The following is a 113,802-nucleotide window of genomic DNA, read 5'->3' as shown; positions in this document are numbered from 1 at the left end:
GTCCGCGGCGTTCTGCGAGCGGCCGGGGTGGGCCTTCGCTTCGGCCTTGCGGGCCTCCTGCGCCTGGCGAGCCTCGGCCATCGCCTCGGTCTTCTTCTTGTGCGGACCGAGAACCATGATCATGTTTCGGCCGTCCTGCTTCGGGTTCGACTCGACGAAACCGAGGTCCTGGACGTCCTCCGCGAGACGCTGCAGCAGTCGGTAGCCCAGCTCGGGCCGGGACTGCTCGCGACCACGGAACATGATCGTGATCTTGACCTTGTCGCCCTGCTTGAGGAACCGGACGACGTGACCCTTCTTGGTGTCATAGTCGTGCGGGTCGATCTTCGGCCGGAGCTTCATCTCCTTGATGACCGTGTGCGCCTGGTTCTTGCGCGCCTCACGGGCCTTCATGGCCGACTCGTACTTGAACTTCCCGTAGTCCATGAGCTTGCACACGGGCGGACGGGCGTTCGCCGCGACCTCGACCAGGTCCAGGTCGTACTCCTGCGCAAGCTCCAGTGCCTTGGCCAGCGGGACAATGCCCACCTGCTCGCCACTGGGACCGACAAGTCGCACCTCGGGAACGCGAATCCGGTCGTTGATGCGGGGCTCGGCGCTGATGGATCCTCCTCGGTAGCACCACACGGCAGTCTGGCGGACAGCCGCGTAACGTCTCTGTTAGTGAGACCTAACCGCGCCGAAGCAGAAAAAATGCCCCGGACGATCACAGGCGGGGCTCCAAGCACTACCGGAGCACCGCCGCGATGGCCGCGGGGCGCGCTTTCGGGCGACTCCATCGTCCGTACGGAACGATGGTGGCCGCCTGACCGGGGTGACCCGCCGTCCCGGAGGGCGGTCGGGTGGGAGTTCGGAGCCTCCACTTGTAGGCCGGACACAGTCTTGTCCGGCCGGTCGTCACACAAGGTTAGCAGTTCGGGCACGCGTGCGCGAATCCGATGTCACACGCCTCCTGCTGTCAAGGGGGCACAGGCCTGGGCCTATCGTGTCCTGCATGAGTGAGACCCCTCCTGAGAACGCCGACTTCGACGAGATGACCCGCGACATCGCCGAGGTCCCGGCCGTCGAGGTGATCGTGACGGTCGCCGTCAACCTGATGAGCGCGGCCGCCGTGAAGCTCGGGCTGACCGAGGAGGGCGACAAGTTCAAGGACCTGGACGAGGCCCGCAAGCTGGTACACGCCCTCGCCGGCCTGCTGGACGCGAGCGCGACCGAGATCAGCTCCTTCCACGCGGCCCCGCTGCGCGACGGCCTCAAGTCCCTCCAGCTCGCCTTCCGCGAGGCCTCGCTCGTCCCGGACGAGCCGGGCCACGGCCCGGGCGAGAAGTACACCGGCCCGGTCTACGGCTGATCTCGCTCTTCACGGCTGATCCGGTTCCTCACGTACAGGGGCTCGCCCGGAGGTGTCGTCCCGGCCGGCAGCAGTGCCAGGTCGAGGCCGCGTACCAGGCGGGCCCTCAGTGTTTCGTCGGCGGCGAGCCGTGCGGCGACGGCGCGGGCGGCCTCGGCGGGTGCGACGGCCGGGTCCAGGACGAGGGCGAGGGTGCCGTCGGCCTGCCCGGGGCCGAGGTGGGCACGGAGCACGGCGGACTCGGCGGCCACCGCGGCGCGCACCGCCTCGACCACCGCGGGGTCGGCGAGCGGATCAGCCGTCGTACGCCCCTCTGCGAGCGCGAGCAGCGCGGACCCCGTCAGCTCGAACGGCACGGGCCCCGCCAGGTCGAGTACGACCGTGTCGGCCTTCTCGTGCGCGGCCGCCTGGAGCGCCTGGTGCAGGGGTACGGCGACGGGGCGGGCCGCCGGGTCCCAGCGGGCCAGGGAGTCCGTGGACGTGAAGGCGGGCAGCGCGATCCGGGTCCCGGCCTTCAGGGTCGGTACGGCCATGTCGCTGGTCTTCTCGCGGCGCAGCCCGTTCTCGTCCTCCTCTACCTCGCCGAGCACGGCCACGACCGGGACGAGCAGCCGGGCGCCCTTGAGGGCCTCCAGGACGGGTCCCACAGCGGTGCGGTCCTCGGCCCAGGTCGCGAGCGCCGCGCTCAGCCGGGGATCGGCGGAGCCGTCGTCGTCGGAGAAGCCGGGGTCGGGAATGTTCTTGTTCGCCACGGTCACCGACCCTATAGGGGGGATGCTGCTGGGCTTGTGAGGGCCCGGAAACCCGGCGGTGACCGCTTTCACAGGATTCTCAGCCTTCGCTGACGTACCTCTAACCTCGGCCTAACGGCCCGCACAGCCGAGGCCACCACGATCTCGGGGCATGGAGTCTTCCAGAGTCCGTCGAAGCCGCCGCGCTCGTCCCTCCCGGCGCCGTCCCCTGCTCGCCGCCGCCCTCGCCTGCGTGGCCGTCGTCGGAGCGACGGCCTCGGGAACCGTGTACGTGAAGGCGCAGGAGCGCTCCGGGTCGGGTACCGCGTCGCCGGCCACCTCCTCACGCTCGACGGACCGGGAGGCATCGGTGGAACCCGTTGCGGATCCGGTGGATCCGGTCGATCCGGTGGCGGACCACGACGCCCTGTTGGCGGAGGCCATGAAGGCCGTGTCCGTCGAGGACGGGGCGGACGTGTCCATGGCGGTGCTCGATCCGGACTCCGGCGAGAGCGCCACGTACGGCGACGGCACCTTCGACACGGCGAGCATCGTCAAGGTCGACATCCTGGCCGCGCTCCTGCTCCAGGCACAGGACGCGGGCCGTCATCTGACGGCGAGCGAGAAGTCGTACGCCACCGCGATGATCGAGAACAGCGACAACACCTCGGCGTCGGCGCTGTGGCGGGCCATCGGCAAGGCGGACGGACTCGACGCGGCGAACGAGCGCTTCGGGCTCACGGACACCGAGGGCGGCGACGACATGCTGTGGGGCCTGACCCAGACCGGGGCGGCCGACCAGCTCACCCTCCTCCAGCAGGTGTTCGGGGACGACTCTGAGCTGAGCGAGGCGTCGCAGGCGTATCTGCAAGGGCTGATGGGGCAGATAGCCGCCGACCAGCACTGGGGTGTGTCCGCCGCGGCCGACGGCTCCGCGTGGGCGCTGAAGAACGGCTGGCTGGAGCGGAGTACGACCGGGCTCTGGGACGTCAACAGCATCGGGCGGGTGACGGTCGACGGCCACGCCTACCTGGTGGCCGTGCTGTCCCGCGGCGACAGCACGATGGAGAAGGGGATCGCGCTGGTGGAGGCGGCGGCGAAGGCGGCGGTGTCGGTGTTCGGTGAGGAGAGCACGGCCGCGGAGGGGTCGCCGTCTGTGTCGACGTCGGCATCATCCTCGAACTCGAACTCGAACTCGAACTCGGGATCGGCATCGGCGTCCGGCTGACCGGGACCGGCCGGTGACCTAGACGGAGTCGTAGGAGTCGTAGGAGTCGTAGTCGTAGGAGTCGCTGGGCTCCGGTCGGCGGCGGCTGCGCCACATGAAGACCGCCGCCACCAGCAGCAGTCCCCCGGCGCCGCCGGCGAGGGGGCCCGCCCAGCTGGACGTGGAGTCGTCCTCCTTGGGGGCGTCCGGGCCGGAGCCGAAGTACCGGTTGCCGTACGCGGTCGACCGAAGGCCCTCCGGTTTGAGGCGGGCGGCGGCCTTGATCGCGGCGGCCGGGTCGATGAAGCCGTAGCCGCGGGAGTCGTCGCGGCCGCCGCTGGGGGCGTTGCGGGCGGTGTCCTCCAGGAGCTTCTTGATCTGGGCGGGGGTGAGCCCGGGGTGGGCGGCCTTGATGAGCGCGACCGCGCCGGAGACGAAGGCGGAGGCGGCGGAGGTCCCCCAGCCCTCGTAGTACCTGTGGTCGGGGTCGGCGATGACGACGTTGACGCCGGGGGCGCTGACCGTGGCGTACCAGCGGCGGGTGGAGAAGGAGGCGCGGGTGCCGTACTTGTCGACGGCGGTGGCGGCGATGACGCCCGGGTAGGCGGCCGGGTAGGAGATGTGGTCGCCCTTCTCGCCGCCGTTGCCGGCCGAGGCGACGACGACGGAGCCCTTCTCCAGGGCGTACTGGACGGCCTCGTCCTCGGCGGCTTCGGGGTGCGCGGAGGCGGAGTCGTCGCCCAGGGAGAGGTTGATGACGTCGGCGCCCTGGTCGGCGGCCCAGCGGATGCCCTCGGCGAGGGCGTTGCCCCGGGTGCGGCGGGCCTCGGCGCGGGCGGAGTCGCCGTCCTCGAGGATCACGCGGACGGGGAGGATCTTCGCCTCCGGGGCGATGCCCATGACGCCGTCGGTGTCGCCGGGCCCGTGTCCGTGGCCGGCGATGATGCCGGCCATCGCGGTGCCGTGCCGGGCCCAGGCGCGGTCGCCCTGCTCGGCGCCGAAGCCGATCATGTCCTTGCCGGTGAGGACGTTGCCTTCCAGGTCCGGGTGGTCGGCCTCGACGCCGGTGTCGAGGACGGCGACGGTGATGCCCCGGCCCTTGGTGGTCTGCCAGGCCTCCTGGGTGTGCATGGCGTCCAGGGCCCACTGCTGGGCGCGGATGCTGTCGGCGTACGCGGGGGTGGCGGGGACGAGGGCGACGGTGGCGGCGAGGAGACAGCCGAGGAAGCCGGCACGGCGGCGGGTGCGGCTGCGGTCGCCGCTGGGGAGGCCGGTCCCGGGCGTCGTACGGCTGCTGCTCATGAGGGCTGCTCCGTGGGCGAAGTGGCCGTCTTGGGGAGGCCGCGTTCGATGCGGTCGGCGAGACCCTGGGCCTCGTTGCCCAGGCCGGCCTGGGAGGGGGCCGTGGTGGAGTCGGACTCCATGGCCTCCTCGGCGGGTTGGGCGGCGTCGATGGAGCGGCCGTCGGCCCAGCCGGAGACGGCGTACACGACGACGGGGGCGTCGGTGAGGACGGAGATGGTCCAGGAGGCGCGCTGTCGGTCGCCGAAGGTCGCGGCGACGGTGTTCTTGGCGGCGTACGGGCGGGGTATGAGGTCGGTACGGCGGGCCAGGCCCTCCTTCTCGAACCTGGTGGCGAGGGAGCGCATGGTGGTCGCGTCGGCGTCGGTGAAGAGGAGGCCGACGGTGGTGACGTAGCTCTGGGTGGCGTCGGTGTAGGTGGCGCGCAGGAGGCGTTCGCAGCCGGCGGGCGCGAGAACCTTGCTCAGCAGCGGGTCGAAGGCGCCGGCGCAGCCGCTGTCCGGGGCGACGGCGATCCGCGTCCAGGCCCGGTCGGCGCCGCCGGGGCCGGCCCCTCGCCCCGCCACGGTGGGCGGGAACAGCTGGTCCACGGGCACGTTGTGCCACAGGCTCCCGGCCGTGACGTACGCGCTCCGCTCACCGCCCTCCCCGGAATCCCCGACGAGCCAGCTCCCGGTCACGGCACCACCGATGAGCCCCAGCCCGAGCACGAGACACGCCCCCGCGGCAACTCCCCGCGACCGCAACCGCAGCGACAGCCCCCGGGGCCCGTCGTCATACAGCTCAGGCTCCCCAAGACTCACCACCGGCCGCCCGGACTTCGGCGCCATGGGGGCACTCCAGGAGAGGGCGGGATCGGGGACCACGCCGAGCGATTCGGGGGCACCTGGGGGGCGGCCCGGGGTGGTGGGCGAGGGGGCGGTGTGGGGCGAGGTTGCTGTGCTGGGCCCGGGTGGGGTGCTGGGCAAGGGGGCTGCGGTGGGCGGGATTCCTGTGCTGGTCCGGGGTGCGGTGTCGGGCCTGGGTGGGGTGGTGGGCCGGGGTGCGGTGTTGGGCCGGGGTGCCGTGGTCGGCCGGGGCGGGGTGTCGGGCCGAGGCGGCACGACTGGGCCGCCGGGGCGGTGTCCGGGAGTCGCGCCGCCGGTCCGGGGTGCGCCGGTCGAGCGCGGCACGGAGGCGGGCGGGCGCGAACCCGCGACGGACCCGGCAGCCGGGCCACGCCGCTCGGCACCGACGGCGTCGGAGGCGAAGCGAGCGCCCGGCGCGGGCGGGGCACCGGGGCGGCGCACCGACGTGGGCAGCTCCGAGGCCGAACGAGCGTCCGGCGCTGACGGCACACCACCACCCGGGCCACGCACCGACTCCGGCGGCGCAGACGCCGACGGGACACCCGGCACGGACGGGACACCAGGACCCGGACCGCGCGAAGACGTGGCCGGCTCCGAGGCCGAACGAGCGTCCGGCACTGAGGGGACACCGGGGCCCGGGCGACGCGACGACATGGGCGGTTCGGCGAAGGGGCCGGTGTCCGGCGTTGACGAGGTCGGCGCCCCGGGGCGTGAGCCGGGGCGTCCAGTGGGGCCGGTGCCGATGCCGGGGCTGCGGGTCGGCGGTGCGTCAGGGCGGCGCGTGGGTGCAGCGGGCGTGGGGCCCCGGTGGGCGGCGTTCGGCTCGGGGGCCAGGTCTCCGGGGGCGGGGCGCGGATGTGTCGTGGTCTCCGGCGAGGTCTCGGCGGCCGTACCAGCGTTCGGCGTCGGCGCGGTGGCGGGCCGGTAGCTCGGCCTCGGCGGTACACCACGCGGCGCGGTGTCGTCCGGGCCACCCGAGGGAGCCCCCTCCTGACCACCTTCCGCACGCGCCCCGGAGCTCTTGCTCCGCTGCACGTCTCGGCCGGTGGGAATGCGGCCCGCCGTCGGTGCCGTGTCGGGAAAGCGGGCCGAGGCGGGGGGCGGCGGGGGCGAGCCGGCAGGACCCGCCGCACCCGTCGCACGTGCCCCGAAGAAACCGCCCCGGTCGTCACCGGACACCGGCACCCGTGAGCCCGCGGAGCCCTCCGCATCCCCCGCACGCGAGCCGAAGAAATCACCCCGGTCGTCACCAGGCAGCGGCACCCGCGAGCCCGTAAGCCCGTCCGCCCTCCTCGGATCCCTCACACCTGAACCGAACACACCACCCCGGTCGTCACTGGACACCGGCACCCGCGAGCCCGTAGAACCGTCCGCGCCCCGCACACGCGAGCCGAAGAACCCCTGCCAGTCGGTCGCGGGCGCACCCGCGGCCGCATCCGGCTCGCCGTCCCCTGCCGACTCCCGCTGCCCGGGGGGACTCTGCCGGCCGCCGGCCGGACGGGCACCCGTGTGCGGGAGTGAGGACCCCGGGGTGGCCGGGCGACTCCGGTCCGGTCCGGCGCCCTGCGACCCGCCCACCCGAGCCGACCGCTTCCCCGTCGAGTCGTCTGGCGTATCCGTCGTGGGGGGATGCACAGGCGGCGGTGGAGTCGAGGGGTGTGGGGGAAAAGAGGCGCGGCGCGCTTCCGTGCTCATGCACCCCCCGTTTCCTCGTGCCCGGGCCGACTTCGAACCTGCTGGGCCGTAACTGTTTCGTGCCCGGAGCGGCCCAGCGCGGAGTCCGTCCCGGGCACGCATACCCGCACGGGCGGACCCGCATCCCGGCGCGGGCGTCCCACCGGCGTCGGTCCTCCGTGCGTGCGCGTCACTCTACGGCTTGTTCCTGCGCAAACGGGAACCAGTCCCGCACCCCAGGGGCATCTGCCCGGAACGTCCCCCTACCCCGCGGTAATCCAGTCTGGCAGGCTGCGTTCATGACTGCGCGCGCCACCGACAGGGCCCGATACGACCGGGCCACCGCCCACCTCGACGCTCCTCTCGCGATCGTGGATCTGGACGCCTTCGACGCCAACGCGGACGACCTGGTCCGCCGGGCCGGCGGGAAGCCGATCCGCGTCGCCAGCAAGTCCGTACGCTGCCGGACCTTGCTGGAGAGGGTCCTGGCGAGGGACGGGTTCGCTGGCATCATGTCCTTCACGCTCGCCGAGTCCCTGTGGCTGGCGCGCTCGGGGTTCGAGGACGTCCTGCTGGCCTATCCGTCGGCCGACCGCACCGGGTTCGCCGAACTCGCCGGCGACCCCAAGCTCGCCTCCGCCGTCACCGTCATGGTCGACGACCCCTCCCAGCTCGACCTCATCGACGCCTCCCGGGCCGGCGGGCGCGAAGTCGTGCGCGTGTGCCTGGAGTTGGACACCTCCCTCAAGCTGCTCGGCGGACGCGTGCGGGTCGGCGCCCTGCGCTCCCCGCTGCACTCCCCGGCCCAGGTCGCCGACCTGGCGCGCGCGGTCGCGCGGCGGCCCGGTTTCAAGGTCGTCGGGATCATGGCGTACGAGGGTCACATCGCCGGTGTCGGCGACGCGGTCTCCGGGCGGCCCCTGCGCTCGCGGGCGATCAGGCTGATGCAGGCCACCGCGCGCCGTGAACTCGCCGAGCGGCGCGCCGCGGTGGTGCGCGCGGTGCGGGCCGTCGTCCCCGACCTGGAGTACGTCAACGGCGGCGGCACCGGAAGTGTGCAGAGCACCGCCGCGGAGGACTCGGTCACCGAGATCGCGGCGGGCTCGGGGCTGTACGTGCCACGCCTGTTCGACAACTACACGTCGTTCAGCGGGCGTCCGGCCGCGCTGTTCGCCCAGCCCGTCGTACGGCGACCGGGCGTCGGGGTCGTGACGGTGCTCGGCGGCGGCTACCCCGCCTCGGGTGCGCCGGGGCGCGACCGGCTCCCGGTGCCGTACCTGCCCGAGGGGCTGCGCTACGACTCCCAGGAGGGGCCCGGCGAGGTGCAGACCCCGCTGCTCGGCTCCCCCGCCGACGACCTGCTGATCGGAGACAAGGTGTGGTTCCGGCACGCCAAGGCCGGTGAGCTGTGCGAGCGGTTCGAGCTGCTGCACCTGATCGAGGGGGACGCGGTGACGGCGACCGTCCCGACGTACCGGGGTGAGGGGCAGACGTTCCTCTAGGGTCTTTCGTTTGGATCAGGCTGGATCACCGGACCCCGCGAGCCCGGCCTGATCCAAACGAGAGGCCCCAGGTCCCCCGTGGCTCACGGCTCGGACGCGCCGATGCCACTGCCCCGCACCCCCGCCGGAGCGGCCTACAGCGGCGTCACGTACGCCCCGGAGATCCCGCCGTCCACCAGGAAGTCGGTGGCGTTGACGAAGGAGGAGTCGTCGCTGGCCAGGAAGGCGACCGCGGCGGCGATCTCCTCGGCCTCGGCGAACCGGCCGACCGGGATGTGCACCAGGCGGCGCGCGGCCCGCTCCGGGTCCTTCGCGAACAGCTCCTGCAACAGGGGGGTGTTGACCGGACCCGGGCACAGGGCGTTCACGCGGATGCCCTCCCGCGCGAACTGCACGCCCAGTTCGCGGGACATGGCGAGTACACCGCCCTTGGACGCCGTGTACGAGATCTGGGACGTGGCGGCGCCCATCCTCGCCACGAAGGACGCCGTGTTGATGATCGACCCCTTGCCCTGGCGCCGCATGTAGGGGATGGCGGCCTTGCAGCACAGGTAGACGGAGGTCAGGTTGACCTCTTGGACGCGCTTCCACGCCTCCAGCCCGGTCTCCAGGATGGAATCGTCGTCGGGCGGGGAGATGCCGGCGTTGTTGAAGGCGATGTCGACGCTGCCGTAGGTGTCGTAGGCCGTCTTGAAGAGGCCCTCGACCTGCTCGGGGTCGGTGACGTCGACCTTCACGAAGATCCCGCCGATCGCCTCGGCGGCGGCCTTGCCGCGGGCCTCGTCGACATCGCCGCAGACGACGTGCGCGCCCTCCGAGGCGAGCCGGCGCGCGGCGGCGAGACCGATGCCGCTGCCGGCTCCGGTGATGACGGCGGTACGGCCGACGAGGCGGCGGCAGACGCTGCCCGAGGTCTCTGACGTCTCTGCGGTCACTGTGCGGAGCCCTCCGTGCTGATGAAGACGTTCTTGGTTTCGGTGAAGGCGGTCAGGGCGTCCGGGCCCAGTTCGCGGCCGATGCCGGACTGCTTGTAGCCGCCGAAGGGGGTCCAGTAGCGGACGCTGGAGTGCGAGTTGACAGACAGGTTGCCGGCGCGGACGGCCTGCGAGACGCGCAGGGCGCGGCCCACGTCCCGGGTCCAGACGGAGCCGGAGAGGCCGTAGTCGGTGGCGTTGGCGAGGGCCACGGCGTCCGCCTCGTCGTCGAAGGGCAGGACCACGGCGACGGGGCCGAAGACCTCCTCGACGGCCACGCGCGCGCGCGGGTCGACGCCGGTGAGGACGGTGGGCGGGTACCAGAAGCCGGGGCCTTCGGGGGCCTTGCCGCGGATGCCGTCCAGATCGTCCGTGACGTACGAACGCACCCGCTCCAGCTGGGCCCGGGAGATGAGCGGGCCCATGTCCGTCTTCTCGTCCGCCGGGTCGCCGACGACGACGGACTCGATCGCGGGGGCGAGGAGCTCCAGGAAGCGGTCGTACGCGGTGCGCTGGACGAGGATGCGGGTGCGGGCGCAGCAGTCCTGGCCGGAGTTGTCGAGGAAGGACATCGGCGCGGCGGCCGCGGCGGCCTCCAGGTCGGCGTCGGCGAAGACGATGTTGGGGCTCTTGCCGCCGAGTTCGAGGGTGACGCGCTTCACCTGGTCGGCACAGAGCGCCATGATGCGCTTGCCGACGCGGGTGGAGCCGGTGAACACGATCTTGGCGACGCGGGGGTTCCGTACGAGGGAGTCGCCCGCGATGTCGCCGCGACCGGGCAGAACCTGGAAGAGGTGCTCGGGAAGCCCTGCCTCCAGGGCGAGTTCGGCGAGGCGGAGCGCGGTGAGCGGGGTGGCCTCGGCAGGCTTGAGAATGACCGCGTTGCCGGCCGCGAGGGCGGGCGCCGTGCCCCAGGCGGCGATGGGCATCGGGAAGTTCCAGGGGGCGATGACTCCCACGACGCCGAGCGGTTCGAGGAGGGTGACGTCGAGGCCGCCCGGCACCGGGATCTGACGGCCGGTCAACCGCTCCACTCCCCCGGACGCGTAGTCGAGCAGGTCCCGGAAGTTGCCCGCCTCCCAGCGTGCGTTGCCGATGGTGTGGCCGGCTTCCCGGACCTCCAAACGGGCGAGTTCCTCCCGGTGTTCGTCGACCACGGCGGCGAAGCGGCGCAGCAGCCGGGCGCGGTCGGCCGGAGCGAGAGCCGCCCATGCCGTCTGGGCCTTCGAGGCCCGGTCCGCGGCGGCGTCGATGTCCTGCTCGACGGCGCCCGGGACGGTCGCGATCACCTCTTCCGTCGCCGGGTTGAGGATGTCGAGTTCGTACAGTTGCGACAAGTGATGCCTCACATGCGTTCGAAGGAGCGGCGCAGCTCCCAGTCGGTCACCGCGGCGTCGAAGGCCTCCACCTCGACGCGCGCCATGTTGCGGTAGTGCGCGACGACCTCCTCGCCGAAGGCGGCCAGGGCGATGGGGCTGTTCTCCCAGAGCTCGGCGGCCTCGCGGAGCGTGGTCGGCACGTGCGCGTACTCGGCGGTGTAGGCGTTGCCGGGACAGGCCTCGGGCAGCTCCAGCTTCTGCTCGATGCCGTACAGCCCGGCCGCGACCAGGCCGGCGACGGCGAGGTGGGGGTTGACGTCGCCACCGGGCAGCCGGTTCTCGAAGCGCAGTGAGCGGCCGTGGCCGACGACCCGGAGCGCGCAGGTGCGGTTGTCGTGGCCCCAGGCGACGGCGGTGGGGGCGAAGGAGCCCGGCTGGAACCGCTTGTAGCTGTTGATGTGGGGCGCGTAGAGGAGCGAGAAGTCGCGGAGCGCGGCGAGCTGTCCGGCGAGGAAGTGCCGCATGACGTCGGACATGCCGCCGTCGGCCGCCGCCATGGCGTTACGGCCGTCCGCGTCCGCCAGCGAGAGGTGGATGTGGCAGGAGTTGCCCTCCCGCTCGTTGTACTTGGCCATGAAGGTAAGCGAGACGCCCTCCTGGGCGGCGATCTCCTTGGCGCCTGTCTTGTAGATGGCGTGCTGGTCGCAGGTGACGAGGGCCTCGTCGTAGCGGAAGGCGATCTCGTGCTGGCCGGGGTTGCACTCGCCCTTGGCGGATTCGACGGTGAGGCCGGCGCCGGCCATGTCGTTGCGGATGCGCCGCAGCAGGGGTTCGATGCGGCCGGTGCCGAGCACGGAGTAGTCGATGTTGTACTGGTTCGCCGGGGTCAGCCCCCGGTAGTTCGCGTCCCAGGCCTGCTCGTAGGTGTCCTTGAAGACGATGAACTCCAGCTCGGTGCCGACCTGGGCGGTGAAGCCGTGCTCGGCGAGGCGCTGAAGCTGGCGGCGCAGGATCTGGCGGGGCGCGGCGACGACCGGGGAGCCGTCGTTCCAGGCGAGGTCGGCGATGAGCAGGGCCGTGCCGGCGTTCCAGGGCACGCGGCGGAGGGTGGCGAGGTCGGGGTGCATGGCGAAGTCGCCGTAGCCGCGGTCCCAGGAGGACATGGCGTAGCCGTCGACGGTGTTCATCTCGGTGTCGACGGCGAGGAGGTAGTTGCAGCCCTCGGTGCCGTGGTGGAGGACCTCGTCGAGGAAGAACCGGGCGGCGAACCGCTTGCCCTGGAGGCGCCCTTGCATGTCGGGGAAGGCCAGGACGACAGTGTCGATCTCACCGCTCGCGACGAGGGCGTGCAGCTCCTCGACACTGAGCGGGGGTGTGCGGTCTGCCACGGGAGAGCTCCTTCGGCTTCTTCGCGGTTCTTCGCGCTTCTTCGGCCGGGCCGGGAGCCATAAGGTATTGCGGAGAACCATTGCTTGGGAAGGGGGCACGGCCAGATGCCGGAGGAACCTGGCGGCGCGGTGTCGGACCGGCTGGCGCCGGTGCTGCGGCCGGTGCGGGCGGGCAACGGCTTCGAGGAGGCGCTGGAGCAGATCCTGCAGGTGGTACGGCTGGGCCTGGTGCCCGGCGGGGAGCGGCTGCCGGCCGAGCGGGAGCTGGCGGAGCGGCTCGGGATCAGCCGGGTGACCCTGCGCGAGGTGCTGAAGGTGCTCCAGGACCAGGGGCTGGTGGAGGCACGGCGCGGGCGGTACGGCGGAACGTTCGTGCTGCCCCGTACGGACGCCGGCGGCGAGGACGAGTTGCGGCGCCGGATCGCCGAGGTGGACGTCGAGGACGTACTGCGCTTCCGTGAGGTGCTGGAGGTGGGCGCGGCGGGGCTGTGCGCGACGCACGGGCTGACGGACGAGCAGGCTGTACGGCTGCGCGAGGCGCTGACCCGCACCCATGACGCGCCGCTGGCGCACTACCGGCGCCTGGACACGATGCTCCACCTCACCCTGGCCGAGCTGTGCGGCTCGGCTTCGCTCACGGCGCAGTACGCGGCGGTCCGGGCGACGGTGAACGACCTGCTGGACTGCATCCCGCTCCTCGTACGCAACCTGGAGCACTCGCAGCGCCAGCACATCGCGCTGGTGGAGGCGGTGCTCGACGGGGACGCGGACGGCGCGCGGGAGATGATGCGGGAGCACTGCGCGGGGACGGCGGCGCTGCTCAGGGGATTCCTGACGTGACGACCGCGCATACTCTGGAAAGGTATGCGAGTGATCCATTGAAGGGGTGGAGGGGCACATGGGTGGCAGGCCGCTGATCGGCGTCAGTACGTATCTCGAGGCCGGGGCGTGCTGGGGCGTGTGGGAGCTGGAGGCGGCCCTGCTTCCGGTGGGGTATCCGCGGCTGGTGCAGCGGGCCGGCGGCCTGGCCGCCATGCTCCCGCCGGACGCGCCCGAGCACGCGGCCGCGACCGTGGCCCGCCTCGACGGCCTCGTGATCGCGGGCGGCCCGGACGTCGAGCCGCTGCGCTACGGCGCCGAGCGCGACCCACGGACGGGGCCGCCGGCCCGGGAGCGGGACGCCTGGGAGCTGGCCCTGATCGAGGCGGCGCTGGCATCCGGTTTGCCGCTGCTGGGCATCTGCCGCGGCATGCAGCTCCTGAACGTCGCCCTCGGCGGCACGCTCGTCCAGCACCTGGAGGGGCACGCCGAGGTGGTCGGCGTCTTCGGCCGCCATCCGGTCAAGCCGGTCCCGGGCACGCTCTACGGGGAGGCCGTCCCCGAGGAGACCTCCGTGCCGACCTACCACCACCAGGCGGTGGACCGCCTCGGCACGGGCCTGCTCCCCTCGGCCCACGCGGCGGACGGGACGGTGGAGGCGGTGGAGCTGCCGTCCGACTCGGGCTGGGTCCTGGGCGTGCAGTGGCATCCGGAGATGGACGAGGACGTACGGGTGATGCGGGCTCTGGTCACAGCCGCTTCCCGACCCGCCCCCTGAGCCAGTCCCAGCGCGGCCTCCCCCTGGGCACGGACGCAGGGCAGCATGATCAGCTGGTCGAACCACAGGGAGTCGACGCCGGCCGCTCAGCGCCGGTGAGCGGGGTCATGGGGTCCGGGGTCCCGCGCGAGCGAAGCCGAGCGTGGGGAGCGCGTGCCAGACCCCGCGTCTGCGGCGTGATCCAAACGCGTGATCCAAACGACAGGCCCTAGGGTCTTTCGTTTGGATCAGGTCGGAGCAGGGAGCGGGGTCCGGTGCCGTGCATCGCAAGGCGGAGGAGGGCGGCAGGGCCTGCCAACCGACGACAACGCGGCGAGGCGCGGGTGCCGGACCCCGCGAGCCCGGCGTGATCCAAACGAGAGGCCCTAGCCTCGAGTCAGCGACAGCAGCTCCCGAGCCGGCCCGGTAGGCCGATGCCCCACCGGCCACACCGCGCGCAGGGAGCGGTGCAGCCGCACGCTGTCGAGGGGGATGCTGACCAGGCGGCGCATGGCGAGTTCCTCGCCCACGGCCAGTTCGCTGAGCACGGCGGGGCCCGCTCCGCTGACCGCGGCCGCCTTCACGGCGGTGGTGGAGGAGAGCTCGATCAGGGGGCGGGCCAGGCCGCCGAGGGCGACGTCGAGGACCTGGCGGGTGCCGGAGCCCTTCTCGCGGAGGATGAGCGGGGTCGCGGCGAGTTCGTCGGCGGCCAGGGGGCGTCGGCGTCGGGCCCAGGGGTGGGCGGGGGCGGTGACGACGATGAGGCGGTCGTGGGCGATGACGGCGGAGTCGAGGCCGGGCGGCACGGTCAGCCCCTCGACGAAGCCGAGGTCCGCCTCGTCGGCCAGGAGGCGCTCGGCCACCGCCGCCGAGTTGCCCGCGAGCAGCGACACGGCCGTGTCGGGCCGCTGGGCACGCAGCGCGAGGAGCCACCCCGGCAGCAGGTACTCGGCGATCGTCATGCTCGCCGCCACCCGCAGCCGCGAGTCGCGCCGGTCGCGCAGCGCCTGTGCGCCCACGTCGAAGGCCTCCGCCGCCTCGACGATCCGCCGCGCCCAGTCCGTCACCAGGGCGCCCGCGTCCGTGAGCCGGGAGCCGCGCGGGGACCGGTCGACCAGGGCCACACCCAGCTGCCGTTCCATGGAGCGGATCCGGCTGCTCGCGGCCGGCTGGGTGATGCCGAGCTCGCGTGCGGCCCCACCGAGACTGCCCAGCCGTGCCACCGCGAGCAGCAGTTCCAGTGCGCCGAGATCCGGAACCCGGTGCGCCAGCGCGCCCCCGGGCGCGGATCGGTCCTCCGCCGGTCCCTCCGTCTTGCCCATAAACCCAGCTTATGCCGTCATAGGAACATACTTACTGGTCGCCTCGCCCGGACCGGGAGACGGTGGACGCATGGTCACCGCCGCCCACCCCCTCCCGCGCGCCTTGGCGGTCCGTCACCTCGGACCGAACTGGTACGCCACCGTCATGGGCACCGCCGCCGTCGCCCTCGCAGGCACCGCGCTCCCCCTCCGCCTGCCCGGCCTGCGCACCGCCTGCACCGTCGTCTGGGCCCTCTCCCTCGCCCTGCTGCTCACCCTGCTCGCCGCCCGGGCCCTGCACTGGACGCACCACCGCGACCAGGCCCGCGCCCATCTCCTCGACCCGGCGACGGCACCCTTCTACGGCTGCCTGTCCATGGCCCTGCTCGCGGTCGGCGGCGGCGCCGTCACCGTCGGCCGGGACTGGACGGGCACGCACGCCGCGGTCGTGGTCGACGCCGTGCTGTTCAGCGCCGGTACGGTCGTCGGGCTCGCGGCCGCCGTCGCCGTCCCGTACCTGATGGCCGTACGCCACCGCATCGACCCGGGACAGGCGACGGGAGCGTGGTTGCTTCCTCTCGTTGCGCCGATGGTGTCCGCGGCGCTCGGGCCGCTGCTCGTGCCACATCTGCCGCCCGGGCAGCCGCGGGAGACCCTGCTGTTCGCCTGCCTCGCGATGTTCGGGCTCAGCCTGCTCGCGACGCTGGTCACGCTGCCGTTGATCTTCGCCCGGCTGCTCACCGGGGGCCCGCTGCCCCTCGCGCTCACCCCGAGCCTGTTCCTCGTCCTGGGCCCGCTCGGGCAGTCCACGACCGCCGTCGGCACCTTCGCCGACGTGGCACCGGGCGTGGTCCCGGCGCCGTACAGCGACGGCTTCGGTGTGCTCGCGGTGCTGTACGGGGTGCCGGTGATGGGCTTCGCCCTGCTCTGGTTCTGCCTCGCCACCGCGCATGTGCGGCGCGCCCGACGGCAGGGCATGGGCTTCGCGATGACGTGGTGGGCGTTCACCTTCCCGGTCGGCACCTGCGTCACCGGCGCCACCGCGCTCGCGCGGCACACCGGCCTGGTGGCCTTCGAGGGGCTCGCGCTCGTGCTGTACGGCGTGCTGGTGCTGGCCTGGGTCACCGCGACCGCGCACACCGCGCGCGGACTGCTCAGCGGTGAGCTGCTCGCAGGGCCGCGCCCAGCACCCGTGGCGCCTCGGCCAGCGACGGTCCGTACCACGTCAGGTGCCGTCCGCTGACGAGCGCGCAAGGCAGGCCGGCAAAGGCCTCCGGCCCGTCGGCGGCGGTGAAGCGGTACGGCTCGTCCGGCAGGACGACCAGGTCCGGTGCCGCCGCGCGCAGGTCGTCCAGCGGGACGCGCGGGTAGCGCTCCTCGTGCCCGGCGTACACGTGGTCGACGCCCAGGCGGGCCAGGACGTCACCCGCGAAGGTGTCCCGGCCCAGCACCATCCACGGCCGGCGCCAGATCGGCACGACCGCCGTCCTGCGGGGTTCCGGCACCGGCGGCGCCGACCAGGCCTCCTCGGCCTCGTCCAGCCAGCGCGGCCGGGAGAGGGCACCGCACGCGTCCAGTACCCGCGCCAGTTCCCGGAAGGCCTGCGGTACGTCCCGCACCTCGGTCAGCAGGACGGTCACGCCCGCCGCACGCAGGGCGTCGAGGTCCGGCTCGCGGTTCTCCTCCTCGTTGGCGAGCACCAGGTCGGGGGCGAGGGCGACGATCCGCTCGGCCTTCGGGTTCTTGGTGCCGCCGACGCGGGTGACGTCGAGGCCCGCCGGATGCGTGCACCAGTCCGTGGCGCCGACCAGGACACCGGGCACGGACACCGCGACCGTCTCGGTCAGCGACGGCACCAGCGAGACCACTCGCATCCGTCTCACCCGCGTTTCACGAACGCGAGCGGTGGGAGCGGTTCTGCACCGCCTCGACGTGCTCGGCCACCGCGACGACGACCACGCGCGTGTCCGGCACGGTCGCCCGCCACCGGTGGCGCACCCCGCCGGTGAGGTACAGGGTGTCGCCGCGGCCGAGCCGGTAGGCGCGCCCCTCCGCCTCGATCTCCACAGCTCCGTCGGCGACGTACATCAACTGGTCGTTGCGGTACTGGAATTCACGGCCCGCCTCGTGGCCACCGGTGAACTCCGAGGCGTGCATCTGGTGGTGGCCGCGCACCAGGGAGCGGGCCCGGGGCTCGGGTCCCGGTTCGGTCTCCTCGGCGCGGACGACGTCGACGCTGCACGCCGGGTCGGCGGCCGCGAGGAGTTCCACGGCGGTGGTGCGCAGGGCGTCGGCGACCCGTTCCAGGGAGCTGCGGCTGGGCCGCGCCCGGTCGTTCTCGACCTGGCTCAGGAAGGGGACCGACAGACCGCTGCGCTCGGCGACGACGGCCAGGGTGAGCTGAAGGGCCCGGCGCCGTCGCCGCACGGCCGCGCCGACCCGCAGGGGCTGTTCTTTGTGGTCGCCCATCGCTCCGGCTCCCTCCTTCGCTCCTCGGTCCGCCGTCCGCGCGCACCGCTGTCGGGCGCACTCCTTCTGAGGAGTTCTCTGCACCCTACGCAGGTTCGGCAAACCGTTTCATGCGCCCGTCACATCGACGTCACGCGGCGGTCGGCCGGACCTGCTGGATCGCGCCAGTAGATCAGCTCAACGGCCTCGCCGGGAGCGGTTTTCCGCCTTCGTCCCCTCTGGGGACGAAGAGGCTGACCAGGAGGGGTGCGGCGGGCCGGCGGCGGTGCCCGGTCCGGGCGGCGGGGCCGCCGTCACGTCCGCCGCGGTCGGCGTCGCCTGCGGGGAAGGAGGAGTTCGGGTGACCGCCTGACGTTACGTGGTTGTCCGGATCCCGTCAGTAGGCACCCCGTCACGCCAGAAGGGGCGGGCCTCGCCCTGCGTGTGGGACACGTACGGCGATGCCCGCCCCTCGGCCGGCGGTCCGGGAGTGTCAGGTCACCCGGCCGCCTGGCTCTTCCCGCCCGCCTTGGCGACCGGGGCCCACTTGTCGACCAGGCCCGGGTGCTGCCGCAGCCAGCTGCGGACGGCGTCCTGCTCCTTGCCCTTGCCGCTCTTCTGGATCTGTGCCTCCAGACCGGTGAGCTGCTCCTCGGTCATCGAGAAGCCCTTCAGCCACTTGCCGACCTCGGGGTTGTCGGCGGCGAAGCCCTCGCGGGCGAGAGTGTGCACGCCGTCGCCCTTGCCCCAGGCACCCTTGGGGTCCTTGAGCTTCTTCAGGTCGTAGTCGCTGTACGCCCAGTGCGGCGACCAGAGCGTGACGGCGATCGGCTGCTTCTGGGCGTAGGCACGCTTCAGTTCGGCGAGCATCGCGGGGGTCGAGCCGTCCACGACGTCGTAGGAGCCCTCCAGGCCGTAGTCCTTCAGGACCTTGTCCTTGAGCAGGCCCATCATGCCGGCGCTCGGCTCGATGCCGACGATCTTGCCGTCGAACTCGGAGGCGTGGTCCTTGAGATCCGCCAGGGAGTTCACGTCCTTGACGTACGACGGGACGGAGAGCTCCAGGGAGGTGGGGCCGTACCAGGAGCCGAGGTCGTCGAGTTGCTTACCGTACTTCTTCCAGTACTCGGCGTGGGTGGTGGGCAGCCAGGCGTCGGTCTGGAAGTCGATCTGTCCGGTGGCGACGCCGGTGTAGAGGGGACCGGCCGCGTACTGGGTGGTGGTGACCTTGAAGCCGCGCTCCTCCAGGAGCTCCTTCCAGAGGAAGGTGGAGGCGATGCCCTCGTCCCAGGGGATGTAGCCGATCTTGATCTCCTTGCCCTTGCCGACGTCCGTGGCGGAGGCCTCGGCGGTGCCGCCGGGGGCGCCGAAGACGCCGAGACCGCCGGCGACGAGGCCGAGGACGGCCACGCCGACGACCGCGACGACGGGACGGGGCCGGTGGTTCCACAGCGTCGGGCCGCTGGTGGCGCGGGCCTTGGCGGCGGCGCGGCGGCCGAGCGGGGAGATGTGTGTGCCCAGCGCACCCGTCATCCGGTCCAGGTAGATGGCGAGGACGACGATGCCGAGGCCCGCCTCGAAGCCGAGGCCGATGTCGAGCTGGCCGATGGCCTCGTTGACGGCGCCGCCGAGACCGCCGGTGCCGACCATGCCGGCGATGACGACCATCGACAGGCCCAGCATGATGACCTGGTTGACGCCCGCCATGATCGTCGGCAGGGCCAGCGGCAGCTGGACGCGCAGCAGGGTGTCGCGGGGTGTCGTGCCGAAGGCCTCGGCGGCCTCCACGAGCTCGGCGTCGACCTGGCGGATGCCGAGTTCGGTCATGCGGACGCCGGGGGCGAGCGCGAAGATCAGGGTGGCGACGACGCCGGCCGGGACGCCCATGCCGAAGAACAGGATCGCCGGGATCAGCAGGACCATCGACGGCATCGTCTGGAGCAGGTCCAGGACGGGCCGTACGGCCGCGCTGACGGTCTTGGAGCGGGCGGCCCAGATGCCCAGCGGCAGGGAGATCACCAGGGCGACGACGGTGGCGACGATCACGAGGGACAGGGTCGACATCGCCTGGTCCCACAGGTCGAGCGAGTCGACCAGCGCGAATCCGGCGAACGCGAGGACACCCGCGACCAGACCGCGCAGCCACCAGGCGAGCACCGCGAGGATGCCCGCGAGCAGCAGGGGCTCGGGGGCGGTGAGGACGGTGTCGATGCCGTCGTACATGCCTTCGACGACCGTCTTGATCGCGTCGAAGAGCCAGGACATGTGGGTGACGAGCCATTCGACGCCGGAGTCGACCCAGTCGCCGAGGTGGAGCCTAGGCACGGGCGATCACCTTCCCCTCCGGGTTGTCGCAGGGCGCGGGGGCGGCCGTCTCGTCGCCGAGGAAGCCGACCAGCCGCTGCCGCGGCACGACTCCGATGACTCTGTTCGCCTCGTCCACAACCGAGACGCGGTGCGACAGACGGGCGCTGATCGCGCACAGTTCCACGAACGGCGTCTCGCGCGTCGCGGTCTCGCAGGCGCAGAGGGGGGCGTCGGCGGTGACCGAGGCGTCCATGACAGCGCCCGCGGTCAGCACGCGGGAGCGGTCGACGTCCTGGATGAAGGAGGCAACGTAGTCGTTGCCGGGGCGGACGAGGATGTCCTCGGCGGTACCGGTCTGGACGATGCGGCCGTCGCGCATGACGGCGATGCGGTCGCCCAGGCGCATGGCCTCGTTGAGATCGTGGGTGATGAAGACGATCGTCTTCTTCAGGGTCTGCTGCAGGGTCAGCAGCTGGTCCTGCATGTCACGGCGGATCAGCGGGTCCAGCGCGCTGAAGGACTCGTCCATCAGCAGCAGGTCGGCGTCGGTGGCGAGGGCTCGGGCGAGGCCCACACGCTGCTGCATGCCGCCGGAGAGCTCGTCGGGCCAGGACTTCTCCCAGCCGTCCAGGCCGACCAGGGCGAGGGCCTCGGCGGCGCGCTTCTCGCGCTCCGCGCGGGGCACGCCCTGGACGCACAGGCCGTAGGCGGCGTTCTCCAGGACGCTGCGGTGCGGGAACAGCGCGAAGTGCTGGAAGACCATGCTGATCTTCTTCGCGCGGACCTCTCGCAGCTCGCGGTCGGCGAGCGCGGTCAGGTCCTGACCGTCGAAGAGGACGCGTCCGGCGGTCGGCTCCGACAGGCCGTTGAGCATGCGCAGCAGGGTGGACTTGCCGGAGCCGGACAGGCCCATGACGACGAAGATCTGGCCCGGGTCCACGGTGAAGGAGGCGTCGATGACGGCGGCGGTGGTGCCGTCGGTGCGCAGCTCCTCCCGATCGGCTCCCTGGCGGAGCCGCTCCACTGCCTCGACCGGTCGTCTGCCGAACACCTTGAAGAGATGTTCGGCCTCAAGCCTGGATGACACGCGTACCTTCTCGTCTCGGGGGCAAGGAAAGGGGAGCGATCTTCGGCAGCAAAGGTTGAAGTTGCAACCGGCGTCGCTCCGAGGCGGCACCTGCCCCAAGCGCCAAGGGCCAAACGCGGCCGTGGCCCACTTCACAGGCCGTTCACAGATGCCACGCGAGTGAATGCCGCGGGTGACTGTCGGCCCCGTACGGCATGATGCGTGGCGTGACCGGACGACTGATGCTCCTCGACACCGCCTCGCTCTACTTCCGCGCCTACTTCGGCGTCCCGGAGTCCGTGAAGGCACCGGACGGCACTCCGGTGAACGCGGTGCGCGGACTGCTGGAGTTCATCGACCGCCTGGTCCGCGACCATCGGCCCGCCCACCTGGTGGCATGCATGGACGCCGACTGGCGCCCGCAGTGGCGGGTCGACCTGATCCCCTCCTACAAGGCGCACCGCGTCGCCGAGGAGCGCGAGGTGGGCCCGGACGAGGAGGAGGTGCCGGACACGCTCTCGCCGCAGGTGCCGGTCATCGAGGCCGTTCTGGACGCCGTCGGCATCGCGCGCGTCGGCGTCGAGGGGTACGAGGCGGACGACGTGATCGGCACGTTCACGGCACGCGCGAAGGGCCCGGTCGACATCGTCACGGGCGACCGGGACCTGTACCAACTCGTGGACGACGCGCGCGGGGTGAGGGTGCTGTACCCGCTGAAGGGCGTGGGTTCCCTTGCGCTCACCGACGAGGCCGCGCTGCGTGAGAAGTATGGGGTCGACGGCAGCGGGTACGCGGATCTGGCGCTGCTGCGCGGCGACCCGAGCGACGGCCTGCCGGGCGTGCCCGGCATCGGTGAGAAGACCGCGGCCAAGCTGCTGGCCGAGTTCGGCGACCTGGCCGGGATCATGGCGGCTGTCGACGACCCGAAGGCGAAGCTCACGCCGTCGCAGCGCAAACGCCTCGACGAGGCGCGGCCGTACGTCGCCGTCGCGCCGAAGGTCGTGCGGGTCGCCGGTGACGTACCCCTACCGGACGTGGACACGGTGCTGCCGAGCGCGCCGCGGGATCCTGCGGGGTTGGAGGAGCTGGCGGCGCGCTGGGGACTGGGCGGGTCGTTGCACCGGCTGTTGACGACGCTGGGCGCCTGAACATCGACAGCTCGAACATGAAGAGATCGCAAAAGGCGTCGGGAATTTCCCTCGGGAGAGGCGTTGAACAAGAAAGGAATGCTAACTTAGGTAACCCTAACCAACGGCGTGTGGATTTAGGCGTATGGGAGGCCGTCATGGCAGAACGTCCGGCTCGAAAGCCGCGGAAGCCCCATTCCGCGCAGGTCGTCCGCACTGAACGGCTGACTCCGCACATGCAGCGCGTGGTTCTCGGCGGCGCTGGTCTGGCGGAGTTCTCCGCGGACACCGCGACCGACCACTATGTGAAGCTGCTGTTCCCCGCCGGGGGCGCGACCTATCCCGAGCCCTTCGACCTGGAACGCATTCGTGCGGAGTTCCCGCGCGAGCAGTGGCCGGTGACCCGTACCTACACGGTGCGCGCCTGGGATCCCGTACACCGCGAGCTGACCCTGGACTTCGTGCTCCATGGCGACGACGGCCTGGCCGGACCGTGGGCAGCGCGCGTCCAGCCGGGCGAGACGGTCCGCTTCATGGGCCCCGGCGGCGCATACGCCCCCGATCCGCACGCCGACTGGCATCTGCTGGCCGGGGACGAGAGCGCCCTGCCCGCGATCGCCCGCTCCCTCGAGTCGCTGCCCCCCGGCGCGGTGGCACACGCCTTCGTGGAGGTGGCCGGCCCCGAGGAGGAGCAGAAGATCGACTCCGATGTGGAGGTCGTCTGGCTGCACCGGGGCGAGCGGCCCGTGGGCCAGGCACTGGTCGAGGCCGTCCGGGCGCTCCAGTTCCCCGAGGGCCGTGTCCACGCCTTCGTGCACGGCGAGGCCGCCGCCGTGAAGGAACTGCGCAAACTGCTGCGCGTCGAGCACACGCTCCCCCGCGAGGACCTGTCCATCTCCGGTTACTGGCGCCTCGGCCAGAACGAGGACGGCTGGCAGGCATCCAAGCGCGAGTGGAACGCCCGCGTCGAGGCGGAGCAGGAGGGCACGGCACCGGCCGTGTGATCCGACCCGAGCGGACGGTGGCGAACTCCCCGAAAGCGGCTTGCCCGCCCGGGGGTTGAGTGAGTAGCTTCGCCGCTCGTGACGTCCACTCTGCGTTCGAAGCGTCTGCTCCTCGATCGGTATGTCCCCGCGGACGAGGAGAGCTTCGTCTCGCTGTTCCAGGACACGAGAGTGTCGCGGTGGATGGGTGACGGCCCCTCGTCCGAAGCGGACGACAGGGCTCTGTTCGGGCGGATCTTCACGAAGGTGTACGCGGAGGGCCTGTTCGACGTCTGGGCCGTTCGTCGGAACGGACGTCTGGTCGGGCACGCCGAGATCAAGCCGACCGACGAGGTCGAGGGTTACGAGATCATCTATGCCCTGGCCCCCGAGGTGTGGGGAGCCGGTCTGGGGCGCGAGCTGGCGGAGGCGATCGTCGCGTACGGCTTCGACACCCTCGGGCTGGCCGAGGTGCACGCGACCGTGGCCGCGTCGAACAAGGCCTCACTGGCCTTGCTGGACAAGATCGGCTTCGCGCACGTCCGGTCCATCACGGAGGCAGACGGCAGTACCACCCGGGTGTTGACCCGCTCCCTGGCGGCGGACAGGACCCCGGACGGGACATCCCCCGCCTGATCCACAGGCGATTCAGTCGCCCTGGAGGCGGGCGTGCAGGTGCATGTCGTGCCAGCCGTCCGGGTGGAGGAGGGCGCTGCGCTTGATGCCCTCCAGGGCGAAGCCGGTCTTGGCGGCGACGCGGCAGGAGGCCTCGTTGGCGACGGCGTGCAGGAGCTCCAGGCGGTGGAAGCCGACCTCGTCGAGGGCCCAGCGGGAGAGGGTTGTCGTGGCGCGCGCCGCGACGCCGTGGCCGCGGGCCGCCGCAGCGGTCCAGTAGGCGACCTCGGCGACACCGTCGGCGAGCACGATCTCGCGCAGCGCGACCCGCCCCAGGAGCCGGTCGGAGTCCGCGTCGGTCACCGCCCACTGGGCGTCCCGTTCCGTCTCCCAGGCCTTGCGCCACCCTTCGATCCAGGTGCCGACCTCGTCCTCGGAGTCGGCGGCGCGGACATGCCACTGGTGCATCAGGGGATCCTGGAAGGCCTGGTGCACGGCGGGCGCGTCCTCGGCCCGCCACGGGCGCAGGAGCAGTCCGTCGCCGGTCGGGATCACGGGCTGCGGGAAGCGATGGAGGGTGCCGGGAGGCAGGACCGGGCTGGTGAGGAAGGGCATGTCCGCATCCTGTCAAGCGGGCGAGCCCCGGCCAACGGGTTTTGTCCTGCCTCGGGCTTCCCCACCTGGCCCCTGCCGGGGGCCTCCCCGGCTCGTCGTACGCTGGCCCTGATGAGACGTCGTACCCCTCCCCCGCCCTCCCCGCTGCCACAGCGCGACGGGATCGATCCGGTGCGGGTGCGGTTGCCCGGAGAGGGCGCGTGGGCCACGGTGCGGGAGCATCTGGTGGAGAGGCTCACGGGTGCGGCGCCCGGGGTGGTCGACGGCATGTTCGACGCGGGTCTGGTCGTCGGGGCGGACGGGCGGGCGGTGGCGCCGGACGCGGCCTATGTGCCGGGGATGTTCGTGTGGTTCCACCGGGAGCTGCCCCCCGAGGTGCCCGTGCCGTTCCCCCTTGAGGTGGTGCACCGCGACGAGCACATCGTCGTCGTCGACAAGCCGCACTTCCTCGCCACCACCCCGCGCGGCGGCCACGTCACCCAGACCGCACTCGCCCGGCTGCGCCGCGAGCTGGACATCCCCACGCTCGGCGCCGCGCACCGGCTGGACCGGCTCACCGCCGGTCTCGTGCTGTTCACCGTGCGGCCCGAGGAACGCGGCGCCTATCAGACGCTGTTCCGCGACCGGCGGGTGCGCAAGGAGTACGAGGCGGTCGCGCCGTACGATCCCGCTCTCGCGCTGCCCCGGACCGTACGCAGCCGGATCGTGAAGGAGCGCGGCCTCCTGACCGCGCTCGAGGTCGAGGGCGAGCCGAACGCCGTCAGCCGCGTGGAGCTGGTCGAACACCAGGCGGACAGCCTGGCGCGCTACCGGCTGGTGCCGGCCACGGGGCAGACCCATCAGCTGCGCGTGCACCTGAACACGCTGGGCGTGCCGATCCTCGGCGATCCGCTGTATCCCGTGGTGACCGACCCCGTGCCGGCCGGTGACTTCCGGCGCCCCCTGCAACTGCTGGCGCGTGCGCTGGAGTTCACCGATCCGGTCACGGGGGTGGAGCACCGCTTCCGCAGCAGGCGAACGCTTCAGGCGTGGTCGTCGTACGCGACCTGGTCCGGTCAGTAACCGCGCCACCAGCGCACGAGGCGGCGCCAGGCACCCGGCCTGCGGGTCGGCTCCGGATGCGCCGTCGGCTCGGGCCGCGGTGGCGCCACCTGCGTGGGCGCCGGTGCGGGAGCGGACGCCGGGGTGGGCGCCGGTGCCGGCGTGGGCACCGGCGCAGGCTGCGGATCCGTGGTCACCTGCCAGGCGGGCCGCGGCGGCGGGACCGCGCCGTGGCTCGGCTTCTGCATGATGTCCTGCGGCGGCTGCGGCGCGAACCGCGCCGGCAGCTCCACCAGATGGCGCGAGGCGATCGAGGTGGTCCAGCGCAACTCGTCCTGGTCGCAGTCGAGTCGGACGTCCGGCAGCCGCATGAGCAGCGCGTCGACGCCGACCTCGGTGATGGCGCGGCCGATGTCCTGGCCGGGACACTCGTGCGGCCCGGCGCCGAAGGCGAGGTGGGAGCGGTTGCCCATCATGCTGGCGGACAGGTCGGGCCGTACCCGGGGGTCGATGTTGCCCGGAGCGGGGGCGAAGAGCAGTCCGTCGCCCTTGCGGATGCGTTTGCCGCCCAACTCCGTCTCCTGTTTGGCGAAGTAGCCCAGGATCGCGCTGAACGGGGGTTCGTCCCACAGGGTCTGCTCCACGGCCTCCCCCACGGTCATCTGCCCGCCGTTGAGCCGGGCGACGAAGCCCGGGTGGGTGAGGACCATGCGCAGGGTGTTGGACAGCAGGTTGACGGTGGCCTCATAGGCGGCGAAGAGCACCAGGCGCAGGTGCTCCCTGACCTCGTCGTCGGTGAGGCGGGCCGGGTGGGCGATGAGGTGGCTGGTGAAGTCCTCGCCGGGCTGGGCGCGGCGGCGGGCGGCGGCCCGGCTCAGCACCTCCATGACGTAGCCATGGCTCGCGATCGCGGTCTCGGTGCCCTTGAGCGCGTCGCGGGCGGCGTGTACGAGCCGGTCGTTGTACTCGTCGGACATGCCGAGGATCTCGCACATGATGGCCATGGGCAGGTGCTCGGCGAACTGGCCGACCAGGTCGGCGCTGCCCGTCTCGCAGAACTCGTTGACCAGCAGCTGGGTGTAGCGGTTGATGTGGCGGCGCACACCGCGGTGGTCGATCGTCGACATGGCGCCCAGGACCGCGCCGCGCAGCCGCAGGTGTTCGTCTCCCTCGGCGTGGGCACAGATGGGCTGCCAGGCGATGTGCGGCATCAGAGGGTGGTCGGGCTTGACGGCGCCGTCCAGCAGCGGGGTCCAGACGCGGCTGTCGCGGGTGTACACCGACGGCGTGCGCAGCATCTGGAGGTTCTCGGAGTGGCCGAGGACCACCCACATCGGCACGTCGTCGTGGAGCAGGGCGGGCGCCACCGGCCCGTGTTCGTCGCGGAGTTCCTCGTAGAGCTCCCCCAGGTCCTCCGCCTCGGGGCCGTAGAGCCGCCTGAGTCCCCCGGGGCCGCGGTCGTGGGCGGGGCAGCCGGGGGGCGGATCGAGAGTGAGGTCGTCCGTACCGGTCGAGGAGTGGTGTTCAGGCGTCACAGGGATCGCTTTCCAAGCTGAGTGGATCTGAGGGGGAGGGCGTACGGGTATCAGGTGAGGCTGCCGGACAGTGCCAGGGAGTGCAGGAAGCGCATCAGGGTCATCAGGACGTCGCGGCTGGAGGCGCGCCGGCGGGCGTCGCACTCCACGATCGGGACCTCCGGCGGCAGATCGAGTGCGGCGCGGAGGTCCTCGACCGGGTAACGAGGGCCGTCGGGGAAGGTGTTGACGGCGACCACGAAGGGCACTCCGCGTTCCTCCAGCCGGCCCATGACGTCGAAGCTGACCTCCAGGCGGCGGGTGTCGAGCAGGACGACCGCGCCGAGCGCGCCCTCGAACAGGCCGTTCCACAGGAACCAGAAGCGTTCCTGGCCCGGGGTGCCGAACAGGTACAGCACGAGTTGTTCGGTGATGCGGATGCGGCCGAAGTCCATGGCCACGGTGGTGGCGGTCTTGGTGTCGGAGCCGTAGTTGTCGTCGACCCCGATCCCGGCCTCCGTCATGGTCTCCTCGGTGGTCAGCGGCTTGATCTCGCTGACCGAGCCGACCATGGTCGTCTTGCCGACTCCGAAGCCGCCCACGATGACGATCTTCGCCGCGGCCTGGGTCGACTGCGGCAGATGGTCCTCGGCCCGTGGGCCGGGGATGGTGTCAGAGCCTTTGAAGTCCATGCATCACCGCTTCGAGGAGGGAACGGTCGGGGATTTTCTGGCGGACGATCGGGGCGCGCGCGTGGACCAGTTCCGTCGCCAGCATCTCGGTGAGCAGCACGGTCACCACGCTGAACGGCAGCTGGAGGTAGGCGGACACCTCCGCCACGGACAGCGGGTTGGCGCACAGCCGCAGCACGGCCGCCTGCTCGGGGGTGACGGAGGAGGGCGGGTCGGCGTGCGCCACCATTAAGGTCACCAGGTCCATGGGCGCGCGCTCGCCGTCCGGACCCGTGATGACGTACAGCCGTTCCGGCTGTTTGCCCTCGCCCTCCTCGGGAGGCTGCGGCGGGGGCTGTTCGACGGGCTGTCGCCGCTGACGTTGTGGAGGCGTCATACGGTCTGCCCGTTGCGTCGGGGCGGGCTGGTGAGATGGCTGCCGATGCGGACGACCAGGTCGCGCATCATCGCGCTCATCCGGCCGGGTTCGCAGGTCACGTCGGAGAGGACCGCGAGGTAGGCGTTGGCGCCGGCGGACATCAGGTAGAAGTAGCCGCCCTTCATCTCGATGACGACCAGGCTCATGTCGCCGGTGACGCTGGGGATCTCGTCGGAGACGGCGCTCGCCAGGCTCTGCATGCCCGCGCAGGCCGCGGCGACCCGGTCGGCGGCGTCGGGGTCACCGCCGTAGCGGGCGATGCGCAGTCCGTCGGCCGACAGCACCACGATCATGTGGATGCCCGGTACACCGTCGTCCAGCTGCTTGAGAATCCAGTCCAGGTTGCCTCGCTGCTGGATCACTTGAGGTCCCCCTCGTCGTCGGTGTCGGTCCTGCCCAGAGGCGAGTTCTTGAGCAGATGCGTGTACGCGGTCGGATTGCGTGTGAAGTCGGTCGGGTGGACGCCCGGGTTGTCCTTCTTCAGGCCCTCCCAGAAGGCCTCGACCCACATGCCGGGGGGCGGGGCGTCGTCCTCGGGCTCGGGCTCGGGTTCGGCCTGGCGCTGGTGCTTGGTCCAGATGTCCTCCTTGCCCTCGCGCTCGAGCCGCTCGGCCTCGGCCATCTCGGCGTAGCGCTGGGACAGGGGGGTCTTCATGCGGCTGCGGCGCTGCGGCAGTCCCTTGTCGGTCCACTCGGTGACCTCGGGGATCTCGTCCTCCATGGGGACCGAGTCCGGGATCTTCGGGCTGGTGGGGCGGCGCTTCTTCGGCCGGCGCTTGGGACCCTCGACCGCGTCGGGGCCGACCGTGGGCAGGGAGGTGGCGCCGATGCCGTGGGCGTAGCCGGAGGCCGGGGCGTCGGTGAGCATCTCGCTCGGAATGATGAGGACGGCGCGGACACCGCCGTACGCGGAGGCTCGCAGCGAGCACTGCAGGTTGAACTGCGTGCACAGGCGGCCGACGATCGCGAGGCCCAGGCGCGGGGTGCTGTCGTTCATGTCCTGGATGGCGACACCGGCCTTGGCGGCCTCCAGCATGCCCTCGACCTTGGCGCGGGATTCGTCGGTGAGGCTGACGCCGGCGTCCTCGATCTCGATGGCGATGCCGGTCTGCACCTCGGTCGCGTTGACGTGCACCTTGCTCGTCGGCGGCGAGTAGCGGGTGGCGTTGTCGAGGAGTTCGGCGGCCGCGTGGATGACCGGCTCGACGGAGATGCCGCGGATGTTGACCTTGGCGATGGAGTCCAGCGAGATGCGGGGGTACTCAAGGATCCGGGACATGGCGCCGCGCAGCACGCTGTACAGCGGCACGGGCTGGGGCCACTGGCGGCCGGGGCGGCCGCCGCCCAGCACGGCGACGGAGTCGGCGAGTCGGCCGATCAGGGCGTTGCCGTGGTCGATGCGCAGCAGGTCGTCGAAGACCTCGGGATTGCGGCCGTGGTCCTCCTCCATCTCGCGGAGTTCCTTGGCCTGTTGGTGGACGATCGCCTGGACGCGACGGGCGATGCTGACGAAGGAGCTCAGCGCGGAGTCACGGATGTTCTCCTCCATGTCGACGATCGCGAGCACGGACCTGATCACCTCGCGGTGCCCCTCGGGGAGGTCTTTGAAGGAGGGCTCGTACTCCGCCAGTTGCAGCATCACCTCCCTGGGTGAAAACCCGCGCTTCATCCGCTGGAGCGCGCTGGGCAGCAGTTCGTACCCGAGGTGGTTGCTCTCCGCCTCGCGGGCGGCGATGCGCTGATGGAGGTGCGCGGTGTGCTGGGCGTGCTCCGCGCGGAGGTTGCGCATCTGTCGGCCTCGGCGCACCGCCTCGGCCGCCGCCACGATCACCAGGACGGTGGCTACGGCTCCGCACACGCCGACGGCGATCCGGGCCGGCTCCGCCACGAGTGCGACGGCGGCCCCGGTGGCCGCGGCCATCAGTATCGCGGGGAACAACAGCACGCGCGCGTAGGGAAGTTCACGGCGTCCGGGTGGGGATTGAACACTCACCATGTGGGCCCTCTGAAACGAGTCGGCTGGGGATCGGTGGAGCTTGCAGGGGGGTGTGTCATACAAACGCTCCGGATCTTCGAGAAGATTCGGGAACAAACGCACGAATACTCTCAACTCGGTGCGCTGCGGGCGAGCTTAGTCCGACCGGATCATCGCTGTGTCATATTCGGCAAGCACCTGAAACCGGGCCCGCAAGAGGAGTACGCTCACCCATTTTACACTCAGTGCCTTCAGTCGAACACGGAACGTCACGGCGTACGTGCATACGAAAGCCGCTCACCCCGAAGGGTGAGCGGCTTTTCAGGGGCGCGGGGCTGTATCCATGTGCGGCTCCGCCCCGTGGGCGCGACAAGCCACGGACCACCCGCACCCGCCGGGAGTCACCCCACCGACGAGTAGGCCACCACTCCCCGCAGCAACTGATCAACAGCCTTGCGCGCGGCCTTCGCCACGGTCGAGCCCTCCGCGGGAGCCGCCGCGGAGATCTGACCGAGCACGTCGATCACCTGCTTGCACCACCGCACGAAGTCCCCCGCCGGCATCTCCGCCTCGCGAAGCACCTCGTCTAGTCCCTTCCCGGAGGCCCACATGTACGCGGCCCAGGCGAAGCCGAGGTCGGGCTCCCGCTGCCCGACTCCCTCGGTCTGGCTGATCCGGAAGTCCTCCTCCAGCGCGTCCAGACGCCCCCAGATCCGCACCATCTCCCCCAGCGCGGCCTTCGCCTTGCCGGACGGCAGCTTCGGCGCCATCGCGTCGTCCCCGACCCGGGCCTCGTACACCAACGCCGAGACACACGCGGCGAGTTCGGCGGGGGCGAGCCCCTCCCAGACGCCGGCCCGCAGGCACTCACTGGCCAGCAGATCGAGCTCGCCGTACAACCGGGCGAGCCGCTTGCCGTGCTCGGTGACCTCGTCGGCGCGCAGATAGTCCAGCTCGGTCAGCAGCGCCACGATCCGGTCGAAGGTCCGGGCGATCGTGTTCGTGCGGCCCTCGATGCGCCGCTCCAGCTGCGAGGTGTCCCGCAACAGCCGGTGGTACCGCTCGGCCCACCGCGCGTGGTCCTCCCGGTCGCTGCACCCATGGCAGGGATGCGCCCGGATCGCCGTGCGCAGCTGGGCGATCTCACGGTCGTCGGCGGCCTGCGAGCGCTTCTTGCGGGCCCGCTCCGGCGGAATGTGCCCGGCCTTGGTGCGCAGCGCGGAAGCGAGGTCCCGACGGGACTGCGGGGAACGGGGGTTGAAGGACTTCGGGATCCGCATCCGCTCCAACGGCTCTACGGGCACGGGGAAGTCCATCGACGCGAGCCGCTTGACCTGCCGTTCGGCGGTCAGTACCAGCGGGCGCGGCCCGTCGTGCTGCTCGAACCCGCGGTGACCGTTGGAACGCCCCGCGGGCAGCCCCGGGTCCAACACCAGCGCCAGACCCGCGTACTTGCCGGTCGGGACGTGGATGACGTCTCCCGGCTTCAGCTTCTCCAGCGCGACGGCCGCCTCGGCACGCCGCTGCGCCGCGCCCTGGCGGGCCAGCTCGGTCTCGCGGTCCTTGAGTTCGCGGCGCAGCCGCGCGTAGTCCTCGAAGTCGCCGAGGTGGCAGGTCATGGAGGCCTTGTAGCCTTCCAGCCCCTCCTCGTTGCGCTGCACCTGCCGGGAGATCCCGACGACCGACTTGTCGGCCTGGAACTGCGCGAAGGACGTCTCCAGCAGCTCACGCGAACGGTGCCGGCCGAACTGCTCGACCAGGTTGACCGCCATGTTGTACGACGGCTTGAAGCTGGACCGCAGCGGATACGTGCGCGTGCCGGCGAGTCCGGCGAGGTGGTCGGGGTTCATCCCGCGCTGCCACAGCACCACGGCGTGGCCCTCGACGTCGATGCCGCGCCGCCCGGCCCGCCCGGTCAACTGGGTGTACTCGCCCGGGGTGATGTCGGCGTGCTGCTCGCCGTTCCACTTGACGAGCTTCTCCAGCACCACGGAGCGGGCGGGCATGTTGATGCCCAGTGCGAGCGTCTCGGTCGCGAACACGGCCTTGACCAGGCCGCGTACGAAGAGCTCCTCGACGACCTCCTTGAACGTCGGCAGCATGCCCGCGTGGTGGGCGGCGATGCCGCGCTCCAGGCCCTCCAGCCACTCGTAATAACCGAGGACGTGCAAGTCCTCGGTGGGGATGGAGGCGGTGCGCTCCTCGACGAGCGCGCGCACCTTTTCGCGCGCCTCGTCGTCGTTGAGCCGCAAACCGGCGTACAGGCACTGTTCGACGGCGGCCTCGCAGGCGGCGCGGCTGAAGATGAACGTGATGGCGGGCAGCAGGCCCTCGGCGTCGAGCCGTTCGATGACCTCCGGCCGGCTCGGCGTCCACACGCGGGAGCGCTGCCTGCGCTCCCGCTCGCGATCGGCTTCGCGCATGGCGCGGCCGCGCCGGCGGTCCTGGTACGAGGGGCGGCTGGCCTCCATGCGGGCCAGGCGCGCGAGGTCGGGGTTGACGGCCTTCTTGTGGCCCTCGCCCTCCTCGAACAGGTCGTACATCCGGCGGCCGGCGAGCACGTGCTGAAAGAGCGGCACGGGCCGGTGTTCGGAGACGATGACCTCGGTGTCGCCGCGGACGGTGTCGAGCCAGTCACCGAACTCCTCGGCGTTCGACACGGTCGCCGACAGCGACACGAGCGTCACGGACTCGGGCAGGTGGATGATCACCTCTTCCCAGACCGCGCCGCGGAAACGGTCGGAGAGGTAGTGCACCTCGTCCATGACGACGTGGCCGAGGCCGAGGAGGGTCTGCGAGCCCGCGTACAGCATGTTCCGCAGCACCTCGGTGGTCATCACGACCACCGGGGCGTTGGAGTTGACGCTGTTGTCGCCGGTGAGCAGACCGACCTTGTCGCTGCCGTAACGGCGGCACAGGTCGGCGTACTTCTGGTTCGACAGCGCCTTGATGGGTGTCGTGTAGAAGCATTTCTTGCCCTGTTGGAGGGCGAGATGGACGGCGAACTCGCCCACGATCGTCTTGCCCGAGCCGGTGGGGGCGGCCACCAGCACGCCCTTCCCGCCTTCGAGGGCCTGGCAGGCCTCGATCTGGAAGGGGTCGAGGCCGAAGTCGTACATCTCGCGGAAGGACGCGAGCGCGGTGGCCTGCTCGACAGCGCGCCTACGGCTTGCCGCGTAACGCTCGGCCGGTGAGAGATCCTCTGTCATCGTGCTTTCGAGCGTACCGGGCCTCACTGACAACAGGACGATCATTATCCGGATCGATAGCTGTGAAGCCCGGGGTTCACGCAGCTCACGGCCCTACGCCGGGGGCGCACCGAGCAGATGTGGGCCCCCGCACGCTCCCCCGGCACGCCCGCCCGTGACGCGAAGGCGGCCGGCGGCGCAACGAGGGCGCCCCGGCCGCGATCCACGGTGGGTGGTCGTGGTGAACGGTGTCGGACTCAGGTCACGTCGTCGTAGCCGTTGACCCGGTCCGTGCTCGCCTGCTCGGGCAGGGCCCGGCTGGCGGAGACGGCCTCGACCTCGCCGATGTCCTCAGGAGTGAGGTCCAGCTCGGAGGCCTCGTCGTCAGCAGGTCCCTCGGCTTCACGTCGGCGGCGACGGCTGTCGTTCACCAGGGAGAAGGCCGTCGCGACGAAGTACAGGACCCAGATCGGCCCGGCCAGCGCCAGCATGGTCAGCGGGTCGGTGCTGGGTGTGGCCACGGCCGCGAAGATCGTGATGCCCATGATCATGCCCCGCCACCAGCCGAGCATCCGCTTACCGGTCAGCACACCCGTCAGGTTGAGCATGACGAGGAGCAGCGGCAGCTCGAAGGAGAGACCGAAGACGAGCACCATACGGACGATGAGGTCGAGCAGGTCGTCCAGCGGCAGCTGGTTGTCGAGGTCCGCGGGCGAGAAGTCGAGGAGCACCTTCGCCATGGTCGGCAGCGTCTTGTACGCGAAGAACCCACCGCCGAGGAACAGCGGTACGCCGGTGCCGACGAACGCGTAGGCGTACTTCCTCTCGTGCTTGTGCAGCCCGGGAGCGACGAACGCCCAGAGCTGGTAGAGCCAGACAGGCGACGCGAAGATCACGCCGGCCATCAGGGAGACCTTGAGGGCGAGCGTGAAGGGGGTGAGCAGACCGTTCAGGACGATGCGGGCGCAGGTACCGCTTCGTTGCTGCGCCAGCTCGGAGAGGGTCGACTTGCACCCCACCGAGCTCAAGATCGGGTTCGTGAAGAACTCGATGATGTCCTTGTAGAAGAAGGCGGCCACGATCGTGACGACGACGATCGCGAGAACGGCCCTCACGAGCCGGTTGCGCAGCTCACGAAGGTGATCGCCGAGGGGCATCCGCCCCTCGGGGTCCTTCTCCTGCTTGCGGGCAGACTTCAGCAACCCACGTTCCCATCTCGTGCGGCGGGCCGGAGGTCACCGGCCCTGCGTCAGCGCTTGGTCGTGTCCGTCGGCTCGCTGACCGGGCGGGAGCTGGTCACGTCGCCGGGAGCGGCCTGGATGGTGCGCTGGGCCGGGGGCTGCTCGCCGTCGTTGGGCGGGCCGGCCGGGGTCGAGGAGTTGCTGCCCTCGTCCTTCATCGCCTTGGCCTCGCTCTTGAGGATGCGCGCGGACTTGCCGAGCGAGCGAGCCATGTCGGGAAGCTTCTTCGCGCCGAACAGCAGGATGATGACGACGAGGATGAGAATGATCTCGGGGGCGCCGAGCCTTCCGAACATAAGTCTTTACCTTCTCACCGAGGCGGCTGGGTGGGGTGCTGTCCGACCGGTCGGACACTTGTCCGAACGATCGTGTTGGCAGCGATCGTAACGCTCAGGGGTAAACGTGAGGCAATCCCCGTGCGTACTCCCGGTCAGCGGAACGGGCCTCGTTTTCCGTGCCGCGACCAGCAGCGTACCTGGCGAGGCCGTCAAGTTGACAGGTCGAAGTGGCCCAAAACGCATGGATCACAGGACTCACAGCAGACGGCGTCCCTCTCAGAGGGAATCGACAGCGCGTGCGGCACTGGCCGTCGCCCGCTCCAGGTCCTCCGCCGCCCTGTTGATGCGTCGCGCGGAATCGGTCACCTGCCGCCCCAGGCGCTGTGCCTCCACGAAGACCCGCACCGCGAGCACACCGAGAACGGCGAGACCCAGGAAACCCACAGCAACCGCGAACATCGGCCAGAACATGACGCCGAGCCTAGACGGTGCTACAGCGTGGAGTGCAGGCGCAGGGTGCGGACACCGCCGCCGGTCAGCAGTTCCACGATCCGCTCACCGGCCGGCTTGCGGACGGACGCGCCACAGTCGGGGCAGGTGAAGGAGTAGAAGGTGGTGCGGCTCGTGGCGCCGATGGCCAGGCGCAGGGCGCTCGCGGCGAGCTCGAAGCGGCCCCGGCAGTCCGGGCAGCCGGCCCTGAACACCACGGGAGCCACGCTCCTCATCCCCTCGAACGCGGAGGCCACCGACATGCCCACACCCGACGAAGCCGACTCGCTCAAAGCCCTTGCTCCTGCCTGTCGAACTGCCCGTCGTACCCACCGTGGTACTGCTCGTCGTACTGACCGTCGAGCTGCTCGCCGGGCCCCTGACGGCCCGCGTTCGGCTCCTGCGCCTCGACCCCGTCGTACGCCGCCAGCGCCTCGCGGGCGGCCTGCCGGGCGCTGTCGGCCAGGCCCTGCGGCGAGACGATCCGGCCGTCGCGCCCGAGCCGCAGCGCCAGACGCCTGAGCGACGCGGGGTCGGGGGTGCGCAGGGTGATACGCAGCCCGCCGTCCGGAAGCTCATCCGCGCTGTCGTGCGGGTAGTACTCGGCGACCCAACGCCCGCCCGGGCCGACCTCGACGACGACCTCAGGGTCCTCGGCGGCAGGCTGCACCAGCGCCTCCGACAGGTCCCGCAGCTCGACCTGCGGCGGCGCGGACGGCTCGTCGAGGACCTTGATCTCGGCGACCCGGTCGAGACGGAAGGTGCGGCGCGCCTCGGAGCGGTAGCACCAGCCCTCCACGTAGGTGTGGCCGACGCTGACCAGGCGGATGGGGTCGATCTCGCGCTCGGTGACCTCGTCGCGCGCGGGTGAGTAGTAGCGGATCCACAGACGGCGGCGCTCGGAGATCGCCCGGTCGACGTCGGCGAAGACACCGCCCTCGGACTCGAACGTCACCGACAGCCGCGCGCTGGCGCCCGCCGCCTCACCGGCCGCCGCCTCCACCTTGGCGGTGGCCCGCAACAGGGCCTGCCGGTCGCTCTCACGCAGGCCCGGCAGGGTCGACACGGCCCGGGCCGCCACCAGCAACGCGGTCGCCTCGTCGGCGGCCAGCCGCAGCGGCTCGGCCGCCTCGGCCGCGAGGGCGGCCGGATTGTGCCACCAGATGCGCTCGCCGTCGGTGTCGATGTCGAGCAGGTCTCCACCGCGGAAGCTGGTGCCGCACATGGGCAGCACGTCGAGGTCCGAGACCAGCTCGTCCTCGGTGATCCCGAAGGCACGCGCGACGTCCTCGATCCGGGCGCCGGGGCGCTCCCTGAGATACGTCACCAGGGAGAGCATCCGCCGGGTCTGGTCGATGGCGTTCGTGGGCCTGACCGGTTTACCTGCCACTGTCTTGTCCGCTCCCCCTCAGCCCTTGGCCACGGCCCGTAGCCGGTCGACCACGTCCGCCCGCAGCTCCGCCGGCTCCAGGACCACCACGTCGGGCCCGAACTCCACCAGCCACGCGTCCAGGCCGTGCCCGTACGGAATCTCCAACTCGTCCCAGCCGTTCCCGAGTTCCCGCACCGAGGCGGCCTTCGCCCGCAAGGGGTAACCGGCGTCGGAACGCAGCCGGATCAGCGCGCTGCGGTCGGCGGTCTCCCCCGCCCAGCTCGCGACGGTCTCACGGACGGTGACCACGTCGGGCACCTCGGCGGTGAACTGGGCGCCCCGCGAGCGCACCTTGCCGGTGATCCGGGAGAGCCGGAACACGCGCTCGGCCCGGCGGTCGCGGTCCCAGCCCGCCAGGTACCAGTGGCCGCGCCAGCACTCCAGCGCCCACGGCTCCACATGGCGTGGCTCGGGGTGGGCGGCGTTGGCCTTGCGGTAGTCGAAGACGACCGGGCGCCGGTCGCGGCAGGCCAGCATCAGCGGCTCGAAGGCGGCCTCGTGCACCGGGATACGGGGCTCCAGCGCGCCGTGCGCCTCATAGGGGTCGACGTCCTCGGGCAGCCCCGCCGCGCGCAGCTTCTGCAGAGCGCCGCTGGCCGCGCCGGCCAGCCGGGCCTGCTGCCACACCTTGGCGGCCAGGCCCAGGGCGGCGGCCTCCTCGGCGTCCAGGGTGATGGGCGGGAGGCGGTTGCTGTCACGGCGGGCCAGGTAGCCGACCTCGCCGTCGAGGTTCTCGACGGTCTCGATGACCAGGCCCAGCTCGCGCAGGTCGTCCTTGTCCCGCTCGAACATCCGGTTGAAGGAGTCGTCGCTGCCGGCCGCACCCTTTCCCGGCCTGAAGGCCTCGGCGTAAGCCTCGATGGAATCGCGCAGCTCCCGCTTGCTCAGCGGCCGCCGGGTCCCGAGCAGACACAGCGCCAGGTTCATCAGCCGCTCTGCCTTGGCAATGGCCATCGACGCCCTTCGCCTTCCTTATGGTGCTTACGAGCGACGACCGTACCGCTCCGCGGTACCGAGACAAAAGCCGAGGGCCCATGCCCCGACAGGCATGGGCCCCAGGTGGTCGGGTCCGGTCGGGTGACGGTCAGACTCCGAGCAGGTCCACAACGAAGATCAGCGTCTCGCCGGGCTTGATCGCCGGGGTCGGGCTCTGGTTGCCGTAGGCGAGGTGGGCCGGGATGGTCAGCTGGCGGCGGCCGCCGACCTTCATGCCCTGCACGCCCTGGTCCCAGCCCTTGATGACACGGCCGCCACCCAGCGGGAAGCGGAACGGCGTGCCACGGTTCCAGCTGGCGTCGAACTCCTCGCCCGTGCTGAAGGCGACACCCACGTAGTGGACGGTGACGGTCTGACCCGCCTGCGCCACCGCGCCGTCGCCCTCCCAGATGTCCTTGATCTCGAGGTCCGCCGGGGGCTCGCCACCCGGGAAGTCGATCTCGGGCTTCTCGATGCTCACGTCTTCAGCTCCTGCTTCTTTGCGGAAAGGCAACACGCACAGTCTTACATCTCCGGGCGATCACATCTTGGCGAGGATGTCCACGCTGAAGACCAGGGTCGAGTCCTTGCCGATACCACTGCCGGCCGGCGGGTTGTCGCCGTAGCCCAAGTCCGGCGGAATGACGATGAGGACCCGGCTGCCGACCTTCTTGCCGGTCAGCCCCTGCGCCCAGCCCTTGACGACCTGCTGCAACGAGAACGACGTCAGCGCCTTGCGGCTGTACGTGGAGTCGAACTCCTTGCCGTTGTCCCACAGCACGCCCTTGTACTGGACGAGGACGCTGCTCTCCGCCTTCACCTCTTCGCCGTCGCCCTCGATGACGTAGTTCGCCACGAGCTTCTTCGGCGCGGCGGCCTTGGGTACCTCGATCGAGGGCGCCTTGCCGTCGGTGTTCGTGCCGACCTTGGGAAGGTTCGCGTCGCCCTGGGCGGCGTCGGATCCCTTGGCCGAGCTCTTGGCGTTGAAGGTGGCCTGCAGATCGACCACGAAGACCAGCGTGTCGGTGCCCTTGATGCCCGCCTGCGCGTTGCCGTTCTTGCCGTATCCCCAGGTCGGCGGCACGGAGAACTCGACCCGGCTGCCGGTCTTCTTGCCCGTGAGGGCGTACCGCCAGCCGTCGATGATGCTGCCCGTGGCCAGCTGGATGACCAGCGGCGTCTTGCGGTCGTAGGAGTTGTCGAAGACCTTGCCGCTGGCCCAGACCTGGCCCAGGTAGTTCGCCTGGATGTAGTCGTTCTCCGCGACCGTCTGGCCGTTGCCCGCGATCACCGTTTTCACCGCGAGCTGGTCGGAGGGTTCGCCGCTGCCCTTGGCGACCGTCGGTTTCTCGTTCAACTTGGTGCCCGCCGTGATGGCCGGCAGCGGACCGTCGACGATCTTCGGCGGCGGCGCGGCCGAGGTCTCCGGGGCGGACGGCGACGCGCTGTCGCTGGCCTTGCTCGAGTCGGACTTGTCGTCGCCGCAACCGGCGAGCGTGACCAGTCCCGCGGGAACGGCGGCAAGGATGAGTGAGCGTCGGCGCACGGTGGGGGCCTCGTAATCGGTCGATCTTGTTGATGGCGTGCGCGCAACTCTACGGCGTGAGAAGGGCGCCGTACGGGAAACGTACGGCGCCCGTGTTGCGTTCCGACAGAATCTCGCGGAACGTGTTCGCTCACATTCCGGCGATGAGCTTCTCCACGCGGTCGTCGACCGAACGGAACGGGTCCTTGCACAACACGGTGCGTTGTGCCTGGTCGTTGAGCTTGAGGTGGACCCAGTCGACCGTGAAGTCCCGGCGCTGTTCCTGAGCCCTGCGGATGAAGTCACCGCGCAGCCTTGCCCGAGTGGTCTGCGGCGGAACCGACTTGCCCTCGAAGATCTTCAAGTCGTTGCAGATCCGGGCGGCTTGCCCCTTCTTCTCCAGCAGGTAGTACAGGCCACGACGACGGTGGATGTCGTGGTAGGCGAGGTCTATCTGCGCCACGCGCGGATGCGACATCGTCATGTTGTGCTTGGCCCGGTAACGCTCGATGAGCTTGTACTTCATCACCCAGTCGATCTCGGTGCCGATGCGGTCGAGGTCCTCGGACTCGATCGAGTCCAGCGTGCGGCCCCACAGCTCCAGCACCTGCTCCACCGTGCCGGTGCGGATACCGCGGCGTTCGCAGAAGTCCACGGCCTTCTCGTAGTACTCCCGCTGCACCTCCAGCGCCGAGGCCTCCCGGCCGCTGGCCAGGCGCACCTTGCGGCGGCCCGTGATGTCGTGGCTGACCTCGCGGATCGCCCGGATCGGGTTCTCCAGGGTGAGGTCACGCATCACCGTGCCCGCCTCGATCATGCGCAGCACCAGATCGGTCGCGCCGACCTTCAGCAACATGGTCGTCTCGGACATGTTCGAGTCGCCCACGATGACGTGCAGGCGGCGGTAGCGCTCGGCGTCCGCGTGCGGCTCGTCGCGCGTGTTGATGATCGGCCGGGAACGGGTCGTCGCCGAGGAGACGCCCTCCCAGATGTGCTCGGCCCGCTGGCTCACGCAGTACACGGCACCACGCGGGGTCTGCAGGACTTTCCCGGCCCCACACAGCAGCTGCCGTGTGACGAGGAACGGAATGAGGATGTCCGCGAGCCGGGAGAACTCCCCGTGCCGCGCCACCAGATAGTTCTCGTGGCAACCGTATGAGTTGCCCGCAGAGTCCGTGTTGTTCTTGAAGAGGTAGACGTCGCCCGCGATTCCCTCCTCGTGCAGGCGTCGTTCGGCGTCCACCAGGAGTCCTTCGAGAATGCGCTCGCCGGCCTTGTCGTGGGTGACCAGTTCGGTCACGTTGTCACATTCGGGTGTCGCGTATTCCGGATGTGAGCCCACGTCGAGATAGAGGCGGGCGCCGTTCCGCAGAAAGACATTACTGCTGCGGCCCCATGACACGACACGGCGGAAGAGGTATCGCGCCACCTCGTCAGGAGACAGGCGGCGCTGTCCCCTGAACGTGCACGTGACGCCGTACTCGTTCTCCAGCCCGAAAATGCGGCGGTCCATGACTGAACATTACGCCCGATCCCCTGAACTGAAACGGGGTTCGGCAGCACGGTTTGGATCATTTTCCGATGAAGCCGCAACCACCGCACCCACGGCGGGAGCTGCGAGTACCCGTCCCGTGGCCAGCAACACCAGCAGCGACACGGCCCCCGCCGCGCTCGGCACCGCGAAACCCCACAGCGCGCCACCGGCCTCGACCACGGGCCCGGCCAGGCCCGTTCCGACCGACGCGCCCACCGTGAACGTCGTCACGAGCCACGAGAACGCCTCGGTGACCGTTCCGCGCGGAGCGTGTCGGTCCACGATCAGGAACGCGCACGCGATGCAGGGCGCCAAAAACACCCCGGCGAGCGCCGCGAGCGCCGTCATGGCCACCGCGCCGGGCATCAACGTCAGCGGCAGATAACACACCGCCAGAAGCGCCACCAGCACACGCAGTCGCCGCTCCGGCACACCCGGCCACGCCCGCGCGCCGTACACCGTGCCACCCACGAGCGCGCCCAGCCCCAGAGCCGCCATCAGCCAGCCGTACACCGCGTCGCCGCCGTGGCCGTCCGCGTACGACACGGCGGCGACCGCGATGGACCCCATCGCGATCCCCACGAACAAGAACGTGGCGAGGAGCGCCAGCAGGCCGGGCGAGCGCAGCGCCCCGAGCCAGTGCGCCTCGCGCGGAGCCGAGCGCCACGCGCGCGAGGGCGGTGAGACGACCACGCAGAGCGCCCCGAGCACGCCGACGGCGTTCAGCACGAGCAGGGCGGCCTGCGCCGACCACAGCGACACGCACAGGGTCACCAGCAGCGGCCCGACGGTGAACATGACCTCCTGGGCCACCGCGTCCATGGCGTACGCCGTGTGCACCTGGTCTTCCCTGGCCAGGACCGAGGGCCACAGCGCCCGCAGCCCGCCCTCCAGCGGCGGCGTGAACAGGCCGGCGGCCACCATCGCGGCGTAGGCGAGGGGCAGCGGGTCCGTGCCCGAGAAGGCGAACACGGCCGTCGCCAGCGCCGACGCGACAGCGGCGGGCAGCTGGACGCGTGGCTGCCCGTACAGGTCGACGAGGCGGCCGAGCACCGGCTGACCTATCGCGTTGGCGACCCCGTACACGGCCGCCAGCGCCCCCGCGAGGCTGTACGTACCGCCCTCCGCGCGCACGAACAGGAGGATCGCGATGGCGGCGACCGCGTTGGGCAGCCGGCCCACGAGCGTTCCGGCCAGCAGCCGCACGGCGTGCTTCGCCCTGAGGATCTCCAGGTACCCCGTGGCCATCCGCTGCCCTTCCGTCGGCTCACCCGAGGCTCGGCACCGGCCCCGAAGTTTTACGTATAACTCCCTCTCTTCATACGTACCATGTGCGCTGTCCGCCAGTCCATACGAAAGCGCAGGCCCACGGTGGCACGAGGTAGCACCCGCCCGACCAGCCGTGACGTGGCCCAGGCCGCGGGGGTCTCCCAGGCCGCGGTCTCCCTGGTCCTCGGCGACAAATGGCGCGGACGGGTCTCGGAGCCCACGGCCGAGCGAGTGCGCGAAGCGGCCCGTGAACTGGGCTACCGCCCCAATCTCGCCGCGCGCAATCTCCGTCTGGGCCGCACCCGGACCGTGCTGCTCGTCGTCCCCGCCCTGACGACGGAGTTCTTCGCCGGCGTCTACACCGGCGCCGCGCGGGTCGCCGCCGACCACGGATTCGGCGTGGTCCTCTACCCCTCCCCCGAAGGCATCGGCCCCGCCCGCGACCCGTTCGCCTCCGCCCAGGCAGCCCTCGACGGCGTCATCGCCTCCTCCATGGCCGCCGACGCCCTCACCGCCATCCGCGGCGACCAGCTCCCGCTCGTGATGCTCGACAGCGACCCCGAGGGCAGCCTCGGCGCGGCCACCGTCAACCTCGACATCGCCGACGGCGCACGACAGGTCGCCGACCACCTGCTGGACCTCGGCCACCGCCACTTCCTGCACCTCGCGGCCGACGTGGCCTCATGGACCTTCGACGTACGCGCGCGTGCCCTCGCCGCACGGCTCGCCGCAACACCGGGAACCTCCCTACGGACGGCCCACGCCCCGATCACCATCGACGGCGCCCACGCGGCCGCCGAGGCCGCCCTGACCGCGCCCGGCCCCCGCCCCACCGCCCTGGTCTGCGACGACGACAAACTGGCGGCCGGCGCCTACAAGGCCATCCGCCGCCTCGGACTGCGCATCCCCGACGACATCTCCGTCACCGGCGTCGACGACCTCGCCCTGGCCACCGCCCTCGACCCCGAACTCACCACCGTCCGCCTCGACGCCGAGCTCTTCGGCCAACGCGGCATGCGGGCCCTCCTTGCCGTCCTGGAGGCCCGCACACCGGAGCGCGGCGACATCCCGGTGCAGCTCGTCGTCCGGGCCTCCACAGCCCCACCCAGCGCCTCCTGAGCCACCTTGGGCCCCAGCCGGGGCATCGGGGCATCGGGGCATCGGGGCATCGGGGCATCGGGGCATCGGCCGAGGCTCCGCCACAGCCCCTTCGGCAGCCCCGGCCGCAGCTGCGGCCAGTCGTGCGGTCCGGACCTCGTCGTACGCCTCCGCCCTGAGCAGCGGCGGGACGATCCCCGTGGCGAGGCCGAACCCGCTGGGCGGCACAGGTGGGCGCAGCGGCACCACCCAGCGCCCGGGCACATGACCTCGGCCGACGTACCCGCCGTCCCCGCCGCGCCGTCACAGAGGGCCCCTAGAGCCCTCCCGACAACGCCCTGCGCCCCGGCCAGGACATCGGCCGGGGCGCAGGGCACAAGCGGGACGAGGTGGGCTTACTCCTCGTCGGAGTTCTCGTCGGAGCTCTCCGCCTCCGTCGCCGCACCGTCGATCTCCAGCAGCCGGCCCAGCTGCCGGCCGACGATGCGCTTGAACTTGCGCTGCTGGGGGCGCGTACGGTCGAGGACGGCGACTTCCAGACGCTCGGCGGGGATCTCCCGCTCACCGCCGTTCGGCTCCCGCGACAGCGCCTGGACGGCCAGCTTGAGCGCCTCCGCGAGGCTCATGCCGTCCTGGTGACGCTGGTCGAGGTAGCTGCTGATCTGCTCGGCGTTGCCGCCGACCGCGACCGAGCCGTGCTCGTCCACGATCGACCCGTCGTGCGGCAGCCGATAGATCTGGTCGCCGTCCGGCGTCTCGCCGACCTCGGCCACGACCAGCTCCACCTCGTACGGCTTCTCACCGGCCGAGGAGAAGATCGTGCCCAGCGTCTGGGCGTAGACGTTGGCGAGACCGCGGGCGGTCACGTCGTCCCGGTCGTAGGTGTAACCCCGCAGGTCGGCGTAGCGCACGCCGCCGATGCGCAGGTTCTCGTACTCGTTGTACTTGCCGGCGGCCGCGAAGCCGATCCGGTCATAGATCTCGCTGAACTTGTGCAGCGCGCGGGACGGGTTCTCGCCGACGAAGACGATGCCGTCGGCGTACTGCAGCACGACCAGGCTGCGGCCGCGGGCGATGCCCTTGCGGGCGTACTCCGCACGGTCGGCCATCGCCTGCTGGGGTGAGACATAGAACGGCGTCGACACCGGTTATCCGTCCCTTTCTGTGGAAGTCACTGGATCACCTTGGCAACACAGACCGGCCGGCTACAGCAGCGCGGCCCGCGGACCGTCCGGCTGCTCGAGACGCCGCGCCAGGATCGCGCGGGCGATCTCGGAGGACTCGTCCTCGGTGAGCCGGCGGAAGCCGTCGTCGGTGATCACGGTGACGATCGGGTAGATCCGGCGGGCGACATCGGGACCGCCGGTCGCCGAGTCGTCGTCTGCCGCGTCATAGAGCGCCTGCACCACGAGGGTCGTGGCCTCGGCCTCGCTCAGGTCGTCACGGTAGAGCTTCTTCATGGCGCCGCGCGCGAAGATCGAGCCGGAGCCCGTGGCCGCGTAGCCATGCTCCTCGGAGCGGCCACCGGTCACGTCGTAGGAGAAGATGCGGCCCTTGGCGCGGTCCACGTCGAACCCCGCGAAGAGCGGGACCACGGCCAGGCCCTGCATGGCCATGCCCAGGTTGGAACGGATCATGGTCGACAGCCGGTTCGCCTTGCCCTCCAGGGACAGCTGGGCGCCCTCGACCTTCTCGAAGTGCTCCAGCTCCAGCTGGAACAGCTTCACCATCTCCACGGCCAGACCCGCCGTACCGGCGATACCCACCGCCGAGTACTCGTCCGCCGGGAAGACCTTCTCGATGTCCCGCTGCGCGATGACGTTGCCCATCGTCGCCCTGCGGTCACCAGCGAGGACCACACCGCCCGGGAACGTCACGGCCACGATCGTCGTGCCGTGCGGCGCCTCGATCACGCCCTGGGTGGGGGGGAGCTGCCGGTTCCCGGGCAGCATCTCCGGCTGGTGCTCGGAGAGGAAGTCCATGAAGGACGAGGACCCTGGCGTCAGGAAGGCAGCTGGTAGACGCCCGGTGCTACGAGTGTTGGCTTCCACGCGATTCCTTCCACGTAAGCAGCAGCCCGCCTTATGGCATCGGGCCGATCCTTGAACTGCCCCAGTGCGGCATTGCAGCTGAAGCACAGTACGCCACGGACCCTACCCGTGTTGTGGCAGTGATCCACATGCTCTGCCGGAGCAGAAAGACATATGCAGCAGACCCCTTGCTGCTCCGCGATCAGGGCGTCACGCTCGGCTTCCGTCATGCCGTATTGGCGCTTCAGATGGCTTGCGCGGCCCTCGGCCGCTCGGCACCCTTTGCAGCGGGTCGACAACCCGTCCGAGGCAGTGGCATTTCGATGCCACTCACTCCACGGCTTGACCTCCCCGCACTTCAGGCAGAGCTTGTGCCCCTCAGGGACCTCAACCTTGGGTCGGACCTTCTTGCCCAGGCTCTGCTGATGCGCCCGGTGGTAGTCGGACGCACAGTCCCGGCAATGCCTCTGGAGACCGTCAAGGTTTGATCGCCGTCGCGCGAAGGCCGCGTGCGGCTTGACTTCGCCGCACCGCACGCAACGCTTCCCTTCTTCATTTCCCAAGGCCCGAGGCCCCGCAGCCCTCTAAATCGAAGGCTACTCGCCGCCTTTCTGAACGAACGACCTCACGAAGTCCTCTGCGTTCTCCTCCAGGACATCGTCAATCTCGTCAAGAACCGAGTCCACGTCGTCGCTCAGCTTCTCCTGACGCTCCTTGAGGTCCTCGGAAGCCTGCGCGTCCGCGGCCTGCTCCTCGACCTCCTCCGTGGAGCGCGTCGCCTTCTGCTGGCCGCCGCCGGTGTCCTTGGTCGCCATAACCCTCACCCCGCTCAGTTGCCCGACATGGTCGGCAGGTCGGCTTTCCTGCCGATCGGTGATGATCAGACCCTACAAGCCGGGTCTGACATCGGCCCCGCAGTTCCTACAACGAACGGGGGCCACTTCGATGATTCCCTGGCGGCGGGATTTCCACCCTGCCCGCCCGGTGCCCGCCGGAAGCCGTTCAGTTCCCGGACAACACCCTGACCAGGTCTTCTGCCGTGCGGCAGCGGTCGAGGAGCTCCTTGACGTGATTTCGCGTTCCGCGTAGCGGTTCCAGGGTTGGGACCCGCTGCAGGCTGTCGCGCCCGGGCAGGTCGAAGATGACCGAGTCCCAGGAGGCGGCCGCGACGTCGTCGGCGTACTGCTCCAGGCAGCGGCCGCGGAAGTACGCGCGCGTGTCCTCCGGCGGCTTCGCCCTGGCCCGGTCGACGTCCGCGTCGGTCAGCAGTCGCTTCATGCGCCCGCGGGCCACGAGACGGTTGTAGAGGCCCTTCTCGGGCCGCACGTCGGCGTACTGGAGGTCGACGAGGTGGAGCCTCGCCGCGTCCCAGTCGACGCCGTCACGACGCCGGTAGCCCTCCATGAGCTCCCGCTTGGCGACCCAGTCGAGCTCGCCGGCGAGACTCATCGGGTCGCGCTCCAGGCGGTTCAGGGTGTCCTCCCAGCGGGCGAGGACGTCCTTGGTCTGCTCGTCGACGTCCGCGCCGAAGCGCTCCTCGACGTACTTGCGCGACAGCTCGTAGTACTCCATCTGCAGCTGCACCGCGGTGAGTGTGCGGCCGCTGCGGAGCGTGACCAGGCGCTTCAGTGACGGATCGTGCGAGACCTGGTGCAGCGTGCGTACGGGCTGGTCGACCGCCAGGTCCACGGCGATGAAGCCGTCCTCGATCATCGACAGGACCAGGGCCGTGGTGCCCAGCTTGAGGTAGGTGGAGATCTCCGAGAGGTTCGCGTCACCGATGATCACGTGCAGGCGGCGGTACTTCTCGGCGTCGGCGTGCGGCTCGTCGCGCGTGTTGATGATGGGGCGCTTGAGCGTCGTCTCGAGGCCCACCTCGACCTCGAAGTAGTCGGCGCGCTGGCTCAGCTGGAAGCCGTGTTCGTGGCCGTCCTGGCCGATGCCGACGCGGCCGGCACCGGCGAAGACCTGGCGGGAGACGAAGAAGGGCGTGAGGTGGCGCACGATGTCCGAGAAAGCGGTTTCCCGCTTCATCAGGTAGTTCTCGTGGGTGCCGTAGGAGGCGCCCTTGTTGTCGGTGTTGTTCTTGTAGAGGTGGATGGGCTGGGCGCCGGGAAGCTGGGCCGCTCGTTCCGCGGCCTCGGCCATGATCCGCTCGCCGGCCTTGTCCCAGAGGACGGCGTCGCGCGGGTTGGTGACCTCGGGGGCGCTGTACTCGGGGTGTGCGTGGTCGACGTAGAGGCGCGCGCCGTTGGTCAGGATGACGTTGGCGAGGCCGATGTCCTCGTCGGTGAGCTGGCTGGCGTCGGCGGCCTCGCGGGCGAGGTCGAAGCCTCGCGCGTCACGCAGCGGGTTCTCCTCCTCGAAGTCCCAGCGGGCCCGGCGTGCCCGGTGCATCGCCGCCGCGTAGGCGTTGACGATCTGGGACGAGGTGAGCATGGCATTGGCATTGGGGTGGCCGGGGACGGAGATCCCGTACTCCGTCTCGATGCCCATTACTCGCCGTACGGTCATGCGGCCCTCCTTGCCCGGCGGCGCCCTCGGTCGGGGACGCCGCTCAAGTACCGCTGGCGCTCCGGTGCGTGTGCGGTGCCCGTCCCCGCACTGCGCGACTCGGCGGTACCGAAGAGCCTAGAACGCCTTTGCGCTGGTGTGGAGATCATTTGCGTCATTGCCTGCGCGCCTCTTGTCCGGTTGTCGCCTGAAAAGCAGGCGGCTGCGGGTACCCGGTGGGGGCACCCGCAGCCGCCCTGTCTTTACAGGTACTGCCCGGTGTTCGCCACCGTGTCGATCGAGCGTCCGGTGTCCGCGCCCTGCTTTCCGGTGATGAGGGTGCGGATGTAGACGATCCGCTCGCCCTTCTTTCCGGAGATCCGGGCCCAGTCGTCCGGGTTGGTGGTGTTCGGCAGGTCTTCGTTCTCCTTGAACTCGTCCACGCATGCCTGGAGGAGGTGGGAGACGCGCAGACCCTTCTGGTTCTTCTCGAGGAAGTCCTTGATCGCCATCTTCTTGGCACGGCCCACGATGTTCTCGATCATGGCGCCGGAATTGAAGTCCTTGAAATAGAGGACTTCCTTGTCACCGTTGGCGTAGGTGACCTCCAGGAAGCGGTTTTCCTCGGATTCGGCGTACATGTGTTCCACTGCCGTCTGGATCATGCTGCCGACGGTGGTGGTCTTGTCGCCGCCGTGTTCGCCGAGGTCGTCCGAGTGGAGCGGAAGACGCTCGGTGAGGTACTTCCCGAAGATGTCCTTGGCCGCCTCGGCGTCCGGACGTTCGATCTTGATCTTCACATCGAGTCGGCCGGGCCGCAGGATGGCGGGGTCGATCATGTCCTCGCGGTTGGAGGCGCCGATCACGACCACGTTCTGCAGGCCCTCGACACCGTCGATCTCGGCGAGCAGCTGCGGGACGATCGTGTTCTCGACGTCCGAGCTGACACCGGAGCCGCGGGTGCGGAAGAGGGACTCCATCTCGTCGAAGAAGACGATGACGGGGGTGCCCTCGCTGGCCTTCTCACGAGCACGCTGGAAGACGAGGCGGATCTGCCGCTCGGTCTCGCCCACGTACTTGTTCAGGAGCTCGGGGCCCTTGATGTTGAGGAAGAAGCTCTTGCCGGCGGCCTGGCCGGTGACCTCGGCGACCTTCTTGGCCAGCGAGTTGGCGACGGCCTTGGCGATGAGCGTCTTGCCGCATCCGGGAGGTCCGTAGAGCAGGACGCCCTTCGGGGGGCGCAGCTCGTGCTCCTTGAAGAGGTCCGGGTAGAGGTACGGGAGCTCGACCGCGTCGCGGATCGCCTCGATCTGGCCCCCCAGACCGCCGATCTGCTCGTAGCCGATGTCTGGGACCTCTTCGAGGACGAGTTCCTCGACCTCGCTCTTCGGTACGACCTCGTAGACGTAGCCGGACCTGGGTTCGAGCAGGAGGGCGTCGCCGGGGCGGATGGTGACGTCCAGCAGCGGCTCGGCGAGCCGCACCACCCGTTCCTCGTCGGTGTGCCCGAGCACCAGGGCGCGCTCGCCGTCCTCGAGGATCTCCTTGAGGGTGACGATGTCCCCGACGCGCTCGAATTCCATGGCCTCGACCACGTTGAGCGCTTCGTTGAGCATGAGTTCCTGGCCGCGCCGGAGCTCCTCGAGCTCGACGCTGGGGCTGACGTTCACCCGGAGCTTGCGGCCCCCGGTGAAGATGTCGGCGGTGCCGTCCTCGTTCGCTGTGAGGAAGACACCGAAGCCGGCCGGCGGCTGGGCGAGCCGGTCGACCTCCTCCTTGAGGGCCACGATCTGGTCGCGGGCCTCACGGAGTGTGTTGGCGAGTCGCTCGTTCTGGGCGGACACGCCGGCCAGGTTGGTCTGCAGCTCGACGATCCGCTCTTCGAGAATCCTCGTGTGTCGCGGAGAGTCGGCGAGCTTACGTCGCAGGACGGCGATCTCCTGCTCAAGATAGGCAATCTGCCCGGCCGGGTCGTCGGACCCGCGTCCCGGGCGGATGCCGCGGTTCATGTCGTCGTCGTGGGCTGCCACGGTCCTCACCTCCTCCAAGGGGAGCTGGACGCTTCCAGACCCTACCTGGGTGGGTGTCGATTGAAACCCCTAGATCACAAAGACTGTCAAGGTGTGTCGTCGGTCACCCTGTGCTCTCCCTCGTGCCGTGTGGATACCCACTCAACGGGATTCGGAAGCCGAGTGTTCCAACGTCGGAGGGGTCAAAGTCTTCGAAGGCAGCGCGAGTTGCCCGATGGGCCCGCTTCAGGTGGCGGTCGTCGGGGTGTGGCGCGATCCGGACGGGGTACCGGGCGACCAGACGCGTTCGCGGGCCTCGCCCGGCGCTTACGGACCGGAGTGGGCGGGCACCCACCGCACACGCTGCCGCGGGTGGCCGGAGGTAGGGTCGAGGCGTTCCGTACCCGGCTGAGGAGACCGCAGGAGACATGACCGTGCAGCAGGAGGCAGAAGTCGGCGGCGACGCGCTGGAGGTCTGGATCGACCAGGACCTGTGCACCGGCGACGGCATCTGTGCCCAGTACGCGCCGGAGGTGTTCGAGCTGGACATCGATGGCCTGGCCTATGTGAAGGGCGCGGACGAGGAGCTGCTGCAGGACGCGGGGGCCACGACGCGCGTGCCGTTGCCGGTGTTGACGGATGTCGTGGACTCGGCGCGGGAGTGTCCCGGCGAGTGCATCCATGTGCGTCGCGTTTCGGACAAGGTGGAGGTGTACGGCCCGGACGCGGAGTGAGCGTCCGGACACGTTGCATCACGGTGCCTGCGGCGGCGAATCGGCGCAGGTGAGCCCCGCCTCTCCGGCATGATCCGCCGGACGGCCCCTAGACGCTGTGCGCTCCCGCGGGTGTGGAGCGTACGAACGCGCCGTTCTTCCACTGCCACTTCGCGTCGGCCTTCACATCGGGGCAGCAACTGGGTACGTCGGCCGTGGAGTAGCCGAGGAGTGAGGCGAAGACGGCTCCGTCGCGCACGGCGACGGTGGTGATGGTCTGGCGGTCCTTGGGGGCGACGAGGGTGGCCACCACGCGCGGGTGCGCGGCGTCCTCGGCCTGAGTGAGGACGTAGACGCCGTCGGGCGGGGTGCCCATGGGGGCGTCGCAGTGGACGACGGCCACGGTTTCGGGTCGGCCGTCTCCGTCGAGGTCGCCGGTGGCCTTCCGCTGCACGAGGGCCTTGACCGGCCCGCAGTCGAGGGGGAAGTCGACGCCGGTGGTGGTCGGGGGCGCGGCCGCGGGTGCGGTCTTCGATTCGGGGCCGGTTGCCTGGGCGGCCGTGGCCGAGCCCGGCTGGAGAAGCGAGGAGAGGGCCACGACGGCGGCGAGGGCTGTCGCGGTGGCGAGCCAGTGAATCGGGCGGGTGTGGGTGTGCGCGAGTTCCGGGACGGCGGATTGCTGCACTAGGTGCGTCTCCCGTGGGGGCTGTGCCGGTGGATGGCCAGCATGGTGCCACACGTCACACTGCGAGGGAACGGTGGGGTGCGCGGCCGGAGTCGTACGGGAGCGGGACGGCGACCCGACACCTCACCCGGCGTCAACAAAAAGGCGCCGTGGTGGAGTTCTCCCTGTGTTGTGGGAACTCCACCACGGCGTGATGACGTTGACTGCGGCACAGGGCCGCCTCAGCGGCCGACGCCTCCGTCGGCGTTGGGGCCGCTGTAGTCCTCGCCGTAGGCGCCCTTGGCGGGGCGGCGGCGGCGCATGGGCGGCTCGACGCCGTCGGCGAGGCGGCGGGCGGTCAGGAGGAAGCCGGTGTGGCCGATCATCCGGTGGTCCGGGCGGACGGCCAGGCCCTCGATGTGCCAGTTGCGGATCATCGACTCCCACGCGGTCGGCTCGTTGAAGCCGCCGAGTTCGCGGATGGACTCGACGGTCCGGGCGAGCTGGGTGGTGGTGGCGACGTAGCAGCACAGGATGCCGCCGGGCACGAGCGCCTTGGAGACGGCTTCCAGGCACTCCCAGGGGGCGAGCATGTCGAGGATGACCCGGTCGACGTCGGTGTCGCTCAGGTTGTCCTGGAGGTCGCCGACGGTGAGCTGCCAGGCGGGGTGCGGGCCGCCGAAGTAGCGCTCGACGTTTTGCTGGGCGATCTCGGCGAAGTCCTCGCGGCGCTCGTAGGAGTGCAGCATGCCCTGGTCGCCGATGGCGCGCAGCAGGAAGCTGCTGAGCGAGCCGGAGCCGACGCCGGCCTCGACGACGCGGGCGCCGGGGAAGATGTCGGCGAAGGCGAGGATCTGCCCCGCGTCCTTGGGGTAGACGACGGCTGCCCCGCGGGGCATGGACAGGACGTAGTCGGGGAGCAGGGGGCGCAGCGCGAGGTAGGCGACGTTCCCGGTGGTGCGGACGACGCTGCCCTCGGGAGCACCGATCAGTTCGTCGTGCGGGAAGGAACCCTTGTGGGTGTGGAAGTTCTTCCCGGCCTCGAGCGTGAACGTGTAGTGGCGGCCCTTGGGGTCGGTCAGCTGTACCTGGTCCCCGACCTTGAAGGGCCCGCGCCTGCGGGCGGCACCGGTCGGTTCGGACATGTGAACAGCCTACCGGGGTTTGCGGGGGCCGCCGACCATGGGGAGGGGCGGTCCGTCCTAGGACGGCCTGGCCATCGCCTTGACGAACGCGCGCTCGACGTCGGCGGCGGACAGCACGCCGTAGATCTCGCCGGTCTCCTCGACGACCAGGTATTCGGTGGCGGGGGTGGCGCGCAGGGCGTCCAGGAGGTCCTCGCCGGCGAGTTCGGCGGAGACGCGCATGCCGTCGGTGAGGTCCTGGGCGAGGCCGCTGACGGGGACCCAGGGACGGCGGTGTTCGGGTACGCCGACGATGGCGGCCTCGCGGACGAGGGAGACGGGTTCGCCGTGGGCGTCGACGACGACGAGGGCGCGGGCTCCGGCGTCGTTGGCGCGGCGCAGGGCTTCGGAGAGGGAGGTGTCGGTTTCCACGGGGACCGCGCGGCGGGTGAGGGTGCGGGCGCGCAGTTCGGGGAGGTGTTCGCGCAGGCGGGCCATGCGCAGGCTGTTGCCGGCGCCGGTCCAGATGATCGCGGCGAGGATGGCGGCGAGCAGGGCGTCCATGACCGTGTCCATGCCGACGCTGTCCTCGGCGGCGGAGCCGAGGGCTCCGGACTGGGTCAGCAGGGGCAGTCCGATCAGGACGGTGACGGCGAGGGCGCGGCCGACCCAGGCGGCGGCGATGGTGCCCGTCATCGGCTTGCCGGTGATCTTCCAGACGACGGCGCGCAGCATGCGTCCGCCGTCGAGGGGGAGGCCGGGCAGGAGGTTGAAGGCGGCCACGATGAGGTTGGAGATCATCAGGCCGGCCAGCAGGACGCCGGGGACGGTGCCGGGCTCGACGGGCTGCATGGCGAGGTAGAAGAGGCCTGAGAGGACAAGGGAGAGCAGCGGGCCGACGAAGGCCAGCACGAACTCCCGGCCGGGGGTCTCGGCCTCCTTCTCGATCTCGGAGACGCCGCCGAAGAACTGGAGCTGGATGCGGCGGACCGGGAGTTTGAAGCGGAGGGCGGCGACCGTGTGGGCCAGCTCGTGGACGAGGACGGAGGCGTAGAAGGCGACCGCGAAGAAGAGGGACACGAGGTAGCGCAGGGCGCCGAGTTCGGGCAGGACACGGTCGAGTTGGCCGCCGAAGACCCAGGTGATCAGGATCGCTACGAGGAACCAGCTGGGCGCGACATACACGGGCACCCCGAACGGCCGCCCCATCAGCAGCCCGCCCCGAGTGCTCTCCGGGGGCCGCGGGGGGCGTCCCTTGGTGCCGGAGTGGGCGTGAGCGTGGGCCGGGTGGGTGTCTGCGTGGTTCTCGGCGTAATTCCCGGCGGGGTGGTTCTCGGCCGGTCGGGCAGGGTGCCGGTCACGACCAGGCACGGGGCTTCCCGGCTGACCGGAGGTCATGCCGTGTTCGGGGCCAGGGGGCTCGGGGTGCCCGGCGGTGGCATCGCTGTCGGGGGCGGTGCCCTCGGGGCGCCCGGCGGTCGTGCCGGCTCCGGGCGCGGCGGTCCCGGATTGCCCGGCGGTCGTGCCGGCCGCGGGGTCGGCGGCGGTCGTGCCGTCATCGGGAGTGGTCGGCGCCCTGGTCTCCTCGTGCGTGCGGTCCTCAGGCGCGTGGGACGCGGGGCGTGTCGCGTGGGTGGGGTCCTCGGGTGTAGCCGGTGCGGGCGTCTGTTCGTTCCTGTGTGCCTGCGGGGCGTCATCGGGGCGGTCCGTGCCGTCGGCCGCCGGGGGCTCGGGCTCCGCTGTCGTGTCCTCGGCCGGTTCGTCCGGAGTTTCGGGGCCGGTCGGGGGCTGGGGGGCCGCGCCGTTGAGGTCCGGGTGGGTGGGGTCGTCGTGCGGGGTCGGGTCGGGGCGTGTGGGGTCGGCGTCCTGGGCCGCGGGCCCTGTGTGGTGCTCGGCCGCCTCGTCGTTGCCCGGGCGCGGCTGCCCGCTCCCGCCGCTTTCCACCACGGTGTCCCCTCGTTTGCAGCGTCTTCCGCGCCTGCCGGGCGGATGGTCTCGGGTCGATGGTATGCGTCCGTCGCGGCGCGTTCCGCCCGGCACCCCTGTGTTTTCCGTGCCGGGGTGGCCGTCACGGCCCGCGGGTGGGTCACTGTCAGTGGCGGGCCGTATGGTCTGTGGTCATGGAGACCAGCACCGAGGGCGTCGAGCCATCCCCCAGCGACGGTGTCGTACCGGACGAGGCGCAGGCCGTGGAGCCGAAGGCCGTCGCGATAGCGCCCGCCTCCCTGTCACCCTCGCGTGCGAGTGACTTCATGCAGTGCCCGTTGCTGTACCGGTTCCGGGTGATCGACCGGCTGCCGGAGAAGCCGAGTGAGGCGGCGACCAGGGGCACGTTGGTGCACGCGGTGCTGGAGCGCCTCTTCGACGCCCCGGCGGCCGAGCGCACCGCGCCGCGCGCCAAGTCGCTGATCCCCGGCCAGTGGGACCGGCTGCGGGAGAGTCGGCCGGAGGTCGTGGAGCTGTTCGCCGACGATCCGGAGGGCGAGCGGCTGGCGCGCTGGTTGGGTGAGGCGGAGCGGCTGGTGGAGCGCTGGTTCACGCTGGAGGACCCCACGCGGCTGGAGCCCGCCGAGCGGGAGCTGTTCATCGAGACCGAGTTGGAGTCCGGGCTGACGCTGCGCGGGATCATCGACCGCGTGGACGTGGCTCCGACGGGTGAGGTGCGGATCGTCGACTACAAGACGGGCAAGGCGCCGCGGCCTGAGTATGCGGAGGGTGCCCTGTTCCAGATGAAGTTCTACGCCCTGGTCGTCTGGCGGTTGAAGAGGGTGGTCCCGCGTCGGCTCCAGCTCGTGTATCTCGGCAGCGGTGACGTGCTGACGTACGACCCGGTCGTCGCCGACCTGGAGCGGGTGGAGCGCAAGCTGCTCGCGCTGTGGGAGGCGATTCGTCTGGCGACGCACACGGGTGACTGGCGGCCCAGGCCCACGAAGCTGTGCGGCTGGTGCGACCACCAGGCGCACTGTCCGGAGTTCGGCGGCACGCCCCCGCCCTATCCGCTGCCGTTGCCGGTGAGGGCGGCCGAGTCCGGCGAGGTCACGCAGGGCAGAATGGGGCCGGACTAGCGAAGGAGACTTACGTGGCCATCCGCGTCCTACTCGTCGACGACCAGCCGCTCCTGCGTACGGGCTTCCGGATGATCCTGGAGGCCGAGCAGGACCTCGCGGTGGTGGGCGAGGCCGGAGACGGCCTTCAGGCGCTCGATCAGGTGCGGGCCTTGCAGCCCGACGTGGTTCTGATGGACATCCGCATGCCGCGGATGGACGGCGTGGAGGCGACCCGGCAGATCACCGGGCCGGGGCGGGACGGCCCGGCGAAGGTCCTGGTGCTGACGACGTTCGACCTCGACGAGTACGTGGTGGAGGCGCTGCGCGCTGGTGCCAGCGGCTTCCTGCTGAAGGACGCGCCGGCCAACGAGCTGGTGCAGGCGATCAGGGTGGTGGCCGCCGGTGAGGCGATGCTCGCGCCGAGCATCACCAGGAGGCTGCTCGACAAGTACGCCACGCATCTGCCCTCCGGCGACGAGCCGGTGCCGGACACACTGCACACGCTGACCGACCGTGAGGTGGAGGTGCTGAAGCTGGTGGCGCGCGGTCTGTCGAACGCGGAGATCGCCGCTGACCTGTTCGTCAGCGAGACCACCGTCAAGACCCACGTGGGGCACGTGCTGACCAAGCTGGGGCTGCGTGACCGGGTGCAGGCCGCGGTGTACGCGTACGAGAGCGGTCTGGTGCGTCCCGGGGCGCAGTAGCGGGCGGACGGCTTCGGACACGCGTAGGGCGCCCCCTTCCACAGGGGGCGCCCTACGCGCATGTTCACGAATCAAGCGTCGATCAGTCGTCGCTCTTGCTGAGCTCCCAGAACCGGAAGACGGTCGAGGCGTCGAGGCAGTACTGCAGGCCGTAGGTGTTGTCGCGGACGACCGCGTACTGCTTGGCCTGCCAGACCGGCAGGACGGGCAGTTGGTCGGCGACGATGTCCTGGAGGCGGCCGAAGTCCTCGTCCGTGCTGGCGCGTTCGCTCTGGGCGGCGGTCCGGGGGATGAGGGTGTCGGTGATGGTGCTGTTGGCGTAGTTGTTGCTCAGCACGTTGCCCTCGCCGAAGAACGGGGCGGTGAAGTTGTCGGCGTCCGGGTAGTCCGGCACCCAGCCCTTGACATAGACGCCGTACTTGCCGGCCTCGATGTCCTTCTCGTACTTGCCGTAGGCCACGGACTTCACGTCCGCGTCGAACAGGCCGCTGGCGTTGAGCTGGCCGGCTATGGCCTTCAGTTCCTGGTCGGTGGCGGGGCCGTAGCGGGAGGGGGTCGACCAGAGGGTGAGCTTGACCTTGCCGGTGATGCCGTCGTTCTTGAGCGCGTCCGCGGCCTTGGCCTTGGAGGGGCTGGCGCCGTAGCGGTCGAAGAACGCGGTGTTGTGGCCGGCGATACCGGCCGGGATGATCGAGTACAGCGGGCTCGCGGTGCCCTGGTAGACGTTCTTGATGAGGGCGTCGCGGTCGATCAGGTAGGCGATGGCCTTGCGGACACCGAGCTTGCCGGCGACCGGGTCGTCCATGTTGAAGACGAGGTGCTGGACCTCGGCGCTGGTGCCCTCGACGGCCTCGACGCCGGAGTCCGGGTCGCCTTCCTGGATGGCGGTGACATCGCTCGCGGTGAGACCGCGGTAGGCGAGGTCGACCTTGTCGTCGAGGAGGGCCTTCTTCAGGGCGGACTGGTCGCCGTGGAAGAGCTTCAGCGTGACGCCGGAGTTCTTCACCTCGGCGGTTCCCTTGTAGTTCTCGTTGACCGAGAAGACGGCCTCGTCGTCGCCGAAGGAGTCCAGCTTGTACGGGCCGGAGCCGACGGCCTCGCCGTCCTTGCGCAGCCCGTCGGCGTCGTACTGCCGGTGGTCGACGATGGAGCCGGCGCCGGAGGCGAGCTTGCTGGGGAAGGTCGCGTCGGGGACCTTGAGGCGGAAGATGACGGTCTTGTCGTCCGGCGTCTCGACCTTGTCGAGCATGGGGAACATGATCGCCGGGCCGGCCTCGTCGTTGATCTTCAGCATGCGGTCGAAGGAGAACTTCACGTCCTCGGACGTGAGGGAGTCGCCGTTGCTGAACTTCAGGCCGTCCTTCAGCGTGCACGAGAACACCCTGGCCCGGGTGTCCGTGAAGGAGCACTCCTTGGCGGCCTCCGGCTGCGGCTCGGTGCCTCCGTTGGGGAAGCTCAGCAGCGACTGGAAGACGTTGTTGAACAACAGCCAGGAGCCGGGGTCGTAGCCGGAGGCGGGGTCGGTGGCGAGGACGTCGTCCGACATCCCCATCACCACGGTGGAGCCGTTGCCCCCGTTGTCGCCGCTCTCCGTGCCGCATCCGGTCAGCAGGCCGGAGGCCAGACCAGCCACGATCGGCAGGACCGGCCACTGGTTGCGCATCTTCACTTGGGTGTGCCTTGTCGTCGGGTTCTACGTCACCCCGGGGTCGTGGTCATGGGCCCCGGGCTCTCAAGGAGTGTCAGCCGCTCACACCGCGGCCGAGCTCCCACAGCTGGAGGGTGGAGGCGGAGTTGAGCGCGTACGCCGTGCCCGTGATGTCGTCGCGGGCGGCGACGTACTGCTTGCCCTGCCACAGGGGCAGTACGGGAACGTCCTGGGCGACGGTGTCCTGAAGGTCAGTCAGGGTACCGGCGGCGGCGAGGCGGTCGGCCTCGCGGCGGGACTCCGGAATCAGGGTGTTGATGATCCGGCTGTTCGCGTACGGCGACTTGAGGAAGTTGTCCTTGTCGAGGAAGGGGGCGAGGAAGTTGTCAGCGTCGGGGAAGTCGGGGAACCAACCCATGCCGTACACCGCGTACTGGCCCTTGCGCTCCGCCGGGACGTAGGTGTCCCAGGGGGTGCCCTTGATGGTGACGTCGAAGAGGCCGCTGTTGTTGAGCTGCTTCTGCAGGACCTCGAACTCCTGCTTGGTGGCCGGGCCGTAGTGGTCGGTGGTGTAGTTCAGCGTCAGCTTCACCGGGGTGGAGACGCCGGCCTGTTGCAGCAGCGACCTGGCCTTGGAGGTGCTGGGGTCGCCGTACTTGTTGAAGAACGCGTTGGAGTGGCCGGTCACGGAGGCGGGGACCAGCGAGTACAGCGGTTCGGCCTGGGTGCCGTACACCTGGGAGACGAGTTCGCTGCGGTTGACGAGCTGGGCCATGGCCTGGCGTACAGCCTTGGTCTTCACGGCCGGGGCGTCGGTGTTGAAGCCCAGGTAGCGGATCTCCAGGCCGTCGAGTTCGACCATGTCGACGTCGCCGGAGTTGCTGGAGAGCTTCTTGATCTGCTCCGGGGACATGGTGCGGGACATGACGTCGATGTCATCCTTTTCCAGGGCGGTGCCCATGGCGTCGGCGTCGGCGTAGGAGACCATGTCGACCTGGTCGTTGTTCACCTTCAACGTCCCCTTGTAGTCGGGGTTCTTGGTGAACACGGCCTTGACCATCTCGTCGTCCTTGGTCTCGGCCTTGAGGGTGTACGGGCCGGAACCGTCCACGTCGAAGCCGTCGCGCAGCTTGCCCTTGTCGTAGTCGTCGGGGTTGACGATGCCCGCGACGGGGGTGGACAGCTTGAACGGGAAGGTGGCGTCGGCGGTCTTCAGGTGGAAGATGACGTCGCGGTCGCCCTTGGTCTCGACGGTGTCGATGGTGGACAGCAGCGCGAACACGCCTGAGTCGGCCTTGATGGAGCGCGCGCGGTCGATGGAGAACTTCACGTCCTCGGCGGTGACTTGGTCTCCGTTGGAGAACTTCAGGCCCTGGCGCAGCTTGCACTCGTAGCGCTCGTTGCCGCTGTCGGTGAAGACGCAGCTCTCGGCGGCCTCCGGGACCGGGTCGCCCTCACCCTTGGGCTGGATCATCAGGGTCTGCACGGTCTGGCGCAGGATGTTCCAGGTGCCGACGTCGTAGGCGTAGGCGGGGTCGAGCGGGGCGGGGACGTCCTTGGTGGCGATGAACCGGTCCGTGGTGCCCACCACGATGGCGTCGCCGCCACCGCTGCCGCTGTCGGACCCGCCGCAGGCGGCGAGCACGGGCGCGATCAGGCCGACCACGGCCGGCAGCACCAGGGTCTTGCGGTTCATGCTCGAGTTTCTCCAGAGTCGGTTCCGTGTACCCGGCATGCATGGGTGTCGCGGCGGATCACGGGGGTAACGGCGATGTTCTCGCGACGAGATTAGTCCGCACCTGCACGAGCGCCCGCAGTCACCGGAGTTGAGTAGCCATCACGCAGCGAAACCGGGCGTGGACACACCGAAAACCCGACAGGGGAAGGATTCGTGCAGGGTCTCACCAATCGGGACACAAGGGCGCGCCAGGGACCCCCGAACGGGGGTGCAAAGCACACATGAGATCCCGTGTCGACCCCTTGTGGGGTGTCTAACGTCACACCCCTAAAAGAGGTCGCTCCGCCTGGAATTCGATCGCCTCAAGGTCGTAAATTCCCTGGTTGGGCGTGCGTCGAATTCCCTGGTTTCCGCCTCCGCACGCTGGGTGAACACCCAGCGCATTTCTGTCATCAGTTGGACAACAACCCGCGCAGAAATGTCAGGTCGACCTCTTCCAGCGAGGTCACGACGGTGCGTCGGGCGGCCGGTGCGATGGGTGCGACCGAGGGCACGGCCACGACGTGGCAGCCCGCCGCCTCCGCCGAGGCGACACCGGTGGCGGTGTCCTCGACGACCGCGCATCTCGCCGGATCCGCACCGAGTCCGGAGGCGGCGAACAGGTAGGGGTCGGGGTGCGGCTTCGTGCGGAGCACCTCGTCGCCGGCCACGCTCAGGGCGAAGTACTGGGGGCCGAGCGACGTCAGGACGCGGTCGATGATGCGCCGGTGCGAGGCCGAGACCAGGGCCGTGGGGATCTCGTGCGCGGCGAGCTCGGCCAGCAGCCGGGCGGCTCCCGGCATCAGCGGCAGGGCGTGCCCGATGCGCTTCTCGAAGCCCTGGTTCAGCAGGACCGTGAGTTCGTCGAGCGAGATGTCGGCACCCGTGGCCTCGATGAGGAATCCCGCACTGCGGGTCATGGGGCCGCCGACCACGACATGGCGCCAGGACTCGTCCAGGGTGTGTCCCAGACCGGCGAAGATCTCGCACTCGACGTCCCACCAGAAACCCTCGGTGTCGACCAGGGTGCCGTCCATGTCCAACAACACAGCCTGTAGGGCGGAGCCTTCGGCCGTTCGGGTTCCGAGTGCGGGGACCGTACTGGTCATCCACGTACCTCCTTGGGGGACGAGCAGGCCGGTTCCCGCGCGGGAACCGGCCTGCAGTGGACCGACCAGTGTACGACTTATCGGATCAGCGCGCTGTGTGAGACGTACGGCGCCGTGCGGGCGCCGGGCGTCTCCTCGAGGTCATGGTGCGTTCGGTGTCACCGTGCGTTGCGCCGTCACCGTGCGTTGAAGTACTTCGCCTCCGGGTGATGGATCACGATGGCGTCGGTGGACTGCTCGGGGTGGAGCTGGAACTCCTCCGAGAGGTGGACGCCGATCCGCTCGGGCTGGAGGAGTTCGGCGATCTTGGCGCGGTCCTCCAGGTTGGGGCAGGCGCCGTAGCCGAGGGAGAAACGGGCGCCCCGGTACTTCAGCTCGAACATGCCGGCCATCTCCGCCGGGTCCTCGCCCGCGAAGCCCAGCTCGGAGCGGACCCGGGCGTGCCAGTACTCGGCGAGGGCCTCCGCCAGCTGCACGGACAGGCCGTGCAGTTCGAGGTAGTCGCGGTAGGAGTTCGACTCGAAGAGGCGGGCGGTCTCCTCTCCGATGCGCGAGCCGACGGTGACGACCTGGAGGCCGACGACGTCCGTCTCCCCCGACTCCTCCGGGCGGAAGAAGTCGGCGAGGCAGAGGCGGCGGCCGCGGCGCTGGCGCGGGAAGGTGAACCGGGTGCGTTCGTTGCCGCGTTCGTCCAGGAGGATCAGGTCGTCGTCCTTGGACACGCAGGGGAAGTAGCCGTAGACCACGGCGGCTTCGAGGAGGTTCTCGGTCTGGAGCCGGTCCAGCAGGCCGCGCAGCCGGGGCCGGCCCTCGGTCTCGACGAGTTCCTCGTACGTCGGTCCGTCGCCGGTGCGGGCCTGCTTCAAGCCCCACTGGCCCTTGAACAGGGCGCCCTCGTCGAGCCAGCTCGCGTAGTCCTTGAGCGGGATGCCCTTGATGACGCGGGTGCCCCAGAACGGCGGCTCGGGGACGCGGTTGTCGGTGGCGACGTCCGAGCGGACGTGGCCCTCCTCCGGCCGCTCCTCGACCTCCGCACCGGCCGCCGCGCGGACCCGGCGCTGCTTCAGCTCCGGCAGCTTCGCGCCCGGCACGCCCCGCTTGACGCCGATCAGGGCGTCCATCAGGCGCAGGCCCTCGAAGGCGTCGCGGGCGTAGCGGACCTCGCCCTCGTAGATCTCGTGCAGGTCCTGTTCCACGTACGCCCGGGTCAGGGCGGCGCCGCCGAGGATGACCGGGAAGTTCGCCGCCAGGCCGCGCTGGTTCAGCTCCTCCAGGTTCTCCTTCATGATCACCGTGGACTTGACCAGGAGTCCGGACATGCCGATGACATCGGCGCGGTGCTCCTCGGCGGCGTCCAGGATCGCGGAGACCGGCTGCTTGATGCCCAGGTTGACGACGTTGTAGCCGTTGTTGGACAGGATGATGTCGACGAGGTTCTTGCCGATGTCGTGGACGTCGCCGCGCACGGTCGCGAGGACGATGGTGCCCTTGCCGGCCTCGTCGCCCTCGACCTTCTCCATGTGGGGTTCGAGGTACGCGACCGCGGTCTTCATCACCTCGGCGGACTGCAGGACGAACGGCAGCTGCATCTGGCCGGAGCCGAACAGCTCGCCGACGACCTTCATGCCGTCCAGGAGGGTCGCGTTGACGATGTCGAGGGCGGAGCGTTCCTGCAGGGCCTCGTCGAGGTCGGCCTCCAGGCCGTTGCGCTCACCGTCGATGATGCGGCGCTTGAGGCGCTCCTCCAGCGGCAGCGCGGCCAGCTCCTCGGCCTTGCCGGCCTTGAGGGACTTGGCGGTGGCGCCCTCGAAGAGCTGCATGAGCTTCTGGAGGGGATCGTAGCCCTCCGTGCGGCGGTCGTGGATGAGGTCGAGGGCCGTCTGGACCTCTTCCTCGGTGAAGCGGGCGATCGGGAGGATCTTCGACGCGTGGACGATCGCCGAGTCCAGGCCCGCCTTGACGCACTCGTCGAGGAAGACGGAGTTGAGCAGGATGCGCGCGGCCGGGTTGAGGCCGAAGGAGATGTTCGACAGGCCCAGGGTGGTCTGGACGTCCGGGTGGCGGCGCTTGAGCTCGCGGATCGCCTCGATGGTGGCGACGCCGTCCCCGCGGGACTCCTCCTGACCGGTACAGATGGTGAAGGTCAGGCAGTCGATGAGGATGTCCGACTCGTGGATGCCCCAGTTGCCCGTCAGGTCGTCGATGAGCCGTTCGGCGATCTCGACCTTCTTCTCGGCGGTGCGGGCCTGGCCCTCCTCGTCGATGGTGAGCGCGATCAGCGCGGCGCCGTGCTCCTGGGCCAGCCGGGTGACCTTCGCGAACCGTGACTCGGGGCCGTCGCCGTCCTCGTAGTTCACGGAGTTGATCACCGCGCGGCCGCCGAGCTTCTCCAGGCCCGCCTGGATGACGTCGACCTCGGTGGAGTCCAGGACGACCGGCAGGGTGGAGGCGGTGGCGAGGCGGCCGGCCAGTTCCTCCATGTCGGCGACGCCGTCACGGCCGACGTAGTCCACGCAGAGGTCCAGCATGTGGGCGCCCTCGCGGATCTGCTCGCGGGCGATCTCCACGCAGTCGTCCCAGCGGGCCTCCAGCATGGCCTCGCGGAACTTCTTCGAGCCGTTGGCGTTGGTGCGCTCTCCGATGGCCAGGTAGGAGGTGTCCTGGCGGAAGGGCACCGACTGGTAGAGGGAGGCCGCGCCGGGCTCGGGCTGCGGGCTCCGCTCGGCGGGGCTCAGCTCGCGGACGCGCTCGACGACCTGGCGCAGGTGCTCGGGGGTCGTACCGCAGCAGCCGCCGATCAGGGACAGGCCGTAGTCGCGGACGAAGTTCTCCTGCGCGTCCGCCAGGCCCTCCGGGTCGAGCGGGAAGTGGGCGCCGTCCTTGGTGAGGATGGGCAGGCCCGCGTTCGGCATGCACAGCAGTGGGATCCGGGAGTGGCGCGTGAGATAGCGCAGGTGCTCGCTCATCTCGGCCGGGCCGGTGGAGCAGTTCAGGCCGATCATGTCGATGCCGAGCGGCTCCAGCGCGGTGAGCGCGGCGCCGATCTCGGAGCCGAGCAGCATGGTGCCCGTGGTCTCGAACGCCATCGAGACCAGCAGGGGCACCTGTGTGCCGGTCGCCTCCAGGGCGCGGCGGGCGCCCAGGACGGAGGCCTTGGTCTGGAGCAGGTCCTGGGTGGTCTCGACGATCAGGGCGTCGGCGCCGCCGGCGAGCAGGCCCTCGGCATTGGCCTGGAAGCCGTCACGGATCGTGCCGTACGGGACGTGGCCGAGGGTGGGCAGCTTGGTGCCGGGGCCGATGGAGCCCAGGACCCAGCGCTGCCGGCCGTCGCGGGCGGTGTACGTGTCCGCGGTCTCGCGGGCGATACGGGCACCGGACTCGGACAGTTCGAAGACGCGTTCGGCGATGTCGTACTCGGCCATGGCCGCGTGGTTGGCGCCGAAGGTGTTGGTCTCGACGCAGTCCACGCCGGCGTCGAAGTACGCCTCGTGGACGGAGCGGACGATGTCCGGGCGGGTGACGTTGAGGATCTCGTTGCAGCCCTCGAGGTTCTCGAAGTCCTCGAGGGTCGGCTCCTGCGCCTGGAGCATGGTGCCCATCGCTCCGTCGGCTACGACCACACGGGTGGCGAGCGCCTCACGGAGCGCGGACACGCGGGCCCGGCTGTCGGCGGAAGGGGTCGGCGGCACTGAGGCCATGAAGGGGCTCCCTTTGATGCGACGGCTGTCGGCTTTGCGCGTTCCCCGGACTGACCCGGACAGAGCTCACCCGAGGAGGGCGCACGCCGCCAGGGTAGCCGGGACGGTGGGCTTATGGTCAGGGCGTCCACGGGACGGACGAGCGTGGCGGCCGGGCCGGGTGCCGGGGCACGCTCGGACGACCTGCGGGATCACGCTCGGGCCACCTCCGGGTCGCTCGCGGAAGACGCCTGGCGGAACACGTATTGACCGACCATTAGCGAGAGGTCGGCATGGACCGGTAGTGTTCGACATTGCCGAACGACGGCAGCGCTGCCGCGTGTGAGCGGTCGAAGTGGTCGATGCGGTCGATGCGGTCGATGGGGACGGAGGCAGGACGGCGATGGCACGGAACATCCAGTCGCTCGAACGGGCGGCCGCGATGCTGCGGCTGCTCGCGGGTGGTGAGCGGCGACTCGGCCTCTCGGACATCGCCTCGTCGCTGGGCCTGGCCAAGGGGACCGCCCACGGCATTCTGCGCACCCTCCAGCAGGAGGGGTTCGTCGAGCAGGACGACGCCTCCGGGCGCTATCAGCTGGGTGCGGAGCTGTTGCGCCTGGGCACCACCTATCTCGACGTCCACGAGCTGCGGGCGCGCGCGCTGGTGTGGACGGACGACCTGGCCCGTTCCAGCGGGGAGAGCGTCCATCTGGGCGTGCTGCACCAGCAGGGCGTGCTGGTCGTGCACCACGTCTTCCGGCCCGACGACAGCCGGCAGGTCCTGGAGATCGGGGCCATGCAGCCGCTGCACTCCACCGCCCTGGGCAAGGTGCTGTCGGCCTACGACCCTGTCGCGCACAGCGAGGCCCTGGAGGCCGACCGCAAGCCCTTCACGGACCGGACGGTGTGCGAGCCGGAGGCGTTCGAGCAGCTCCTGGACATCACGCGCGCGCGTGGGTACGCCGCCGACGTCGAGGAGACCTGGGAGGGCGTGGCCTCGATCGCCGCCCCCATCCACGACCGGCGCCGTATGCCGGTCGGCGCGGTCGGCATCACCGGCGCGGTCGAGCGCGTCTGCCGTGAAGGAGAGCTGCGCCCCGAGCTCATCGCGGCGGTCCGCGACTGCGCCCGCGCGGTCTCGCGCGACCTGGGTGCCGGGCGCTTCTGAGCAGCACGCCGTAGCGCACCAGCAGGCCGGGACGCCGTCAGGGCGTACCCGGCCTTCGTCGTTGCGGCCTGGAGATCCGGCTCGCCGACCCGGGCTCCGGCCTCGCTCCTGCCTCTTGCGCCGGCGCCACCCTCTGGCCTCGCGCTCTGGCCTCGTGAGATCGACAACCCACCGCGATCAGTAACGATCAGGTTTTCGATAACAGAACTCTTGACGCACGTGTGACGCCGGACAAGACTCCCGTCCATCGGTCGGCATTGTCGAACACCTACCGGCAATACGCGCTAGAGTGTGGCAACGCCAAGGGCCGGCATCGCTCTCACCCCCGAGGGCGCCAGACCCCCGGAGGGACCCGGGGTTCGGTTTCCCCTGGACGAAGGACAAAGGAGTCGCGGGTGTCCAGCTCCGACATCTTCATCGGCGAGACCATCGGTACCGCCATACTCATCCTGCTCGGCGGCGGCGTCTGCGCCGCCGTCACGCTGAAGGCCTCCAAGGCCCGCAACGCCGGCTGGCTCGCCATCACCTTCGGGTGGGGCTTCGCGGTACTCACGGCGGTCTACACCTCGGCGCCCCTGTCCGGCGCCCACCTGAACCCGGCTGTGACCGTCGCACTCGCGATCAAGGACAACGACTGGAGCAACGTCCCGACGTACTTCGCGGGACAACTGCTCGGCGCCATGATCGGTGCGGCCCTGGTCTGGGTCGCCTACTACGGCCAGTTCCACGCCCACCTCACCGACAAGGAGATCGTCGGCGGCCCGGGTGCGCAGGCCACGGCGGCCAAGGCCGTCGAGGCCCAGGAGAAGGGCGCGGGCCCGGTGCTGGGCGTCTTCTCCACCGGCCCGGAGGTCCGGGTGGTCTGGCAGAACCTCGCCACGGAGATCATCGGCACCGTCGTACTGGTGCTCGCCGTCCTCACGCAGGGCCTCAACGACAAGGGCAACGGCCTGGGCACCCTGGGCGCCCTGGTCACCGCGCTCGTGGTCGTCTCCATCGGCCTTTCCCTCGGTGGGCCGACCGGCTACGCGATCAACCCGGCCCGTGACCTCGGTCCGCGTATCGTGCACGCCCTCCTGCCCCTGCCCAACAAGGGCGGCTCGGACTGGGCCTACGCCTGGATCCCGGTGGTCGGTCCGCTCGTCGGCGGCGCGATCGCTGCGGGCATCTACAACGTCGCATTCGCTTGAGGGCACCGGGCTCGGCACCGTCGAGCCCGACCCGGGAACTCCACAGCACGCGCCGTACGTAAAGCCCCATAACCACTGATTTCTCAGGAGTACACAGTGACCGACGCCCACACCGCCGGCCCCTTCATCGCAGCCATCGACCAGGGCACCACCTCCTCCCGCTGCATCGTCTTCGACCGCGACGGCCGCATCGTCTCCGTCGACCAGAAGGAGCACGAGCAGATCTTCCCGAAGCCGGGCTGGGTCGAGCACAACGCCAACGAGATCTGGACCAACGTCCAGGAGGTCGTCGCCGGCGCCATCGCCAAGGCGGGCATCACCCGCGACGACATCAAGGCCATCGGCATCACCAACCAGCGCGAGACCACTCTCCTGTGGGACAAGAACACCGGTGAGCCCGTCCACAACGCCATCGTCTGGCAGGACACCCGCACCGACGCCCTGTGCAAGGAGCTCGGCCGCAACGTCGGCCAGGACCGCTTCCGCCGCGAGACCGGGCTCCCCCTCGCCTCCTACTTCGCAGGCCCCAAGGCCCGCTGGCTGCTCGACAACGTCGAGGGGTTGCGCGAGCGCGCCGAGGCGGGCGACATCCTCTTCGGCACCATGGACACCTGGGTCATCTGGAACCTGACCGGCGGTGTCAACGGCGGCAAGCACTACACCGACGTCACCAACGCCTCCCGCACCCTGCTGATGAACCTGCACACGCTGGAGTGGGACGAGAAGATCGCCGAGTCCATCGGCGTCCCGCTGGCGATGCTGCCGGAGATCCGCTCCTCCGCCGAGGTCTACGGCGAGATCACCGGCGGCAAGCTCGGTGACCTGCTCGGTGGCATCCCGGTCGCCTCCGCGCTCGGCGACCAGCAGGCGGCCCTGTTCGGCCAGACCTGTTTCTCCGAGGGCGAGGCCAAGTCCACGTACGGCACCGGCACGTTCATGCTCATGAACACCGGTGAGAAGATCATCAACTCCTACAGCGGCCTGCTGACCACGGTGGGCTACCGGATCGGCGACGACAAGCCGGTCTACGCCCTGGAGGGCTCGATCGCCGTCACCGGTTCGCTGGTGCAGTGGATGCGCGACCAGATGGGCCTGATCTCCACCGCCGCCGAGATCGAGACCCTGGCGCTGACGGTCGAGGACAACGGCGGCGCCTACTTCGTGCCGGCCTTCTCCGGTCTGTTCGCCCCGTACTGGCGCTCCGACGCCCGCGGTGTGATCGCCGGCCTCACCCGGTACGTCACCAAGGCGCACCTCGCGCGCGCCGTCCTGGAGGCCACGGCCTGGCAGACCCGTGAGATCACCGACGCCATGACGAAGGACTCCGGCGTCGAGCTCTCCGCGCTCAAGGTCGACGGCGGCATGACCTCCAACAACCTGCTGATGCAGACCCTCTCGGACTTCCTGGACGCGCCCGTGGTGCGCCCGATGGTCGCCGAGACGACCTGCCTCGGCGCCGCCTACGCCGCCGGTCTCGCCGTCGGCTTCTGGACCAGCACCGACGACCTGCGCGCCAACTGGCGCCGGGCCGCCGAGTGGACGCCCCGCATGGACGCGGACACCCGCGACCGTGAGTACAAGAGCTGGCTCAAGGCCGTCGAGCGGACCATGGGCTGGATCGACGACGAAAACTGACGAGGAGTAAGAAACCGCATGACCAGTCAGTCCACCCTGCAGTCCGCGCCTGCCCTGGGGACCCACCCGGCGTCCGGCTCCAACCCGAGCCGCGCCGAGACCCGGGAGCAGCTTTCCAGGGCGTCGTACGACCTTCTCGTGATCGGCGGCGGCATCCTGGGCATCTCCACCGCCTGGCACGCCGCGCAGTCCGGCCTCAGGGTGGCCCTGGTCGACGCCGGCGACTTCGCCGGTGCCACCTCCTCCGCCTCCTCCAAGCTGCTCCACGGCGGTCTGCGCTACCTGCAGACCGGCGCGGTGAAGCTGGTGGCGGAGAACCACTTCGAGCGCCGTGCGGTCTCCCGCCAGGTGGCCCCCCACCTGGCGAACCCGCTCAGGTTCTACCTCCCCGTGTACAAGGGCGGGCCGCACGGCGCTGCGAAGCTCGGGGCGGGTGTCTTCGCCTACTCCGCGCTGTCGGCGTTCGGTGACGGTGTCGGACACCTGCTCTCGCCGGCCAAGGCCGCGCAGGACGTGCCCGAGCTGCGCACCGACAACCTCAAGGCCGTGGCCGTGTACGGCGACGACCAGATGAACGACGCCCGGATGGCGCTGATGACGGTCCGCGCGGCCGTCGAGGCGGGCGCGGCTGTCCTCAACCACGCCGAGGTGACCGGCCTGCGCTTCACCAAGGGCCGGGTTACCGGTGCCGACCTGCGCGACCGCACCTCCGGCGACGAGTTCGGCGTGAACGCCCGTCTCGTCCTCAACGCGACCGGCCCGTGGGTCGACCACCTGCGCCGCATGGAGGACCCGAACGCGGCGCCCTCGATCCGGTTGTCGAAGGGCGCGCACCTGGTCCTGAAGCGGACCTCCCCGTGGCGGGCCGCCCTCGCCACCCCCATCGACAAGTACCGCATCACCTTCGCCCTCCCCTGGGAGGACATGCTGCTGCTCGGCACGACCGACGAGGAGTTCGAGGGCGACCCGGCGGATGTCTCGGTCACCGAGAAGGACACCGCTCAGATACTCGACGAGGCCGCGTTCTCCATCCGCGACCAGCAGTTGAGCCGCGAGCTGATCACGTACTCCTTCGCGGGTCTGCGTGTGCTGCCGGGCGGCCCCGGTGACACGGCGAAGGCCAAGCGCGAGACGGTGGTCACGGAGGGCCGCGGCGGCATGCTGTCGGTCGCGGGCGGCAAGTGGACGACGTTCCGCCACATCGGCCGTACGGTGATGAAGAAGCTGGAGGCGCTGCCGGGCCACCCGCTGGGCGACGACTTCGAGCCGATCTCCTCGCTGCCGAAGAAGCTGCCGCTGCCGGGTGTCGCCAACCCGCGCGCTGTCGCCCACCGTCTGCTGGTCGACGGCCCGGCGCCCGGCCCGCGCATGGCGGCGGACACGGCCAAGCACCTGGCCACGCACTACGGTTCGCTGGCCTTCGACATCGCCCGCCTCGCCAACGACAACCCGGAACTGGGCGAGCGCGTCCACCCCGACGCCCCCGAGATCTGGGCCCAGGTCGTCTACGCCCGCGACAACGAGTGGGCCGAGACGCCGGACGACGTGCTGCGCCGCCGCACGACCCTCACGATCCGCGGCCTGGCCACGGACGAGGTCCGCGCGAAGGTCCAGGACCTCCTCGACAAGAAGTAGACCCACCGCCGGCCGGCCCACTCCCCTGACCGGGTCCGGCACGGGAACGGCCCCTCCGCACCGGGGCCGACACCACGAAAGGGGCGGCTCCCCGCCGACGGAGCCGCCCCTTTCGCATACGGTCGTTGTCAGCGGCGGGTGCTTCCATGGGCCCATGAACATCGATCGGCCCGCCCCTGAGGATCTCGCCGCGCTGCGGGCGGCGTTCGCCGTGGACGACGGCGGTGAGTCGGCGCTCGGCTGGGAGGCGGTGCACGCCTTCGAGGCGGAGCACGGGGTGGTGCTGCCGGAGCCGTACCGGACGTTCGTCGCGGAGATATCCGACGGGTCGTTCCAGGGGCCGCCGGAGTACGGGCTCGTGGGACTGGCCGAGTTGCCCGGCGACTGGGGCGATGACGGCGAGGGCCGGGATCTGGGCAAGCCGTTCCCGCTCGCCGGGGCATGGCTCTGGGAAGAGGACGACGGGCCGTACGAGGATCCCGAGGCCGTCATCGAGCAGGTCCTCAACCACGGGTCGATCGTGCTGGGGACGGACGGGTGCGCCATGAACTGGCATCTCGTCGTCACCGGCCCCCAGCGGGGGCAGATCTGGCATGTGACCGATGTGGGCGCCATGCCGTTCGGGGCGCAGTTCGGGTTCACGAGCTCCGCGCCCGGCTTCGTCGGCTGGGTCGCTCACTGGGCGGCCGGGAAGGAGTGGTTCGACGAGGCGTGACGTGACGTGAGGTGGAACGGCCGGAGCGTCAGGAACGCGAGAGGAGGCGTCGGCCGGCGCACCAGTGCGTCGACGCCCGCCGCGGAGTTCGATCAGTGCATGACCTGGGAGAACAGGTGGCGGGCACTGCTCGGGACTGCCGGGGTCGCCCGGTGCCGGTCAGCCCGCATAATGAGGCCTAGACATCCGATGTCTGGGCACTCAACGACAAGGGAGGCCGGTCATGGCAGTAACCGACGAGGCGATCGAGAAGATCAAGGGCATGATCGTCTCCGGCGCGCTGCGCCCCGGCGACCGCCTGCCCAAGGAGAGCGAGCTCGCGGCGGATCTCGGCCTGTCCCGCAACTCCCTGCGGGAGGCCGTGCGGGCGCTGTCGCTGATCCGGATCCTGGACGTGCGGCAGGGTGACGGCACGTACGTCACCAGTCTCGACCCGCAGTTGTTGCTGGAGGCGCTGAGCTTCGTCGTGGACTTCCACCGCGACGACACGGTCCTGGAGTTCCTGGCTGTGCGCCGCATCCTGGAGCCCGCGGCGACGGCGATGGCGGCCTCCCGCATCAGCGAGCAGCAACTGGACGCGCTCGCCGCCCAGCTGGACAAGCTCGGCTCCGCCCCGTCGGTGGAGGAACTCGTCGCCGGCGACCTGGAGTTCCACCGGGGCATCGTGCAGAGCGCGGGCAACTCGGTGCTGTGCTCGCTGCTCGACGGGCTGTCCGGGCCGACCACCCGGGCCCGGATCTGGCGCGGGCTGACCCAGGAGGACGCGGTCACCGGCACCCTGCGCGAGCACCGCGCGATCCTGGCGGCCCTGCGCGACCGGGACGCGGAGGCGGCGCGCTCGTGGGCGACCGTGCACATCGCGAGCGTGGAGCAGTGGCTGCGCTCGACGCTGTAGCCGAACTCCAAAGGCACCGCGACCGGGGGTGCCTTGACCGGGCGCGCCGGAACGGGCTCGTACGCGCCGGGGTGTTCGGGGGTGCCGATCGGGGCAGTGATCCGAGCACCGCCCCGCGAAGGGGGCTGCGGACGCCCCCGCCGCACGCCGTAAGGTTGTGTGGTCAAGCGAGGGCACGTCGGAAGGAGGCGCTGGGTGATCGAGCTCGAGGGGGTTCCCGAGCTGATCGACCCGGTCATGGTGGCCGCGTTCGAGGGCTGGAACGATGCCGGCGACGCCGCCTCCACCGCGGTCGCGCATCTGGAGAGGGAGTGGAAGGGCGAGGTGTTCGCGGCGCTGGATGCCGAGGACTACTACGACTTCCAGGTGAACCGCCCCACGGTGTTCATGGACGCCGGTGTGCGCAAGATCACGTGGCCCACGACAAGGCTGTCGGTCGTGCGGGTCGGCGGCGAGAAGCCGCGCGACCTGGTGCTCGTACGCGGGATCGAACCGTCCATGCGCTGGCGCTCGTTCTGCAACGAGCTCCTCGGTTTCGCACACGAACTCGGTGTGGAGCTGGTGGTGATCCTGGGCGCTCTGCTCGGTGACACCCCGCACACCCGTCCGGTTCCGATCAGCGGGACCACGTCCGACGCGGACCTGGCGCAGCGGATGGACCTGGAGGAGACCAAGTACGAGGGCCCCACGGGCATCGTCGGTGTCCTGCAGGAGGCGTGCACGCACGCGGGCGTGCCTGCGGTGTCGCTGTGGGCCGCCGTTCCCCACTATGTGTCGCAGCCGCCGAACCCGAAGGCGACGCTGGCCCTCCTCAACCGCCTGGAGGACCTGATCGACGTGCGCATCCCGCTGGGCGAGCTGCCCGAGGACGCGCGCGCCTGGCAGGTGGGCGTGGACCAGCTGGCCGCCGAGGACAGCGAGGTCGCCGAGTACGTCCAGACGCTGGAGGAGGCCCGGGACACCGCGGAGCTGCCGGAGGCGTCGGGCGACGCGATCGCCCGCGAGTTCGAGCGCTACCTGCGACGCCGCGACGGTGGCGGCAGCCCCGGCGGGCACGCCACGGCGGACGGCGGCGAGGCCCCGCCGTTCCGGCGGGACAACCCCGGGGAGCGCACACGGCCCCCGAAGCCGCCGAAGCCGAGCGCGGACACGGACGACGAGGATTCGTCGGAGGAGTAGCCCAGGGCAACGGCAAGGGCGGTGCACCCGAAGGTGCGCCGCCCTTTGTCGTCGCACTCTCGGCAGGGGGCGGTCCCCTCCGGGTGGGAACCGCCCCCTGCACCGGTGTGTCTACAGAGCCACGCCCAGCAGGGCGTCCACGGCCCGGGAGACGACGCCGGGGGCGCCGATGTCGGTGCCGCCCCGTTCGTCCTGGAGGGCGACCCAGCGGTCCACGGCTGCGAGGGCCGTCGGGGCGTCGAGGTCGTCGGCGAGCGCGTCGCGGATCTCCTCGACGAGGGCGTCGGCGGACGGCCCGTCGGGCCGGGAGACCGCCGCGCGCCACCGCCCGAGCCGGGCCACCGCGTCCTGGAGCACCTGGTCGGTCCACTCCCAGTCGGACCGGTAGTGGTGGGCGAGGAGCGCGAGCCGGATGGCGGCGGGGTCGACGCCGTCGCGCCGCAGCTGGGACACGAAGACTAGGTTGCCCTTGGACTTGGACATCTTCTCGCCGTCGAGGGCGACCATGCCGGCGTGGACGTACGCCTTCGCCATGGGGAACTCGCCGGTCAGTGCCTGGGCGTGGGAGGCACCCATCTCGTGGTGCGGGAAGGCGAGGTCGGAGCCGCCGCCCTGGATGTCGAAGCCCATGCCGAGGTGGTCGAGGGCGATGGCGACGCACTCGATGTGCCAGCCGGGCCGGCCACGGCCCAGCGAGCCGCCGTCCCAGCTGGGCTCGCCCTCGCGGGCGGCCATCCACAGCATCGGGTCGAGCGGGTTCTTCTTGCCGGGGCGTTCGGGGTCGCCGCCGCGCTCGGCGGACAGCAGCCGCATGGCGTCGGCGTCCAGGCCGGAGACCTTGCCGAAGTGGGGGTCGGACTCGACGGAGAAGTAGATGTCGCCTTCGAGGTCGTAGGCGGCGCCGGCGTCACGCAGTCGTTCGACGAGCGGGACGATGCCGGGTATCGCCTCGACCGCGCCTATGTAGTGCTGCGGCGGGAGCACCCGCAGGGCGATCATGTCCTCGCGGAAGAGGGCCGTCTCCTTCTCGGCGAGGGCGACCCAGTCGACGCCGTCGCGCTGTGCCCGCTCCAGCAGCGGATCGTCGACGTCGGTGACGTTCTGGACGTAGTGAACCTGCCGCTTGGTGTCGAGCCACACGCGCTGCACGAGGTCGAACGCGTTGTACGTCGCTGCGTGTCCGATGTGGGTGGCGTCGTACGGGGTGATGCCGCAGACGTAGAGTCGGGCGACGGGACCGGAGTCGAGGGTGACCGAACCGCCGGTCGCGGTGTCGTGGATCCTCAGGTCGCGGCCCTGACCAGGCAGGGCGGGGACCTCGGAAGCGGGCCAGGCATGCATGTCATGAGCCTAACCGGACGGAACTTCCGCATACGAACCGGAGCGGTCCGGATGGCCGGGAAGGCGCTCTTGTGGGATGCGGCCTGATGTGCAGGGCGGTGTTTTCAGGCCGCCGGTCAGACCGGCGGCCAGGGGATCGCCGGCCACTCCCCCGTGGGCTCCGGGTGCGTGCCGGACTCCAGCAGGGCGTCGACACGCGCGCGCGTGGCGTCGAGTTCCGTGGCCGTGATGAGGGCAGTCAGACGGGTCGCCAGGGGGCCGCTCTCCCCCAGTGCCGTCTTCAGGCCCTTGAGGGCCTCCACCGCGTCGCCCGTCAAGGGCTCCCCCGCCCATCCCCACAGCAGCGTCCGTAGCTTGTTCTCGGCGTTGAAGGTGACGCCGTGGTCGATGCCGTAGAGGTGGCCGTCGGGAGTGGGGAGCAGGTGGCCGCCCTTGCGGTCGGCGTTGTTGATCACGGCGTCCAGGACGGCGAGGCGGCGCAGCCGTTGGTCGTCGGCGTGGACGAGCAGGGCGGTTCTGCCCTCACCGACCTCCGCGAAGCCGATCGCCTTCCAGCCGGGCTCGGGCTCCTCCCCGTCCACCAGGGCGAGCAGCTCGGCCTCGGCGGTCGCCTCGATCCACAGCTGGCACATGCCCTCGCCGTACGGCCCGTCGCGCAGCACGGTCGGCGGGACGAGCCCCCAGCCGGTCGCCTCGGAGACCTCGTAGGCGGCGACCTCCCGTTGCGCGAGGGTTCCGTCGGGGAAGTCCCACAGCGGCCGCTCCCCGGCGACCGGCTTGTAGACGCAGGTCGCCTCCCGGCCCTCGTGGCTCACCGTGCAGTACAGGGCCGCGTTGGAGGCGTCACGGATGCGTCCGCGTACGGTCAGCTCGCCCCGCGCGAGCAGCTCGGCGGGCGTCTCGTCGGCCGTCACGCTCCGCGGCGGTATCCGTTCTGGCGCGGACATACGTGTCCTTCCGGGTCGAGCGGCAGACTGCACAGCGGGCACGGCGGACGGCCGGCGTTGACGACGTCGAGGGCGCGCTTGGCGAAGGCCCGGGCCTGGGCTCCGGTGAGCCGGACCCGCAGCATCGGGGGTCCGTTCTCCTCGTCCTGCAGGAGCCGCTCCTCGGCCTCGGCGAGGTCCTCCTCGGAGTCGGCGTCGAGTTCGACCAGGGCCTGGGCCTCGACGATCATGCGCTGTTCGTCGCCGTCCCAGGCGAGGGCCATGGTGCCGACCCGGAACTCCTCCTCGACGGGGGTGTCGAGGGGGTCCGTGTCGGCGACTTCGGTGGGCGCCACGGCGGGCACGGCGGCGCTGCCGCCACTGCGGCGTACGACCTCGTCCAGCAGTTCGTCCATGCGCTCGGCGAGCGCGGCGACCTGGGTCTTCTCCAGGGCCACGCTGGTGACGCGGGAGCCGGCGATGGCCTGGAGGAAGAAGGTACGGCGCCCGGGCAGTCCGACCGTGCCGGCCACGAAGCGGTCCGGTGGGTCGTAGAGGAACACCTGACGGGACACGTCCTGTCTCCATGGGAATCGTGGGTCGACATCGACATCGGGACCGACTGGCCGCGGGGGCCGCGTTCGGGTGCGGCGCTGTTGCGACCGCTTCACCCTACTGCGGCCGACGATCACGGTGCGCCCGCACCACCCCCTACTGGTGCGTCTTCGGACGGTGGTTCCTCGCGCGGCACCAGGGACGCGAAGTCGCCCGTGTCTCCAAGGCGCACGAGAAAGGGCCGCAGACGGGTGTATCGGATCGCGGTGATGGAACACGGTTCAACGGAAATCCGCTGGAAGAGGTCGAGATGAAGTCCGAGTGCGTCCGCCACGAGCGACTTGATGATGTCGCCGTGCGAACACATCAGGTACACGGCGTCGGGGCCGTGATCGCGCTCCACGCGCGCGTTCCACTCACGTACCGCCTCGGCGGCGCGGGTCTGCATGGCCCGCATGGACTCGCCGCCGGGGAAGGCGGCCGCGGACGGGTGCGCCTGGACGACCTGCATCAGCGGTTCGTCGTTGAGCTCGGCGAGCTTGCGTCCGGACCAGTCGCCGTACTGGCACTCCCCGATGCGGTCGTCGGTGTGCGCGCGCAGTCCGGGCCGGGCGTCGAGGAGCGGCTGCATGGTCTCCTGGCAGCGCTGCAGGGGACTGGTGACGACCTCGGCGAGCGGCAGCTCGGCGAGCCGCCCGGGCAGGGCGGCGGCCTGCGCCGACCCTCGCTCGTCGAGGGCGATACCGGGCGTCCAGCCCGCGAGCACGCCGGAGGTGTTGGCGGTGGAACGTCCGTGCCGGACGAGGATCAGCGTGGGCATGCGGCCCAGCGTAGGCGTACGACCGGGAACGGCGGCGGGCGGGCGAAGGGAGAATGTGTTCTGTGATCGTCGACTGCGCCATCTATCGGGACGGGCACCGCGCGGAGGGTCCCGAGGACTTTTCGGACGCCTTGGAGGAGGCGCGGGCCGCGGGTGGGTTTGTGTGGATCGGGCTGCACGAGCCCGGCGAGGAGGAGTTCGACCACGTCACCCAGGAGTTCCAGCTGCATCCGCTGGCGGTCGAGGACGCCCTGAAGGCCCATCAGCGGCCCAAGCTGGAGGTGTACGACGACTCGCTGTTCCTGGTGCTGAAGCCGGTCGTGTACGAGCAGGAGAGCGACGCCGTCTCCACCGGCGAGGTCATGGTCTTCCTCGGCGACGGCTTCGTGGTGACCGTCCGGCACGGCGAGGGGACGCCGCTCGCGGCCGTACGGCGTCGGCTGGAGCAGGAGCCCGAACTGCTGGCGAAGGGCCCGACATCGGTGCTGTACGCACTCAGTGACGCGGCCGTCGACCACTACCTGGAAGTGGCGGGCGAGTTGCAGACCGACCTGGAGGAGCTGGAGGCGGAGGTGTTCTCACCGGACAGCGGTGGCTCACGTCACACCGCGTCCCGGATCTACACCTTCAAGCGGCAGGTCCTGGAGTTCCGCCGGGCGACGGGCCCCCTGGCGTTGCCCATGTCCCGCCTCGCGGGCACCGGCTCGTTCGGCGGGCCGGTGCCGTTCGTGGACGACAGGGCGCGGCCCTTCTTCGGGGACGTGAGCGACCACCTCACGCGCGTGAACGAGTCGGTGGAGGGCCTGGACCGGTTGGTGTCGGACATCCTCTCGGCGCATCTGGCGCAGATGAGCGTCCGCCAGAACGACGACATGCGGAAGATCTCCTCGTGGGCGGCCATGGCGGCGATCCCGACGATGATCGCGGGGATCTACGGCATGAACTTCGAGCACATGCCGGAGCTGCGCTGGGTGTGGTCGTACCCGGCGGTGATCGCGTTGATGGGCGCTCTGGAGGTGCTGCTGTACCGGATGTTCAAGCGGCGGGGCTGGCTCTGAGGGGTTCTTGCACTGTGCCTGCGCGACCCGGGCGGGCACAGTGCGAGGACCCCTGAGTCAGGCGAACTCGGGGGCGGTGGTGGCGGGGCCGGCGAGGGCGTCACGGCGCGTCGGCATCGTCAGCGAGACCATGCGCCGCCAGCCCGCGAACCGCTCCCACGCGTACACGGAGTGGATGCCGGCCGCGAGGAGTGCCGACTTGGCCCTCGGCCAGCCGAGGATGCGGCCCATGTGGTCCATGACGGCGAGGCTGACGTCCCGGTAGACGCGGATCTCGGCGAGCGCGCACTCGCGCAGCGTCCGCTGGATGAACCGGCCGTGTCCGGCGGCCGCGAAGCGCAGCAGTTCCTCGTGGGTGTAGGCGAGGTGGTTGTCCTCGTCGTTGGAGATCATCTTGACGGCCTTGCCGACGACCGGGTGGTCCCCGAAGTACTTCCGCAGCATCAGCATCTGCTCGGCGGCGCGCTGTTCGGTGACCCGGCTGTGGGACAGGTAGATGATGAGGTCCTGCACGGTGAGCGGGCGGTCGGCCCTGAGCTTCTCGTGGGCGAGCCCGATGCCGTGCTTCTCCAGGAGCATCGTGTAGTCGGTCTCGTGCGGCACGGGCACGGGATGCAGACCGCGCTTCTTGAGCAGGGCGTTGAAGATCCGCCCGTGCTTGTCCTCGTCGGCGCCGTGGCGGGTGATCTTGGGGGCGAGCGCGCGTTCGCTCTCCGGGACGAGCGCGGCGATCCGGGCGTTCTCCCATCCGCCCTGGCTCTCCCCGCTGGCCGCGATGGAGCAGAAGAGCCGGAAGGACCCGTCGTCGTCGAGGATCTCCTGGAACAGACTCTTGGCCGAAAGCATCGTGGGCACCTCTCCGCAGAATTCCGCAGGATTCCTCAGAGAACGAGTCAAATGCCGCGCGAGGGGCACTGCAACAGCTGTGTGGGACAACTCCGCCAAAGGGAGGACCACCGGGGTCACGGCAGTGGCGTAACCGCGCGCGCCGCGGCGCGTTGTTCCTCATGACGGCCGTGGCGGGGAAGACCCCCGAGCCCCCACCACGGCCGCTGAGACTTGTTACGCCAGCCCGGCCCGCTCCAGGGCCTCCGCGCCGGCGCGCAGGGTGGCGAGCCGCTCCTCCAATGTGAAGCCGGCGGGGGCGAGGCTGAGGGTGGTGACCCCGGCCGCCGCGTAGGCCTTCATCCGGTCGGCGATGCGCTCCACGGAACCGAGCAGCGTGGTGCTGTCGATGAGGTCCTGCGGAATGGCGGCCGCGGCGCCCTGCTTGTCGCCGGAGAGGTACTTCTCCTGGATCTCGGCGGCCTCCCGCTCGTATCCCATGCGCTGGGCGAGCTTGTTGTAGAAGTTCTGCTTGCTGCTGCCCATGCCGCCGACGTACAGGGCGGTGTAGGGGCGGAAGGTGTCGGCGAGCCGGGCGACGTCCTTGTCGTCGCCGACGGCGAGCGGCAGGGTCGGGCAGATGTCGAAGCCGTCGAGGGTCTTGCCGGCCTTCTCGCGCCCCTCCCGCAGGTGCTTGACCGTGGTGTCCTCGAGGTGATCGGCCGAGGGGAAGATGAGCAGGGCGCCGTCGGCGATCTCGCCGGTCTGCTCCAGGTTCTTCGGCCCGATGGCGGCGATGTACAGCGGGATGTGCTCGCGCTCCGGGTGCACGGTCAGCTTGATGGGCTTGCCGGGACCGCCGGGCAGCGGCAGCGTCCAGTGCTCGCCCTCGTACGACAGGCGCTCCCTCGTCATCGCCTTGCGCACGATCTCCACGTACTCGCGCGTGCGGGACAGCGGCTTGTCGAACTTGACGCCGTACCAGCCCTCGGAGACCTGGGGTCCGGACACGCCGAGGCCGAGGCGGAAGCGGCCGCCGGAGAGCGAGTCCAGGGTCGCGGCGGTCATCGCGGTCATCGCGGGCTGCCGGGCCGGGATCTGGAAGATGGCCGAACCGACGTCGATCCGCTCGGTCTGCGCGGCGACCCAACTGAGTACGGTGGCCGCGTCCGACCCGTAGGCCTCGGCGGCCCAGCACACGGCGTACCCGAGCCGGTCCGCCTCCTGGGCCACGGCGAGGTTGTCCGCGTCCATTCCGGCGCCCCAGTAGCCGAGGTTGATCCCGAGCTGCATGGCCCATTCCCCTTTTACTGATCAGTAATGTCCCTGTCGCGGAGACCTTAGCGCGGGGGTGGGCGGCAAGGACGGGGATGTGGTGAGGGTCGCGTACCGGGGCGGGGTCGGCGGGGTGGTCGACGCGGGCGTGTGTTCGGTCGGAGGGGGCCGGCGTCCGGTCGGAGGGGGCCGGGAAATCGGTCGTCCACAGGCAACCCACGTCTTAGTCCTGGCCAGTAGTGTCGGCTGACATGGAGCAGAGGCATCTCGGTCGTACCGGCCTGCGTGTGTCCCGCATCGGGCTCGGCACCCTGATGTGGGGCCGTGGCACCGACGAGCACGACGCGGCGGACCTCTTGAAGACGTTCTGGGAAGCGGGCGGGACCCTCGTCGACACCGCGGACGCGTACGGCGACGGAGAGGCCGAGTATCTGCTCGGACGTCTCATAGAAGGCCTCGTGCCCCGGCGCGACCTCGTCATCTCCACGAAGGCGGGCAGTGTGCCCGATCCTGACCGCCGCTCCGACGGCTCGCGCGGCCATCTGCTCGCCGCGCTCGACGCCTCACTGGCCCGCCTCGGCACGGACTACGTCGACCTGTGGCAGCTGCACGTCTACGACCCCGAGACCCCGCTGGAGGAGAGCCTCCAGGCCCTCGACCTGGCGGTCTCCAGCGGCCGCGCGCGGTACGCGGGCGTCTCCAACTTCTCCGGCTGGCAGCTCGCCAAGGCGGCGACCTGGCAGTTGGCGGCGCCGGGTGTACGGACGCGGCTGGCGGGGACGCAGTTGGAGTACTCGCTGCTGCAGCGCGGGGTGGAGCGCGAGGTGCTGCCCGCCGCGCTGGACCTAGGCATCGGGCTGCTGCCCTCCTCGCCGCTGGGCCGCGGGGTCCTCACCGGCAAGTACCGCGACACCACGCCGTCCGATTCCCGCGGTGCGTCCGAGCACTTCGCGCCGTTCGTCGCGCCGTACCTCGACGACACCGCGAGCCGGATCGTGGACGCGGTGACGACCGCCGCCGACGGGCTCGCGGTGACGCCGCTGCAGGTGGCGCTCGCCTGGGTCCGCGACCGGCCCGGGGTGGCCGCGCCCATCGTCGGCGCGCGCAACGCGCAGCAGCTCACGGCGGCGTTGTCAGTGGAGACCCTTAGTCTTCCTGACGAGATCTGCCGGGCGCTCGACGACGTGTCGGCGCCCGTGCACCGCTATCCCGATCACGACTGGAGCACGCTGTGAGCACGGAGCCGGAGACCACGGAGAACACCGAACCGGGGCCCCCGGAGGCGGAGGACTCCGCCCGGACCGACACCGGGGTGGCGGTCGGCGAGGAGCTGGGGGCGGGGGCCGAAGGCACGGCGGGGGCCGGTGACGTGGTGAAGGGCGCCGAGGGGGAAGCGGGGCGGGAGGCCGAGGGCTCGGCCGAGGCCGGTGACGCGGCCAGGGCTGGTGACTCGGCCGAGGGTGCTGGCTTGGTGGGGGGCGACGACGCGGGCGTAGGCGCTGGGGCCGAAGGCGGGGCCGCCGCCGAGAGCGAGGCCGGCGCCGGTGACGTGACAGCCGGGGGGCAGGCCTCAAGGACCGAGGCTGCTGACGGCAACGACGAGACGGCCGGGGCCCAGGCGTCGCAGGCCGAGGCAGGCGACGGCGACGGCCGGACCACCAGGGCACAGGCATCGGTGGCCGAAGCCGCCGAGGGCGATGACGAGACGGCGGGGGTCCAGGCGTCGCAGGGCGAGGCAGGCGACGGCGGTGGTGACGCGGCCGGGGCGCAGCAGTCTGAAGCTGAGGCTGAGCTTGCGGCGCAGCGGGTGGAGCGGGAGCGGATCGAGCGGCGGAAGGCGGAGAGTAAGGGGCCCATCGCCAGCGGCGGCAAGCTGAGCGGCAAGGCCGCCGATCTGCTCGCGGCGATCAGGGCTGTGGAGAGCGGCGAGAAGCCCGCGGCCACCGTCTTCGCCGAGCCGGAGGCCGCCCCGCGCCGCCCCGCCTCCGAGCCCGTACGGCGCCCGCAGCCCCTGCCTGTCCGGGCCGCCGACGCGCCTGCGGCTCCCGCGCCGGAGACGGTCGCGGCCGTCCGTGGCGTGCTGGTCGGCGGTGGTGCGCCCGAGGCGCTGGCCCCGCAAGTCGCCGCGGTGCTCGGCGAGGGCGCGGAGGACGTGCTGCGCGCGGACCCCTGGCAGTTGCTGCGGGTCGGCGGGGTACGGCCCGAGCAGGCCGACGGGTTCGCGCGGGCCCTGCTCGGCGTGGAGTGCGGCCCGGACGACGAACGGCGCGGTCGCGCGGTCACCGTCTGGCTCCTGGAGCAGGCGGCGCTCGCCGGGCACACCGCCCTGGAGATGCCGACGCTCACCGCGGCACTGTCCCAGCGGGGCGTTCCCGATCCCGACGCGGCCGTGCAGAGCACCCTTGCTGAAGGGGAGGCGCTGGTCTTCCAGGACGCCCTGGAGGAGCCGGGAGCACCGGCACCGGGACCGTCCCGGCAGCAGGAGGGCGCTGAGGAGGAAGAAGGCGAGGAGGAGAGTGCCCGTCCGGTGCGTGTCCTCGTCGGTCTCGAGCGGTACGCACTCGCCGAGGAGAGCCTCGCCGACGGTCTGGCCCGCGTGGTCAACTCCCTGGCCAAGGATGCCCCGACGCCGTGGGAGTCGGTCGTCGCGTCGGCGTCGGGCAGCGCGGCCGAGCTGATCCGTGCCGTCGCCGGGCACGGCCTCGTGCTGCACACCGGCGCGCAGGCGTCCCGCGCGGAGCCGGCGGCCCTGCTCACCGCGGCCCGCGCCCTGGGTCTGCGGGCCGTCGCGGCGGCCCACACGCCCGACGGCCGCCGCCGCTTCGCGGATCTGCTCGCGAGGGCCGAGGGCGGCAGTCGGGGCGCGGACGTGGGCGACAGCCCGCGCGGGGCAGAAGGCCACATGACCGGAGCCGACGAAGCGGGCCGGGGCTCGCGGGCCGACATCGGCCGGCGCGCGACGGAGAGCCACGCACCCGGCTCCGAGGGCGGCGGGCCGAGTGACTCTCGCGGTGCCTCCTCCCCCGCCGTCGTCACCGTCTCCGGGCTCCTCTCCGGTGCCGAAGGTCCCGGTCGGGACGCCGACGGGGCGCTGGATCTGGATCTCCTGGTCGTGCTGGACGCGCCGCAGTTGGACGTGGAGGGCGCGGCGATGCTGGTGGAGTCGCTGCCCGACGGGGCGCGGCTGGTGCTGAGCGGCGACCCGGCGGTGCTGTGGTCGGCCGGTCCGGGGCGGGTCTTCGCCGACCTGCTGGCCGCGCGGGTGTGCCCGCAGGTCGCCTCGCGCACCCCGGACCCGGGCCCGCTGGGCGAGCTCGTCTCGGGTGTGGGCGCCGGGGAGCTCAACCAGGTCGACGCCCCGGGCAAGGAGATCGTGATCGTGCCGGTGCGGGACCCGGGCGAGGCCGTGCACCGCACCGTGCAGCTCGTCGCGGACTCGGTGCCACGTGCCCTCGGTGTCCCGCCCGAGCAGACGGTGGTGATCACCCCGGGCCACGGTGGCGCGGCCGGGACGCGCGCGCTGAACACCGCCCTCAAGGAACGGCTCAACCCCGGTCCCGGCCGCTTCGGCGGTTTCGATCCCGGCGACCGGATCGCCTACTCCCCCGCACCGGGACGTACGCTCCCGGGCCACGTGGTGGAGGCCGACGCCGACGGGCTGCACCTGTCGTGCGCGGGCGCCGCCGTCGTCGTACCGAAAGAGCGGGTGGAGCAGTCCCTGCGGCACGGGTGGGCGCTGACCGCGCACCAGGCCGTGGGCAACCGGTGGCCCGCGGCGGTCGTGGTGCTCCCCGGCGACGCGGCGCAGGCGCTCAGCCGCCCGTGGGTGTACACGGCGTTCGGGCGGGCGGAGCGCCATCTGTCCGTCGTCCACGGCGTGGAACAGGCCCTCCCGAGGGCGGTCGCCGAGGTCCCGGCGAAGCCCCGCACGACTCGCCTGCCCGTACTGCTCAGGACACAGGTGCCGACGGCGGGCTGAGCCGAAGGCCGACGCCGACGACGACGGCGGCGGTACCGGGAGCCGGGCTCTCCGTACCGCCGCCGTCGTCGTCGCGTTTTCCCGGCTGCGGCCCGCGCTAGCGGTCCGCGTCCAGGGGTTCCAGGTCCTCGTCCTCGTCCAGTTCGGCGTCCAGGTCCGCGTCCAGGGCGTCCTCGATGTCGTCGGACTCGTCGTCGGCATCGTCGTCGAGGTCGTCGTCGAAGACCGCGCTGACGTCGAAGCGGCAGACCACCTGCTGCGGGTCGACCTGGTCGAACGGTGCCTCCAGCCACTCGCCGGGGTCGGCCGCCTCGTCCGCGGCCGTCACCCAGAGCGTGGAGTCGCCCTCCTCCAGGCCGAACTCCTTGTGCCGGGAGGCGATTTCGTCCGGTTCGAACTCGCCGAAGAGGAGGCCCAGCGCGCCGTGCACCGTGCCGGCGACCGCCGAGCCCCTGCTCTCGTCGTCCGCCGCCTCGATCCGTTGGGCCTGTGACAGCAGCCGCTGCGGCTCCATCACGGAGTAGTCGCGGCGGATCAGCACGCTCAGCGCGTTCGGTTCCTCGGGACCCGTGTACGGCGGTAGCGAGTCCTCCGCACCGGGGATCTCGAAGGGGGTGACCTCGTCATAGCGGTCGTAGAGCAGTTCGTCGTACACCTCTGCGGCCGCGGCCAGCTGGTTGAACGCCTCGTAGACGGCCGGGTCGTCCTCCCCCGACCTGCGTTCGACCGCGGCCAGGTGGCGGTCGAGCGCGGTCTTGACCGCCTCGGCGGCGGCTCGTACCTCGGCAGCGGTGGGCTGCGCAGCATCAGACATAGTGCAGACGCTATCCGTACCGGACCCCAGCCCGCACAATAGATGCGATGCCGGAATACGAATTTGTCGACGTGTACGTACCGCGCGGGGTCTCCCGCAAGGAAACGGCACGCCTGCTGACGGACCACGCAGAGTACGGGAACTGGGAGTTGTACCGTCTGAGCCTGCTGCGCGACGGCAGCCGCAGGGTGCGGTTGCGCCGGAGGATCATCCGTCAGGCGCGCGCCACGTGGTGAGGTGAGATCGACGGAAACGGAGCGGGCCCCGCGCCGTCGGGGCCCGCTCCGTTGTGCGTGCGCACGTACGCCGTTACGCCGAGGCCCGGGCCTTGCGGTAGAGGACCGCGCCCGCGAGCAGCGCTCCCGCGCCCGCCGGCAGGGCGAGGCCGAGCGGCAGCTCGCTGCCGGTCGCCGCGAGCTGTGCGGTGCCGGCCGCTCCGTCGACGGACTGGGTGCCCGGCTGGTTGGCGTGCGAGCCGCCCGGGCGCTCACCGCCCGGAGTGGACGGCGTACCCGGCGTGCCAGGCTGCTCCGGGTTGCCCGGCTGACCCGGCTGACCCGGGTTTCCGGGCGGGGTGGTCTCGTGACCGCCGTTCGGCGGGGTCGTGTGACCGCCGCCGTTGGCGCAGTCGTCGCCCACGGCAGTGTTGCCGATGCCGATGACGCTGACGCTGTTGCCGCAGGCGTTCACGGGCACGTCGACGGGTGCCTCGACGTGGTTGCCCGAGCCGACGCCGGGCGAGCCCCCGGTGTGCCCGCCCGCGTGCGAGCCGCCGGAACCGCCGTGACCACCCGAGCCCCCGTGACCGCCCGAGTCGCCGTACCCGCCCGAGCCGCCACCGGTGTTGGTGCACGTGTTGCCCGCCGCGGCGTTGCCGATACCGATGACGTTGACGCTGTTGCCGCAGGCGTTGACCGGCACGTCGACCGGTGCCTGGACGGTGTTGCCCGACGCGACTCCGGGCGAGCCTCCGGTGTGCCCGCTCGCGTGCGAGCCGCCGTGGCCGCCGTGGCCGCCGGAGTCCCCGTACCCGCTCGACGCGCCGCCGCCCCCACCGGTGTTGGCGCACTTGTTGCCCGCCGCGGGGTTGAGGAGCCCGACGACGTCGACGGTGTTGCCGCAGACGTTCACCGGCACGTGCAAGGGCGCCTGCACCGTGTTGCCGGACGCCACGCCCGGCGAGTTGCCGGCGGAGCCGCTCGCACCCGAGTCGGCGTGGGCGTAGCCGCCGGCGGCGGCGAGGACGCCGGTCGCGGCCGCCACCGTCATGAGGCCTTTGCGGGTGACCTGTCGCATTGCTGAATCCCTGCCTTCGACCATGTCTCGAATTCTTGCCACGAATCTTCTGTCGCGAATTCTTGGATTCCGGCACGGAACGGTCCCGGAATTGTTCGCGAAAAGACCGGTCGGCCCCGGAGCGCATGGCGCGCGCTCCAGGGCCGACCTAGTGGACGCCCCCTAGAGGGTCGACGTCACTTGTTGATGCAGACGTTGCCGAAGGCGGGGTTCAGCAGACCGATCACGGAGACCGTGTTGCCGCACACGTTCACCGGGACGTGAACGGGAACCTGAACAACGTTGCCGGACACGACGCCCGGGGAGTGCACGGCGGCACCCTGAGCACCGGAGTCGGCGACGGCCAGACCGGCACCCGCGAGAACCAGACCACCGGTGGCAGCCGCAGCGGCGATGACCTTCTTGATCATTATTCCTCCTCGTAGGTAAAAGCGATCCTGTTCGCTGATCGCATCACCTGTAACGAGGAGGGAGTAATGAGGCTACGAGCTTATGGTCGCATTCACTCTTCTCAGTCGGTTCCGCACATGCGGCCGAATACCGAAGTCATCTGCGTGTCTTTTACGTGTCTCAGGACGCGTCGATGAACCGGTCGAGCACCCGTACGCCGAACTTCAGACCGTCCACCGGCACCCGCTCGTCGACGCCGTGGAACATGCCCGCGAAGTCCAGCTCGGGCGGCAGCTTCAGCGGCGCGAAGCCGAAACCGCGGATGCCGAGGTCGTCGAAGGACTTCGCGTCCGTGCCGCCGGAGAGCATGTAGGGGATCGCCTTCGCGGCCGGGTCCTCGGCCAGCAGCGCGGACTGCATGGCGTCCACGAGGGCCCCGTCGAAGGTGGTCTCGACGGCCTTGTCGGCGTGCACGTCCTCCCGCCGCACCTTCGGACCGAGGATCCGGTCGAGGTCGGCGAGGAACTCCTCCTCGAACCCGGGCAGGAACCGCCCGTCGACGTGCGCGGTGGCCTCGCCGGGGATGACGTTGACCTTGTAACCGGCGCCGAGCTGGGTGGGGTTGGCCGTGTTGCTCAGGGTCGCGCCGATGAGCTTGGCGATGCCGCCGAGCCTGGCGAGCGTGCCCTCCATGTTCTCGGGGTCGAGTTCGGTGCCGAGGGCGTCGCCGAGTTCGTCGAGGAAGGCCCGGGTGGTCTTGGTGACCCGCACCGGGAACTTGTGACGCCCGAGCCGCGCGACGGCCTCCGACAGCTCCGTGATGGCGTTGTCCCGGTGGATCATCGATCCGTGTCCGGCCGTGCCGGCCACGGTGAGCTTCATCCAGTGCATGCCCTTCTCGGCCGTCTGGATCAGGTAGAGCCGCCGCTGCTCGCTCACGGTGAACGAGAACCCGCCCACCTCGCTGATCGCCTCGGTGACGCCGTCGAAAAGGTCCCGGTGGTGGTCGACGAGGTACCGGGCGCCGAACTTCCCGCCCGCCTCCTCGTCCGCGAGGAAGGCGAGGACGATGTCGCGCGGGGGCCTGCGCCCGCTGCGCAGCCGGTCGCGGACGACCGCCAGGGTCATCGCGTCCATGTCCTTCATGTCGACGGCGCCGCGCCCCCAGACGCACCCGTCGGCGACCTCGCCCGAGAAGGGGTGGTGGGTCCAGTCGTCCGCGTTGGCCGGTACGACGTCGGTGTGACCGTGGATGAGCAGCGCGGGCCTGGAGGGGTCCTCGCCCTGGATGCGGGCCACGGTGGAGGCGCGGCCCGGGGCCGACTCGAAGATCTGCGGTTCGAGGCCCACCTCGGCGAGCTTCTCGGCGACGTACTCGGCCGCCTTGCGCTCGCCCGGGCCCGAGTGGTCGCCGTAGTTGCTGGTGTCGATCCGGATCAGCTCGCGGCAGAGGTCCACGACCTCGTCCTCGCCGGTGACGGTCCTGGCCGTGTCCGTGTCGCTCACGCTGCTTCCTCCCACTGTCACTGCTGGTCGGTCTCCCTCATCCTCCCCCTCCTCCCGGCCCGACCCCAAGACCGGTCCCGGCCCGTCACACGCCGTTCACGCGAGGGACCGGGGGCCGAGGCGAGGTCCGGACGGACTCCGGGACGCGGTCGGGGGGTGATCAGGGGGACCTCGAAAGCCTGGTAATGTTTCCTCTGTCGCCGCGGGGAGAACCCGCACGACAGACACCTTGTCCGGGTGGCGGAATGGCAGACGCGCTAGCTTGAGGTGCTAGTGCCCTTTATCGGGCGTGGGGGTTCAAGTCCCCCCTCGGACACGCGAGATGAGCGAGGGCTCGCGACCACTTGGTCGCGGGCCCTCGCTCGTTGTGTGGGCCATCTCTCGTCGGTTCGAAGATCGCGCAGGTCAGCACCGCCCGATCCCTCCCCCGAGCTCCCCGGAACACCCCCGAACAGCCGTTCCGAGTGGCCGACAGAAAAGGGCGAGCCCAGCGTCGTACTAAAATTTCCGGCTTGTTACGAGGCTGGACCGGACAACCCCAGGCAGACCTGCGGGCCCGCCGGCGCCCCGGAGGCTTCCGGGATCGAGACGCGAGGACCGATGGCAGCCATACACGAGGGCAGTGCCCTCGGCCTGCTCGACGAAGAGATCCGCGAACGGTTCGGCGACAGGGCACGTTTCTCCGGAGGGCCGGCGGCCTCTCCCCGCACGCTGGTCGACGTCTTCGAGGCGTCGGTGCGGTCGTACCCGGACGAACTCGCCCTCGACGACGGTACGAGCCGTCTCACCTACCGCGGGCTCGCCATCCAGGTGGACCGGCTGCGGCGCCGGCTGGCCGCCGCGGGCGTCGGGCTGGGCGACCGGGTGGGTGTCCGGGTCCCGTCCGGGACGAACGACCTGTACGTGGCGATTCTCGCCGTGCTGGCCGCCGGCGCCGCCTATGTGCCCGTGGACGCCGAGGACCCCGACGAGCGGGCCGAGTTGGTCTTCGGGGAGGCGGACGTGCGGGCCGTCGTCGGGAAGGGCCACGAGATCGCCGTGCACGGCGTGTCCGACGTGCCCGCCGCGCGGCCCGGCACCGAGCACGACGCGTGGGTGATCTTCACCTCCGGCTCCACCGGCAAGCCGAAGGGCGTCGCCGTGAGCCACCGCAGCGCGGCCGCCTTCGTGGACGCCGAGGCGGCGCTGTTCCTGACCGAGGATCCGATCGGGCCCGGCGACCGGGTCATGGCGGGTCTGTCGGTCGCGTTCGACGCCTCCTGCGAGGAGATGTGGCTGGCGTGGCGGTACGGGGCCTGTCTGGTGCCGGTGCCGCGCTCGCAGGTCCGCAGCGGTGCCGATCTCGGGCCGTGGCTGGTCGAGCAGGAGATCACCGTCGTCTCGACCGTGCCGACGCTGGCCGCGCTGTGGGAGCCGGAGGCTCTCAACGACGTACGGCTGCTGATCTTCGGTGGCGAGGCGTGCCCGCCCGAGCTGGCGCAGCGGCTGGTGACGGAGGGGCGCGAGGTCTGGAACACCTACGGGCCGACCGAGGCGACCGTGGTGGCCTGTGCGGCTCTGATGACCGGTGAGGAGCCGATCCGGATCGGGCTGCCGCTGGACGGCTGGGAGCTGGCGGTCGTCGACGAGGCCGGGGAGCCGGTGCCGATGGGCGGCAGTGGGCAACTGGTGATCGGTGGTGTGGGGCTCGCCCGGTACCTCGACGCCGAGAAGGACGCGGAGAAGTACGCGCCCCTGGAGTCACTGGGCTGGGAGCGGGCGTACCGCAGCGGTGACCTCGTACGGGCCGACGCCGAGGGACTCGTGTTCCTCGGGCGGGCCGACGAGCAGATCAAGCTCGGCGGGCGGCGCATCGAGCTGGGCGAGGTGGACGCGGCCCTGCAGGCGCTGCCCGGTGTGGCCGGGGCTGCCGCCGCCGTGCGGACCGCCCGCAGCGGCAACCAGCTCCTCGTCGGCTATGTCGTCACCCAGGACGGCTGGGACCACGCGGCGGCCGTCGAGCGGCTGCGCGCCGAACTGCCCGCCGCCCTGGTCCCGCTGCTCGCGCCGGTGGACGACCTGCCGACGCGGACGAGCGGCAAGGTGGACCGCAACGCGCTGCCTTGGCCGCTGGAGGGCCTGGAGGCCGGCGGACCGGCCGAGCAGCTCTACGGCACCGAGGCGTGGCTGGCCGAGCAGTGGACGGAGGTCCTCGGCATCCTGGTCACCAGCGCTCAGGACGACTTCTTCGCCATCGGCGGCAGCAGCCTGGCCGCCGCCCAGCTCACCACCCGGCTGCGCACCCGCTACCCGAGCGCCGCCGTCCTCGACATCTACCAGCGGCCGACCCTGCGCAAGCTGGCCCGCCGCCTCGAGGAGTCCGCGCAGGACGACGGTGCCGCGCGCGTGGTCGTGCCGGTGCCGCGGCGCGCCCAGGCGATCCAGCTCCTGCTGCTCGTCCCGCTGTTCACGCTGCTCGGGCTGCGCTGGACGGTGGCGCTCGCCGCGGTCGGCAACCTCCTGCCGGCCTACTCCTGGCTGCCGACGGCTCCCTGGTGGCTCGTCGTCGTCGGGGCTGTCCTCTTCTTCAGTCCGCCGGGGCGGCTCGCGCTCGCCGCGGGCGGGGCGCGGCTGCTGCTGAGGGGGGTGCGACCGGGCACGTACGCCCGGGGCGGCAGCGTGCATCTGCGGCTGTGGGCGGCCGAGCGGCTGGTCGAGTTCACCGGGGCGACCTCGCTCACCGGATCCTGGCTGGAGCGGTACGCGCGGGCGCTGGGCGCCAGGGTCGGGCCGGACGTGGACCTGCACTCACTGCCGCCGGTCACCGGGATGCTCAAGCTGGGCCGCGGCGCGGCCGTCGAGTCCGAGGTGGACCTGTCCGGGTACTGGCTGGACGGTGACCACCTGGAGATCGGGCCGGTCAAGGTCGGCGCGCACGCCGTCGTCGGCACGCGCAGTTCGCTGTTCCCGGGCGCCCGTGTCGGCAAGCGCGCCGAGGTGGCGCCGGGTTCGGCGGTCACCCGGCAGATCCCCACGGGGCAGCGCTGGGCGGGCGCGCCCGCGGTCAAGCTGGGCAAGGCCAAGCGCAACTGGCCGAAGGAGCGGCCGGCGCGGGGCAGGTACTGGCGGGCGGTCTACGGCGTGACCGGGTTCGCACTGACGCTGCTGCCGGTGGTGGCGGGCGGCGCGGCATTCGCCGTCGCGCACCTGTTCATCACTCCGGACGCTCCGCTGCGGGGCGCCGCTCTCGCGCTGGTGCCGGCGACGCTCGCCTACGGGCTGGCATACGCGGTGCTGCTTCTGGTCGCCGTACGGCTGCTGAGCCTGGGGCTGCGCGAGGGGACGTATCCCACGCACAGCAGGACCGGCTGGCAGGCGTGGACGGTCACGCAGTTGATGGACCGCTCGCGGGAGACGCTGTTCCCGCTGTACGCGGGGCTGGTGACACCGGTGTGGCTGCGGCTGCTCGGGATGCGGATCGGCAAGGGCGCGGAGGTGTCGACCGTGCTCGCGCTGCCGAGCCTGACCACGGTGGGCGAGGGCGCCTTCCTGGCCGACGACACGTTGACCGCGCCGTACGAGCTCGGTGGTGGCTGGGTTCGGATCGGGCGTGCGGAGATCGGGCGGCGGGCGTTCCTCGGCAACTCGGGGATGACCGCGCCGGGACGGTCCGTGCCGGACGGCGGGCTTGTGGGGGTGCTGTCGGCGACGCCGAAGAAGGCGAAGAAGGGCAGTTCGTATCTGGGCCTGCCGCCGGTCAGGCTGCCGCGGAACGCCTCCGACGGTGACGGCAGCCGGACGTACGACCCGCCCGCGCGGCTGCTGTGGGCGCGCGGGCTGGTGGAGCTGTGCCGGCTGGTTCCGGTGTTCTGCTCGGCGGCGCTGGCCGTGCTGACGGTGGCGGCGCTGTGCGTGCTGGGTGTCTGGGCGCCACTGCTGTCGGGGCTGGTGCTGCTCGTGGCGGGCGGCGTGGCCGGGCTGGTGTCCGTCGTCGCGAAGTGGCTGCTCGTGGGCCGGCATCACGCGGGTGAGCATCCGCTGTGGAGCGGATTCGTGTGGCGCAACGAGCTGGCGGACACCTTCGTCGAGGTGCTGGCGGTGCCGTGGCTGGCCGGTGCGGTGCCGGGGACGCCGGTGATGACGGCGTGGCTGCGCGGGCTCGGGGCGCGGATCGGCCGGGGTGTCTGGGTGGAGAGCTACTGGCTGCCGGAGACGGACCTGGTGACGCTGGAGGACGCGGCGACGGTGAACCGGGGCTGTGTGCTCCAGACCCACCTCTTCCACGACCGGATCTTGCGAACGGATAATGTGGTCCTCCGTGAGGGCGCGACGCTGGGTCCTGGCGGCATCGTGCTGCCCGGCAGCACGGTGGGGGCCCGTACGACACTGGGTCCCGCGTCGCTCGTCATGGCCGCGGAGTCCGTTCCCGACGACACCCGCTGGCTCGGCAACCCGATCGAGGCATGGCGTCCGTGAGCGCGGGCCGCTCGGAGCCGGCGGGCGGTGCACCGGCATGGAGTGGCAGCACAGCGCAGGGAGCAGACGCGGCAGTGGCAGTTCAGCAGGCAGGCGGTCCGGACCCGTACTTCCCGGGCAACGGCGATCCCCGGTACCGGGTGCACCGCTATGAACTCACGCTGGACTACCGGCCCGGCCCGAACCGGTTGTCGGGGGCGGCGCGGATCAATGCCATAGCGGGGCGGTCGCCGCTCAACGAGTTCCAGCTCAACCTGGCCGACTTCAAGATCGGCCGGGTCCGCGTCGACGGTAAGCAGGCGCACTACACCCACCGGGGCGGCAGGCTGCGCGTCCGGCCCGCCAAGCCGGTCCGGTCCGGGGCTGCCTTCACCGTGGAGGTGCACTGGTCGGGCAACCCCAAGCCGGTCAACAGCCCCTGGGGCGGGATCGGCTGGGAGGAGCTGGGCGACGGGGCGCTGGTGGCGAGCCAGCCGGTCGGGGCGCCCTCGTGGTATCCGTGCAACGACCGGCCCGCCGACAAGGCGTCCTACCAGATCTCGATCACGACGCCCTCGGCGTACGCGGTGGTGGCGGGCGGGCGCCTGCTGACCCGTACGACGAAGGCGTCGACGACGACCTGGGTGTACGAGCAGTCCGCGCCGACGTCCAGCTATCTGGTCGGGCTGTCGATCGGCAAGTACCAGACGGTGCTGCTGGGCGACCCGGGGCTGGGCGGTGTGCCGCAGCACGGGCACATTCCGGCGCACCTGTTGCCGGAGTTCTCACGGGACTTCGCGCGCCAGCCCGGGATGATGCACCTCTTCCAGCAGCTCTTCGGGCCGTACCCGTTCGACGAGTACGCGGTCGTCGTGACGGAGGAAGACCTCGATGTGCCCGTCGAGGCACAGGGGTTGTCGCTGTTCGGCGCCAACCACGTGGACGGGGCGCGGGGTTCGGAGCGGCTGGTGGCGCACGAGCTGGCGCACCAGTGGTTCGGCAACAGCGTGTCCATCGCGGACTGGCGGCACATCTGGCTGAACGAGGGGTTCGCCAAGTACGCGGAGTGGCTGTGGTCGGAGCGTTCAGGCGGCCGCAGCGCACAGCAACTCGCGGCCGCCGCACACCGGTTGCTGTCGTCGCTGCCGCAGGATCTCCAACTCGCCGATCCCGGGCGGAAGTCGATGTTCGACGACCGCCTCTACGAGCGGGGCGGGCTCACCGTGCACGCGGTGCGCTGCGCGATGGGCGACGACGCCTTCTTCCGTATGCTGCGCGCCTGGGTCGGCCTGCACCGGGGCGGTTCCGTGACCACGGCGACGTTCACCGCGCACGTGGCCCGCTTCGCATCCGAGCCGCTGGACGAGCTGTTCGATGCGTGGCTGTACGGGACGGCGCTGCCGCCGCTGCCCACGGCGTAGGCGTGGGTCTACGGCGGTGGGCCGTCGGGGCTCAGGAGTGGGGTACAGCAGAATGAGGGCATGTCCCGACGTACTCCCTGCCCTTGCGGTCTCACCGAGACCTACGAAACGTGCTGTGGCCGATTCCACCGGGGTGAGGCCGCGGCGCCGACCGCCGAGGCGCTCATGCGCTCCCGCTACAGCGCCTTCTCGAAAGGGGACGAGGCATACCTGCTGCGGACCTGGCATCCGCGAACCCGCCCGGCCGGGGTCGACTTCGACCCCGGGATGCGGTGGACGGGCCTGGAGATCCTCGACACGGCGGACGGCACGGCGTTCCACACGACCGGGACGGTGACCTTCCGCGCCTCGTTCCGGGGCGGCACGCTGCACGAGCGCAGCCGGTTCGAGCGGGTCGACGGCGCGTGGGTGTACGTCGACGGGGATTTCCTGGACTGACGGTGTTACGGCGCCAGGATGTCCAGCTCACGCAGCGCGCCCACCGCGATCTCCCGGGTCAGCTCCTCCGCGCGCACCCCGTCGCCGGACCGGACCGCCTCCGCGACCTGGACATGCAGGGTGACGGCGGCCGGGTCGGGGTCCTCGAACATGACCTCGTGATGGGTGCGACCGGCGAGGACCTCGGCGACGACGTCCCCGAGGCGGGCGAACATCTCGTTGCCTGAGGCGGTGAGAATCACCCGGTGGAAGGCGATGTCGTGGACGAGGTACCCATCGAGCCGGTGGCCGCGCGAGTCGGCCACCATGCCGAGCGCGCACTCGGTGAGTTCGGCACACTGCTCCGGCGTGGCGTTCTTGGCGGCCAGGCCGGCCGCCACCGGCTCGATCGCGGAGCGCAGGACGGTGAGCGAGCGCAGCTGGTGCGGGCGGTCGGCGCCCGCCAGTCGCCAGCGGATGACCTGGGGATCGTAGACGTTCCACTCGGCCTTGGGCCGCACCGTCACGCCGACCCTGCGGCGGGACTCGACCAGATGCATGGTCTCCAGCACACGTACCGCCTCACGCATCACGGAGCGTGACACCTCGAAGCGCTCGGCCAGTTCGTCGGTGCGCAGCACGCTGCCCGGCGGGTAGTCGCCCGCGGTGATCGCGGGGCCGAGGGAGTCAAGTACATGGCCGTGCAGCCCCCGGCCCGGTGTGCTCATGCACACAGCGTACGCGGCGCGTCACGAACCAAAAAGTCAGACTTATTTGGCACAGACTCTTGAATTCGTCATACCTAATAGGTTTCAGTGTGGCGACGTCAGAAGGTCGGCGTCGTGATGTCGAGGGAGACAGCGAGGCAGTGATGCGTACCCCGCACGTCGTCGTGGTGATGGGCGTGGCCGGCACGGGCAAGACCACGATCGGTCCGTTGCTCGCCGCCCGGCTGGGCGTCCCGTACGCCGAGGGCGACGACTTCCACCCGGAGGCCAACATCGCCAAGATGTCGGCCGGCACCCCGCTCGACGACGACGACAGGTGGCCTTGGCTGGACGCCATCGGCGCCTGGGCGCACGGCCGGGCCGGGCTCGGCGGAGTGGTCAGCTGCTCGGCGCTGAAGCGGTCCTACCGCGACCGGCTCAGGGCGGCGGCACCCGGCGTCGTGTTCGTGCATCTCTCGGGTGACCGAGAGCTGATCACGGACCGTATGGCGCACCGGCAGGGTCACTTCATGCCGACGGCGCTGCTGGACTCCCAGTTCGCCACGCTCCAGCCGCTCGGCGCGGACGAGGCCGGTGTCGCGGTGAGCGTCGCCGGCGGTCCCGAGGAGATCGCCGACCGGGCCGCGCGGGCGCTCGACGACCTTCCCGACGCTCCGCAGTAACCCCCTTCTCCCCACCCCACACCTGCATTGGAACCCCCGTGACCAGACTCAGTGTCGAGATGCTGGCAGCGGACCCCGTCGAGCCGATCACCTCGGCCGGCCACGCCCAGCTGGGCATAGCCGTGCTGGCGGGCATCGCCGTCATCGTCCTGCTGATCACCAAGTTCAAGCTCCACGCCTTCTTGGCGCTGACCATCGGCTCACTCGCGCTGGGCGCGTTCGCCGGGGCGCCGCTCGACAAGGCCATCGCCAGCTTCACCACGGGCCTGGGCTCCACCGTCGCGGGCGTCGGCGTCCTGATCGCGCTGGGCGCGATCCTCGGCAAGCTGCTCGCCGACTCCGGCGGCGCCGACCAGATCGTCGACACGATCCTCGCGAGGGCGGGCGGCCGGTCGATGCCGTGGGCGATGGTGCTGATCGCCTCGGTGATCGGGCTGCCGCTGTTCTTCGAGGTCGGCGTCGTGCTGCTGATACCCGTGGTGCTGATGGTCGCCAAGCGGGGCAACTACTCGCTGATGCGGATCGGTATTCCGGCGCTCGCCGGTCTGTCCGTGATGCACGGGCTCGTTCCGCCGCACCCGGGTCCGCTGGTCGCGATCGACGCGGTCGGCGCCGACCTGGGCGTGACGCTGGCGCTGGGCGTGCTCGTCGCCATTCCGACGGTGGTCATAGCGGGGCCGGTGTTCTCCCGGTTCGCGGCCCGCTGGGTGGACGTCCCGGCCCCCGACCGCATGCTGAGTGCAACCGGGGGTTCCCCCCAGACCCCCGCCGAGCGCCCCTCGAAGGACCTGGAGAAGCGCCCCGGCTTCGGCGCCACGCTCGCCACCATCCTGCTGCCCGTCGTCCTGATGCTGTCCAAGGCGCTGGTCGACATCGTCGTGGACGACCCCGCGAACAGCGTGCAGCGCGTCTTCGACGTCGTGGGTTCCCCGCTGATCGCCCTGCTCGCCGCGGTACTCGTCGGCATCTTCACGCTGGGCCGGCCCGCGGGCTTCAACAGGGAGCACGTCTCCCGACTCGTCGAGAAGGGCCTCGCGCCGATCGCGGGCATCCTCCTCATCGTCGGCGCGGGTGGCGGCTTCAAGCAGACTCTGATCGACTGCGGTGTGGGCCGGATGGTCCTGGACATCTCCAAGGACTGGTCGATCCCGGCCCTCCTGCTGGCATGGCTGATCGCGGTGGCGATCCGGCTCGCGACCGGTTCGGCGACCGTGGCGACGATCTCGGCGGCCGGCCTGGTCGCTCCGCTGGCCGCCGACATGTCGACGACCCACACGGCCCTGCTCGTCCTGGCCATCGGCGCCGGCTCCCTCTTCTTCAGCCATGTCAACGACGCCGGGTTCTGGCTGGTGAAGGAGTACTTCGGCCTGAGCGTCGGCCAGAACATCAAGACCTGGTCGGTCATGGAGACGATCATCTCCGTGGTCGCGGGCGGCCTGGTGCTGCTCCTGTCGCTGATCCTCTAGTTCTAGACAAGGAGTCGTAGCGGTTCACCGGCGCCACAGCGGATGCTCCCGGTCCGCCCACTCCTCGCTCACCGACCCCGTGCGCATGCCCCGGCGTGCCTCGGGGTCGGCCAGTGCCATGCCGATGTGGCCGGCGAGGACGATGCCGATGGTCAGGGCGAGCCAGTCGTGGACGAAGGTGGCGCTCGTGCGCCACATCAACGGGGTGAGGTGGGTGAACCACATGATCAGGCCGGTGCCGAGCATCACGAGCGTGGCCCCGGTGATCCAGGCCGCGTAGATCTTCTGACCCGCGTTGAACTTGCCCGCCGGACGCGACTCCCGCCGCCGGTCGCGGTGCAGCACGGCGCGCAGCCAGACGCGGTCGTGCGGGCCGAAGCGGTTCAGCAGACGCAGGTCACCGCGCAGGGCACGGGAGGCCAGGCCCGCCAGAAGCGGTACGGGCAGGGCGAGCCCGGCCCACTCGTGGACGCGGACCACCAGCTCGCGGCGGCCGACGAGCTGGGCGAGCTCGGGGACGTAGAGGAAGGCCGCCGTCACCACGCACACGCCCATCAGCAAGGCTGTGCCGCGGTGCACCCACCGCTGGGCCGGGCCGAAGCGGTGGATTTTCGTGGCGGCGGGCGGGACGTCAGCTCGTAGGGTCATCGTCGCGTCCGTTCGAGCGGCCCACCCAGGCGTCTACGTCGTAGCCGCGCTCCTCCCAGTAGCCGGGGCGCACGTCCTCGGTGACGGTGATGCCGGAGAGCCACTTGGCGGACTTGTAGAAGTACATGGGCGCCACATAGAGGCGGACGGGGCCGCCGTGGTCGTGGCCCAGGTCCTTGTCCTGCATGCGCAGGGCGACCAGGACGTCGGCGCGGCGGGCCTGGGCGAGGGTGAGGCTCTCGCTGTAGGCGCCGTCGAAGCAGGTGAAGCGCACGGCGCCGGCCTTCGCGCGTACCCCGGCCGCGTCGAGGAGGACGGACAGTCGTACGCCTTCGAAGGGTGTCTCGGGTACCCGCCAGCCGGTGACGCACTGGACGTCCTTGACCATCCGGGTCTGGGGCAGCGCCTTCAGGTCGGCCAGGGTGTACGTCGTCGGGTGGTCGACCAGTCCGTCGACCTTGAGGCGGTAGCTGTCGGCGCTCTTGTGCGGCACCGAGGCGGTGACGGAGTAGTAGCGGAAGCCGCCGCCGTTGGGGAGCAGTCCGGTGAGGCCGGTGGGGTCCTTGTCGGCGGCGCTGCCGAGGAACGCCTCCAGGCCGCGTTGCAGGGTGGGCGCGGTGGCCACACCGAAGACACCCAGGCCGAGGGTGCCGAGGAAGATGCGGCGGCCGACCGGCGTGCCCCGCTCCTCGGGTTGTTCGGAGTTCACGTACTCATTCGAACACCCGCGAGCCCGATGGGACCAGGGATCGCGGGTGCTCGTCAGACTTCCGTAACGACTTCTTACGACGACCTGTGTCAGCGACTGCTTACGACACCGTCGCCGCCTTCTCCAGCTGGAACGCCTCGTTGCCCAGGCCGATACGGGCGTGTGCCTCGGGTGCGCGGGAGCGCAGGACCAGGCCCTGGACGAGCCCGGCGACCAGGGCGAGGGCGATGATGCCGGGCAGGACCCAGGTCAGGGCGGAGCCGGGGCCCGCGCCGACGAGGACGTCGAGGTCCTTGACCGTGTAGCCGGCGATCACGAGCAGGGCGACGGCCGCCAGCGCCGAGGTGACCAGACGCCAGGCCTGGGCGGCCGCGGCACCGCGCCGGGCGAAGAAGACGATGACCGAGACCGAGGCGGCCGCCATCAGCAGGATCACGCCGAGCGCGCCCACGTTGCCGCACCAGGTGAACAGCTGGAGCACGGGCGCGGTGGGGTCGCCGACCGGCTTGTCGTCGGCGACGGCGAACGCGCCGATGACCACCACGGAGACGGCCGTCTGGAGCAGCGAGCCGGTGCCGGGCGCACCGCTCGTGCCTGTGGTCTGTCCGAAGGCGCGCGGCAGCAGTCCCTCGCGGCCCATGGCGAAGGCGTACCGGGCGACGACGTTGTGGAAGCTGAGCAGGGCCGCGAACATGCCGGTGACGAAGAGGACGTGCAGGACGTCGGTGAAGGTGGCGCCGAGGCGGGACTCGGTCAGGGAGAACAGCAGGTTCGCACTCTCCTTCTGCGCGGCTCCGACGATCTGCGAGGGGCCCGCGGCGACGGTGAGGGCCCAGCTGCTGACCGCGAAGAAGACGGCGACGCCCGCGACGGCGAGGAACATGACGCGCGGGACGAGGACGTGCGGCCGGCTGGTCTCCTCCGCGTACACGGGGGCCTGCTCGAAGCCGGTGAAGGCCGCGATGCAGAAGCACAGGGCGGTGCCGACGCCGGCGCCGGTGAGGGTGTCGGGGTTGAAGGCGTGCAGGGACAGGCCCTCCTTCGCCGGGTCGGCCACGGCGGCGAGGTCGAAGATGACGACGAGCGCCACCTCGATGACCAGCAGCACGCCGAGCACGCGCGCGTTGACGTCGATCTTCAGCCGGCTGAGCGTGCCGACGACGAGGGCCGCGACGAGCGCCGGGATCCACCAGGCGATCTCAACGTCGGCGTAGGTGGTGAACAGCCCGGAGACCTCGAAGCCGAAGATGCCGTAGATGCCCACCTGGAGCGCGCTGTAGGCGACGAGCGCGAGCAGGGCGGCGCCCGCGCCGGCGGTGCCGCCGAGACCGCGGGAGACGTAGGCGTAGAAGGCGCCGGCGTTGTGGACGTGCCGGCTCATCTCGGCGTATCCGACGCCGAAGAGGACGAGGACCGCGCCGAGGACGACGAAGAGGAGGGGCTGTCCGACGATGCCCATCACCGCAAATGTGGTGGGCATGACACCCGCGACGACCATGATCGGACCGGTGGCGGCAAGGACGGAGAGCAGCAGGCCCCCCGTACCGAGGCGGTCGGCGCGCAGGGCGCGTTCCTGCCCCTTGAAGGTGCTGATGGTGTTCTCGGTGGGTCTGCTCGTGCTCGAACTGCCCGTGGTCATCGAGGGCCGTTCCTTTCGGGGGTCTGGCGTCGGGGTCTGGCGTCGGGTCGGTGTTACGCCGTGCCGAGCGCGGCGGCGCGGGCGGCACGGAAGGCGGTGTACGGATCGCGGTCGGGGTACGACCAGGGCGCCGGGGTGGCATGGGCGCCGATGCGGTGGAAGAGGGCGGCGGCCTCGGCGCCGCGGCCCTCGAGGACCTTGGCGTGGGCGAGGTAGTTGAGGTCGACGAGGCGGCGCGGGTGGCCGTCGTGCTCCCACTCCAGCCACCAGTCGAAGGCGGCCTTCATCACCAGGCGGGCCCGGCGTCCGTGCCAGTGCTCGGAGCGAGACGGCTCGGCGGGCTCGAACCCGGCGGCGGCCAGGACGCGGTAGCGCTCTGCGTGGGCGACGACCGGCAGGATCGCCAGCGGCGAGTCGGCGGGGGCCTGCTCGGCGGCCCAGGCGGCGAAGTCGTACACCTCGTGCAGCGGGTCCGGGCCGGCGTCGGCGCGGCGCTCGGCGAGGCGGGAGACGACGAGGTGGTGGGCGTGGTGGTGGTCGGCGTGGCGCAGGCGTACCTCGTCGAAGAGCCGGACAACCTCTTCTTCGCCGCCCTGAGCACGCTCCAGCAGGAGCAGGCCGAGCCAGGGGGTGGGGTCGGCGGGCGCGAGCGCGGCGGCGGCGTGGCAGGCCTCACGGGCCCGGGCCTGCTTCTCCTTGCCGCGCAGGGCGCGGCACACCAGGGCCAGGGCGAGCAGGACGGAGGCGTCGGCGGAGTCGGGCTCGGCGACCAGCCAGTCGCGGGCCCAGGCGGCGCTGTACGGCTCCTCGGCGAGGACGACGACGCGGTGTCCGCGGTGGTCCCAGTCGTCGCCGGTGCGGGCGAGCAGGGTGCGGGCGGCCTGCCAGCGGCCCTGGGTGAGGGCGGTACGGGCCTCGCGGAGTTCGGTGTCGTCGAGCGCCGCGTCGAAGGCCTGGGCCGCGCGCTTGCGGCCGCGGCCGAGAGGTAGCGGGAGTGGGGGCACCGCTGACTTCCTCACGTTCATCGCGCGACGCGTTCTATGTCGACCCGCCATTAGCCGATCACGGTCAGCAAACCCCCAGCCAATGCTTTCCGTCAAGAATGGCGAGCACATGACATATGCCAACCGGCCATGCCCCACGGGGAGTTGTGGTCGGTCCGACCGGCGGGTCGCCAGGTGGGAGGGGGTGCGGCGGCCATCGGTGTGGCGTACGCCATGGCGAGGCCGCGTCCGGCATCGCACCATGGGTGGAACGGCCGCGCCGCCGCCCCTCCTGGTCACCGCCGATCCGCCGGGCCTCGCGACCGAAGCAGTCGCCCTGTCACGGGTACTCCTGGAAGCACGATTTCGGGCGCTCCAGGCATCCAATCCCCCGAAAACGGTAGAGTCGGCCCCTTACGCACATACGCACCCCGTGGCCGGCGGAAGATCATCGAGGTACGCAGCGTGTCGGTTCTTGTTCTGGTTCTCGCGATGGGAGCCGCGGTCTGCCTGGGCTTCGGCTTCGTGTTGCAGCAGAATGCGGCACAAAAGGCGCCACTCGGCGACTTCCTCTCCTTCCGGCTGCTGCTGGACCTGATGCGGGTGCCGCGGTGGCTGGGCGGTATCGGGCTGATGGTGGCCGGTATGGCGCTGGGCGCGGTCGCGCTCGGGCAGGGCGAGGTCTCCCTGGTGGAACCGCTGCTCGCCACGAACCTGCTCTTCGCCCTCACGCTCTCCCGCCGGCAGACCAAGCAGCCTCTGGGCCGACAGGGCTGGGCGGGCCTGGGGCTGCTCGCGGGCGGGGTGACCGTGTTCATCGTGGCCGGCCAGCCGCGCGGCGGCACCGCGATCAGCGATCCGATGCGGCACTGGCTGATCATCGGAGTGATGGTGGGCCTCGCTCTGCTGCTCACGGCCGGCGCCAAGCGCTCACGGCTGGGCTACGCCCCGGTACTGCTGGCCCTGGCGGCCGGGCTGCTCTACGGCCTCCAGGACGCGCTGACCCGGGTCAGCGGCGAGCGGTTCGCCGCGGGCGGCTTCGCCGAGCTGATGACCAGCTGGCAGCCGTACGCCGTGCTGGCGCTGGGCGTCACCGGCCTGGTCCTGGTCCAGAGCGCCTTCGAGACCGGCACCCTGCGCATGTCGCTCCCCGCCCTCACCGCGGCCCAGCCCCTGGCCGGCATCGCCTGCGGAGTCGGCTTCCTCGGCGACCGCCTCCACACCGACCCCGGCGCCCTCGCCTGGGAGGCAACCGGCCTCGCCGCGGTCGTCATCGGCATCATCCTCCTCGGCTGCCACCCGGCCATGCCCACCGGCACCCCCAAGCCGGAACGCGTCCGAGACCTCCAGCCAAGCTGAGACCTCCCGTCCGCCGGCCCGGCAGGGCACCGCTCCTCGGACAGGCCCCGCCCGGCCCGCCGGCACCCCCGTAGGGGGCGTCTCCCCGAGCTGCCCTGGGGTCGTCTCCCCTAGCTGCCCCCCCCCCCGCCACCCCGCCCTGCCCGGCGGTCCAGCCTCCCGGGGGGCGAACCGAACTGACGCGGTCGCCCGGCCTGACGCCGCCCGTTCCAGTGCCGGCACCCACCAACCCCGCCCAGGCCGCCACCGCACCGGCGGGGCCCGGCGGGCCTGCCGCCCACCGCCCGGCCCCGCCCAACGCGTCCCCAGGGAGCCGGACCGAGCGGACGCCGCCCCCGGCTTGGCGCCGCCCGGACGGCGCCGGAGCTTCCCCCCGCCAAACAAAACCCCGCCACCCCCAGCACTCCCCGGGAGGGGTCTACGCGAGCTGCCACCCGCCGCTGAGCCCGGCCGGCACGCCCTCGCCGAGGGGCCTAAGCGAGCTGACGCCGGCGCCCGGCCTGCGCCGCCCCGTTCCAAGGCCTGCCACCCGCCCCCGCCCAGCCCGCCACCGCCCCGGAGTGGCCCGCCGGAACTGACCCCCGCCGCTCAACCTCGCCGAGCCCGGCACCACCCCGGAGAAGCCCTGCCTGAGCGGTCATCCGTCACACCGCCCGACCCGGCGCGCCACCAGCTCGGAGGGAGCAGACCGAGCGGAACCCCGGTGCCCAACCTCACCGAACCCCCGGAGGGCCCTGCTTGGATGGGCCCATGAGTGCTGCTGACGAGATCCTCGACATCGTTGATGAGGGCGACCGGGTGGTCGGGCAGGCCCCGCGAGGGGAGGCGTATGCGCGTGGGTTGCGGCATCGGTGTGTGTTCATCCAGGCGCGGGATGCCGAGGGGCGGATCTTCGTGCACCGTCGCACCCCGACCAAGCTGGTCTTCCCCTCCCTGTACGACATGTTCGTGGGCGGGGTCGTGGGCGCGGGCGAGGACTACGACGACGCGGCCCTGCGTGAGGCCGAGGAGGAACTCGGCGTGAGCGGTCTGCCCCGGCCCGACTTCCTGTTCAAGTTCCTCTACGACAACGGCGTCGGCCAGTCCTGGTGGTCGGCCGTCTACGAGGTCCGCTGCGACCTGCCCGTACACCCCCAGGTCGAGGAGGTCGCCTGGCACGACTTCCTGCCGGAGGAGGAGGTCGAGCGCCGCTTGGCCGACTGGACGTGGGTCCCGGACGGGCTGGCGGCGTACGACCGGCTGAAGGCCTACCGGTCGGCGGGCTGACCGGAGCGGCCGACCGGGCCAGTGACGTGGGGGTCACCATGCGCCGAACCGTAGCGGGCGGCACTGACAACGCCCTCCCCTGTCCCCGGTAGGGTCCTTCGGGTGATCGAGTTCGTACGGAACGTCCGGCTGTGGTTCGCCCCGCAGCGTGTCCGCGAGGAGGGCCACACCCCCGACTACCGGTTCTCCCTGGCCAACGAGCGCACTTTCCTCGCCTGGCTGCGCACCGCGATGGCTCTTATCGGCGGAGGTTTCGCCGTGGACCAGTTCCTGCCCGACCTGCGCTGGGGCTGGCGCGTGGGGCTCGCACTCGCCCTGCTGGCGGCCGGTGTGCTGTGTTCGCTGCGCGCGGTGAACCACTGGATGCGCTGCGAGCGGGCGATGCGCCGTGGCGAGGACTTGCCGGTGTCCCGGTTCCCGGCCCTGCTCAGCCTGGTCGTCGCGGTGGTCGCCGTGGCGATGGTCCTCGTCGTACTTGTCGGGTGGGACGGATGAGCGGCGGGTCGGACCACGAGCCGCGATCCGAGGTGAGCGACGAGCGCGATCCCGGGCTCCAGCCGGAGCGCACCCGGCTCGCATGGCGGCGTACGACCCTGTCGAGCACCGTCGCCGCGGTCCTGGCCGTGAAGACCGCACTGCACGGCGGGGCGACGGCCGCGGGAGTCACGGCCTGCGCCCTGTGCTGCGTCCTGTGGCTCGGCTTCCTGCTCGTCGCCCACGGCCGCATCCGCATCCTCACCACGACGGCCCGCCCACCGGCCCTCACCCCCCGCAAGGCCACGGCGGCGGTCGCGTGCACGGTGGCGCTGGCCGTGTGCGCGGCAGCGCTGGTCATCTAGGGCCTCTCGTTTGGATCATGCCGGGCTCGCGGGCCCCGGCACCGCGCCCTGATCCGGCCTGATCCAAACGAAAGACCCTGGGAGCACCGGGCGCCCCCTGGCTAGCGCCCCGGCAGGCAACGTTTGCCCGTCAAGGAGCGGCGTCCTGTGTGTGCTCTCGGCGTGCCGGCCGGAAGCCCTCGTACTGGATGTACTTGGGCTTTCGGCCGGTGCGGCGAGAATGCGTGCCGGGCGTCGCGACGGGGCGAACGTTGCCTGTCGGGGCTAGTACCCCGTGGCGCCCGCCTGCTCGTCCTCCGCCTCCCACTCCACCGTCACCACGATCTTCCCCCGCGTGCGCCCTTCCTCGTTGAGCCGGTGCGCCTCCGCCGCCCGCTCCAGCGGGAACGTGTCCGACACATGCACCGACACCACGCCCTGTTCCGCCAGGCCGGCCAGCCGGTGCAGATCCTCCGCGTCGGGGCGCACCCAGCAGTAGCGGCCGCCGTAGTCGAAGACGTCCGGGTCGGCGATCGACGCGAGGCGTCCCTCGGCGGCCAGGAGGTTCACCGAGGCACGCAGGGCGTCGCCGCCGACCGTGTCGAAGACGACGTCCACGCCCTCGGGGGCCAGCCCCCGCACCCGGTCGGTCAGACCGGCGCCGTAGGTCACGGGCTCGCCGCCCCGGGCGCGTACGAAGGCGTGGTTGCCCTCGCTCGCCGTACCGATCACCCGGGCGCCCAGATGGCGGGCGATCTGCACGGCGATCGAGCCGACCCCACCGGCCGCCGCGTGGATCAGGACGGTCTCGCCCCGCTTCACCTGGAGGGCTTTGACCAGCACCTGGTACGCGGTGAGCCCCACGAGTGGCAGACCGGCCGCCTCCTCGAAGGAGAGGCTGCGCGGCTTGCGGGCGAGGGTGCGTACGGGGGCGGCCACGTACTCGGCGAAGGTGCCGCGGGAGAGGAAGTCCTCGCGGACGTAGCCGATCACCTCGTCTCCGGGCGCGAACTCCGTGACGGAGACCCCCGGCCGCACGACGACCCCCGAGACGTCCCACCCGGGGACCACCGGGAAGACCGGTTCGAACATGCCGTCCAGATAACCTTCGCGGCACTTCCAGTCGACGGGGTTGACCGCGGCGGCCCGTACCTTCACGAGCACGGCGTCGGGCCCGACCTTCGGGTCACGGACCTCCCCGTACTCCAGCACCTCTGGTCCGCCGTACCGGCTGTAGCTGATCGCCTTCATGGCATCGACCCTCCGGGGTACTCGAACGGCACGCAAGCCGAATACCCCGATATACACCTTTTTTGTGGCAGCCTGTCCGTCGCCAGTACGACCACCTCGAAGGTGAGCCCATGACGACCCTGCACCAGGAACACACCTCCCACGCGCACACCCACGGCCCTGACTGCGGCCACACCGAAGTCCCGCACGGCGACCACGTCGACTACGCGCACGACGGCCACCTCCACCGCGAGCACGGCGGCCACTGGGACGAGTGCGAACCCTCCGGGCACACCGCCCACGAGGACCACGCCCACCGGCACGGCGAGGACTGCGGTCACGCACGCGTGGACCACGGCGACCACGTCGACTACCTCCACGACGGCCACCGGCACGCCGAGCACGACGGGCACTGGGACGACCACTGAGCCCCGGACCGAGCACGGATCCGACACGGGTCACCGACAGACCTGACGGCTCCCCGCCGTACCGCGCGGGGAGCCGTCGGCCTATCGTGGCTCAGGTCACGTTCGGCTCGCGCACTGGACGACATACCGACCGGTCGGCATCATAAGTCGGGTCCCGTTCCGTTCACTCGCCCGTAGGAGCGACGCATGAGCCCCGACCACCCGCCCGGACTCGATCTCGACCGGCTGCGCGGCCTGCTCGACCGGGAGCGGCCCGGCCTGGCGCAGGGCCCCCTCACCGGTCGGCTGATCGAGGGCGGACGGTCGAACCTGACGTACGAGGTCTCGGACGGCACCTCGAGGTGGGTCGTGCGACGGCCCCCGCTCGGCCATGTCCTGGCCACGGCGCACGACATGAAGCGCGAGCACCGCGTGATCAGCGCCCTGCACCCGACGAAGGTGCCGGTGCCGCGCCCAGTGCTGCTGTGCGAGGACGACGAGGTGCTCGGGGCGCCCTTCTACGTGATGGAATTCGTGCCGGGCACGCCGTACCGCACGGCCGACCAGCTCGCCCCACTCGGCCCCGAGCGCACGCGCGGGGCGGTGCTGTCGCTCGTCGACACGCTCGTCGACCTGCACGCCGTCGACCCCGCCGAGGTGGGCCTGGCGGACTTCGGCCGCCCCGAGGGCTTCCTGGACCGCCAGCTGCGCCGCTGGGGCAAGCAGCTGGACGCCTCCCGCAGCCGCGAACTCGCGGGCGTCGACGAGCTGCACGCGGCGCTCGGCCGACAGCTGCCCAGCTCTCCCGCCCCGGCCGTCGTGCACGGCGACTACCGGCTCGACAACGTCCTGATCGACGAAGAGGACAGGATCAGGGCGATCCTCGACTGGGAGATGTCGACGCTCGGCGACCCGCTGACCGACCTGGGCCTGCTGGTGATGTACAGCATCCCGCTCGGCGCGCCCGCGTCCCCGGTCTCCACCACCGCCGAGGCCCCCGGACATCCAGCGCCCGCCGAACTGATCGAACGGTACGCCGCGCGTTCGGGGCGCGACGTCTCCGCGGTCTCCTGGTACACGGCGTTCGCCTGGTTCAAGCTCGCCGTGATCCTGGAGGGCATCCACTACCGCTACACCCTGGGCCAGACGGTCGGCCGCGGCTTCGACCGCATCGGCGACCTCGTCCCCGTCTTCATCGAGCACGGACTGACCACTCTTCAGGAAGGCTGACCGGCCATGGACTTCGCGTTCGACGCGCGCACCGAGGAACTGCGCGCCAAGCTGCTCGCCTTCATGGACGAGTACGTGTACCCCGCCGAAGAGGTCGCGAACGAGCAGCGCGCCCTGCTGGCATCGCCCTGGGACACCCCGGCAGTGGTCGAGGAGCTGAAGGCCGAGGCGCGCCGCCAGGGCCTGTGGAACCTCTTCCTGCCCGACGCGGAGTACGGCGCCGGGCTGACGAACCTCCAGTACGCGCCGCTCGCCGAGATCACCGGCCGCTCCCCGCAGCTCGCGCCCACCGTGACGAACTGCGCCGCGCCGGACACCGGCAACATGGAGGTGCTCTCGCAGTTCGGCGACGAGCAGCAGAAGAAGCAGTGGCTGGAGCCGCTGCTCGCCGGTGAGATCCGCTCGGCGTTCGCGATGACCGAGCCGGAGGTGGCCTCCTCCGACGCCACGAACATCACCACGTACATCGAGCGAGCCTCCGATGGCACAGACGAGTACGTCATCACGGGCCGCAAGTGGTACATCTCCGGGGCGATGAACCCGGACTGCAAGATCTTCATCGTGATGGGCAAGACCGACCCGGACGGCGACGACATCCGCCGTCAGCAGTCCATGATCCTGGTCCCCCGCGACACGCCGGGCGTCACCGTCAAGCGCGCGATGCAGGTCTTCGGCTACGAGGACCACTACCACGGTGGCCACGCCGAGGTGATCTTCGACCACGCACGTGTGCCGGTGTCGAACCTGATCGGCGAGGAGGGCGGCGGCTTCGCCATCGCGCAGGCCCGGCTCGGTCCCGGCCGTATCCACCACTGCATGCGGCTGATCGGCATGGCGGAGCGGGCGATCGAGCTGATGTGCCGCAGGGCCGCCTCCCGCACGGCCTTCGGCAAGGCGCTGGCCCAGCAGGGCGTGGTCCACAACTGGATCGCGGACGCGCGGGTGACGGTCGAGCAGCTGCGGCTGCTGGTGCTGAAGACGGCCTGGCTGATGGACACGGTCGGGAACAAGGGCGCCCACACCGAGATCCAGTCCATCAAGATCGCCACGCCCCGCGCGGTCGTCGACATCATCGACCGGGCGATCCAGCTGCACGGCGCCGGTGGCTTGAGCCAGGACTTCCCGCTGGCCGAGCTGTACGCGGGCGCGCGGACGCTGATGATCGCCGACGGCCCGGACGAGGTCCACCAGCGCTCGCTGGCACGCCGGGAGCTGAAGAAGTACCTGTGAGGTGATGTGTAAGGGGCGGTCGCCATGGGTGACCGCCCCTTACACACGGGTTCGTACGGGCTCAGGGACGCAGGGCCCTCAGCAGCAGGTCCGCCAGGTGGTCGGCGACCTCCTGGGGGGTCATCGGCCCGTCGGGGCGGTACCAGGTCGACAGGTGGTGGACCGAGCCGAAGTGGTAGTCCACCACCAGGTCCGCCGGTGTCGCCTTCGAGAAGACGCCGGCCTCCTGGCCCTCCTCGACGAGCGCGCGGAAGCGTTCGTGGTAGCGCCGGCGCTCCGCGCGTACCTGCTTGTTCTTCTCCGGGCTCAGATGGTGCATCGAGCGGAAGAAGATCATCGCGTCGTCGAGGTTGTCGATCGTCGTGACGACGACGTCGGCCGCCGCGCCCCGCAGACGCTTCTCGATCGGCTCGTCGGCGTCCGCGAAGGCGTCGAGTCTCTCCTGCTGCACGCGCAGCACACGCGCGTACACCTCGTGCAGGAGGTCGTCCTTGGAGCCGAAGTAGTGGTACAGCGCCCCCTTGGTGACACCGGCCGCCTCGACGATCTCCTGCACCGAGGTGCGGTCGTATCCCCGCTCGGCGAAGAGCCGGGTGGCGGCGGCGAGGAGCCGCTGCGGGACGGGAGTTCCCTCTCCGTCCGTCGTCCTGGGCACTGCCGCCACCTTCCTTTCCGTGATGCCTACCGGCCGTCGTCGGTGCGGGAACGCAGTTCCCGACGGAGGATCTTCCCACTTGCCGTCTTCGGCAAGTCGGGCAGGATCTCCACCTGCCGCGGGTATTTGTAGGCTGCCAGTTTGTCCTTGCAGTAGGCAGCGAGCGTATCGGGATCCGTATCGGCGCCCGGACGCAGGCTGATGTACGCCTTGACGGTCTCCCCTCGGTACCCGTCGGCCACCCCGACGACGGCCGCCTCGCGTACCGCCGGATGGGTGTACAGGACGTCCTCGACCTCGCGCGGCCAGACCTTGAAGCCGGATGCGTTGATCATGTCCTTCTTGCGGTCGACGACGTACAGCCAGCCCTCCGGGTCCATGAACCCGATGTCGCCGGTGCGCAGCTCCCCGCCGGGGAAGGTCTCCGCGGTCGCCTCGGGACGCCGCCAGTACCCGGGCACCACCTGCGGACCGCTGACGACGATCTCGCCCTGCTCGCCGAGGGGCACCTCCTCGCCCTGGTCGTCGACGATGCGCACGACCCCGTCGGCGCAGGGCGCGCCCACCGCGAGGGTCCCCGAGGCCGGGTCGACGGGCGCCTCCCGCTGGGGCGGGACGGACGCGCAGGGCGCGCTGCACTCGGTCAGCCCGTAGCCGTTGCGGATGTACGGCCCGAAGCCCGCCCGGAACTTCTCCACCAGCGCGGGCGGCAGCGGGGCGCCGCCGGAGGAGATGTTCACGAAGGAGGAGAAGTGGTCCCGCGTGACGTCCGGATGAGCGGCCAGCGCCATGAAGGCGGTGGAGGGCCCGACGGTGTAGTGCGGCCGCTGCTCGGCGAAGGCGTCGAGGACGACACCCGCCTCGAAGCGGTACGTCAGCACGAGCGTGCCCGCGCTGTTGAGGCAGGCGCCCAGCTGGCAGACCATCCCGGTGATGTGGAACAGCGGCGCCAACGCGTAGTAGACGGGCGCGTCGGGCAGGTTCAGGCCGGTCCGCTGCCGTTCGGCGTTGTACATGATGTTGCCGTGCGTGTTGGTGGCCCCCTTGGGGGTGCCGCTCGTACCCGAGGTGTAGCTGATCAGCGCCACGTCCGAGGCGAACAGGGCACGCCCCTCCGGCGCGCGGTGCCCCGCGCGGGCGACGGCCGTCAGATCGTCGGCGTCGGGGACCTCCGGCACCCGCTCGAAGGTGAGCACGCGCGCGTCGTTACGCGTTTGGAAATCCAACTCACAAGCCGTGAGCACGATCCGTACGGGCGAGCCCACGGCCGCCTCCCGCAGATACGACTCCCACGCGCGGTCGGAACACACCAGCGCGGTCACCTCACCGTCCCGCAGGACGTGGGTGACCTCCCCCGCCTTGTACATCGGGTTGACGGGCACGACGATCGCGCCGGCCTTCCAGGCACCGAGCAGGGCGAGCACGAACTGCGGCGAGTTCTGCAGCAGCACGGCCACCCGGTCACCGCGCTGCAGACCACGGGCCACGAGATGCCCGGCGACGGAGTCGCTCAGCTCGTCGACCTCGCGGTACGTGAGCCGGCCGTCGAAGTAGGCGAGGAAGGTGCGGTCCGGAACCTCGGCGGCCGACCGGCGCAGCGCGTGCACAAGGGAGTCCGCGGGGTCGATGGGCGCGCGCTGGGCCTCGTTGAGGAGCCCCAGCCAGGGCTTGGTCGCGTACGGGGACGAGGTCGACGAGGTCACCGCTCGGTCTCCCACTTCTGCTGGATGTGGTTCATGTTGCTCAGCCATCGGTCGGGAGTGGCCGCCCGGGCCTGGTAGTACGCGGCGACCTCGGGGTGCGGCAGGATCAGGAAGCGGTCCTCCTCGATCCCCTCGAACAGGGCGTCCGCGACGGCCTCCGGCTCGATCGCGGTCGGCTGGAGCACCAGGTCACCCGCGCTGCCGGTGGCCGCCAGCATGTCGGTCCGGACACCCTGCGGACAGATCGCGTGGACCTTGATCCCCCGGTGCCGGTACGTCAACGACAGCCACTCGGCGAAGGCGTACGCGCCGTGCTTGGTGACGCTGTAGGGCGCCGCCCCGATCATGGTCAGCAACCCGGCCGCGGAAACGGTGGACACGAACCGCCCGCTGCCGCGCTCCAGCCAGCCCGGAAGCAGCGCCTCGGCCGCCCGGACATGCGCCATGACGTTGACGTCCCAGGCGAGCGCCCACACCGCCTCCCCGGCCGCCTCCGAGCCACCTGAGGCAACCCCGGCGTTCGCGCAGTACACGTCGACGGCACCACCGAGGGCGTCGCGTGCCTCACCGACGATCGCGGAGGCGTCCCCGGGCACGGCGATCCCGCCGATCTCGTCGGCGACGGCTCCGGCCCGCTCGGCATCAAGGTCATTGACAACGACCCGTGCCCCTTCAGCGGCAAAACGCCGAGCCAGAGCGGCTCCAATGCCACCCCCTGCCCCGGTGACAACCACTCCCGCACCCTGCACGGCTTCCACCATCGGTCCCCTTCGACACACGGCTCCGACTCCCCGCGACGCCAGACTAACCGGTCGGTATGTTGCAGGGAAGGGGCAACGGTCGCGCCCTCAAGGGGCGCGACCGTATCCATATGCGGCTCCGCCGCGGGGCGCGACAAGCCACGAACAACCCGCACCCTCCCCACAACAGGCGGAAGCACCTACCGTGCCCACATGCAGCTCTCCAGACGAAGCCTGCTCGCAACCCCGGCCATCGTGGCGTCATCCGCAGTCCCGGCGGAAGCCGCAAGCACCCGCCGCTTCCGCACCGGCTTCGAGCGCCTCGAAAAGGACGGCTACACCCTCCTGCACAACGCCCGCGTAGGAATCGTCACCAACCCCACCGGCATCACCCGCGACGCCCACCACATCGTCGACGTCATGCACGCCGACACCCGAGTGAACGTAGTGGCCGTCTACGGCCCCGAACACGGCTTCCGCGGCACCGCCCAAGCAGGCGGCTCCGAAGGCCGCTACGACGACCCGGCCACCGGCCTGCCCGTCTACGACACGTATCAGAAGAGCGGCCAACCCCTCGCCGACATCTTCACCGCGTCCGGCGTCGACACCGTCGTCTTCGACATCCAAGACGTGGGCGCACGCTTCTACACGTACATCTGGACCCTCTACGACTGCATGGAGGCGGCCCAGCTCGCAGGGAAACGGTTCGTCGTCCTCGACCGCCCGAACCCGGTGACCGGGCGAGCGGCTCTGGGCCCCGTACTGCACAGGGAGTTCGCCTCCTTCGTCGGCAGGCAGCCGATCTCACAGGCACACGGCATGACGGTCGCGGAACTCGCCCGACTCTTCAACGCGGAGTTCCTGACCAGACCGGTCCCGCTGGACACCGTGACGATGACCGGCTGGAAGCGTTCCGACTGGTTCGACGCCGCCGGCCTGCCCTGGGTCCCGCCGAGCCCCAACATGCCGACACCCGAGACGGCCTTGGTCTACTCCGGCACGTGCCTCTTCGAGGGAACGAACCTGTCCGAGGGCAGGGGCACCACCCGCCCCTTCGAACTGCTCGGCGCGGAGGGCATCGACGCGCGCTGGGCGGCCGCCGCGAACGAGGCCGGGCTGAGAGGCGTCCGCTTCCGGGAGGCCTACTTCGCGCCCACCTTCTCCAAGTTCCAGGGCAAGACCGTCGGCGGCCTGCAGATCCATGTGCACGACCGGGACACGTTCGACCCCGTACGCACCGGGATCGCGCTCCTGGTGACCGCCAAGCAGGTCTGGAGCGGCTTCGCCTGGCGGCCCGACAACTGGATCGACAAGCTCACCGGCTCCTCCTGGGTGCGCACCGCGATCGACGCGGGCGCGGGCGTGGACGAGGTGGTCGCGGGCTGGCGGCGGGAGCTCGGGGCGTTCCGGCGGTTGCGCCAGGAGTGCCTCTTGTACGGATGAGCCGTGACGTATGGCCAATTCCACCCGTTGGCAGGACGATGCGCCCACATCGCGCACGGCGACGGGGGACGGAAGGGGCCTGTCATGGCGGATCCGGCGATGAGTGTGACTCCCTACTGGGAGCTGACCTTCGACGCGGACGGGGACGTGCAGGGCCGGCAGCGCGACCGGCTGCTGGCGGAGGTGCCGACGAGCGGTGTGCGCGACCTGGTCGTCTTCTCGCACGGCTGGAACAACGACCGCTCGATCGCGACCCGGCTCTACAGCCGCTTCTTCGCGCCGTTCCCGGAGCTGGCCCCGGACGCCGAGATGGGATACGTGGGCGTCGTATGGCCGTCGATGCGGTTCTCCGACGAGCCCGTCCCGGACTTCCCGCGGACCGCGGCGGCCGATGTGGCGGAGGCCGTGTCGCGTCCGGGGCTCGACAAAGACACGCGGCACGCGCTGCTGGAGACGTTCCCCGGCCGGGCGACGGTGGTGGAGCAGATCGCGCGGATGCTGGAGCAGCAGCCGAGCGAGGACGGCGAGCTGGAGGAGTTCGGACGGCTGGTCCGGCTGCTGGTCGACGTCGTGCCGCCGGGGCCGCAGGCCCTGTTCGCCGCCGACACGCTGGCCGAAGGGGTGCCGCAGGACGAGCCCGAGATGTTCGCCGGCGGCACGGCGGCGGCCTGCGAGGAGTTCGCGGCCGCCCTGGCACTCGCGCAGGCCCCGCCCGGCGCCGAGGGGTTCGCACTGCCCAACCCGTGGGACGGCGCGCACGAGTTGCTGCGGCAGGGGACGTACTACGCCATGAAGCGGCGCGCGGGGACGGTCGGTGAGCGGGGGCTCGGCCGAGTGGTCGGGCAGCTGGCCGAGGCCGCGCCGGACGTGCGGGTGCATCTGGTGGGGCACAGTTTCGGCGGGCGGCTGGTGTCGTTCGCGCTGCGGGGGCTGCCCGAGGGGGTGCGCACGGTGAAGTCCGTGACGCTGCTCCAGGGGGCCTTCTCCCACTACGCGTTCGCGGCGCGTCTGCCGCACGACACGCGCGCGGGCGGGGTCCTGCAGGGCCAGCACAACCGTGTCGACGGCCCTCTGGTGTGCTGCTACTCCTCGCACGACTCGGCGCTCGGCACGCTGTATCCGCTGGCCTCGCGAGTCGCGGGTGACGCGGCGGGCATGGTCGAGAGCTTCGGTGTGGGGAAGCTGCTGGGCGCCAAGTGGGGGGCGATGGGGTTCGACGGCGTGCAGGCGGTTCCGGGAACGCACGCGATGAAGCTCGCCGACGCGCTGCGCGGGCCGCTGCCCACCTCCGGCTGTGTGAACGTCGACGCGGCCGCGGTGGTCCGGCGCGGCGGGCCGCCGGCCGGGGCGCACAGCGACATCGTGCACAAGGAGCTGGCGCAGTTGGTGCTGGGGGGGGGGGGGGGGGGGGGGGGGGGGGCGGGGTGGGGCCGGGTGGGGGTCGTGGGGGGGGGGGGCGGCGAAACCCCACGCG

At 70.9% G+C, this 113,802-nt stretch carries 100 protein-coding genes and 1 tRNA gene (1 of these 101 only partly in view); 40 read left to right on the top strand and 61 right to left on the bottom strand.

Annotated elements, in window-relative coordinates; translation table 11 throughout:
- On the bottom strand, window positions 1–627 hold the 5' portion of the coding sequence (gene infC, locus AC067M_RS13755) for a translation initiation factor IF-3 (protein ID WP_478697205.1). It extends 72 nt beyond the left edge of the window; 627 of the gene's 699 nt are visible here — the first part of the coding sequence; the start codon lies at window positions 625–627; the stop codon falls past the left edge of the window.
- A gap of 367 nt (window positions 628–994) precedes the next feature.
- Between infC and AC067M_RS13750 the strand changes: the two genes are divergently transcribed.
- Window positions 995–1,351: a DUF1844 domain-containing protein gene (locus AC067M_RS13750; RefSeq protein WP_478697204.1), complete on the top strand. Its 357-nt coding sequence runs from the start codon at window positions 995–997 to the stop codon at window positions 1,349–1,351.
- On the opposite strand, the gene AC067M_RS13745 is transcribed toward AC067M_RS13750, so the two are convergent.
- A complete protein-coding gene (locus AC067M_RS13745; RefSeq protein WP_478697203.1) occupies window positions 1,342–2,103 on the bottom strand; it encodes an SseB family protein in 762 nt (253 codons plus the stop codon). The two genes, AC067M_RS13750 and AC067M_RS13745, sit on opposite strands and share 10 nt — an antisense overlap.
- A 151-nt stretch (window positions 2,104–2,254) precedes the next feature.
- On the opposite strand from AC067M_RS13745, the gene AC067M_RS13740 reads away from it, so the two are divergent.
- Window positions 2,255–3,310 carry a serine hydrolase gene (locus AC067M_RS13740; RefSeq protein ID WP_478697202.1) on the top strand — a complete coding sequence of 352 codons (1,056 nt, stop codon included), beginning with the start codon at window positions 2,255–2,257 and terminating at the stop codon, window positions 3,308–3,310.
- An 18-nt stretch (window positions 3,311–3,328) separates the two neighbouring features.
- Here the strand turns inward: AC067M_RS13740 and mycP are convergent, their stop codons facing one another.
- Window positions 3,329–4,591 (bottom strand): type VII secretion-associated serine protease mycosin, encoded by a 1,263-nt coding sequence (gene mycP / locus AC067M_RS13735; RefSeq protein ID WP_478697201.1) that lies wholly within the window; start codon window positions 4,589–4,591, stop codon window positions 3,329–3,331.
- Complete coding sequence (locus AC067M_RS13730; protein WP_478697200.1) at window positions 4,588–5,421, bottom strand: hypothetical protein; 834 nt, start codon at window positions 5,419–5,421, stop codon at window positions 4,588–4,590. The genes mycP and AC067M_RS13730 overlap by 4 nt, the downstream gene beginning before the upstream one ends.
- A 1,991-nt stretch (window positions 5,422–7,412) precedes the next feature.
- Here AC067M_RS13730 and AC067M_RS13725 point away from each other — a divergent pair.
- Entirely contained in the window at window positions 7,413–8,615 is a 1,203-nt protein-coding gene (locus AC067M_RS13725) for an amino acid deaminase/aldolase (RefSeq protein WP_478697199.1), read from the top strand.
- A 134-nt stretch (window positions 8,616–8,749) separates the two neighbouring features.
- Here AC067M_RS13725 and AC067M_RS13720 read toward each other — a convergent pair whose 3' ends face one another.
- From AC067M_RS13720 to AC067M_RS13710, 3 genes are read right to left on the bottom strand one after another with little or no spacing between them, the layout of a single operon-like run.
- Window positions 8,750–9,550, bottom strand: coding sequence for a 3-oxoacyl-ACP reductase (locus AC067M_RS13720; protein WP_478697198.1), 801 nt, complete (start codon window positions 9,548–9,550; stop codon window positions 8,750–8,752).
- A complete protein-coding gene (locus AC067M_RS13715; RefSeq protein ID WP_478697197.1) occupies window positions 9,547–10,926 on the bottom strand; it encodes an aldehyde dehydrogenase family protein in 1,380 nt (459 codons plus the stop codon). The genes AC067M_RS13720 and AC067M_RS13715 overlap by 4 nt, the downstream gene beginning before the upstream one ends.
- 8 nt (window positions 10,927–10,934) lie before the next feature.
- Window positions 10,935–12,296: a glutamine synthetase family protein gene (locus tag AC067M_RS13710; protein ID WP_478697196.1), complete on the bottom strand. Its 1,362-nt coding sequence runs from the start codon at window positions 12,294–12,296 to the stop codon at window positions 10,935–10,937.
- Between the two features lie 105 nt (window positions 12,297–12,401).
- On the opposite strand from AC067M_RS13710, the gene AC067M_RS13705 reads away from it, so the two are divergent.
- A complete protein-coding gene (locus AC067M_RS13705; protein WP_478697195.1) occupies window positions 12,402–13,136 on the top strand; it encodes a FadR/GntR family transcriptional regulator in 735 nt (244 codons plus the stop codon).
- Window positions 13,137–13,194: 58 nt separating this feature from the next.
- Window positions 13,195–13,893 carry a gamma-glutamyl-gamma-aminobutyrate hydrolase family protein gene (locus AC067M_RS13700; RefSeq protein WP_478697194.1) on the top strand — a complete coding sequence of 233 codons (699 nt, stop codon included), beginning with the start codon at window positions 13,195–13,197 and terminating at the stop codon, window positions 13,891–13,893.
- 365 nt (window positions 13,894–14,258) lie between these two features.
- On the opposite strand, the gene AC067M_RS13695 is transcribed toward AC067M_RS13700, so the two are convergent.
- Window positions 14,259–15,194 (bottom strand): LysR family transcriptional regulator, encoded by a 936-nt coding sequence (locus AC067M_RS13695; RefSeq protein WP_478697193.1) that lies wholly within the window; start codon window positions 15,192–15,194, stop codon window positions 14,259–14,261.
- Window positions 15,195–15,264: 70 nt separating this feature from the next.
- On the opposite strand from AC067M_RS13695, the gene AC067M_RS13690 reads away from it, so the two are divergent.
- Window positions 15,265–16,416, top strand: a complete 1,152-nt coding sequence (locus AC067M_RS13690; RefSeq protein ID WP_478697192.1) for a TDT family transporter — start codon at window positions 15,265–15,267, stop codon at window positions 16,414–16,416.
- On the opposite strand, the gene AC067M_RS13685 is transcribed toward AC067M_RS13690, so the two are convergent.
- The 4 genes from AC067M_RS13685 to AC067M_RS13670 form a co-directional block, all read right to left on the bottom strand.
- A complete protein-coding gene (locus tag AC067M_RS13685; RefSeq protein ID WP_478697191.1) occupies window positions 16,328–17,047 on the bottom strand; it encodes a helical backbone metal receptor in 720 nt (239 codons plus the stop codon). The genes AC067M_RS13690 and AC067M_RS13685 overlap by 89 nt on opposite strands.
- A 16-nt stretch (window positions 17,048–17,063) precedes the next feature.
- Complete coding sequence (locus AC067M_RS13680; RefSeq protein ID WP_478697190.1) at window positions 17,064–17,642, bottom strand: helix-turn-helix domain-containing protein; 579 nt, start codon at window positions 17,640–17,642, stop codon at window positions 17,064–17,066.
- Window positions 17,643–18,119: 477 nt separating this feature from the next.
- Window positions 18,120–19,946: an ABC transporter permease/substrate binding protein gene (locus AC067M_RS13675; RefSeq protein WP_478697189.1), complete on the bottom strand. Its 1,827-nt coding sequence runs from the start codon at window positions 19,944–19,946 to the stop codon at window positions 18,120–18,122.
- Window positions 19,939–21,015, bottom strand: a complete 1,077-nt coding sequence (locus AC067M_RS13670; RefSeq protein ID WP_478697188.1) for a quaternary amine ABC transporter ATP-binding protein — start codon at window positions 21,013–21,015, stop codon at window positions 19,939–19,941. Before AC067M_RS13670 ends, AC067M_RS13675 begins: the two co-directional genes overlap by 8 nt.
- 197 nt (window positions 21,016–21,212) lie before the next feature.
- Between AC067M_RS13670 and AC067M_RS13665 the strand changes: the two genes are divergently transcribed.
- From AC067M_RS13665 to AC067M_RS13655, 3 genes are all read left to right on the top strand, one after another.
- Window positions 21,213–22,142: a 5'-3' exonuclease gene (locus AC067M_RS13665; RefSeq protein ID WP_393625663.1), complete on the top strand. Its 930-nt coding sequence runs from the start codon at window positions 21,213–21,215 to the stop codon at window positions 22,140–22,142.
- 137 nt (window positions 22,143–22,279) lie between these two features.
- Window positions 22,280–23,125, top strand: a complete 846-nt coding sequence (locus AC067M_RS13660) for a siderophore-interacting protein (protein WP_478697187.1) — start codon at window positions 22,280–22,282, stop codon at window positions 23,123–23,125.
- 78 nt (window positions 23,126–23,203) lie between these two features.
- A complete protein-coding gene (locus AC067M_RS13655) occupies window positions 23,204–23,740 on the top strand; it encodes a GNAT family N-acetyltransferase (RefSeq protein ID WP_478697186.1) in 537 nt (178 codons plus the stop codon).
- A 12-nt stretch (window positions 23,741–23,752) separates the two neighbouring features.
- On the opposite strand, the gene AC067M_RS13650 is transcribed toward AC067M_RS13655, so the two are convergent.
- Window positions 23,753–24,334, bottom strand: a complete 582-nt coding sequence (locus AC067M_RS13650; RefSeq protein WP_478697185.1) for a GNAT family N-acetyltransferase — start codon at window positions 24,332–24,334, stop codon at window positions 23,753–23,755.
- Window positions 24,335–24,445: 111 nt separating this feature from the next.
- Here AC067M_RS13650 and AC067M_RS13645 point away from each other — a divergent pair, with 111 nt between their 5' ends.
- Window positions 24,446–25,396 carry an RluA family pseudouridine synthase gene (locus AC067M_RS13645; protein ID WP_478697184.1) on the top strand — a complete coding sequence of 317 codons (951 nt, stop codon included), beginning with the start codon at window positions 24,446–24,448 and terminating at the stop codon, window positions 25,394–25,396.
- On the opposite strand, the gene AC067M_RS13640 is transcribed toward AC067M_RS13645, so the two are convergent.
- The 16 genes from AC067M_RS13640 to AC067M_RS13565 all read right to left on the bottom strand — a co-directional run bounded on the left by AC067M_RS13640 (window position 25,390) and on the right by AC067M_RS13565 (window position 41,884).
- Window positions 25,390–26,910 (bottom strand): cytochrome P450, encoded by a 1,521-nt coding sequence (locus AC067M_RS13640; protein WP_478697183.1) that lies wholly within the window; start codon window positions 26,908–26,910, stop codon window positions 25,390–25,392. The genes AC067M_RS13645 and AC067M_RS13640 overlap by 7 nt on opposite strands.
- Window positions 26,911–26,960: 50 nt before the next feature.
- Window positions 26,961–27,581 carry a GTP-binding protein gene (locus AC067M_RS13635; RefSeq protein WP_478697182.1) on the bottom strand — a complete coding sequence of 207 codons (621 nt, stop codon included), beginning with the start codon at window positions 27,579–27,581 and terminating at the stop codon, window positions 26,961–26,963.
- Window positions 27,562–27,957: a DUF742 domain-containing protein gene (locus AC067M_RS13630; protein ID WP_478697181.1), complete on the bottom strand. Its 396-nt coding sequence runs from the start codon at window positions 27,955–27,957 to the stop codon at window positions 27,562–27,564. The genes AC067M_RS13635 and AC067M_RS13630 overlap by 20 nt, the downstream gene beginning before the upstream one ends.
- Window positions 27,954–28,361, bottom strand: a complete 408-nt coding sequence (locus AC067M_RS13625; RefSeq protein WP_133929371.1) for a roadblock/LC7 domain-containing protein — start codon at window positions 28,359–28,361, stop codon at window positions 27,954–27,956. Before AC067M_RS13625 ends, AC067M_RS13630 begins: the two co-directional genes overlap by 4 nt.
- Window positions 28,358–29,995, bottom strand: a complete 1,638-nt coding sequence (locus AC067M_RS13620; RefSeq protein ID WP_478697180.1) for an ATP-binding protein — start codon at window positions 29,993–29,995, stop codon at window positions 28,358–28,360. The genes AC067M_RS13625 and AC067M_RS13620 overlap by 4 nt, the downstream gene beginning before the upstream one ends.
- A gap of 380 nt (window positions 29,996–30,375) precedes the next feature.
- Window positions 30,376–33,228 carry a DEAD/DEAH box helicase gene (locus AC067M_RS13615; protein ID WP_478697179.1) on the bottom strand — a complete coding sequence of 951 codons (2,853 nt, stop codon included), beginning with the start codon at window positions 33,226–33,228 and terminating at the stop codon, window positions 30,376–30,378.
- A gap of 191 nt (window positions 33,229–33,419) precedes the next feature.
- Window positions 33,420–34,364, bottom strand: a complete 945-nt coding sequence (gene tatC / locus AC067M_RS13610; protein ID WP_478697178.1) for a twin-arginine translocase subunit TatC — start codon at window positions 34,362–34,364, stop codon at window positions 33,420–33,422.
- A 47-nt stretch (window positions 34,365–34,411) separates the two neighbouring features.
- On the bottom strand, window positions 34,412–34,699 hold the full coding sequence (gene tatA, locus AC067M_RS13605; RefSeq protein WP_133929367.1) for a Sec-independent protein translocase subunit TatA: 288 nt from the start codon (window positions 34,697–34,699) through the stop codon (window positions 34,412–34,414).
- 258 nt (window positions 34,700–34,957) lie between these two features.
- Window positions 34,958–35,152, bottom strand: a complete 195-nt coding sequence (locus AC067M_RS13600; RefSeq protein WP_393625359.1) for a hypothetical protein — start codon at window positions 35,150–35,152, stop codon at window positions 34,958–34,960.
- 20 nt (window positions 35,153–35,172) lie between these two features.
- Window positions 35,173–35,463, bottom strand: a complete 291-nt coding sequence (locus AC067M_RS13595; protein ID WP_478697177.1) for a hypothetical protein — start codon at window positions 35,461–35,463, stop codon at window positions 35,173–35,175.
- Window positions 35,460–36,560: a helix-turn-helix transcriptional regulator gene (locus AC067M_RS13590; RefSeq protein WP_478697176.1), complete on the bottom strand. Its 1,101-nt coding sequence runs from the start codon at window positions 36,558–36,560 to the stop codon at window positions 35,460–35,462. The genes AC067M_RS13595 and AC067M_RS13590 overlap by 4 nt, the downstream gene beginning before the upstream one ends.
- An 18-nt stretch (window positions 36,561–36,578) precedes the next feature.
- Entirely contained in the window at window positions 36,579–37,556 is a 978-nt protein-coding gene (locus AC067M_RS13585) for a helix-turn-helix transcriptional regulator (RefSeq protein ID WP_478697175.1), read from the bottom strand.
- A gap of 130 nt (window positions 37,557–37,686) precedes the next feature.
- Window positions 37,687–38,058 carry an FKBP-type peptidyl-prolyl cis-trans isomerase gene (locus AC067M_RS13580; protein ID WP_142150777.1) on the bottom strand — a complete coding sequence of 124 codons (372 nt, stop codon included), beginning with the start codon at window positions 38,056–38,058 and terminating at the stop codon, window positions 37,687–37,689.
- Between the two features lie 60 nt (window positions 38,059–38,118).
- Entirely contained in the window at window positions 38,119–39,123 is a 1,005-nt protein-coding gene (locus AC067M_RS13575; protein ID WP_478697174.1) for an FKBP-type peptidyl-prolyl cis-trans isomerase, read from the bottom strand.
- Between the two features lie 130 nt (window positions 39,124–39,253).
- Window positions 39,254–40,615 carry a Pup--protein ligase gene (gene pafA, locus AC067M_RS13570; protein ID WP_030955459.1) on the bottom strand — a complete coding sequence of 454 codons (1,362 nt, stop codon included), beginning with the start codon at window positions 40,613–40,615 and terminating at the stop codon, window positions 39,254–39,256.
- 9 nt (window positions 40,616–40,624) lie between these two features.
- On the bottom strand, window positions 40,625–41,884 hold the full coding sequence (locus AC067M_RS13565; RefSeq protein WP_478697173.1) for an MFS transporter: 1,260 nt from the start codon (window positions 41,882–41,884) through the stop codon (window positions 40,625–40,627).
- Window positions 41,885–42,007: 123 nt separating this feature from the next.
- On the opposite strand from AC067M_RS13565, the gene AC067M_RS13560 reads away from it, so the two are divergent.
- Entirely contained in the window at window positions 42,008–43,024 is a 1,017-nt protein-coding gene (locus tag AC067M_RS13560) for a LacI family DNA-binding transcriptional regulator (protein ID WP_478697172.1), read from the top strand.
- Between the two features lie 374 nt (window positions 43,025–43,398).
- On the opposite strand, the gene prcA is transcribed toward AC067M_RS13560, so the two are convergent.
- The 6 genes from prcA to arc form a co-directional block, all read right to left on the bottom strand.
- Window positions 43,399–44,148, bottom strand: coding sequence for a proteasome subunit alpha (gene prcA, locus AC067M_RS13555; protein WP_478697171.1), 750 nt, complete (start codon window positions 44,146–44,148; stop codon window positions 43,399–43,401).
- 60 nt (window positions 44,149–44,208) lie between these two features.
- On the bottom strand, window positions 44,209–45,054 hold the full coding sequence (prcB, locus tag AC067M_RS13550) for a proteasome subunit beta (RefSeq protein ID WP_478697170.1): 846 nt from the start codon (window positions 45,052–45,054) through the stop codon (window positions 44,209–44,211).
- The gene (locus AC067M_RS13545) at window positions 45,006–45,596 is read right to left on the bottom strand and encodes an endonuclease VII domain-containing protein (protein WP_478697169.1); all 591 of its coding nucleotides are present in this window, start codon (window positions 45,594–45,596) and stop codon (window positions 45,006–45,008) included. The genes prcB and AC067M_RS13545 overlap by 49 nt, the downstream gene beginning before the upstream one ends.
- Window positions 45,597–45,629: 33 nt before the next feature.
- Entirely contained in the window at window positions 45,630–45,848 is a 219-nt protein-coding gene (locus tag AC067M_RS13540; protein ID WP_361931663.1) for a ubiquitin-like protein Pup, read from the bottom strand.
- A 187-nt stretch (window positions 45,849–46,035) separates the two neighbouring features.
- Window positions 46,036–47,547, bottom strand: coding sequence for a depupylase/deamidase Dop (gene dop / locus AC067M_RS13535; protein ID WP_478697168.1), 1,512 nt, complete (start codon window positions 47,545–47,547; stop codon window positions 46,036–46,038).
- A gap of 242 nt (window positions 47,548–47,789) precedes the next feature.
- A complete protein-coding gene (arc, locus tag AC067M_RS13530; RefSeq protein ID WP_478697167.1) occupies window positions 47,790–49,556 on the bottom strand; it encodes a proteasome ATPase in 1,767 nt (588 codons plus the stop codon).
- Between the two features lie 407 nt (window positions 49,557–49,963).
- Here arc and AC067M_RS13525 point away from each other — a divergent pair, with 407 nt between their 5' ends.
- A complete protein-coding gene (locus AC067M_RS13525; protein ID WP_478697166.1) occupies window positions 49,964–50,269 on the top strand; it encodes a ferredoxin in 306 nt (101 codons plus the stop codon).
- A gap of 88 nt (window positions 50,270–50,357) precedes the next feature.
- On the opposite strand, the gene AC067M_RS13520 is transcribed toward AC067M_RS13525, so the two are convergent.
- The 3 genes from AC067M_RS13520 to AC067M_RS13510 all read right to left on the bottom strand — a co-directional run bounded on the left by AC067M_RS13520 (window position 50,358) and on the right by AC067M_RS13510 (window position 53,983).
- Window positions 50,358–50,933, bottom strand: a complete 576-nt coding sequence (locus AC067M_RS13520; RefSeq protein WP_478697165.1) for a hypothetical protein — start codon at window positions 50,931–50,933, stop codon at window positions 50,358–50,360.
- Window positions 50,934–51,154: 221 nt separating this feature from the next.
- Window positions 51,155–52,057: a tRNA (adenine-N1)-methyltransferase gene (locus AC067M_RS13515; RefSeq protein ID WP_133929354.1), complete on the bottom strand. Its 903-nt coding sequence runs from the start codon at window positions 52,055–52,057 to the stop codon at window positions 51,155–51,157.
- Window positions 52,058–52,114: 57 nt separating this feature from the next.
- Entirely contained in the window at window positions 52,115–53,983 is a 1,869-nt protein-coding gene (locus AC067M_RS13510) for a site-2 protease family protein (RefSeq protein WP_478697164.1), read from the bottom strand.
- A 173-nt stretch (window positions 53,984–54,156) separates the two neighbouring features.
- Between AC067M_RS13510 and AC067M_RS13505 the strand changes: the two genes are divergently transcribed.
- Both AC067M_RS13505 and AC067M_RS13500 read left to right on the top strand, forming a co-directional pair.
- Window positions 54,157–55,101 (top strand): RecB family exonuclease, encoded by a 945-nt coding sequence (locus AC067M_RS13505; protein WP_478697163.1) that lies wholly within the window; start codon window positions 54,157–54,159, stop codon window positions 55,099–55,101.
- A gap of 14 nt (window positions 55,102–55,115) precedes the next feature.
- A complete protein-coding gene (locus AC067M_RS13500; protein ID WP_030606450.1) occupies window positions 55,116–55,787 on the top strand; it encodes a response regulator in 672 nt (223 codons plus the stop codon).
- An 82-nt stretch (window positions 55,788–55,869) separates the two neighbouring features.
- Here the strand turns inward: AC067M_RS13500 and AC067M_RS13495 are convergent, their stop codons facing one another.
- The 4 genes from AC067M_RS13495 to metH all read right to left on the bottom strand — a co-directional run bounded on the left by AC067M_RS13495 (window position 55,870) and on the right by metH (window position 63,959).
- Window positions 55,870–57,456: an ABC transporter substrate-binding protein gene (locus AC067M_RS13495; RefSeq protein ID WP_478697162.1), complete on the bottom strand. Its 1,587-nt coding sequence runs from the start codon at window positions 57,454–57,456 to the stop codon at window positions 55,870–55,872.
- A gap of 73 nt (window positions 57,457–57,529) precedes the next feature.
- Window positions 57,530–59,131 (bottom strand): ABC transporter substrate-binding protein, encoded by a 1,602-nt coding sequence (locus AC067M_RS13490; RefSeq protein ID WP_478697161.1) that lies wholly within the window; start codon window positions 59,129–59,131, stop codon window positions 57,530–57,532.
- 434 nt (window positions 59,132–59,565) lie between these two features.
- The gene (locus AC067M_RS13485; RefSeq protein ID WP_478697160.1) at window positions 59,566–60,261 is read right to left on the bottom strand and encodes an HAD family hydrolase; all 696 of its coding nucleotides are present in this window, start codon (window positions 60,259–60,261) and stop codon (window positions 59,566–59,568) included.
- A 176-nt stretch (window positions 60,262–60,437) separates the two neighbouring features.
- A complete protein-coding gene (gene metH, locus AC067M_RS13480) occupies window positions 60,438–63,959 on the bottom strand; it encodes a methionine synthase (RefSeq protein ID WP_478697159.1) in 3,522 nt (1,173 codons plus the stop codon).
- Window positions 63,960–64,341: 382 nt separating this feature from the next.
- Between metH and AC067M_RS13475 the strand changes: the two genes are divergently transcribed.
- The 7 genes from AC067M_RS13475 to AC067M_RS13445 all read left to right on the top strand — a co-directional run bounded on the left by AC067M_RS13475 (window position 64,342) and on the right by AC067M_RS13445 (window position 72,355).
- On the top strand, window positions 64,342–65,106 hold the full coding sequence (locus AC067M_RS13475; RefSeq protein WP_133929349.1) for an IclR family transcriptional regulator: 765 nt from the start codon (window positions 64,342–64,344) through the stop codon (window positions 65,104–65,106).
- Window positions 65,107–65,501: 395 nt separating this feature from the next.
- Window positions 65,502–66,296, top strand: a complete 795-nt coding sequence (locus AC067M_RS13470; protein WP_478697158.1) for an MIP/aquaporin family protein — start codon at window positions 65,502–65,504, stop codon at window positions 66,294–66,296.
- Window positions 66,297–66,392: 96 nt separating this feature from the next.
- Window positions 66,393–67,931 carry a glycerol kinase GlpK gene (gene glpK, locus AC067M_RS13465; RefSeq protein ID WP_478697157.1) on the top strand — a complete coding sequence of 513 codons (1,539 nt, stop codon included), beginning with the start codon at window positions 66,393–66,395 and terminating at the stop codon, window positions 67,929–67,931.
- A gap of 18 nt (window positions 67,932–67,949) precedes the next feature.
- On the top strand, window positions 67,950–69,566 hold the full coding sequence (locus tag AC067M_RS13460; RefSeq protein WP_478697156.1) for a glycerol-3-phosphate dehydrogenase/oxidase: 1,617 nt from the start codon (window positions 67,950–67,952) through the stop codon (window positions 69,564–69,566).
- A gap of 154 nt (window positions 69,567–69,720) precedes the next feature.
- On the top strand, window positions 69,721–70,281 hold the full coding sequence (locus AC067M_RS13455; protein WP_478697155.1) for an SMI1/KNR4 family protein: 561 nt from the start codon (window positions 69,721–69,723) through the stop codon (window positions 70,279–70,281).
- 223 nt (window positions 70,282–70,504) lie between these two features.
- Window positions 70,505–71,176 carry a FadR/GntR family transcriptional regulator gene (locus AC067M_RS13450; protein WP_478697154.1) on the top strand — a complete coding sequence of 224 codons (672 nt, stop codon included), beginning with the start codon at window positions 70,505–70,507 and terminating at the stop codon, window positions 71,174–71,176.
- 195 nt (window positions 71,177–71,371) lie between these two features.
- The gene (locus AC067M_RS13445) at window positions 71,372–72,355 is read left to right on the top strand and encodes a PAC2 family protein (RefSeq protein WP_478697153.1); all 984 of its coding nucleotides are present in this window, start codon (window positions 71,372–71,374) and stop codon (window positions 72,353–72,355) included.
- A gap of 111 nt (window positions 72,356–72,466) precedes the next feature.
- On the opposite strand, the gene mshC is transcribed toward AC067M_RS13445, so the two are convergent.
- The 4 genes from mshC to AC067M_RS13425 form a co-directional block, all read right to left on the bottom strand.
- Entirely contained in the window at window positions 72,467–73,696 is a 1,230-nt protein-coding gene (gene mshC, locus AC067M_RS13440; RefSeq protein ID WP_478697152.1) for a cysteine--1-D-myo-inosityl 2-amino-2-deoxy-alpha-D-glucopyranoside ligase, read from the bottom strand.
- Between the two features lie 116 nt (window positions 73,697–73,812).
- On the bottom strand, window positions 73,813–74,643 hold the full coding sequence (locus AC067M_RS13435; RefSeq protein ID WP_478697151.1) for an SCO1664 family protein: 831 nt from the start codon (window positions 74,641–74,643) through the stop codon (window positions 73,813–73,815).
- The gene (locus tag AC067M_RS13430; RefSeq protein WP_478697150.1) at window positions 74,607–75,197 is read right to left on the bottom strand and encodes a DUF3090 domain-containing protein; all 591 of its coding nucleotides are present in this window, start codon (window positions 75,195–75,197) and stop codon (window positions 74,607–74,609) included. Before AC067M_RS13430 ends, AC067M_RS13435 begins: the two co-directional genes overlap by 37 nt.
- A gap of 113 nt (window positions 75,198–75,310) precedes the next feature.
- Window positions 75,311–75,997, bottom strand: a complete 687-nt coding sequence (locus AC067M_RS13425) for a histidine phosphatase family protein (RefSeq protein WP_478697149.1) — start codon at window positions 75,995–75,997, stop codon at window positions 75,311–75,313.
- Between the two features lie 62 nt (window positions 75,998–76,059).
- Here AC067M_RS13425 and AC067M_RS13420 point away from each other — a divergent pair, with 62 nt between their 5' ends.
- Complete coding sequence (locus AC067M_RS13420) at window positions 76,060–77,055, top strand: magnesium and cobalt transport protein CorA (protein WP_478697148.1); 996 nt, start codon at window positions 76,060–76,062, stop codon at window positions 77,053–77,055.
- Between the two features lie 57 nt (window positions 77,056–77,112).
- Here AC067M_RS13420 and AC067M_RS13415 read toward each other — a convergent pair whose 3' ends face one another.
- Both AC067M_RS13415 and AC067M_RS13410 read right to left on the bottom strand, forming a co-directional pair.
- Complete coding sequence (locus AC067M_RS13415; protein ID WP_478697147.1) at window positions 77,113–77,901, bottom strand: ferritin-like domain-containing protein; 789 nt, start codon at window positions 77,899–77,901, stop codon at window positions 77,113–77,115.
- A 216-nt stretch (window positions 77,902–78,117) separates the two neighbouring features.
- The gene (locus AC067M_RS13410) at window positions 78,118–79,173 is read right to left on the bottom strand and encodes an LLM class F420-dependent oxidoreductase (RefSeq protein ID WP_478697146.1); all 1,056 of its coding nucleotides are present in this window, start codon (window positions 79,171–79,173) and stop codon (window positions 78,118–78,120) included.
- Window positions 79,174–79,406: 233 nt separating this feature from the next.
- Here AC067M_RS13410 and AC067M_RS13405 point away from each other — a divergent pair, with 233 nt between their 5' ends.
- Window positions 79,407–80,390: an aldo/keto reductase gene (locus AC067M_RS13405; RefSeq protein ID WP_478697145.1), complete on the top strand. Its 984-nt coding sequence runs from the start codon at window positions 79,407–79,409 to the stop codon at window positions 80,388–80,390.
- Window positions 80,387–83,134 (top strand): helix-hairpin-helix domain-containing protein, encoded by a 2,748-nt coding sequence (locus tag AC067M_RS13400; protein ID WP_478697144.1) that lies wholly within the window; start codon window positions 80,387–80,389, stop codon window positions 83,132–83,134. Before AC067M_RS13405 ends, AC067M_RS13400 begins: the two co-directional genes overlap by 4 nt.
- 97 nt (window positions 83,135–83,231) lie before the next feature.
- Here AC067M_RS13400 and AC067M_RS13395 read toward each other — a convergent pair whose 3' ends face one another.
- Complete coding sequence (locus tag AC067M_RS13395; RefSeq protein ID WP_478697143.1) at window positions 83,232–83,948, bottom strand: hypothetical protein; 717 nt, start codon at window positions 83,946–83,948, stop codon at window positions 83,232–83,234.
- 47 nt (window positions 83,949–83,995) lie between these two features.
- Here AC067M_RS13395 and AC067M_RS13390 point away from each other — a divergent pair, with 47 nt between their 5' ends.
- Window positions 83,996–84,184, top strand: coding sequence for a DUF5703 family protein (locus tag AC067M_RS13390; RefSeq protein ID WP_133929332.1), 189 nt, complete (start codon window positions 83,996–83,998; stop codon window positions 84,182–84,184).
- 73 nt (window positions 84,185–84,257) lie between these two features.
- Here AC067M_RS13390 and AC067M_RS13385 read toward each other — a convergent pair whose 3' ends face one another.
- The 3 genes from AC067M_RS13385 to AC067M_RS13375 form a co-directional block, all read right to left on the bottom strand.
- Window positions 84,258–85,244 (bottom strand): chaplin, encoded by a 987-nt coding sequence (locus AC067M_RS13385; RefSeq protein WP_478697142.1) that lies wholly within the window; start codon window positions 85,242–85,244, stop codon window positions 84,258–84,260.
- A gap of 176 nt (window positions 85,245–85,420) precedes the next feature.
- Window positions 85,421–85,654 (bottom strand): chaplin ChpH, encoded by a 234-nt coding sequence (gene chpH, locus AC067M_RS13380; RefSeq protein WP_478697141.1) that lies wholly within the window; start codon window positions 85,652–85,654, stop codon window positions 85,421–85,423.
- A gap of 160 nt (window positions 85,655–85,814) precedes the next feature.
- Window positions 85,815–87,140, bottom strand: a complete 1,326-nt coding sequence (locus AC067M_RS13375) for a M20/M25/M40 family metallo-hydrolase (protein WP_478697140.1) — start codon at window positions 87,138–87,140, stop codon at window positions 85,815–85,817.
- A 231-nt stretch (window positions 87,141–87,371) separates the two neighbouring features.
- Here AC067M_RS13375 and AC067M_RS13370 point away from each other — a divergent pair.
- From AC067M_RS13370 to AC067M_RS13355, 4 genes are all read left to right on the top strand, one after another.
- Window positions 87,372–87,456 (top strand) — tRNA-Leu (locus tag AC067M_RS13370).
- A 284-nt stretch (window positions 87,457–87,740) separates the two neighbouring features.
- Window positions 87,741–91,595: a Pls/PosA family non-ribosomal peptide synthetase gene (locus AC067M_RS13365; protein ID WP_478697139.1), complete on the top strand. Its 3,855-nt coding sequence runs from the start codon at window positions 87,741–87,743 to the stop codon at window positions 91,593–91,595.
- A gap of 74 nt (window positions 91,596–91,669) precedes the next feature.
- On the top strand, window positions 91,670–92,995 hold the full coding sequence (locus tag AC067M_RS13360) for a M1 family metallopeptidase (protein ID WP_478697138.1): 1,326 nt from the start codon (window positions 91,670–91,672) through the stop codon (window positions 92,993–92,995).
- Between the two features lie 60 nt (window positions 92,996–93,055).
- Window positions 93,056–93,433, top strand: a complete 378-nt coding sequence (locus tag AC067M_RS13355; RefSeq protein WP_478697137.1) for a YchJ family protein — start codon at window positions 93,056–93,058, stop codon at window positions 93,431–93,433.
- 5 nt (window positions 93,434–93,438) lie between these two features.
- Here the strand turns inward: AC067M_RS13355 and AC067M_RS13350 are convergent, their stop codons facing one another.
- On the bottom strand, window positions 93,439–94,140 hold the full coding sequence (locus AC067M_RS13350; protein WP_478697136.1) for a FadR/GntR family transcriptional regulator: 702 nt from the start codon (window positions 94,138–94,140) through the stop codon (window positions 93,439–93,441).
- 143 nt (window positions 94,141–94,283) lie between these two features.
- On the opposite strand from AC067M_RS13350, the gene AC067M_RS13345 reads away from it, so the two are divergent.
- Together AC067M_RS13345 and AC067M_RS13340 are read left to right on the top strand one after the other, a co-directional pair.
- The gene (locus tag AC067M_RS13345) at window positions 94,284–94,802 is read left to right on the top strand and encodes a gluconokinase (protein WP_478697135.1); all 519 of its coding nucleotides are present in this window, start codon (window positions 94,284–94,286) and stop codon (window positions 94,800–94,802) included.
- A gap of 38 nt (window positions 94,803–94,840) precedes the next feature.
- Window positions 94,841–96,268: a GntP family permease gene (locus AC067M_RS13340; RefSeq protein WP_478697134.1), complete on the top strand. Its 1,428-nt coding sequence runs from the start codon at window positions 94,841–94,843 to the stop codon at window positions 96,266–96,268.
- 24 nt (window positions 96,269–96,292) lie between these two features.
- On the opposite strand, the gene AC067M_RS13335 is transcribed toward AC067M_RS13340, so the two are convergent.
- From AC067M_RS13335 to AC067M_RS13320, 4 genes are all read right to left on the bottom strand, one after another.
- Window positions 96,293–96,916 (bottom strand): cytochrome b/b6 domain-containing protein, encoded by a 624-nt coding sequence (locus AC067M_RS13335; protein ID WP_478697133.1) that lies wholly within the window; start codon window positions 96,914–96,916, stop codon window positions 96,293–96,295.
- Window positions 96,900–97,625, bottom strand: a complete 726-nt coding sequence (locus tag AC067M_RS13330; RefSeq protein ID WP_478697132.1) for a molybdopterin-dependent oxidoreductase — start codon at window positions 97,623–97,625, stop codon at window positions 96,900–96,902. Before AC067M_RS13330 ends, AC067M_RS13335 begins: the two co-directional genes overlap by 17 nt.
- 100 nt (window positions 97,626–97,725) lie before the next feature.
- On the bottom strand, window positions 97,726–99,264 hold the full coding sequence (locus AC067M_RS13325) for an APC family permease (RefSeq protein ID WP_478697131.1): 1,539 nt from the start codon (window positions 99,262–99,264) through the stop codon (window positions 97,726–97,728).
- Between the two features lie 53 nt (window positions 99,265–99,317).
- Window positions 99,318–100,268 (bottom strand): hypothetical protein, encoded by a 951-nt coding sequence (locus AC067M_RS13320; protein ID WP_478697130.1) that lies wholly within the window; start codon window positions 100,266–100,268, stop codon window positions 99,318–99,320.
- Between the two features lie 444 nt (window positions 100,269–100,712).
- Here AC067M_RS13320 and AC067M_RS13315 point away from each other — a divergent pair, with 444 nt between their 5' ends.
- The 4 genes from AC067M_RS13315 to AC067M_RS13300 all read left to right on the top strand — a co-directional run bounded on the left by AC067M_RS13315 (window position 100,713) and on the right by AC067M_RS13300 (window position 103,711).
- A complete protein-coding gene (locus AC067M_RS13315; RefSeq protein ID WP_478697129.1) occupies window positions 100,713–101,606 on the top strand; it encodes a DMT family transporter in 894 nt (297 codons plus the stop codon).
- A gap of 750 nt (window positions 101,607–102,356) precedes the next feature.
- Window positions 102,357–102,872, top strand: a complete 516-nt coding sequence (locus tag AC067M_RS13310; RefSeq protein ID WP_478697128.1) for an NUDIX hydrolase — start codon at window positions 102,357–102,359, stop codon at window positions 102,870–102,872.
- 102 nt (window positions 102,873–102,974) lie between these two features.
- On the top strand, window positions 102,975–103,367 hold the full coding sequence (locus tag AC067M_RS13305) for a YidH family protein (RefSeq protein ID WP_478697127.1): 393 nt from the start codon (window positions 102,975–102,977) through the stop codon (window positions 103,365–103,367).
- Window positions 103,364–103,711 (top strand): DUF202 domain-containing protein, encoded by a 348-nt coding sequence (locus AC067M_RS13300; RefSeq protein ID WP_478697126.1) that lies wholly within the window; start codon window positions 103,364–103,366, stop codon window positions 103,709–103,711. The genes AC067M_RS13305 and AC067M_RS13300 overlap by 4 nt, the downstream gene beginning before the upstream one ends.
- A gap of 264 nt (window positions 103,712–103,975) precedes the next feature.
- Here the strand turns inward: AC067M_RS13300 and AC067M_RS13295 are convergent, their stop codons facing one another.
- Window positions 103,976–104,941, bottom strand: a complete 966-nt coding sequence (locus AC067M_RS13295; RefSeq protein ID WP_478697125.1) for an NADP-dependent oxidoreductase — start codon at window positions 104,939–104,941, stop codon at window positions 103,976–103,978.
- A 110-nt stretch (window positions 104,942–105,051) separates the two neighbouring features.
- Between AC067M_RS13295 and AC067M_RS13290 the strand changes: the two genes are divergently transcribed.
- The 3 genes from AC067M_RS13290 to AC067M_RS13280 all read left to right on the top strand — a co-directional run bounded on the left by AC067M_RS13290 (window position 105,052) and on the right by AC067M_RS13280 (window position 107,787).
- Window positions 105,052–105,348 (top strand): hypothetical protein, encoded by a 297-nt coding sequence (locus AC067M_RS13290; RefSeq protein WP_478697124.1) that lies wholly within the window; start codon window positions 105,052–105,054, stop codon window positions 105,346–105,348.
- A gap of 186 nt (window positions 105,349–105,534) precedes the next feature.
- Entirely contained in the window at window positions 105,535–106,557 is a 1,023-nt protein-coding gene (locus tag AC067M_RS13285; protein ID WP_478697123.1) for a phosphotransferase family protein, read from the top strand.
- Window positions 106,558–106,563: 6 nt separating this feature from the next.
- Entirely contained in the window at window positions 106,564–107,787 is a 1,224-nt protein-coding gene (locus AC067M_RS13280) for an acyl-CoA dehydrogenase family protein (RefSeq protein ID WP_478697122.1), read from the top strand.
- A gap of 61 nt (window positions 107,788–107,848) precedes the next feature.
- Here AC067M_RS13280 and AC067M_RS13275 read toward each other — a convergent pair whose 3' ends face one another.
- From AC067M_RS13275 to AC067M_RS13265, 3 genes are read right to left on the bottom strand one after another with little or no spacing between them, the layout of a single operon-like run.
- Window positions 107,849–108,442: a TetR/AcrR family transcriptional regulator gene (locus tag AC067M_RS13275; protein WP_478697121.1), complete on the bottom strand. Its 594-nt coding sequence runs from the start codon at window positions 108,440–108,442 to the stop codon at window positions 107,849–107,851.
- Between the two features lie 26 nt (window positions 108,443–108,468).
- Window positions 108,469–110,193: a class I adenylate-forming enzyme family protein gene (locus AC067M_RS13270; protein WP_478697120.1), complete on the bottom strand. Its 1,725-nt coding sequence runs from the start codon at window positions 110,191–110,193 to the stop codon at window positions 108,469–108,471.
- Complete coding sequence (locus tag AC067M_RS13265) at window positions 110,142–110,906, bottom strand: SDR family oxidoreductase (protein ID WP_478697119.1); 765 nt, start codon at window positions 110,904–110,906, stop codon at window positions 110,142–110,144. The genes AC067M_RS13270 and AC067M_RS13265 overlap by 52 nt, the downstream gene beginning before the upstream one ends.
- Window positions 110,907–111,098: 192 nt before the next feature.
- On the opposite strand from AC067M_RS13265, the gene AC067M_RS13260 reads away from it, so the two are divergent.
- Together AC067M_RS13260 and AC067M_RS13255 are read left to right on the top strand one after the other, a co-directional pair.
- Window positions 111,099–112,328, top strand: a complete 1,230-nt coding sequence (locus AC067M_RS13260) for an exo-beta-N-acetylmuramidase NamZ family protein (protein ID WP_478697118.1) — start codon at window positions 111,099–111,101, stop codon at window positions 112,326–112,328.
- Between the two features lie 84 nt (window positions 112,329–112,412).
- Window positions 112,413–113,802, top strand: a 1,390-nt coding sequence (locus tag AC067M_RS13255; RefSeq protein WP_478697117.1) for a hypothetical protein, incomplete at its 3' end; no start/stop codon positions are given.

The organism is Streptomyces sp. NPDC043427, assembly GCF_056436655.1.
This window is presented reverse-complemented; position numbering and strand designations above follow the sequence as displayed.

Bases quoted from the DNA above. Each gene is read 5' to 3' on its own strand.
- AC067M_RS13650 (WP_478697185.1), bottom strand. From the start codon at position 24,334: ATGCCCTTCCTCACCAGCCCGGTCCTGCCTCCCGGCACCCTCCATCGC.
- AC067M_RS13695 (WP_478697193.1), bottom strand. From the start codon at position 15,194: ATGGGCAAGACGGAGGGACCGGCGGAGGACCGATCCGCGCCCGGGGGC.
- AC067M_RS13455 (WP_478697155.1), top strand. From the start codon at position 69,721: ATGAACATCGATCGGCCCGCCCCTGAGGATCTCGCCGCGCTGCGGGCG.
- AC067M_RS13285 (WP_478697123.1), top strand. From the start codon at position 105,535: ATGAGCCCCGACCACCCGCCCGGACTCGATCTCGACCGGCTGCGCGGC.
- AC067M_RS13460 (WP_478697156.1), top strand. From the start codon at position 67,950: ATGACCAGTCAGTCCACCCTGCAGTCCGCGCCTGCCCTGGGGACCCAC.
- AC067M_RS13310 (WP_478697128.1), top strand. From the start codon at position 102,357: ATGAGTGCTGCTGACGAGATCCTCGACATCGTTGATGAGGGCGACCGG.
- AC067M_RS13355 (WP_478697137.1), top strand. From the start codon at position 93,056: ATGTCCCGACGTACTCCCTGCCCTTGCGGTCTCACCGAGACCTACGAA.
- AC067M_RS13325 (WP_478697131.1), bottom strand. From the start codon at position 99,264: ATGACCACGGGCAGTTCGAGCACGAGCAGACCCACCGAGAACACCATC.
- AC067M_RS13525 (WP_478697166.1), top strand. From the start codon at position 49,964: ATGACCGTGCAGCAGGAGGCAGAAGTCGGCGGCGACGCGCTGGAGGTC.
- AC067M_RS13540 (WP_361931663.1), bottom strand. From the start codon at position 45,848: ATGGCGACCAAGGACACCGGCGGCGGCCAGCAGAAGGCGACGCGCTCC.
- AC067M_RS13410 (WP_478697146.1), bottom strand. From the start codon at position 79,173: ATGCAGCTCGGGATCAACCTCGGCTACTGGGGCGCCGGAATGGACGCG.
- AC067M_RS13565 (WP_478697173.1), bottom strand. From the start codon at position 41,884: ATGGCCACGGGGTACCTGGAGATCCTCAGGGCGAAGCACGCCGTGCGG.
- AC067M_RS13665 (WP_393625663.1), top strand. From the start codon at position 21,213: ATGCGTGGCGTGACCGGACGACTGATGCTCCTCGACACCGCCTCGCTC.
- AC067M_RS13680 (WP_478697190.1), bottom strand. From the start codon at position 17,642: ATGGGCGACCACAAAGAACAGCCCCTGCGGGTCGGCGCGGCCGTGCGG.
- AC067M_RS13415 (WP_478697147.1), bottom strand. From the start codon at position 77,901: ATGCTTTCGGCCAAGAGTCTGTTCCAGGAGATCCTCGACGACGACGGG.
- AC067M_RS13635 (WP_478697182.1), bottom strand. From the start codon at position 27,581: ATGGACTTCAAAGGCTCTGACACCATCCCCGGCCCACGGGCCGAGGAC.
- AC067M_RS13630 (WP_478697181.1), bottom strand. From the start codon at position 27,957: ATGACGCCTCCACAACGTCAGCGGCGACAGCCCGTCGAACAGCCCCCG.
- AC067M_RS13290 (WP_478697124.1), top strand. From the start codon at position 105,052: ATGACGACCCTGCACCAGGAACACACCTCCCACGCGCACACCCACGGC.
- metH (WP_478697159.1), bottom strand. From the start codon at position 63,959: ATGGCCTCAGTGCCGCCGACCCCTTCCGCCGACAGCCGGGCCCGCGTG.
- AC067M_RS13740 (WP_478697202.1), top strand. From the start codon at position 2,255: ATGGAGTCTTCCAGAGTCCGTCGAAGCCGCCGCGCTCGTCCCTCCCGG.
- AC067M_RS13265 (WP_478697119.1), bottom strand. From the start codon at position 110,906: ATGGTGGAAGCCGTGCAGGGTGCGGGAGTGGTTGTCACCGGGGCAGGG.
- AC067M_RS13435 (WP_478697151.1), bottom strand. From the start codon at position 74,643: ATGTCCGCGCCAGAACGGATACCGCCGCGGAGCGTGACGGCCGACGAG.
- AC067M_RS13505 (WP_478697163.1), top strand. From the start codon at position 54,157: ATGGAGACCAGCACCGAGGGCGTCGAGCCATCCCCCAGCGACGGTGTC.
- AC067M_RS13280 (WP_478697122.1), top strand. From the start codon at position 106,564: ATGGACTTCGCGTTCGACGCGCGCACCGAGGAACTGCGCGCCAAGCTG.
- AC067M_RS13660 (WP_478697187.1), top strand. From the start codon at position 22,280: ATGGCAGAACGTCCGGCTCGAAAGCCGCGGAAGCCCCATTCCGCGCAG.
- AC067M_RS13260 (WP_478697118.1), top strand. From the start codon at position 111,099: ATGCAGCTCTCCAGACGAAGCCTGCTCGCAACCCCGGCCATCGTGGCG.
- AC067M_RS13600 (WP_393625359.1), bottom strand. From the start codon at position 35,152: ATGTTCTGGCCGATGTTCGCGGTTGCTGTGGGTTTCCTGGGTCTCGCC.
- AC067M_RS13705 (WP_478697195.1), top strand. From the start codon at position 12,402: ATGCCGGAGGAACCTGGCGGCGCGGTGTCGGACCGGCTGGCGCCGGTG.
- AC067M_RS13485 (WP_478697160.1), bottom strand. From the start codon at position 60,261: ATGACCAGTACGGTCCCCGCACTCGGAACCCGAACGGCCGAAGGCTCC.
- AC067M_RS13645 (WP_478697184.1), top strand. From the start codon at position 24,446: ATGAGACGTCGTACCCCTCCCCCGCCCTCCCCGCTGCCACAGCGCGAC.
- mycP (WP_478697201.1), bottom strand. From the start codon at position 4,591: ATGAGCAGCAGCCGTACGACGCCCGGGACCGGCCTCCCCAGCGGCGAC.
- AC067M_RS13385 (WP_478697142.1), bottom strand. From the start codon at position 85,244: ATGCGACAGGTCACCCGCAAAGGCCTCATGACGGTGGCGGCCGCGACC.
- AC067M_RS13475 (WP_133929349.1), top strand. From the start codon at position 64,342: ATGGCACGGAACATCCAGTCGCTCGAACGGGCGGCCGCGATGCTGCGG.
- AC067M_RS13620 (WP_478697180.1), bottom strand. From the start codon at position 29,995: ATGGTGAGTGTTCAATCCCCACCCGGACGCCGTGAACTTCCCTACGCG.
- pafA (WP_030955459.1), bottom strand. From the start codon at position 40,615: ATGGACCGCCGCATTTTCGGGCTGGAGAACGAGTACGGCGTCACGTGC.
- AC067M_RS13615 (WP_478697179.1), bottom strand. From the start codon at position 33,228: ATGATCGTCCTGTTGTCAGTGAGGCCCGGTACGCTCGAAAGCACGATG.
- AC067M_RS13390 (WP_133929332.1), top strand. From the start codon at position 83,996: ATGCCGGAATACGAATTTGTCGACGTGTACGTACCGCGCGGGGTCTCC.
- AC067M_RS13395 (WP_478697143.1), bottom strand. From the start codon at position 83,948: ATGTCTGATGCTGCGCAGCCCACCGCTGCCGAGGTACGAGCCGCCGCC.
- AC067M_RS13345 (WP_478697135.1), top strand. From the start codon at position 94,284: ATGCGTACCCCGCACGTCGTCGTGGTGATGGGCGTGGCCGGCACGGGC.
- AC067M_RS13425 (WP_478697149.1), bottom strand. From the start codon at position 75,997: ATGCCCACGCTGATCCTCGTCCGGCACGGACGTTCCACCGCCAACACC.
- AC067M_RS13335 (WP_478697133.1), bottom strand. From the start codon at position 96,916: ATGACCCTACGAGCTGACGTCCCGCCCGCCGCCACGAAAATCCACCGC.
- AC067M_RS13730 (WP_478697200.1), bottom strand. From the start codon at position 5,421: ATGGCGCCGAAGTCCGGGCGGCCGGTGGTGAGTCTTGGGGAGCCTGAG.
- AC067M_RS13725 (WP_478697199.1), top strand. From the start codon at position 7,413: ATGACTGCGCGCGCCACCGACAGGGCCCGATACGACCGGGCCACCGCC.
- AC067M_RS13700 (WP_478697194.1), top strand. From the start codon at position 13,195: ATGGGTGGCAGGCCGCTGATCGGCGTCAGTACGTATCTCGAGGCCGGG.
- AC067M_RS13515 (WP_133929354.1), bottom strand. From the start codon at position 52,057: ATGTCCGAACCGACCGGTGCCGCCCGCAGGCGCGGGCCCTTCAAGGTC.
- AC067M_RS13450 (WP_478697154.1), top strand. From the start codon at position 70,505: ATGGCAGTAACCGACGAGGCGATCGAGAAGATCAAGGGCATGATCGTC.
- AC067M_RS13405 (WP_478697145.1), top strand. From the start codon at position 79,407: ATGGAGCAGAGGCATCTCGGTCGTACCGGCCTGCGTGTGTCCCGCATC.
- tatA (WP_133929367.1), bottom strand. From the start codon at position 34,699: ATGTTCGGAAGGCTCGGCGCCCCCGAGATCATTCTCATCCTCGTCGTC.
- AC067M_RS13585 (WP_478697175.1), bottom strand. From the start codon at position 37,556: ATGGCCATTGCCAAGGCAGAGCGGCTGATGAACCTGGCGCTGTGTCTG.
- AC067M_RS13685 (WP_478697191.1), bottom strand. From the start codon at position 17,047: ATGCGAGTGGTCTCGCTGGTGCCGTCGCTGACCGAGACGGTCGCGGTG.
- AC067M_RS13300 (WP_478697126.1), top strand. From the start codon at position 103,364: ATGAGCGGCGGGTCGGACCACGAGCCGCGATCCGAGGTGAGCGACGAG.
- AC067M_RS13690 (WP_478697192.1), top strand. From the start codon at position 15,265: ATGGTCACCGCCGCCCACCCCCTCCCGCGCGCCTTGGCGGTCCGTCAC.
- AC067M_RS13350 (WP_478697136.1), bottom strand. From the start codon at position 94,140: ATGAGCACACCGGGCCGGGGGCTGCACGGCCATGTACTTGACTCCCTC.
- dop (WP_478697168.1), bottom strand. From the start codon at position 47,547: ATGACCGTACGGCGAGTAATGGGCATCGAGACGGAGTACGGGATCTCC.
- AC067M_RS13490 (WP_478697161.1), bottom strand. From the start codon at position 59,131: ATGAACCGCAAGACCCTGGTGCTGCCGGCCGTGGTCGGCCTGATCGCG.
- AC067M_RS13295 (WP_478697125.1), bottom strand. From the start codon at position 104,941: ATGAAGGCGATCAGCTACAGCCGGTACGGCGGACCAGAGGTGCTGGAG.
- mshC (WP_478697152.1), bottom strand. From the start codon at position 73,696: ATGCATGCCTGGCCCGCTTCCGAGGTCCCCGCCCTGCCTGGTCAGGGC.
- AC067M_RS13750 (WP_478697204.1), top strand. From the start codon at position 995: ATGAGTGAGACCCCTCCTGAGAACGCCGACTTCGACGAGATGACCCGC.
- AC067M_RS13270 (WP_478697120.1), bottom strand. From the start codon at position 110,193: ATGGCTGAGCAACATGAACCACATCCAGCAGAAGTGGGAGACCGAGCG.
- AC067M_RS13365 (WP_478697139.1), top strand. From the start codon at position 87,741: ATGGCAGCCATACACGAGGGCAGTGCCCTCGGCCTGCTCGACGAAGAG.
- chpH (WP_478697141.1), bottom strand. From the start codon at position 85,654: ATGATCAAGAAGGTCATCGCCGCTGCGGCTGCCACCGGTGGTCTGGTT.